We start from the raw sequence: 115,343 nt of genomic DNA, 5'->3' as shown, positions 1-115,343 counted from the left end.
ATTTCTCCAAGTCTAATTACACCTTCACGAGCAGATTTAATATATGGTAAAACTAAAGTAACCATATCTTCTTCACCAATTCCGCCTACTTTTTCAGGAACATAATCTTTATCACCTTTTTTTCCTACTGCAGGAACGAATTCTACAAGAGGATCTGCACCTAATACTCTTTCATTTGAAGTTAAAGTTTCAGTTGCAGTCATAGAAATATTTAATTCATTAACACCACAAGCACCCCAAATTCCTTCATTATCAACTGCATTAGGCATGCAAGTATAACGCATAGGATTAGTAGGTAAGTCAATTTTAACATGAGATAAAACTGATTTATATTTTACAGGTTGTTCCTTTGGATGAACAACTATAAACTTCTTTTCACAAAATTGACCTGATGGAGAGTCCTCATTACGAGCAACCATTGTTGATCCATCATAAGTAGCATTTTTTCCAACTAAAATTGTAGTACAAGCCATAATAAAATCTCCTTTCAAAATATAACTTTTTTGCATAAATTGTGTAACATTTCATCTATGCTACAACTATATTATACTCTGAAAAAAATAAAAAGTAAATATATTTAATAATAAATATCAAAAAGAAGCAAATAATCTAAAAATTTTTAAATTCCTCTTTCAGCCATAATAATTTCAATTTCATTTTCGTTGATTCCTACCATAGCTTCTCCAAGATTTTCAGAGACTTTAGCAATAACCTTAGGATCATTGAAATGTTTAACTGCTTCAACTATTGCCTTAGCTCTTTGTTCAGGATTTCCTGATTTAAAAATTCCTGAGCCCACAAATACACCTTCAGCTCCTAATTGTCTCATAAGAGCTGCATCTGCTGGAGTTGCGACTCCACCAGCTGAAAAATTAACAACTGGAAGTTTTCCATTTTCGTGAACATATTTTAATAGTTCATAAGGAACTTTAAATTCTTTAGCCTTTTCAAATAATTCATCTTCTGCCATTGCAGTTACTTGTCGAATTTCTCCTTGAATTTTTCTCATATGTGATACAGCTTGAACAACATCTCCGGTACCTGCTTCTCCTTTTGTACGAATCATTCTTGCACCTTCTTGAATACGTCTTAAAGCTTCTCCTAAATCTCTTGCACCACATACAAAAGGTGTATTGAATTTTGTTTTATCTACATGATGAATATTATCAGCAGGGGATAGCACTTCACTTTCATCAATGTAATCTATTCCTATTTCTTGTAAAATTTGAGCTTCAACAAAATGTCCGATTCTGCATTTTGCCATAACAGGAATAGAAACAGCTTTCATTATACTTTTTATCATTGCAGGGTCGCTCATTCTTGAAACACCACCAGCAACACGAATATCAGCAGGAATTCTTTCTAAAGCCATTACAGCTACTGCACCTGCTTTTTCGGCTATCTTTGCTTGTTCTGGTGTTGTAACATCCATTATAACTCCGCCTACAAAATTTTGTGTTAAATCTTTCTTTTTCATAATAACCCTTTCTCCTTAAATATATTTTATACAAAAAGTATAATATATTTTTGATACTAGAGAAAGAACCAAAATTGATATAAAAAATGGTATCAGATTAAGACTTAATAACACATAAAATTTTTCCTTCATCAAAATTTATCTTTGCAGAATTAGACTGTATAATATTGCTCATACAAAGCGAATCACCTTTTTTAAGAGTAATATTTTCTATATTATATTTAAAGCCTTCTAATTTTAAATTTTTAATTTCTTCAGAAAATGGAATAAAAGATATTTTAGTATTTAATAAATTTTTAAATTCAAACTCTCTTTCTACCTTAAAAAGCATTTCATTTTCTTTCAACAAAAATAAATTATCATATTTAAACATTAAATTAATATTTGTAAGTTCGTGATCTATATCTCCACCGAATGCACCAATACAATAGATTTTATCATATGATTTTTCTTTTATATAGTTTAAAATTAATTCTGAATCAGTAAAATCTTTATCTTTGGGGAATTTTTTTATAATTACATTTTTTTCTTCGTAAAAACTTAAAATATCTTTATCAATTGAATCTAAGTCTCCCCAAATTTCATTTGGGGTTAAATTCAATTCGTGACATAGATTAGCACCGCCATCTGCACAAAAGATATCTCCTTTATTTTTCATAAAGAAATTTTTAAAAAAATTTACATTTCCTAAAAGTTTTCCATTAAAAAATATATAAGCAATTTTCATAATTTTTCTCCTAACTTAATTATAATTATATTTTAACATAATTTAAAAAATTTTAAACTATTGAATATTTTAATTAATAAGGGTATAATTTAATAAATTGAAGTTTAAATTTTAGTTAAAAGGAGTAGATACTATGTACTTAGAAAAAATAAATTCGCCTGATGATGTAAAAAAATTATCTATTGACGAGTTAAAAGAGTTAGTTGTAGAACTTAGGACAAATTTATTAAAAAGACTTAGTGCAAAGGGCGGGCATATTGGTCCTAATCTTGGATCGTTGGAGTTTACACTTGCACTTCACTATGTTTTTGACTCACCAAAAGATAAGATTGTATTTGATGTGTCTCATCAAACTTATGTTCATAAGATGTTGACTGGAAGAAAAGGCGCTTTTATGATTCCTGAAAAATATGGATCAGTTACAGGTTTTACTTCTCCAAAAGAAAGTGAACATGATTTTTTTACAATAGGTCATACTTCAACTTCAATAAGTCTTGCTTGTGGTCTTGCGAAAGCTAGAGATTTAAAAGGAGATAATGAAAATATTATTGCTGTTATAGGAGATGGTTCCTTAGGCGGAGGAGAAGCTCTTGAAGGTCTTAATAATGTTTATGAACTAAAAAGTAATATAATCGTAATTATAAATGATAATGATCAATCTATTGCTGAAAATCATGGTGGACTCTATAAAAATCTTCATGATTTAAGAAAAACTAAAGGCAAAGCAGAAAATAATCTATTTAAAGCAATGGGTCTTGATTATTTCTATGTTGATGATGGTAATGACATTGAAGAACTTATTTCATCATTTAAGTCAGTTAAAGATATTAAAAAACCTGTAGTTGTTCACCTTTCAACAACTAAGGGGAAGGGATTTAAACCTGCAGAAATTAATAGAGAGAAATTTCATTATGGAGCACCTTTTGATATTGAGACAGGAGAATTTAAAACTTTTGAGAATGTACAAAATGTAGAAAACTATAAAAACTTAACTGTCGATTATTTATTGAATGCAATTAAAAAAGATAAAACAGTGGCAATTTTGAATGCTGGGACACCAGGAGCTTTTAGATTTTCAAAAGAAATTAGAGAAGAAATGGGCAAGCAATATATTGATGTTGGAATAGAAGAAGAACATGCAGTTGCAATGTCTTCAGGACTCGCAAAAAATGGAGCAAAACCAGTTTTCTGTGTATATAGTACATTTATGCAAAGAACATATGACCAACTTTCTCAAGATTTGTGTTTAAATAACAATCCTGCATTAATATTAGTCTATGGGGCATCAATTTATGAAGAAAGTGATGCAACACATCTTGGAATTTTTGATATACCAATGATTTCAAATATTCCAAACTTGGTTTACCTTGCACCTACAAATAAAGAAGAATATTTTAAGATGCTTGAGTGGGGTTTAAATCAAACTGAACATCCAGTAGCAATAAGAGTTCCAGTAGTAGATGTTGTATCAACAGGAGAAGAAGATAAGACAGACTATTCTATACTAAATAAATACAAAGTTACTAAAAAAGGAAAAGATGTAGCTATAATAGCTCTAAGTAATTTCTATAATTTAGGAAAAGAAATAGCAGATGAATTGGGTGACGTTACTTTAATTAATCCTGTATATATTACTGGGTTAGACGAAGAATTATTAGAAAAATTAAAGGAAAATCACAAATTAGTAATAACATTAGAAGATAGTGTACTTGATGGAGGTTTTGGAGAAAAAGTTTCAAGATTTTATGGCACTTCGGATGTTAAAGTTAAAAACTATGGAATAAAAAAGAGTTTTCCAGATAGATTTGTTGTGGAAGAATTTCTTTTGAAAAACGGTATTTCAAAAGAACAAATTGTTAAAGATATTAAAGAATTATTAGAAAAATAAGAAATAGGAGGTACTAGTTATGAGTAGAAAATTAGTAGCATATTTTAGTGCAACTGGGGTAACTAAAAAGCTTGCAGAAAGAGTTTCAAAAATTGTTGGCGCAGATTTACATGAAATTGTTCCTAAGGAAATTTATACAGAAGAAGATTTAAACTGGATGAATGAAAATAGCCGTAGCAGTATCGAAATGAAAAATAAATCATTTAGACCTGAAATAGCAAATAAGGTTGATAATATGGCAGATTATGACACTATTTATGTAGGATTTCCGATTTGGTGGTATGTAGCACCTACAATTATAAATACTTTTTTAGAAAGTTATGATTTAAAAGGAAAAACTATTATTCCTTTTGCAACTTCCGGACAAAGTTTAATGGGAAATACAAACGAAGAATTGAAAAACTCTTGTAAAAATTCAATTCTAAAAGAAGGAAGAAGATTTGACATTAAGGATAGTGACGAAGTAATAAAAAATTGGATTGAAAACTTATAAAAAAATTAGCCGACTTAATTTTAAGTCGGCTATTTTTGTATAAAAAAAGAGATTTCAGATGAAATCTCTTTAGATTATAATTAACATCCACAACCACATGAACATTCATTATGATTTCTATTTTGGTATCTTTGTTCAACTATATCCCAGTTTACAACTTTCCACCATTCTTTTAAGTATTCAGCTCTTCTGTTTTGGTATTTTAAATAATAAGCATGTTCCCAAACATCATTGCCTAAAAGAATTATTTTACCACAAGAAATAGGGCAGTCTTGGTTTGGAGTAGCAATTACATCAATATTTCCTTCTTTATCAGAAATTAGCCATACCCAACCTGAACCAAATTGTCCAGCACCTTTTTTGTTGAATTCTTCTTTAAATGCTTCAAAGTTTCCAAATTTTTCATCTATTTTTTTAGCTATTTCTCCAATAGGTTCTTTTGATCCACCTGGTGTCATGCTTTCCCAGAAAACATTGTGGTTAAAAACTCCACCAACATTATTTTTTATTCCATTCTTTTTATCTTCTGGAGCATGATCTAAATGTGTTAATATTTCTTCTAATGAAGCTTCTTCAAACACTGTATCTTTAATTAAGTTATTTAAGTTATTTACATAAGTTTGATGATGTTTATCATGATGAAATTCCATAGTTTCCTTGTCTATAACAGGTTCTAGTGCATCATAAGCATAATTTAATTTTACTAATTCAAAAGCCATTTTTTCCTCCTAAAATTTTCATTATTATTTAAAAACTTATTAGTTTTTCAAATCTAATTTACCCATAGGAATACCTTTAAAACTTTAATAATTATTATCAATAAAATAAGGTTTTTTATAATAAAACTTTGCTATTGAAGTTTTTTAAAAATGTGATATACTATGAACTGGAGGTATTTATGAAAATTATAATTGTTGGAGCAGGTAAAGTTGGAGAATATTTATTTACCGATTTAAATACAGAAGATAATGATATTATTTTAATAGAAAAAAGACAAGAAATTCTGAATGAAATGTTATCTAAATATGACATTATGGGGATTTTAGGAAGTGGTACAAATTTTGAACTTTTAGATGAAGCAGGAGTAAAAGATAGTGATGTTTTTATTGCTGTAACTGATAGTGATGAGATAAATATCATATCTTGTATTTTTGCTAAGAATATGGGCGCAAAGTATACAATAGCTCGTGTTAGAAACCCAGAATATTCTTCTAAATCTGGTTTTGTTAAGGAAGTATTGGGAATTGATTTAGTTATAAATCCTGAATTTGTAGCTGCAAGAGAAATATCTAGAGGATTAAAATATCCTTCTGCTCATTCTGTTGAAACATTTGCAGATGGTCGAGTAAAACTTATAGGTGTATCTATTGGAAAGGATAGCCCTATTAAAGACACTAAAATTGTAGATTTACAACAAAAATTTAATATAAAAATTTTAATTGGAATAGTTGAAAGAGAGGAAGAAATTTTTATTCCTTCAGGAGACTTCGTTATTAAGGAAAATGATAAAATTTATTTTACTGGAACTGATGAATTTGTATATAAATTTTATAACATTATTAAGGGTGGAGATAAAAAAATAGAATCTGTTTTTATAATAGGTGGAAGTAGAATTTCTTATTATTTAGTTTCTAATTTGATTCGTGAAAATATTAAAATAAAATTAGTTGAAGTTAATAGAGATTTAGCAATGTCATTTAGTGAAAAATTTCCATCAAACGTTAAAGTTATTTGTGCAGATGGTTCAGACTCTGATGTTTTAGATGAAGAGGGATTAACAAATTATGATGCTTGTGTAGCTTTAACAGGTATTGATGAAGAAAACATTATGTTAGGAATGTTTGCAGAAAAATCAAATGTAAAAAAAGCAGTAGCAAAGGTTAGTAGAATTTCCCTTTTAAATATAATTCCACCTACTGAAAGATTTTCATTTGTAACACCAAAAAGATTGGTTTCAGATATCATAATTAGTGTTGTAAGATCAATTATTAATAGTGAAGGTTCTAATATAGAGACTTTACATAGATTATCAAATAATGTGGAAGCAGTTGAAATAAAGGTTAATAAAAAGTCTAAAGCTGTAGATATTCCACTAAAAGAGCTTGAAATAAAGAATAATGTACTTATAGCATACATAATTAGAGATAATAAATTAATTTTCCCAAGTGGAGAAGATTCTATAATGGTAAATGATACTGTAATAATAATTTCAAAGGCAAATTTAATACAAAATATAGATTGTATTTTGGTATAGGTGTATTATGAATAATAAAATTATAAGATATATTTTGAGTAAAATTTTATATATTGAGGCAGGATTTTTACTTTTACCAGTTATTGTTTCTCTAATATATAAAGAAAATTATATAAATATTTTAAGTTTTCTAGCTACTATATTCATATTATTGATATTTGGATATATTGTTGGATATAAAGCTGATGGAAGTGGAGCATTTTATGAGAAAGAGGGATTTATTATAGTTTCTTTGTCTTGGATACTTTTATCCACTTTTGGAGCATTGCCATTTGTTTTTTCGGGTTCGATACCAAGTTTTATAGATGCTTTTTTTGAAACTTCCAGTGGTTTTACTACTACAGGAGCAAGTATCTTAACAGATGTCGAAGCACTTAGTCATTCAATACTTTTTTGGAGAAGTTTTACACATTTGATTGGAGGTATGGGTATTTTAGTTTTTGCTCTTGCAATTTTACCTCGTTCAAATAGACATTCTCATATTATGAAAGCAGAAGTTCCGGGTCCTGTTTTTGGGAAACTTGTTGCGAAGATGAGTTATACTGCAAGAATTTTATATAAAATCTATTTTGCAATGACCGGAATTTTGATAATTGTACTTATTTTAGCAGGGCATCCTGTTTTTGATTCATTTATTCATGCTTTTGGAGCAGCAGGAACGGGTGGTTTTGGAATAAAAGCAAGTTCAATAGCTTATTATAATAGCCCGCTAGTTGAAATGATTCTAGCAATTGCAATGATAATTTTTGGTATAAATTTTAACATATTTTATGTTATCTTAATAGGAAAAGCCAGAGATGGTTTAAAAAGCGAAGAATTAAGATGGTATTTGTTTATAGTTTTTGGAAGTGTTGTTTTAATATTTTTCAATATAAAAAATAATTATACTTCATATTTAACTGCAGTTAAGGATATATTTTTTACAGTTTCTTCAATAATATCTACAACTGGGTATGCTACAGCAGATTTTGGAAAATGGCCACCTTTTTCTCATTTTATTCTTCTGTTCTTAATGTTCACAGGAGCTTGTGCTGGTTCAACTGCAGGTGGATTAAAAATTTCAAGATTTATAATTCTAGTTAAGTCATCTATTCTACAATTTAGAAAGGCAGTAAATCCAAAAAGAGTATTAAGTGTGAAAATGGATAATAAGGCTGTCGGGAATGAAGTATTAGAAGAAGTAAGGGCTTACTTTGTAATTTATATATTTTTAATTATTATTTTTACAATTTTAATATCTTTTTCGGTTCCTGACTTTTTAACTGCATTTTCAGCAGTAATGGCAACATTTAATAATATTGGCCCTGGAATGGCGATTGTAGGTCCTACAGGAAGTTATGCAAGTCTTACTGACTTTAATAAGATAGTTTTATCTTTTGCAATGCTAGCAGGAAGACTTGAAATATTCCCAATACTAATTTTATTTTCATCAACAACTTGGAAAAAGAAATAGGAGGAGTTATTTTTGGCTAAAAAATATTATGCGGTTAAGGTTGGAAAATCTGTTGGAATTTATAATAATTGGGAAGATTGTAAAAAACAAGTTACAGGTTTTTCAGGTGCGATTTATAAATCTTTTCCAACTTTAGAAGAAGCTAAAGAGTATTTGAATAATGAAAATATAGAAGTTAAAAGCGGTGGCTTTAATTTAGAAGATATTGCTGAAGATGAAATTGTGGCCTATGTTGACGGTTCTTATAAAAAAGATACTTTAGAATATGGATATGGAGTTGTACTAATTTTAAAAGATGATATTATTGAACTTTTTGGAAAGGGAGAAGACCCTGAAGTTGCAAAGAGTAGAAATGTAACTGGAGAGCTTTTTGGTTCAATTAGAGCTATTAGTGAGGCAATAAAACTTAAAAAGAAAAAAATAACTGTTTTTTACGATTATCAAGGCATTTCATCTTGGGCTAATGGAGAATGGAAATGCAATTTGCCTCTTACTATAGGATATAGAGATAAGATTAAAGAGTTTAGAAAGGAAATAAAGATTTTATTTGTAAAGGTTAAGGCACATTCAAATGATAAATATAATGATCTTGCAGACTATTTAGCAAAAAAATCTTTAGGAATTGAAAAATAGTTTATGACTGAAATATTAAAACCAACGAAAGAAAATATAGAAAAATCTACAAAATTAATATTAAATGATGAAATTGTTGCAATTCCAACCGAGACTGTGTATGGTTTAGGAGCAAATGGGTTATCAGATGTTGCAGTTTCAAAAATCTTTAAGGCCAAAAATAGACCACAGGATAATCCTTTGATATTGCATATTTCAGATTATGATATGATGGAAAATTTGGTTTATGAATTAAGTGATGAGATAAAAGAATTTTTAAATCATTTTTGGCCAGGACCACTGACTGTTGTTATGAAAAAGAAGGAGATAATTCCTGATGCCATTAGTTGTGGACTTGATACTGTTGCAATTAGAATGCCGAATAATGAAATTGCAAGAAGTTTTATAAAGCAATGTGGTGTTCCAATAGCTGCACCTTCTGCAAATATTTCAGGGAAGCCGTCACCAACGACTGCAGAAGATGTTTTTACTGATATGAATGGTAAAATTTCTGTAATCTTAGATGGGGGACTTTGCAATATCGGAATAGAATCAACAGTTTTGGATTTGACTAAAAAACCATATACGATTTTAAGACCGGGCTTTTATACGAAGGAAGACCTTTTGAAATATGAAGATGAAATTTTAATTGATGATGCCATTGTAACAGAAAATACTATTCCAAAATCTCCGGGACAAAAGTATAAACATTATGCACCAAAGGCAAAAGTTGTAGTAATTTCAGCTAAAGACAGAAAAAAATCATCAATTGAGATTGAAAAAATAATAAAAGAAAATAAAGACTTAAAGATCGGAATTTTTAAGTTTGACGAAACATTTTTAAATGTTGAAAGTGAAAATATTTTATCATTGGGTTCAATTTTTGATTTAAAAGAAATGTCAAAAATATTATTTAAAGGTCTTAGAGAATTCGACGAAAAAAATGTTGATTTGATTGTTGTTGAAGGTTGTGATGAAAAGGGACTTGGATTTTCAATAATGAACAGACTTAAAAAATCAGCAAGTGGGAATATAAAATACATTGATTAACAGTGAACTTTAAAGGAGTTAGTAATTTGAAAGAATTGATTATTAAAGAAATTGTAGATATTAGTGAAAAGGAAAAAATATCAAGAGAAATATTAAATGATCTTCCTGAATGGTTTGGTATGCCTGAAAGTACGGAAGAATATATAACAGATTCACAAGATAAACCATTTATTGCTTGTTTTATGGATAATGAGGCAATAGGTTTTGTAGTATTGAATTCAACAAGTGTGGATTGTGCAGATATTTTTGTTATGGGAATTAAGAAAAAGTATCATAGAATGGGAATAGGAACAAAGTTAAATGATGCTTATGAAAGATTGGCAAAAAAACTTGGTTACACTTATTCTCAAGTCAAAACTGTTCAGAGCGGACATTATAAAGAATATGATATAACAAATAATTTCTACAAATCTGTAGGATATAAGGAATTAGAAGTTTTTCCAACTCTATGGGATGAATGGAATCCATGCCAAATTTATATTAAATATATTGGAAATTAGAATTGTTTGATATCTAAATTAAATAATTGAATATAAGATGAGAAGTAGTATATCAAAATTATACTGCTTTTTTATTGTTCAAATTATGATATAATAATTATAGATTTATGCCTTATGATAAAGCTATAATTATTTCATCATAATAACCTAAATATAATTATCAAAAAGAGATTATGATATAATAATTATAGATTTATGCCTTATGATAAAGCTGTAATTATTTCATCATAATTACCAAAATTTAATTATAAAAAAGAGATTATGATATAATAATTATGTATTGAAAAATGATTTATGATTTTGTATTTGGAGGAAGTATGAAAAGAAATATTATTTTTTATCTGATTTCCTTGATATGTGGAATTTTATTTTGTTATTTTCTAAAAATGGAACATTTTACAAAATTTTATATATTTTTGGGTTTATCATTTACTTGTATAGTTTCATATTTTTTTAGATTCAATAAAATAAAATTATTTCTTTTGATTTTCTCATTAGGCTTTTTAGTTAGCTTCTTTTCAGAGAAAGAAAGTAATTTAAAACAATTCTTTGATCAAGAAGTTTCTTTTACAGGAGAAGTTTTAAATTCAACTGCTCGTTCTGATGGAGAGGGATTCAAACATGAAGTCAGATTAAAAAATATTGAAAATATAGAAAAATCAGAGAAAATTTTACTTTTTACAAATCATAAAAAGTTTGAAATTGGAGATATTGTAAGTGTAACGGGAAAACTTCGAGAAATAAGGTCAAATGGTAATCCAAGACTTTTTAATTATAAGAGATTTAATTTAAAAAAGAATATATATTCAAATATTTATTCTGATGATGTGAAGAAAATTGGAGAGAATAAAAATTTAAAGGGAGCTTTTCATAATTTTGTTGAGAATGTCTTTGATACTTCTCTTTCATCTGAAAATTCGGATATTATGAAGAGGATATTTCTTGCAAATAATTATGATACGGCTTTTGAAAATGATATTAGAGAAATTGGACTTTCACATATTTTAGCCGTTAGTGGTCTACATATTGGAATAATATATTTAATTTTAAGTAAAATTTTAGTCATTTTACCAATAAAAAGAATTTTTAGAGAAGTTATAATTCTATTTTTTATATTTTTATATTCATATTTAATTGGCAATCCTGCAAGTGTTTTAAGGGCGGAAATATTTTTGCTTATTTCTATATTTTCGTCGCTTTATGGAAAAGTTAAAGATAGATTAAATGACCTTTTATTAACTATTTTTGTCATTTTATTAATAAATCCATATATGATTTTTGATGTAGGATTGTACTTAAGTGCGTTTTCAGTATTTGGAATTACAAAGATTTTACCATATTTTTCAAATAAGAGAGATGGTTTTATACTTAAATCTTTAAAACTTACTTTTTCGGTTATGCTTATAATTTTACCTATTATTTTATATACTTTTGGGAAGTTTTCAGTTATTACCTTCTTTAGTAATTTAGTATTAACACCAATTTTTGTAATTTGCATAGTTATTTCGTTTTTTATTTTGTTATTTGGTTTATTTAGTTTAAAAGTTTGTGTATTTTTGGGATTATTAGTTAATAATTTATTAAATCTTATAAGATTAAATGTTGATTTTTTAAAGGATATAAATATAAACGTTACTTTTTATGAATATAACATAGTACTTTTAATTTTTACATATTTTTTACTTTTAATTTATTTTAAGAGGAGAGATTTTAAGTATTTTACATTTGATAACTTTAAATTTTTTATACTTTCTGTTATGATTCTATTTGTTTCTACAAATATTTATAACATTTATAAAAATGAAGTAAATATCAATTTCATAGATATAGGACAGGGAGATGCCTGTTTAATAAGAGGAAAACAGAATAATATTCTAATAGATACAGGTGGAATTACTTTTGGCAAAGGAGATAACGGAAAATCTATTTTAATTCCATATTTACAGAAAAATGGGGTTAAAAAACTAGATTTTGTATTTATTTCACATTTGGATGCAGACCATTGTAAAAATTTGGGATATTTATCTAAGGAAGTGGAGATTAAAAATTTATTTTTTAGAAAAGACGGGTATAGAGATTTTGTAAAAAAATATGGAGAAGTTAAGGCTGAAAATATTTATAATATTGAAAATAATTTAAAAATAAATTTAGAAGATGTAGATTTAGAAGTTTTAAAAGCAAAAGATTCTACAGAAGAAAATGAAAGATCCATAATAGTTAGAGTTACAGTAAATGGAAAGAAAATACTTTTTACCGGAGATATTGGAGCTTTTACAGAAAATCAGCTTATAAAAAACGATATAGACTGTGATTATCTGAAAGTTGCTCATCATGGGAGTAAGAATTCTAGTTCACCTGAATTTTTATCAGCTTCAAGTCCAAAAACTTGTATAATTTCCTGTGGTTATAAAAATAGATATAACCATCCACATAAAGATGCACTAGATAGAATAAAATCTACAGGAAGTGATGTTTTTAGGACTGATTTACAGGGAAATATAATGCTTAGAATTAATAAATTTGAAGAAAAAATTATAGGTTTTAGAGAAATTGATGGTAATTTATTAGGTTTATTAAATTTTTATTTTATGGATATTTTAAATATTATAATGTATTTATTAGGATTCTTTGTTTTAGTTAAAATTAGAAAAGATTCAGTTATAGATTTAGAGTCTATTTAGGAGGAACTATGAATTATTTGCAAGCTATGAAGTTGCTAGACAATGGGGAACTTAATGGTATATATGTTTTAAGTGGGGAAGAAATTTTTTTGATAGATAGATTTGTTGAGCTATTTAAAGAGAATATTGTTTCAAAAGATTTTTTTGATATGAATTATATCGAATATGATTTTTCAAAAATTGACTTGCAAAAGTTAAAGATTGATTGTGAAACAGCTCCATTTTTTAGTAATAAAAGACTTATTATTGTAAATGATGTAAATCTTTCAAAAAATGGAATTTCTATATATAAAAATTTTTTTGAGGAAATGTATGATTATATAGATAAGATTCCAAATACAACAGTTCTTCTTTTTGTTATGAAAGGAAGTCTTGCTTTTCGTGGTAAATTTTATAAACAAATTTCGATTTTAGGACATAATATTGAACTTGTAAGGTTTAATGAAATTGAACTTTTTAAATTTATTAAGAAAAGATTTGTTTCAAAAAATATCGAAGTTAAAGATATTGTTTTAAAATATATTATCGATAGAATTGGGTATTTAGATAGTAGCAGAGAAAAAAATCTTTATGATGTGGAAAATGAAGTAAATAAACTTCTTAACTCATTTTCTAAAGATGTTTTAGATTTTAAAGATGTTGATGAAATTTTAGTAGATAAATTTGAAAATAGTATTTTTAAATTACTTGATATGATTTCTAAAAAAGATTATAAAAATTCTATTAAGATTTTAGTTGAGCTTAAAAAATCGGGAGAGGACTCTTTTTCTACATTTTATATGATTGTAAGATATATTAGAAATCTTTTAGGAGTAAAAGTTTTGAAACTAAAACAAAAACATATAGACTATATTTCAAAAGAGTTAAAAATTTCAAACTACGAATGTAAAAAATTGTATTCGGTTTGTGATAGTTTTTCTATAAAAACTCTATGTGATTATATTGATTTAACATATTCTGTAGAATCAGATATTAAGACAAAAAATAGAGATATAGATTTATTGTTGGAGCTTTTGATTTCAAAAATGTCATTAGGAGGTGCTTCTTTTGAGTAAAAAGGTTAATATTTTTGTTGACGGAATGACTTGTCAAGCTTGTTCTATGAAAGTTGAAAAGGGACTATCAAAGCTTAAAATAGTTGAAGACGTCTCTGTAAATCTTATGAGCAAAACTGTCACAGTATCCGTTGAAGATGGAGCGAAAGTTGAAGGTCTTATCGGAGTTATAAAGAGACTTGGATATAAACCGAAAAGAGATGAGGTAAAAATTGAAAAGAGCAGTATCAAAGTTGAAGATATTGAAAAAATAATTTCTGAGTTAAAAGAAAAAGATACTGTTTTAGTAAAAGATGAAGATGACATTTTAAAAGTAAAATACTTAAAAGATGTTGTTTCTTTAGATGAAATAAATTCAATTTTAGAGAAATATAAAATTTCGGTTAAAAAAGAAAAAAAGGAAAGACAAAATATATATGAAGATGAAATTAAGGACTTAAAAAAGGACTTAATTATTTCAATAGTATTTAGTGTTCCACTTATGGTTTCAATGTTTTTCCATATGTTCAATTTGCACAAGTTTATGTTAAATGGTTATATTCAATGGGCTTTGGCAAGTGTTGTTCAATTTTATGTAGGTAAAAGATATTATATAAATGCCTATAAAAACTTAAAAAATAAAAGTACAAATATGGATGTTTTAATAGCTTTTGGAACTTCAATGGCGTATTTTTATTCAGTCTATAAAGTTTTAATTGGAAGTGTTGATGTTTATTTTGACAGTTCTGCAATGATTATAACTTTAATCTTACTTGGTAAATTCTTTGAAGCTAATGCAAAGTCAAATACTTTCGGTGCAATTATGAAATTGATGGATTTGAAAGCGGACTATGCAATTGTAATTGACGGAGATAGAGAAGTTAAAAAGAATATTGAAGATGTAAAAATTGGAGATATTGTTCTAGTTAAACCTTACGAAAAAATTCCTGTTGATGGAGTTATTATTTCAGGGAATAGTTCTGTAAATCAAGCTATGATTACCGGAGAATCTGTTCCTGTTGAAAAAAATATAGGAGATACTGTTATTGGAGCAACTAATAATATAGAGGGAATTTTAAAAATTGAGGTAAAGAGTACGGTAGAAAATTCTGTATTATCTAAAATACTTGATTTAGTTCAAAATGCTCAGACAAAAAAAGCCCCTGTTCAAAGACTTGCAGATAAAATTTCAAGTTATTTTGTACCAGGTGTAATTTTGTCGTCTTTAGCTACTTTAGTAATTACTTATATTGTTACAAAAGATTTTACAACAAGCTTATTAAATAGCTGTGCAGTAATGGTTATAGCTTGTCCTTGTTCACTTGGTTTGGCAACACCAACTGCGATTATGTCAGGAACAGGAGTCGCTGCACAAAATGGAATTTTGATAAAGAGTGGAGAAGTCTTAGAAAAAATTCATAAAATGGATAGCATTATTTTTGATAAAACAGGGACACTAACAACTGGAAAGTTAAAAGTTGTTGAAATAAAGAATAATACTGATTTATCAGAAGGAGATTTCTTAAGTATAATTTATTCTTTAGAAAAAAATACAGATCATCCTATCGCAAAATCTATTGTAAATTTTTGTAAAGAAAAAAATGTAAAAGAATTGGATATTTCTGACTTGAAAGTAATTGCTGGAATGGGTGTTCAAGCTAATTACGATGGTAAAGAAATTTTGATTGGAAAGAGAAAATATATTGAAGAAAAACTTGGAAAATTAGAATTAAATATAGAAAATGAATTACTGACAATCTTTATTTCTATAGGAAATGAATTCGCGGGTTTTGTAGTTTTAGAAGATGAAATTTCAAAAAATGCTTTTGAAATAATTAAGAAATTAAAAGATAAAAATATTGATGTTTATATGATAACTGGAGATAGTGAAGTAGTTGCTAGAAAAGTTGCAAATAAACTTGGAATAGATAATGTACTTTATGAAGTTATGCCAGATGAAAAATCTCAAAAAGTTATAGAATTGCAAAAACAAGGAAAAATTGTTGCAATGGTAGGGGATGGAATAAATGATGCTCCTGCTCTTGCAAGTGCAGATATAAGTTTTGCAATGGGAACTGGAACAGATATTGCAATGGAAACTTCAGATATTACTCTGATGAATGGTAATTTAAACACACTTTTAAATTCAATCAATATAAGTGAACAAACTCTTAAAATAATCAAACAAAATTTATTCTGGGCTTTTTTCTATAATATTATTGCAATTCCTTTTGCTGCATTCGGATACTTAAATCCTATGCTTGCAGGATTTACAATGAGTTTTAGTTCAGTAAGTGTTGTTTTAAACAGTTTAAGATTAAAAAGATATAAATTTTAAAAAATGGTATGCTTTTAAAAGCATACCATTTTTTTCTTAATTATTTTTTATTATATTTTTTTACAAAATTGTAAAGTGTTTTTACTGGAGTACCGCTTGCTCCTTCAGGATTTGTACCCCAAGCTGAACTTGAGTATGAAGGACCTGCAATGTCTAAATGAACCCAAGGAGTGTTTTCAACGAAGTGTTCTAAGAAAACTCCTGCAGTAATTGCTCCGCCAGTTCCGGGAGCAGTTACATTTAATAAATCTCCAACTTTTCCTTTTACACTTTCTTTATGTTCTTCATAAACAGGAAATCTCCATAAGTATTCACCCATAAAGTCTGCTGATTCTTTAATTTTTGCAAAGACTTCATCATTATTACTTACAGCTCCAATAACTCTTGAACCCAAGGCTTGAATACAAGCACCTGTTAAAGTTGCTACATCAATTATACATTCTGGATTTAATTTTGAAGCTCCATAGTAAATAGCATCTGCTAAAGTCAATCTTCCTTCAGCGTCAGTATTAATTACTTCAATAGTTGAACCTTTCATTGAAGAAATTATATCCCCATTTCTGTAAGCATGTCCATTAATCATATTTTCACAAGATGCAACAAGTGCAATTACATTTCTTTGCACTTTCATTTTTCCTACTGCATACATTGTTGAAATAACAGAGGCACTTCCACCCATATCAGTTTTCATAGTAACCATTCCTGTAGCTGGTTTGATTGCATATCCACCTGAATCATAAGTTAAACCTTTACCAACTAAAACAATAGGTTTTTCATCTTTGTTTGGTAAATGTTTCATAATTATAAATTTGGGGGGTAGGTCACTACCTTGTGCTACTGATAGAAAAGCATCCATTTTTAAAGATTCAATTTGTTTCTTTTCCAAAACTTCAACTTCTACACCAACTTTTTCAAGTTCTTCTTTTGCAAATTTCGCTAAAGTTTCAGGATAAATATCATTAGCAGGTCTGTTTACAAGATCTCTACACATAAACACTGCTTCCATTATTGCTTCAATTTCTTTTATTCCACTTTCAACATGTTCTATTTTATTTTCTAAAACAGTAAAGAATACTTCACATTCATATTTTTCTTTCTTTTCTTTTAAGAAGTTGTCAAAATTGTAGTTAACATTTATAATTCCTTCAATCATAGCTTGAGCAGTTAATTTATAACAAATACCATCAAACTTTTTGATTTCTATATTGCAAGATTTTACTTTATTAGCTTTTAAGTGCTTTCCAAGAGAAAGAAAAGCTCTTCTAATATTTTCAAGAGAATTTTCTTCTTCTTTTCCTAAACCTAATAAAATTACATTTTCAGAATTTGGGCCTAGATTTGAAAAAATTTCGCCTCTTTTTCCACTAAAAAGTTTATTTTCTTTTACATAAGCTTTTAATTCTTCACTTATTCCGCAAACATCGTTTCCATCAAATAAAGTAATAACTTTAACTATTCCGGAATTACCAATTTTAAATTTCATACACTACCTCCAAAATTAAATTAGATAAAAATTATCTTACTTATATAATAACTAAAAATTTAGTTTTTTGCAATAGAAAAGGACAACTGAGTTGTCCAATTTAAAAAATATTAAGACTAATTGTAGCCATAATTATTCCTGATAGAATTAATCCTAAAATTGCAGCTAATAAACTTGTTTTAAAATCTATATCTAAAATACTCGCAGCAAGTATACCGGTATATGCACCGGTACCCGGAAACGGAATACCTATGAAAATCGCAAGAGCAAGTAAAATTCCGCTTTTTCCTGATTTTTTTAAAATTTTTTCTCCTGCTTTGTGACCTTTTAATAAAAGCTTTTTACAAAACTTTCCAATGTACCTTTTATGTTCACCCCAAAGTAAAATCTTTTTAGCAAGAAAGTAAACAAATGGAACTGGAATTAAATTTCCTATTAGTGCAATTATATACGAACTTAAAATTGGAAGTCCCATTGCTTGCGAATAGGGAATAGCGCCTCTTAGTTCTATAATAGGTACCATTGAAATTAATAAAACTAAAAAATATTTTATCATTACCTCTCCTTGAATTTTTCCTAATAATATATATTCTACCATAAAAACAAAATAAAAGAAATATAAAAAAATTTTTAAAAAAGTATTGCATTTATTTTAAATTATGGTATAATATATATGTTAATTTTATAGGCTACCCAAGACCGTAGGGACATTAGTTTAAAAATCCTACATAGGTGGAAATACTTATTTTGTATTTTATCTCTACTCTTGGTAGAGATTTTTTAATATGTAGCCTTTTGTGGAGGTGAAAAAGATGAAAGATTTTGTTTTAGAACAAAAGCAAGCTGTTATATCAGAAATTAGAGAAAAAATCGAAAATTCAGGTTCTTTAGTTTTAGTAGATTATAGAGGCTTAACTGTTGAACAAGTAACTGACTTAAGAAATAAGTACAGAGCAGCTGGTGTTCAATATAAAGTATATAAAAATACTATGATGAAATTAGCCTTCAAAGAATTAGGATATGAAGAATTCAATCAATATCTAGAAGGACCAAGTGCTGTTGCATTTGCTGGAGAAGATTTAACAGCGGCAGCAAGAATCACTAATGAATTTGCAAAGTCAAATGAAAAATTAGTTATTAAAGCAGGTATATTAGAAGGAAAAATTTTAGACACTAATGGTGTTAAGGCTGTAGCAAGCATCCCTTCAAGAGAAGTACTTGTTGCAAAGTTACTAGGAAGCTTAAAGGCTCCAGTATCAAATTTAGTTTATATGTTAGAAGCAGTAAGAAAAAAGAAAGAAGAAGAAGCAGCTTAATGGTTGCATAAAATTTTAGGAGGTATATTATGGATTTCGAACAAATATTAGAAGCAATTGAAAAATTATCAGTTCTTGAATTAAATGAATTAGTTAAAGCAGCAGAAGAAAAATTTGGAGTTTCTGCAGCAGCACCTGTAGTAGTAGGTGGAGGAGCTGTAGCTGGTGGAGAAGGCGCTGGAGCAGCAGAAGAAAAATCTGAATTTGATGTAATTTTAGCATCAGTTGGAGCAGAAAAAATGAAAGTTGTTAAAGCTGTTAAAGATTTAAGCGGATTAGGATTAAAAGAAGCTAAAGAAATAGTTGACAACGCTCCAAAAGCTATTAAAGAAGGAGTAGCTAAAGAAGAAGCTGAACAAATGAAAGCTAAATTAGAAGAAGTAGGAGCTACTGTAGAATTAAAGTAAGAAATTACTTCTATTATAATTTGAAAATTAAAGGTGGATTTTATATCCACTTTTTTTTATAAAAAATAACTTTACATAGTATTACATATTATATATGTAATATTATTACAATTTTTTAAATAATTCAATAATAAAAATTAAAGTAAATAAAAAGCACAAACAAAATTTATTTTTGCATGTGCTCTAACTAAACAAATATAAGCTATCAAATTTTATTAATTATTTTTCGAAAAATTTACTTAATATTATAAAGCAAGCTATTGATAATATGTAAACAACATTGAGAATAATAATAAATTTATTTTTGATTTTTGCCTTTTTTTCAATTATAACATTTGTTACCATGATATATGTTATATTAGTAAGAACAAATGCTAAAACTAAAACTATGGATAAAAATTTAAATAATCCTACCTTAGCAATATTACCTAAAGTTGCTGTTGAAAAAGTATATGCACCTGTAACAGTTAAAACTATAGAAGAAAATATACCTAATACAGTAATTGATTGCTTTTGTAATTCGTTAATTTTTTCATCAGATTTTTCTTGAAATTCAGCAATTTTTTCATCAGATTTCTTTTGGAATTCTTCTATTTCTTTTAATACTTTTTCTTGGCTGTTTTTAAGATTTTGTAATTGACTTATAGTGTCAGTCTGTGCCTTTTTAAAATAGTTAAGTCTAGAAACATCTAAATTTATATGATCATATAACTTATTTATTCTTTTAGGAAGTTCTTTATCGTCAGTTTTGTTTTCACAATAATCTTTAATAATTTTTATATTTTGAGACAAAATATCTATATTGTATCCATTAGTTTTATCAATTTGAGTTATTACAGAGAAAATATCTGAATAAAAATGTCTAAATTCATTGTTCGAATAGATATTTTTTAATTTGAAATAAAACTTTTTCCTTTCCTTCTCACTTGATAGAACTAACTGAGATGAAGAAAGATTAAAAAGAATATCCTTAAAATTTTTCCTAATATCATCTATTTTTTTTTCCATATAAAAATACCTAACCTATTTGTTTTATAAGGTCAATTGGGATTACTTTGCCATTACCTTTTCCTGAATCATAAACAACATCCCACGCTTTTCCCTTTGAATGAGTTTCTTCTACTAAATCCCAAGGGGCTTTTTCTCTTTTTTCACATACTATTTTATAAATTATATTTTTATCTTCAGGACAAATAGAAATATTGTCATATTCCATAGTAATTTCTGTAGAGCCAAATCCACAATACTGATAATAAACAGAAGGAACAACAGGACCAAATTGCCAAGCTACTATATCATCATCAAATAAAGCAAAATCGAAATCTTTTAAAAATTTTCTTTGGACAAAATATAAAATTTTTTGTAATTGTAAATTACTAATTGGATAATTATCTTTTTCACATTTATCTATTATATATTTAGAAATCTCCAATGCACAATAACTTTTTTTCATATCTCTACCCTCCTTTAATTATATTATACCACATATTAAAAATTAAAAATAGTTTTTCTTTAAGTATTGATTTTTTTAGTTTGTATTAATATAATATTTACAATATACTGGGTATAAAATACCCAGAAATCTATTAATAATGATTATTAAGTATTGATTTATTTTCTTTAAAAATATATAATAAATAGGTAATACTATTTAAGAGGGAGTACTTTTAGTTTTTACTAGAAGAAAATACATATGAAGGTAAAAAGAGGAGATATTTTTTATGCTGATTTAAGCCCCGTTGTAGGTTCTGAACAAGGAGGAGTAAGACCTGTACTTGTTGTTCAAAACGATGTTGGAAATAAATACAGCCCGACTGTCATTATTGCAGCTATAACTTCTCAGATGAATAAAGTGAAACTTCCAACTCATGTTGAAGTTTCAGCGGAATTTGGACTTCCAAAAAATTCTGTTGTATTGTTGGAGCAAATAAGAACTATAGATAAAAAAAGACTTAGAGAAAAAGTTGGCTTTACAGATGAGTTCTTTATGAAAAAGGTTAATGAGGCGCTTTTAAAATCTGTTGGAGTTTAGTACATAGAGGGAAAATATGCTTGAATTAGTAAAAAACATAGATTTTGTAAAAAAAAATAAATTAAAAGTAAATAAAATAAGTGAAAAAGAATTTATTTTGGAAAATAAAAAAGAAAAGTATATTTTAAATCTGTTTCCTTTTGGCAAGTTTTCTAAAATAAGTAAAATTTTCGATTGTTTAAATAAATTATCTGAAGAATTTTCTAATATTTCTTATGAAGATATTGGAATTTTAAATGATAAGTTCTGTTATAGAATTATTCCTTTTGTTATTGATGAAAAAAATAATTTAACTGATGAAGAAGCTTATAATATAGGCTTTAAAATTGGTAGATTTATTTTTGAATATCACAAAAGCTTTCAAGGTTGTGATTGTGGTAGATGGAATAAGCATTACAATTATAGGATAAATAAATTCTTACATAAGTATGGACTAGGAAAGTATAGAGGGAATCTTGATTATGTTCTTTTTGATTTTTTAGAAAGAAATAGATATTGTTTAAATGATAGAACTTGTACTACTATAATTGGAATTAACGGACTTAATGATATTAAGATATTAAAAAACGGAAAGTTTCAAATAATAGAGGAGTATAAAATTTTAAGGTCTGACGCTTACTTTGAGTTTAGAAATTTGAATCTATATTATGATAATAATGCAAACTTACTGACAGGAATTGTAGATGGTTATTTTAATAATAGTGTTCCAAGGGCTTTTTTTAAATTACTAGGAGTATATACTATTATTGAAAATTTGTATGATATTTTTGTTGAAAGTAATGACGTGGAAGATGAAATAATAAATGAAAATATAAAAAAGATTAACGATATTTATGATGGATTTTCGAGTATATATCCTATTTGGTATTTAAGGCAGAAAAAATTTTAGTTAAAGTTGGAGAAATATGAAGAAATTTAATAGAAGAATTATAGGATTATTGTTATGTTGTCTAGTTTTTGGAGCTTGTTCAAAGAAAGAAGAAAATGTTGAAACAAAAAAAGATGTTAAAAATAATGAAAGTGCAAGCTTTAAGAAATTTTCAAAATCTTTTTTTGGCGTTTTTGATACAGATATAGCTTTTAGTGCATATTGTGCAAATGAAGAGGAATTTAATAAATACTATAAAGTATTGGAAGAAGATATGAAAAGATATCACAATCTTTACAATTCTTTTGAAAATGCTAATGAAAATAATATAAAAACTATAAATGATAATGCGGGAAAAGAACCTGTTAAGGTTGATAAAGAAATTATAGAGCTTTTGGAATTTTCTATTGAGAATTATAAAAAACTCTCTGATAAAAATAATATTGCAATAGGAAGTGTAACTTCTCTTTGGAAAGCTGAAAAGGATGCAGCTGTTGATCTTAAGGGAAAACTTCCAGATGATAATAAAATAAAAGAAGGATTAAAACATACCAATATTGACAATATTGTAATTGATAAGAAAAATAGTACGGTTTTTCTAAAAGATAAAGATATGAAACTTGATGTTGGAGCTATTGCAAAAGGTTATTCAGTAGAAAAAGTTATGAATAAGTTAAAGTCAATGGGTTTAAAATCTGCAATAATTTCAGCAGGTGGAAATGTAAAAGCTATTGGAAGTCCTTTAGAAAAAGATAAAAACAAATGGGGGATAGGAATTCAAGATCCTAAGTTTGATTCAGAAAAAGTTGATATAAAAGAAGTCATTTATACAGATGAAACTTGTGCTGTAACTAGTGGAGATTATCAAAGATTTTATTATGTAGGAGATAAAGTTTATAATCATATCATTGACCCTAAAACTGGTTATCCTAAAGATAAAATAAAAAGTGTAACAGTTTTATGTAATGACTCTGGTCTTGCAGATTTTCTTTCAACAAGTTTATTTTTAATGGATGTTGAAGAAGGTAAAAAACTTTTAGAAAAAGTAGAAGGTGCAGAAGCTTATTGGATTCTTTCTGACGGAAGTGTACATTTTACAGAAAAAATGGAAAAAATGTTGAAAAGTAAGGGAGCTACAAATAAATAATAGATATTTAAAGCTAGGATATTATCCTAGCTTTTTGTGTATTTACAAGTATTTGTTAAGCATTTTTACAAAATAATAATTTTATTATTTAATAATTTTTTTGCATAAGAATAATGAATGTAAAAAAATTTTTTTATTGTGAAACAACAAGGTTCCCGGGAACCCACCCGATGCGAAGCATCGTGGAAGGGTGGGGTTCTTATTTTTATTAAAAAAAGGGTTGAACAACGTTCATAAAAGTGTTATAATATTCAATGTGAAAACAATGAACATTGTTCAGTTTATAAAAAGGAGAGAATTATGACTAATATTAAAGATAAAAAAATGAGTAAAGAATATAAAATTATTCAATCTGCGCTTGATTTATTTCAGGAAAAAGGATATGAGAAAACTACGATTAGAGATATTATGTTAAAAACTGAGTTTGGATTGGGAACTTTTTATTTATATTTTAAAAGTAAGCAAGATTTAAAAGAAAAAATAATTTTGGATAAAGCTATTAATTTAGTTGTTCAAGCTGAAAATAAATGTACACAAACTGATCCTATTGAAAGATATACTTGTTTTGTAAATTATATTATAGACTATTTTATACAGAATCCTTTTGATTTAGAGTTAATATCGCATAATATGAGTTGGACTCTATATGCAAAGATTGAGAATGACGAAAGATTTATTGAAGCTGATACAACGTTAAAATTTATACTTAGTAAATATGAAAAGTTATTTTCACATGAATATACTGATTCACAGAAGTTATATATTCTTTCATTGACTATTGAAATTGTAATTTCAACTTGTAAAAGTGCAATGATGAAAGATTCTATTTTATCTATTGATGAAATGAAAGCAGTTTTATTTGAAGTAATTAAAAAAATATTGTTAAATAATGGAGATTAATATGAGAAAATTTGCAAAATTTATTTCACATCATCCAAGACTTGTATTACTTGTTATGACTTTGTTATTGATTCCTTCAATAATTAGTTATAAAAATACTGGTGTAAATTATGATATACTTTCATATTTGCCAGCAGATTTAAATTCAACACAAGGTCAAGATATTCTAGACAAAGATTTTAAAAACTCTGCAACAGGAATGGTAATTTTGGATGGTAGTGATAAAGAAGCCGAAGATTTAAAAAAGGAAATATTGAAAATAGATGGTGTTGAAGATGTTATTTCTAGAACGTCAATAATAGGTGATTCTGTTCCCAGTGATTTTTTACCAGATAAAATTAAAAATATTTTTTATTCAAAAGATAGTACATTGATGATGGTAAAATTTAATGAATCATCATCTTCATTTAAAACCATGAATGCTATTGAAAGTATAAGAAACATTAAATCCAATAAAAAATATCTAAGTGGGGTAAGTTCAATAGTTAAGGATACAAAAGATTTGATAGACAAGGAAACTATAATATATGTAGGATTAGCAATTGTTTTAGGCTTAATTATATTGAGTATTACTAATGAATCTACAGTTATTCCTTTTGTATTTATGTTAACAATAGGATATGCTGTAATTTATAATTTTGGAACTAATATATTCTTAGGCCAGATTTCGTACTTAACCAAAGCAATTGCTGCTGTTCTTCAATTGGCTGTAACTATGGACTATTCTATTTTCTTATATCATAGATATGTTGAAGAAAAGAAAAGAAGAAATAGTAGAAATGAGGCTATGGAAAGGGCGATACAAAATACATTTACTTCTTTGTGTTCGTCATCCCTTACTACTATTGCAGGATTCTTAGTTTTGATTTTAATGAGATTAACATTGGGAAAAGATATTGGTCTTGTAATGGCTAAGGGTGTTCTAATTGGATTGTTATGTACTGTGATTGTCCTTCCACCAATGCTATTAATTGCTGAAAAAGCAGTAAATAGATATAATCACAAAGTTTTATTGCCGTCATTTAATAAGTTGGCAGATTTTGATATTAATAAAAGAAAAATATTAGCAATAGTTTTTCTTTTACTTTTTATTCCAGCGGTTATCGGATCAAATAATACTAAACTATATTATAATTTGGATAGATCTTTGCCAAAAGATTTAGATTCTATTGTTTCATTAAATAAAATGAAAAAAGACTATAATATGGCAAGTACTCATTTTATAATTGTTAAGGAAGATTTATCAAATTCTAGTTTAACTTCTATGATTGATGAATTAGAAAAAGTAGACGGAATTAATAGTGTATTGAGTACACATTCTGTAACTGGAGTTACTTTACCTGCTGAGTTTTTGCCTGATAAATTAAGAGAAAATTTTGTGAAGAATGGCTATCAAATGATAATGATAAACTCAGAATATCAAACAGCATCACCTGAAGTTAATGAGCAAATTAAAGAAATTAGAAATATTATATCTAAATATGATGATAAGGGATATTTAACAGGAGAAGCTGTATTGACAGATGATTTAACAGAAGTTTCTGAAAAAGACTTTAAAATGGTTAATATTGCTTCAATAGTAATTGTTTTTATTATTATAGCTATTGCATTTAAGTCTATAGGAATACCAATTATCTTGATATCAGCAATTGAATTAGCTATTCAAATTAATATGGCAATCCCTTACTTTATAGGACAGACAATACCATTTATTACATCAATAATAATTGGAGTAATTCAATTGGGATCAACTATAGATTATTCTATTTTAATGACTGATAGATTTTTACATGAGTATAGTAAGACAAAAGATATAAATAATTCATTAAGAATTTCTGTAAAAGAAACATCTAAATCAATAGTAACAAGTGCATTATCATTTATGGCAGCTACTATTGGAGTTGGAATTTATTCTAAAATGGAAATAGTGTCTACAATATGTATGTTTTTAGCAAGGGGAGCGATTATAAGTATGTTAGTAATTATAATTTTGTTACCTGCTTTGTTGAGTGTAACTTTTCCATTTATTAAGAAAACAACAAAAAATTTGGCGTAAAGGAGTGTAAGATTATGAATAAAAAATTTCAAAAAGCTATAGCATTAGGTATAGTTTTTTCAATGATTATTGTAAATATTTCATTTGCAGAAGAAAAAAATACTATAAAAAAAAGTGAAACAGTTTATGTAACAATAGACGGAAATGAAGTCAAAGATAAGACAGTATCAGTTTGGTTAAATTCTGATAAAAATATTAATGTTAAAGATAAATCTGATTTAAAAGAAGTTAAGAATTTAAAAAATGATAAAACAGTAACCGAAGAAAACGGGTATTTAAATTGGAATGAATCTGAAAAAGACATATATTATCAAGGAAAAACTGATAAAAATTTACCTGTAGAGTTGACAGTAAAGTATTATTTAGATGATAAAGAAGTAACAAATTCAGAATTGGACGGAAAAAGTGGACATTTAAAAATAGTTTTAAGCTCTAAAAATAATAGACATGAAACTAAAAGTGTAAATGGGAAAACTCAAGAAGTTTATTCACCTTATATTGTTGCTACTGCTATGGTTTTTGATGATGAAAAAGTGAGTGATATAAAATCTGATGACGTTAAGATTATTAAAGATGGCAAAAACCAAATTGTTACCTCAATTTTAACTCCTGGATTAAAGCAAAATTTTGATAGCATTAATAAAGATAAAGATTTAAAAATATTTAAAGATTCAATATCTTTAGAAATGGAAATAAAGGATTATAAGCCTATTGAAATTTATTCAGTTATAACAAATGAATTCTTTCAAGAAAAGAAAAATTTAGACTCTATTGATAATTTAAAAGATGGAATACAACAATTAGAAGATAATTCTCAAAAATTATTTGATGCTTCAGTAAAATTATCTGAAGGACAAGAAAAATTAAATAATGGTATAGGTCAATTGCAAGGAGGAGTAAAACAAATATATTCAGGAACAGAGAAATTATCTAGCTCAATGGAAAAAATTAAAGGAAAATTTGATTCTTTAGCACCAAAAGTTGGAGTAATTCAAAATTATATTTCTGAAATGTATAATGGTAGTTTACAACTTTCTAATGGAGTTAATAATTATATTGGTGCAGTTAGTAAAATAACTGAAAATGTTGAAAAAATTCAAAATGGAGCAACTTTAATTGACAAAGGTTCAAATGATTTGGATAATGGAGTAGAAAAATTAAAAAATGCTACTGGAAAAATGAAGGAAGGTAGTAAAAAAATTGACAATTTAATCTCTCAAAAAGATGAATTATTAAATAAATCAACTCAGTTATCTCAAGGAATGAGTAATTTAGGAGCTAGCTATGGAAAGATTGTTTCTGCTATAGAAGAAATGTCTAAAAAGTCTATACAATTAAAGAATTCAACTAAAGAATTTAATACAAAAATACATCAAGTTGAAAATTCAACTAAGAGTTTAAATTCTAATATTTCTTTAGAAAATGATATTAAAAATTTAGAAGCAAAAGCAAATAATATTCAAAAAGTCATTGATGATTTATCAAACAAAAATAAAGATGGAAGTTTGACATCTGAGATATCTATCCTAAATAAAACAAAAAATGACTTGTTAAATGAATCAAAAACTTTGAAAGCAAAACAAACTGGTTTATCTAAAATAAATACTTTAGCACAAGCTATGTCAGAACTTGCAAGTAATTCTGATAAACTTTTAAAAGCAAATTCTGATTTATCTGATGGTTTATTAACTGTTTATACTAAGATGAATGAATCAAAAGCTCAACTTGAAAAATCAACAACAGATTTAAATGCAGGTCTTTCTAAAATTGGAGAAAGTATGAAAGGTGATGATTTAAAAGTTTTGAAATCTTCAATAGAACAACTAGATGGGGCAACAGGAAAAATAAAAACAGGAACTGAAAGTTTAAAATCAGCTACTAATCAAAATAAAGTTGCAATGGGAATGTTACAATCAGCGATGAGTAAATTAGATGAAAATTCTAATTCTTTAAAGAATGGTTCTGGGCAATTAGCTAATGGGTTAGGTGAATTTAAAACACAATCTCAAATTTTAAACTCATTATCTCAAGTCAAAGAACAAGCTATTATTCCATTCTCAAACGCTATTAATTCACTTAATGAAGGACTTAAAAAAATGGATTCAAGTACTGATCAATTAAAAGAAGGTAGTGATAAATTGACTTCATCACAAAAAGAATTTAGTTCAAAATTAGGAGAATTTAAACAAAAGGGAATTGATGAATTAGAAAATAAAACAAAAGAAGTAAATGAATTTAAAGATATTTTAGATATAATGCTTTCTATGTCAAAACAAGATGCCTCATTCAGTGGAACAGATGATAACTTTGACACAAAATCTAGAATTATAGAAAAAATAAAATAAAAGTTATAATAAAAAGATAAAAACCCCTAAATACATTTTATATGAATTTAGGGGTTTTTGTGTATCAAATTTACTCTAGCTTTTTTTTATTTCTTCATATTTACAATTTGGACAAATAACTTTAATCTTTCCTTTTCCTTTTGGAATTCTAAGTTCTTGTCCACAATTTTTACATTTAAAATATTTGTAATTTTTTCTATCCTTAGATGAAAATTTTAAAAGTCTGGAGTATATTGGAGAAATTAGATTAAAAAATTTTAGTTGCTCCATTGCTCTTTTTCTTTTATTTTTAGATAACATCCTAAATAATGCAATTGAAAATAAAATAAAAGAGGTTAACGTGAGAACTTCACTCTTCTTAAATAAATTTACAACTGCAAATCCAAGTGATAGGTAAATTATAATATTATTTAAAATATCCCAACCATATCTATCTTTCATAAAATTTAGAAATCTCTGTTTCATAACAATCTCTCCTTAAAAATTATTCAACTAATTTAGTTATACCACAAAAAATACTTATATTAACAGTTTGATATTGTTTGTAATTTATGATAAAATAAAAAAGATGATTTGATTGTTGATAGAGGTGTTTTATGGAAAATTTTGGATTAAGTGTTAAATTTCAATACGATATTGATGTTTTTTTAGAAAAAATCGACGAATTTGCCGAAAATGATAATTATGGTTTTTCACTAGAAGAAGTTGATGGTGAAATGATTTTAAATTTTGAAATTCTTCCTTATCTGTCTTTGAATTTTAAAATTGATGATTTTATTGAAATGAAAACAGAAACTTGTTACTATGGAGCAGGCTATCATACCCTAGTTGTAAATTTTGTTAATGAATTATTTACATTCTTAGGATGTAAATTTGAAATAAAAGATGATACAGGTTTCTATAAAGATAATAATTTTGAAAAACTTAATGAACTATATAATAGGTGGTTTAAAGATAGAGTAGAATTAATTTTAAATAATAGAGATAGTATTAGAATTAGATCTGTATTTATGGATAATCAAAAAGCTTTTCCTATAACTACTGAAGATTATGTTTGTACATATTTAGGAGTAATGACTTTGTCCGAGTTTGAAAACTTGTATACAAAGGATATTGAAGAACTTAAAAAAAGAGTTTTACTTTTTAACGAACAAGTAATAGACCCTTATTCTGATGAAAATTACCTACTTTATCATGTTTGGAATAATTTAAAAGATTTAACATTAGTGGATGATTTTGATGAAAGATTATCTATGGTTATGTTTATGTTTGAAAACTTAATCGAAAATAATGTACTGATCCATCTACCACAAAAATATTCTAGAGAAATATATAAATACTTAGGGGTTAATAAATTTTCAACATCAAATTTTGCATACAGAAAAGTTAGATATGAAGTTGGATATCATTTTTATGATAAATTTTTAAAGGATTTGGATTTTTCATTAAGGATACCAAGCTGGTTTGAATATAACAATAAAATTAAAGGTTATTTAACAACAGATAATGCTATATTTTTGAGTGAATATAGCAGTTCAGATGGCTTTGTTTTAGATGAAAAGTATCTATCTGAAAAAAGTACAGAAGATTTTAAAATTTTAATTTCTGATACAATTAACGAAAAAAAATTCTTTTTAGGATTTGACGATTTAGATGATGAATATGGCTATGTTTCACGACAAAATCAAAATGATATGAATTGTGAGGAAACAACTTGTCAGATTGTTGATGTAATAAGAAATAAAATGTATGAAATATGTGTTTTAGGAACTGAATCATTAGATGTAATTAATCATATGATTGGGTTAATGTAGGAGTTTTTTATGGATAAAGTAGGGAGAACAAAAGAGGATATTTTTAATGTTTTAAAAGATAGAATTGTAACTTTAGAATATGAACCTGGAAAAATACTAAATGAAATTGAATTATCTGAAGAGTTTGGAGTAAGTAGAACACCAATAAGAGCTGTATTTCAACAATTAGAGGCTATAAAATTAGTTGATATTGTTCCAAGATATGGTGTTCAGGTTGCAACACTAAACTTTTTAAATATTAAATCTCTATTTGAAGTTACAAAAGTTTTAGATCCACTTGCTACGAAGCTTGCAGTTTCAAAATTAACTGATGAAGATAAAAAAAGACTTAAAGAAATAGTTTCAACTTTAGAAACATATGATACAACAAAAGATTATCAAGAAGCAATTTTGCTAGATGAAGAATTTCACAAAATTGTTACAAAATCTTGTGCGAATCCTTGGCTTATAGATATATTATCAGATTTGCATTGTCAAACGGAAAGATTATGGCATTATTGTGATATATATTTTAGTGATATGGAGATTTTTACTAGAACATTTAAAAAGATTGTGGAAGCATTTGAAAATAAAGATGAAGAAATGGCTGAAAAATATGCAAAAGAGCATATTGAGGATTTTGTAGAAAAAATAAAATCAGCATTATTATAATGATTTGAAGTGATTAGATTTACTAATCACTTTTTTTATTGTGAAACAACAAGGTTCTCGGCTACCATTTGATATGAGGTGTTGTGGAGGAGTAGAATTCTTGATTTAATTTATAGAATAATTTTAAAACTATTTAGGAGTTGTTCAATTTCTAGTAAATTTAATTTTAAATAAATTAATTTAAGAAGTTAATTATTCCAATATAAATAAATTTAATTGTTAAAAAATTAAATAAAAAATTTAGCATTATATAAATTTTGTTATTTATTACATTTTTGCAATTTTTCTCTATGAAAAAGTAAACTTTCATAAAATTTTTTTATAGTAACAATAATTGCTAAAAATCAATATATAATGAATAAATATTAACTATTTAACATTTTCATTCATAAAAAAACATATAAAATACTTTTGAAATACTTAAAAGAATATATTATAATACATCTAACAAAGGAAGTGATTTATTTGAGTTTAAAAATTGTATCAAATAATTCTTTAGTAAAAGAAAAATTTGATTGTGTTGAATTTGTTGATGGAAATTATATTGATGTTTTAATTGCTACAAGAGATTTAATACATAAAGGATGCTCCTTAGTAAGTCATCCTTTGCCAGCTAGTATCAGAATGGTTTTTTCTTCAATTAGAAGTATTGTGATTGAAGACGGTAACGGTTTTGATGAAAATAGCACATTAATCATTGAAGAAGCAATTGACAAATATAATTTAACAATGAAGAATAGAAATGTTGATTTCAAAAATGTTAAAGATTATGAAATTGTCGATTTAACACTAGTTGAGAGTGCATTGGAAGAATATAAAGCACTTAGCAAACTGGAAAAATAAGTGGAGGTGGTATTTTGAAACTTCAAATGAACAGAATCTTCATTAAGGATTTGGCATTTGGTGAAGAAACTAAAGTAGAAAATCATACTTTATTTATTAACAAAGAAGAAATAGTTAATGAATTAAAGAAAGAACCAGGAGTTAAAGATATTGATATTGACTTTGCAAAACCTGGCGAAAAGGCAAGAATTATACCTGTAAAGGACGTTATTGAACCTAGAGTAAAAATTGAAGGGGCAAAAGGATTTGCAGGAGTTACAACAGATGTTGCTCAATTAGGAGAAGGTGTTGTAAATGTTCTTTATGGAGCAGCAGTTGTTACAATTGGAGACATTGTAGGTTTCCAAGAAGGTGTTATTGATATGTGGGGAGAAGGAGCAAAATGGACTCCATTTTCTAAGACATATAATATCGTTGTAGATATTAAAGTTGTTGATGGATTACATCCACATGAACATGAAGAAGTTGTTAGACTTGTTGGACTTAAAGCAAGTGAATTAATCGGTGAAGCAGGAAGAAATGCTAAGATTGATGAAACTGTTGAGTATGGCATAGGTGACAACGATGAAGAAACCAAAAAATATCCTAATTTACCAAAGGTAGTTTATGTTGAAATGTTAATTTCACAAGGATTACTTCATGATGGATATATTTATGGAACATGTACAAGACAAACTTTACCTACATTAATTCATCCAAATGAAGAATTAGATGGAGCTGTAATAAGCGGAAACTGTGTTGCTGCATGTGATAAGATTACTACTTACCAACATCAAAATAATGCTTGTATCTTAGATTTATACAATAGACATGGAAAAGATATTAATTTTGTTGGTGTTGTATTAACTCCAGAACTTACAACTTTAGCAGGAAAGTTCAGATGTTGTGATTACACTGCAAAACTTTGTAAACTACTTGGAGCTAATGGTGTAATAGTAAGTGAAGAAGGTTACGGAAACCCTGACTCAGACTTAGTAATGATTTGTACAAGACTTGAAAAACAAGGTATTAAAACTGTTCTTGTAACAGATGAATGTTCAGGTTGGGATGGAATGAGCCAACCATTAACAGATACATCAAAAGAATCAGTTGCTGTTATTTCAACAGGTAATGTAAGTCATGTTGTTCATTTAGAAAAAGCTGATAAAGTATTAGGAGATTCAGAAGCTATTGCTAATTTAGCTGGTGGCTGGGATGGAGCTTATAATCCTGAAACTGGAACTCTTGAATGTGAATTGAATGCCGTTATAGGAGCTACTTCCGAAATAGGTTATCACAATGCAACTGTTGAATTATACTAAGAGGGGTGAGAGTTTTGAGTAAAAAAGTATTATATTATATCAACCAATTTTTTGGACAAATTGGTGGAGAAGAAATGGCTCATGTAGCTCCAACTTTTGATGAAAAAGCAGTTGGACCTGCAATGGGTTTTGAAAGAAGTTTAGGACAAGACGCAAAAGTTGTTGGAACAATTATTTGTGGTGATAACTTCTTTAATGAAAATTTAGACGAATCTTTAAAATTTATAAAAGAAGTAATGGATAAAGTTAATCCTGACATTGTTGTAGCAGGACCTGCATTTAATGCTGGTAGATATGGTATGGCTTGTGCTGGAGTTGCAAAATTTGTAACAGAAAATTACAATATCCCAGTTGTTACAGGAATGTATGAAGAAAACCCAGGACTTGACGCTTGTAAGTCAATCGCTTATGTAGTTCCAACAGGAAATGTTGCTAGTTCAATGGGTAAAGCACTTCCAGTAATGGGAAAATTAACTTTAAAATTATTAAATGGTGAAGTTGTTAAACCTTTAGTAGATGGATATTTTGCTCAAGGTAAGAGACTAACTGTTTTATCTGAAAAAATTGGTGCTGCAAGAGCAACTGATATGTTGATGAAGAGATTAAGAGGAGAAGAATTTGAAACAGAACTTCCAATGCCAGTATTTGACAAAGTAGAACCTGCAAAAGCCATTGCAGACTTATCAAAAGCTGTTATTGCAGTTGTTACAAGTGGTGGTATTGTTCCATTAGGAAATCCTGACAAAATTCAATCAGCATCTGCACAAAAGTGGGGTAAATATGATATTTCTGCTTTAAACGAATTGGGAAAAGATTATTGTACAATACATGGTGGTTATGACCCTGTTTATGCAAATGAAAAGCCTGATAGAGTAGCTCCAGTTGATATTCTTAAAGAGATGGAAAAAGAAGGAAAAATTGGAGAAGTTTATAAATATTTCTATACTACTACTGGAACAGGCACAGCAGTTGGAAATTCTATTAAATTTGGTGTAGAAATTGGTAAAGAATTGAAAGAAGCCGGAGTTGACGGTGTTATACTAACTTCTACTTGAGGTACTTGTACACGTTGCGGTGCAACGATAGTAAAAGAAATCGAAAGATATGGTATTCCAATTGTTCATATGGCTACAATTGTTACTATTTCAAAATCTGTAGGAGCAAATAGAATCGTGCCTACAGTTGCAATTCCTTATCCTGTAGGGGATGCAAGTTTAGAAAAAGATAAAGAATATGCAGTTAGAAGAGATTTAGTTGAAAGAGCAGTTGACTCTTTAGCAACAACTATAAATGAAGCAAAATTTTTCTAGAGAAAAATTTGTTATAAAATACATTCCACTTACAGACTATTCTGTAAGTGGAGTGTTACTCTAAAATTATAGGAGGATAAATTTATGGAAGAAAACAGAAGTAATTGGAATAGTAGGTTTGGTTACATTATGGCTGCAGCTGGATTTTCAATTGGTCTTGGAAACGTTTGGCGTTTTCCTTACCTAGTTGGAACAAACGGTGGTGGAGCATTCGTATTGATTTATTTAGCTATTTGTATAGTTATTGGGATTCCTTTGTTTTATATGGAAGTTACTTTAGGTAGAAAAGCAATGGCAAGCCCAATAGTTGGTATGAGAAAGTTAACTAAAAAAGGAAGTCCATGGGTAAGTTTTGGATGGCTTGGAGTTTTAAGTGCATTCTTCATTTTAACTTACTACATAAATATTATGGGTTGGATAATGGCTTATATTGTTAAGATGATTACAGGATCTATGAAAGGATTTACTGCAGAACAATTTACAGCTAACTTCAATGATTTGATGGCTAGCCCAACTCAGTTATTATTCTGGACATTTGTTTGTACAGTAATAATAGGAGTCATAGCTGCTAAAAACTTAAATTCAGGTCTTGAAAAAGCTTGTAAGTTTATGATGCCAGCATTATTTATTATGTTAATTATAGTAGTTATAAGATCCGTAACATTACCAGGAGCTGGAGAAGGTATTAAATGGTATTTAAATGTTGACTTCTCAAAAGTAACTCCTCAAACATTTCTTACTGCATTAGGACAATGTTTCTTCTCAGTTGGTATAGCTAGTGGTGGAGCATTTGTGTATGGTTCATACTTAAAGAAAGATTCCAATATTCCTGAAGACGGATTAATGGTAGTTGGATTTGATACATTAGCAGCATTAATCGCTGGTTTTGCAACATTCCCTGCAGTATTTGCATTAGGATTAAAACCAGATTCTGGTTCTAACTTATTATTCGTAACAATGTCAAATGTATTTATGAATATGCCATTTGGTCAAGTATTCGGATTTATGTTCTTCTTACTAATGTTCTTCGCAGCATTATCAAGTGCTTTAGGATATTTGGAACCTATAAGCTCATCATTTTCAGATATGCTTAAATTATCTAGAGCTAAAGGTACTATATATGCTTTAACATCAATCTTTATAGTAGGACTTTTCACAATATTTGGATTAAATATAATGAGTGGAGTTAAAATCTTAGGAAAGAATTTATTCGACTTTGCAGATTATCTATCTGGGAATATAATGATGCCACTTGGTGCGATAGCATTAATACTTTATGTATTATTCGTTTGGAAATTTGATAACTTCAAAGAAGAAGTTAATGTAGGAGCTAAAGGACTTAGAGTTCCATCTTTCTTCAAACCAATAGCTTATTTATTACCAATAGCATTAATAATTATATTTGTTGCAGGTTTAGGTATATTTTAAATAAGAACTAGAGATATGTTAATTTAATACACAACTCACCTATAAAATTTATTAAAAAACTCAGGCATGTTGATTGCCTGAGTTTTTTGTGTAATATTATAATTTTTTAATTCTCATTAAATATCATATCATTATTTATTTTTGTATAGAATAATTTTTTTACAGTATCAAAATCATTATTGAAATTTCCTAGAATCCACATTATTTTTGTAACTGTTGCTTCTGTAGTCATATTGTGAGATTCTAAATAAGATATTGTGCTTATTCTCTTTCCAACTTCGTAAACTCCAACATCAGAACCTTCTTGTGGTACTTGAGTTGTCATTATTATTGTCTTTTGATTATTGTATTCTAAAATTAGTTTCTTTAGTTCTGTTTCTATTGTTTTTGGAATTCCGCCAACGCCAAAACTTTCTATTATTATTGCATCGTAGTTTTTGAAAATTTCAGGTAGAATTTTAGCAGTCATTGAAGGAATTAGTTTTAATACAAAAACATTAGTATTTAATGAGTCATAAAACTTAACTTCTTTATTTTCATCTTCATTGTTTATATATCTATAAATTTTTTCATCTTGCATAATTGCTAGGAATGGAAAGTTTACAGATGAGAAAGCGTCAAAGCTTTTAGTTCTTTCTTTTCTTGCTCTTGTTCCAGCAATTACTTTTCCGTCAAAGACAATGCTTACACCCTTTGAACTACTTTTTGACGCATATAAAAGACTATTTAACAAATTATTTTTTGCGTCCGTTATATGCATATCTATTGACTTTTGAGAACCAGTTAAAACAATAGGTTTTTGACTATTTTGTATTAAATATGATAAGGCTGAAGCAGTATATGCCATGGTATCTGTTCCATGAGTTATAACAAAACCGTCATATTTTTCATAATTATTTTTTATTTCATCTTTTATTCTTAACCAGTGTTCAGGTTGCATATCTGTTGAATCTACGTTTAAAAGATTTATTGTATCTATTTCGAAATCCAATTTTGTAAAATTTAAATATTCTAGTAATTTTTTTGAATTGATTTTTGGTGTCAAACCTTCATCAGTTGGCATTGATGCTATTGTTCCGCCTGTTGAAATTAATAAAATTTTTTTCATAACCTAAACCCCTATATAATAATTTTTTTATCAGATATATTATATCATAAAATATAAATATTAAGATATAAATTCTGATTATTGTTTTAATAAATTTTTTATCAGCATTAGTCCATTCGGACTTACATATAAGCCTTGAATATTGTTGTGAACAAGTACTGAAAACGAACGTTTATATAATGGAAAAATGAGATTATCTTTTTGAATCTCTTGAATTGAAGTATACATTTTCGAAAAGTCATCATTTTGTAAATAATGATTTATATAGTATTTAATATCCATTTCATCAGTTGTACCTATATTAAATGTTGAATGTGTAATTGATGCATTGTTATCACCTGTAATACTTACTTTTATTCTGTATTTATCAATCCATTCCTTAGACAATGAAGCCAAAATTCTTTCTGATAACTTTGTTCCATTATGTTTTAAAGTGAGAATTTCATTTTGTAAATTTGAAGATTTTACAATTTCATCAAATTCATTTTTTAACTTAGAAATTTGATCTGAAACTAAGTTTTCTTTTTTTAATATAGGTTCAGAATTGTTGTACAAAATGAATTCTGCTAAAAATTTAGAATCTATTAGAGTTTCCAAATTTTTTCTCAAAGTGTTATTTTGTAACATTTTATTTTCTGTATCTAGTTTTAGAAATTCAAAAATATTAGTTTTGAAATTTAAAAGTTCAGGCTTTTTACTTGAGTCAAGACGTCTTTCATAAGGGATTTCATAAAATGGAAGACCGAAAAAGTCAATTTGTTTTAAGTCGAAAAGTTGATAAGCTAATATCTCATTTTCTACTAATTTCAAAGTTACTTTTTTAATCTTTGTATTTATATTATCCCAATAATTTTCATTTTGTTCTAAAATTATTTCTTCATCGGTGTAGCTTTTTAATTTAAAAGCACTATTAGTAATAAGATTTTCTTTGTCAATCTTACTATCTTTTTTAGTAGGGAACATAAATACATTTGAAAGAATTTCATCAAAGTTTTTAACAGGATATTCCATATTGACTTCTATGGTATTTTTATCTGTAATCGTAATTCCTTTAAATTCATTTGATTTTATTTTTCCATCATATAATTTTTTTGCATCTTTAATAAAAAATAGTTTAAAAGCATTAGGATTATTATTTTCTTTATTTATAATACTAATCCAAGATTGTACATAATCTTCTGCAGTAATATCTGATCCGTCAGACCATTTTAAATTATCTCTAAGCGTAATAGTCCACTTTTTAAAATCTTGACTTTTTTCAATACTCTCAGCTTGATTTAAAGCAACTTTTCCATGTGATGAATATTCAGTAAGTCCTTCAAAAAGTTGAGATACGACTGAGTCATTATTTAAACTATTTGATAATTTGGGATTAAAATTATAATCTTGTTTTTTAATAGCAGTTATTATTTCTGTATTTGAAGTTTTAGAATTATCATTTTGTTTTTCTTTTTTGCTATTTGAGCAGGACACTAGAATAAATGCTATTAATATTAAAAATATTTTTGAAAATTTTTTCATAATATTCTCCTTAAAATTTTTCTAACAGATATATTTTATCATAATTATATAAAAAATAAAATAATTACAAAAAAGTAATAAAAAAATAAAAGTTATAGTGATTTAAATCACAATTATTAAATTTCTAAAAATTTATTGTTAAAAAATTAAATAAGTTTTGATATATCTTATTAATATGAGGTAAATACATAATACAAAATAATAATTTTGATATTTAATTTTGGAGGTTTATTGTGAGTAGTTCAAAAAAATTAACAAAAAAAGAACTTTTGGAAATGTATGACAAAATGTTACTTATAAGACATTTTGATATGGAACTTAGTAAATTATATTCAAGAGGTTTTATTCATGGAATGACACATTATTCTGTTGGAGAAGAAGCTGCGAATGTAGGTGCTATTTATCCCATGAGAAAAGAAGATTTAATGTATTCAAATCATAGAGGACATGGTCAAACAATTACAAAAGGTATTGATATAAATAAAATGATGGCAGAAATTTTGGGGAAATCTACTGGTCAATGTAAAGGCCGTGGAGGCAGTATGCATCTTTACAATTTGGAAGTAAACAATATGGGATGTAATGGTATTGTTGGCGGTGGACATGGTTTAAGTACAGGTGCTGCTCTTGCTCAAAAGATGAAAAAGACAGGAAATGTTGTTGTTTGTTGCATGGGTGAAAGTGCTACAAATGAAGGAAGTTTTCATGAATGTTTAAATATGGCATCAATATGGAAATTACCTTTAATATTTTATGTAATAAATAATAAATATGGTATTTCAATGTCTCAACAAAGATCAATGACTGTTGAAAGGGTTGTTGATAGAGCAGAGGCTTATAAAGTGAAATCAATTTATGTTGAAGATGGTAATAATGTTTTAGATGTTTATGATGCTATGAGTGAAGCACTTGATTACGCTAGGGAAGGTAATGGACCTGTTTTGGTTGAAGCGAAAAGCTATAGATGGTTTGGTCACTCTGCTTCAGATGCAGGAAAATATAGAGATAAAAAAGAAGTTGACGAATGGAAAGAAAAAGATCCAAATGTTGCATTTAAAAAATATTTGGTTGAAAATAAAATTGCGACTGAAAGTGAACTTGATGAAATGGAAGAAAGTGTAAAGAAAGTAATCGCTGATGCAATAACATTTGCTAAGGAATCACTTTTAGCAGATGAAAAAGATGCTTGTACTGACAATTATGCTTAATATTATTTAATAGGAGAAGATTATGGCTAGTGAAATAAAGATTATGACTTTGCGTGAAGCAATAAAAGAGGCGATGTCCGAAGAAATGCGTAGAGATGAAAATGTATTTTTAATGGGAGAAGATGTTGGTATTTTCGGAGGAGATTTCGGAACTACTGTCGGAATGCTTGAAGAATTTGGAGAAGAAAGAGTTAGAGATTGTCCTATAAGTGAAGCTGCTATAGCAGGAGCTGCCGCAGGTGCAGCGTCTGTTGGAATGCGCCCTATCGTTGATTTAACTTTTATGGATTTTGTTACAATAGCAATGGATGCTATAGTAAATGAAGCTGCTCCAATGAGATATATGTTAGGTGGAGAAGTAAGTGTTCCAGTTGTTTATCGTTGTGCGTCTGGATCTGGTACTGGAGCCGCTGCTCAACACTGCAAGGCTCTTGAATCATGGTTCTGTCATATTCCGGGATTAAAAGTTGTTGCTCCTGGAACAGTGAACGATGCTTATGGAATATTAAAAGCATCAATAAGAGATAATAATCCAGTAATTTTCATTGAATCTAAAGCCCTTTTTGGAAGAAAAGGCGAAGTAAAGATTGGAGAAATCGTTGAAATTGGAAAAGGAGAAGTTAAAGTTGAAGGCAAAGATGTAACTTTAGTTTCTTGGGGAAGAATGTTAGAAAGAGCTTTACAAGCAGCTGAAGAATTAAAAGCTGAAGGAATTAGTGTTGAAGTTGTTGACCCAATAACATTAGTACCTTTAGATGAAGACTTGATAGTTGAATCTGTTAAGAAAACAGGAAGACTTGTTCTTTGCCATGATTCATTTAAAACAGGTGGATTTGGTGGAGAAATTTCAGCTAGAATTGCTGAAAGTGATGCTTTTGATTATTTAGATGCACCAATTTATAGACTTGCTGGAGCCGACACAAATATACCTTCTGCTAAAAACTTAGAAGCAGTAATTGTACCAAGTGTTGAAGATATTAAAAATACAATTAGAAAAGCAGTTAATAGATAGGAGGAAATTATGTCTGATATAAAATTAAGAGCAACACCTGCTGCAAGATTTTTATCTAAGCAAAATAATATCGACTTATCATTGCTAAAAGGAACAGGCCCTAAGGGAAGAATTCAAAAAGAAGATGTTTTAAATTTTAAAAATTTTGGAATTATTAAAGTTTCTTCTCTTGCTAAAAAAATTGCAGAAGTTGAAGGTGTTGATTTAACTAAGGTAACTGGAACTGGAGTTAATGGTAAGATTTTAAAGGAAGATGTTTTAGAATTTCTAACAAATAAAGATGTAATTTCTACAGAAAAAGCAGTTGAAGAACAACAAGTTGAAACTCAAGAAGTTAAAAAATCATATGGTGAAGTTGAAGAAGTTCCAATGTCAATGATGAGAAGAACTGTTGCTAAGAGAATGAGTGAAAGTTATTTCACAGCTCCAGTTTTTGTAGCAAATATAGAAGTTGATATGACTGAAGTTAAAAACTTAAGAGCTAATATTATGCAACAATTAATTGATGAAACAGGATATAAACTTACTATTACAGATATAATTTCTTTAGCAACTGTGAAGAGTTTAATGAAACATCCATATGTAAATTGTAGTTTATCAGCCGATGGAACTAAAATTTTACTTCATAAATATGTAAATCTTGCTATGGCTGTTGGTCTTGAAAGTGGACTTTTAACTCCGGTTGTTAAAAATGCTGAGAAAATGAATTTAAGAGAACTTATGATTTCATTAAAGGACTTAACTAAAAAAGCTGTTGAAATGAAATTAGAGTCAGAAGAATTAGAAGATAGTACATTCACTATTAGTAATTTAGGAATGTTTGGAATTGATTCTTTTGCTCCTATTATAAATCAACCTAATAGTGCAATTTTAGGTGTAAGTGCAACTGTTGATAAACCTGTTGTAGTAAATGGAGAAATAACTGTAAGACCTATTATGAAATTATCAATTACTGTTGATCATAGGGTTGTTGATGGAATGGAAGCTGCTAAATTTTTAAATACTTTGAAAAATTATTTAGAAAATCCTATTTCAATTTTAGTTTAGTGTGAGGAGAAAATTATGTTAACAGAAGTAATAATGCCAAAAGCTGGTAGTGAAATGGAAGAAGGTCAAATTGTAAAATGGCTTAAAAAAGAGGGAGACAAAGTTGAAGCTGGAGAAATAATTCTAGAAATTATGACTGATAAGGTTAATATGGAAATTGAAGCTGAAGCTTCAGGAACTTTGCTTAAAATTTTAAAACAAGATGGAGAAATTGTTCCGGTTATAACAACTATTGCATATATAGGAGATGAAGGAGATGTTATTCCTGAAACTGCTTCAGCACCAGCTAAAGAAGAAGTTAAGGAAGAAGTTAAAGCACAACCTGAAGAAAAAGTTGTTGAAGTTAAAGCTGAAACTAAAAAAGAATTAAAAGACGGTGAATATGATGTTGTTGTAATTGGTGGAGGCCCTGCAGGTTATTATTCAGCAATTAAAGCTGCTCAAAAAGGAGCAAAAGTTGCAATAGCAGAAAATAACAAATTTGGTGGTACTTGCTTAAATAGAGGATGTATTCCAACAAAAACATATTTACAAAATGTTGAAGATTTAGAAAGAATTAAATCATCAAGCAAAAGAGGAATTATTTTAGAAAATGATAATGCTACTATTGATGTTGCAAAGGCTTTAAAATTCAAAAATTCTATAGTAAAGAAACTTACTGCTGGTGTTGAATTCTTATTAAAGAGCAATTCAGTAGAAATGTTTAAAGAAACAGCTTATATTAATTCAAATGGAAATGTTACTTTAGAAAGTGGAAAAGAACTTGTATGTGGTTCTGTAATTTTTGCTGGTGGATCTAAATGTGTTAAAAATATTAAAGGTTCAGATAATTCAAATGTTATAGATACTGATGAAGCTTTGGATTTAAAAGAAGCACCTGAATCATTAGTAATAATTGGAGCGGATTATATTGGAGTTGAAATGGCTCAAATATTCAGTTCTTTTGGAAGTAAAGTAACTGTTGTTGAAAGAAAAGAATCAGCAATTGAAGTTGTAGATTCAGAAGTTTCTTCAATTTTAATCAAGTCTTTAGAAAAATCAGGAATTAAATTTATCTTTGGTAAAGAAATTACAGAAATTTCTGGAGAAAAAGTATTAGCAGGTTCAGAAGAAGTTGCTAGTGCAAAAGTAATTTTACTTACAACTAGAGAAGCTGATTTAACTGCATTAAAAGATGTAAAACTTGAAGTTTCAAATGGAAATGTAGTTGCTAATGAAAAAATGCAATCAAGTTTAAAGAATATTTATGTTCCTGGAGATGTTAATGGTAAAAATCTTCTTGCACATACTGCATTTAAAATGGGATATATTGCTGCTTCAGAAATAGTTGAAGGCAAATCAGACAAGTACAATAACAATATTATTCCAAGAGCAATTTACACATATCCTGAAATAGGTAGTGTAGGTTTAACTGAAGAAGAAGCTAAAAAATCTTATGATGTTAAAGTTGGTAAATTCAATTACAGTGCAAACGGAAGGGCTTTAGCTCACGGGGATTCATCAGGAATGGTTAAGATTATTTCTGATGCAAGATATGGAGAAATATTAGGAGCTCATATTGTTGGACCTAGAGCATCTGAATTGATTAATGAAGTTTCAGTTTTAATGCAATCAGAAGTTATTGTCGAAGAAGCAATTAAAATGGTATTTGGACATCCAACTTTCTCAGAAGCAATCTATGAAGCGATTGCTGATGTAGAAGGAGTTAGTGTACATTTACCTAAAAAGTAAAAAAATATAACTATTGAAAAAGGATAGAAGTTCTATCCTTTTTTTAATGAATATGATAAAATAGTTCTAATACTTTTGAAATTGAGGAGAAATTATGATTTTTATTAAAAATAAAATTACAGATGTATATTTTAACTTGGCTATGGAAGAATATATTTTTGAAAAATTTAAGGAAGATGAAGTTTTTATGCTTTGGATAAATGAACCATCTGTAGTTATTGGAAAACACCAAAATTTAATTGAAGAAGTAAATATGAAATACTGTTTTGATAATAATATTAAGATTGCTAGAAGACTTTCCGGTGGTGGGACAGTTGTTCATGATTTTGGAAATCTAAATTATACTTACATAACAAATACAACAGGAGATACTGCACTTGATTTTAAGGAATTTTTAAAACCGATGTATAAAGCTCTTTTAAATTTGAATATTGATGCTAATATTTCTCCTAGAAATGATTTTAGAGTTGAAGAAAAGAAAATTTGTGGACATTCTCAATTTATGAGAAAGAAAAGAGTTCTACATCATGGTTGCATTTTATTTGATAGTAATTTAAATAATTTAAGAAATGCATTGAATGTTGAAAACAAAAAAATTATTTCAAAATCTGCAAAATCTGTTAAGAGCAGTGTTGCAAATTTAAAAGAAATTTCAAAACTGGATTATGAAATTTCAGATTTTTTAGAAAAATTAAAAAATGAAATTTTAAAAACTCAAGAGGATTATGAAATTTATGAATTAACAAAAGATGATATTTTAAAAATAGAAAAAATAAAATCTGAAAAATATGCAACAAAAGACTGGATATATGGACAATCTCCTAAATGTACTTTTATCTTAGATGAAGAAAGAGATTATACTGTTGAAATTGAAGGTGGAAGAATTGAAAAAATCAATATTGGATACGATAATAAATTTGAGAGTTTAATAGGATTGTATGTTGAATATGAAGAAATAAAAAATAAAATAGATGAGTTGAATATAAAAGACGATTATGCTCAGAAATTTATAGAAATTTAAGGTGATTATATGCTATTTTTAAAAGAGATGAATATTGAAGATGCAAAGAAAGAATATATTGCAATAACTTCGATTCCTAAAGATGAGAATGGATTTGAGAATAAATTTTATAATGTTTCATTTGAAGAATTTGTAAATGAGATAATTCCAACTTGTGAAAAACAATCTAAGGGAATTGACTTAAAACCGAACAGAGTTCCTCAAAATTATTATTTCCTATGGGACGATGATGAAATTGCGGGTCTTTTTAAAGTGCGAAAAAAACTTAATGACTCTTTAAGAAAGGGAGCAGGGCATATCGGTTATGGAATTATAAAAAAATATAGAAAAAGAGGCTATGCAACAAGAGGCCTTAAATTAGTAATCGAGCTTATAAAAGATGAAATAAAAGAGGATGAAATTTATATGAGTGTAAATAAGGATAATACATACTCTTTAAAAACTCAGCTAAACTGTGGAGCTTACATATTTACCGAAAATGAAGACCACTATTTTACTAGAATTAAAATTTAAGATTTATTTTTATAATTGGCGATTCGAAATGGATTGCCTTTTTTATTGTGAAACAACAAGGTTCCCGTGAATCCACCCGATGTAAAGCATCGTGGAAGGGTGGGGTTCTTATTAAATAAAAATGTTATTCAGAGCTTATCAAATCAGAAGTAAAAATAGCATAAAATCAATAAAACTATTTTACTTTTTTACGTATATATGCTATAATTAATTGTTATGCGTTGGATATATAATATAGAAAGGAAAGTATATGAGAAATATTGAAAATATAAGAAATGTTGCGATTATAGCACATGTTGACCATGGTAAAACTACTTTGGTAGATTGTTTATTAAAAAGTAGCGGTGTTTTTAGAGAAAATCAAGACGTAAAAGAAAGAGTAATGGACTCAAATGATATAGAAAGAGAAAGAGGAATTACAATTCTTTCAAAAAATACTGCCATTGATTATAATGGAATAAAAATTAATGTAATTGATACACCAGGACATGCCGATTTTGGTGGAGAAGTTGAACGTGTTTTAAAAATGGCAAATGGAGTTATACTAGTAGTTGATGCTTTTGAAGGACCTATGCCTCAAACTAAATTTGTTTTGAGAAAAGCTTTTGAACTTAAATTGCCAACCATTATTTGCATAAATAAAATTGATAGACCTGAAGCTAGATGTGAAGAAGTTGTTGATGAAGTTTTAGATTTATTTATCCAACTTGATGCATCTGAAGATTATTTAGAAAGTCCTTTTGTTTTTGCGTCTGCAAGATCTGGATATGCAACCATGGATTTTAACAAAAAGACTGAAGATATGAAAACTCTTTTGGATGTTATTGTTGACTATATTCCTGCACCAAAAGGAGATGAAAAAGCACCTTTTAAATTGCTTATTTCTACTACTGACTATAGTGAATATGTAGGTAGAATAGGTATTGGTAAAATTGAAAGTGGTAGTGTTAAACTCGGAGATGATGCTGTAATTGTAAATTATAATGACAGCAGTATAAATAAGAAAATAAAGATTACTAAAATATATGAATTTGAAAATTTATCTAGAAAAGAAGTTGAGAGCTCTTCTGTAGGAAATATTATTGCGGTAACAGGGGTTGAAGGAATTAGTATTGGAGATACTCTTTGTTCTTTGGAAGATATAACACCTCTTCCATTTGTAAAGATTTCTGAACCTACTCTTGCTATGAATTTTATAGTTAATAATTCTCCTTTTGCTGGGAAAGAAGGGAAATTTGTTACAAGTAGACAAATTCGTGCAAGACTTTATAAAGAATTAGAAACAGACGTAAGTTTAAGGGTTGAAGACACAGATTCAACTGATAGTTTTAGAGTTTCTGGAAGAGGAGAACTTCATCTTTCAGTTTTAATTGAAAATATGAGAAGAGAAGGTTATGAATTTCAAGTTTCAAAACCTGAAGTTCTTTACAAAAAAGATGAAAATGGTAAATTATTAGAACCAATAGAAACTGTAACAATAGATGTAGATCAAGAATTTGTTGGTTCTGTTATAGAAAAGTTAGGACAAAGAAAAGCTGATTTAGTTAATATGAATCCTTCACAAGCAGGATATACAAGACTTATATTTAATATTCCTGCAAGAGGACTTATTGGATATCGTTCAGAGTTTTTAACTGATACTAGAGGAAGTGGAACTTTAAATACTGAATTTAAAGGTTATGAACCTTTCAAAGGTGAAATTCCAAAGAGAAATGTTGGCTCATTAATTTGTTTTGAAACTGGTGTTGCAACAGCTTATGGATTAAATTCAGCACAAGAAAGAGGAATATTATTTATTTCTCCTCAAGCGGAAGTTTATGAAGGAATGGTTGTTGGTTCTAATGCTAAGGGACTTGATATTGAAGTTAATGTTTGTAAAAAGAAACAACAAACAAATATTAGATCATCAGCATCTGATGATGCTTTAAAACTTAGTCCGCCAAAGATTATGAGTTTGGAAGAAATGTTGGAATTTATTGAAAGTGATGAATATATTGAAGTGACTCCAAAGAGTTTAAGAATGAGAAAGAAGATATTGGATTCACAATTAAGATATAAATCTAAGAAAAATAATAAATAGTTTAATAATATGTCATAAATGTGGTATAATAATTGTAAGTTTATATGTTATAAGGATAGATGTATTTTTAGCATAATGAAATAAATTTATTAATTGAGAAAAAATTTATATTTAAATAAAAAATATTTTGGAGGGATTTGTTTGCCTAAGATATTAGTAAGAAAAAGTGCTCCTTTAGAAGGTACTGTAAAGATTGATGGAGCAAAAAATGCAGCACTACCTATTATAGCTGCTTCACTTTTAGGAACTGAACCAATAGTGCTAGAAGATGTTCCTAATTTAGTAGATGTTAAGATAATTTTAAAAGTTTTAGAAAGTTTAGGTGCAAAAGTTGAATTTTTATCTGAAAATAGAGTTTCTATTGATTCAAGTAAGATTAATTCTTTTGTAACTGATAGAAGTTTGATGGAAAAGATGAGAGCATCATTCTTAGTAATGGGTCCATTACTTGCAAGATTTGGAAGAGCGGACGCGTTTTTACCAGGTGGATGTGCTATAGGTTCTAGACCAATTGATTTGCATTTAAAGGGATTTAAAATTTTAGGGGCTTTAATTGAAGAAGAACCTGATAAAGTTTCAGCAAGATGCGAAAAACTTTATGGAGATACAATTTATTTGGATTTTCCATCAGTAGGTGCAACACAAAATATAATGATGGCTGCAACTCTAGCTAAAGGTGAAACTATAATTGAAAATGCTGCAAAAGAGCCTGAAATTGTAGATTTAGGAAACTTTTTAAATAAAATGGGAGCGAAAGTCTCAGGAGCAGGAACTTCCACTATTAGAATTATAGGTGTAGAAAAATTAGGTGGTACAGTTCATACTATTATTCCTGATAGAATAGAAGCTGCTACATTTATGATAGCTGCTGCAATTACAGGCGGAAAAGTTGTAGTTCAAAATTGTATTTCAAATCATATAAAACCTGTTATTGCTAAATTGAAAGAAACAGGTGCTTATGTTGTTGTAAATGAAGATGAGGATTCAATTTTTGTAAAGGGTGGAGATAAGATTAAAGGTACAGATATTAAGACTTTACCTTATCCTGGTTTTCCAACAGATGTTCAAGCTCAATTTATGGCTTATTTGTGTGTATGTGAAGACCAAGCAAAAGTTACAGAAACAGTTTTTGAAAATAGATTTATGCATGTTGAAGAGCTTAATAAAATGGGAGCTATAATTGCTACAAGTGGGAAAGAAGCTAGAATTGCCGGCGTTAGACAACTTGTTGGAGCAGAAGTTAACGCTACAGATTTAAGAGCGGGAGCTGCGCTTGTTTTAGCGGGGCTTGTTGCTGAAGGTACTACAACCATTGGAAATATATATCATATAGATAGAGGATATAATGATTTTGTTGGTAAAATGAGATCATTGGGTGCTAATATTGAAAGAATAGAAGATTAATTTTTTAGGAAACTAGTTATAGTTTCCTAAATTTATATACAGGAGAATTTATGAAATTAACAGGAGAAGTTATAAAGGTCAGATATGTAAATGAAGAAAATGGATATTCTGTTTTTGACTTGAATACAAGTGATGGTGAAATCAAAATTGTAGGAATTTTTGATTCTGTTAATGTTGGAGAAAGTTTAGAAGTTGAAGGGGAGTTCACATATGATAACAAATATGGAGAACAGCTTAATGTAACTTCTTATCAAAAAAAATTACCTAGTTCTATTACTGAAATTCAAAAATATTTAGCTAGCGGAATTATTTCTACTATTGGTACTAAGAATGCTACCTATATAGTTGAACAATTTGGTAAAGAAAGTTTAAATATAGTTTTTGATGAGACCGATAGATTGATTGAAGTTAGAGGTATTGGAAAGAAGAGTATTGAGAAAATAAAAAAATCAGTTGAAGAATTGAAATTTAGCAAAAATATTTTATTTCACCTTAGTGGGCTTGGTATAAGTTTAAGTTTATCTAAAAAGATTTATAATATTTTTCGTGAAAATACTTTAGAAGTTATTAATGAAAACCCATACAAACTGATTAAAAATGTAAAAGGGATTGGCTTTTTAAAAGCTGATGAGATAGCTCTAAAGAATAATTTAGATAAAAATAGTCCTTATAGAATCGAATCAGCTATTATTTACGTTTTAAATCAAAAAGCTATAAATTTTGGACATGTATACTATCCTAAGAGAAAACTTACTGATGAAGTTTCTAAACTTATAGGAGTTGAAACAGAACTTATAGAACCTGTATATATGAATTTACTTTTATCTTCCGAAGTAGTTATAGATAATTCATTTGAAGAATCAAATGTTTATTTAGATTATTTATATATTTCTGAAAGCTATATTGCGAGTAAACTTGCAAAAATGGCTTTAAATGAAGATTTCAAAATTTTATTTGATATTGATAAGGAAATTAAAACTGCAATCAAAAGTTTGTCCATAAAACTGTCAGACATTCAGATAAATGCTATAAGCTCTTGTTTTAAAGAGAATATTTCTATTATAACTGGTGGCCCGGGCACAGGGAAAACCACAATAATAAATACAATATCAAAGATATATTTAGATAATGGATATAATATTTCTCTTTGTGCTCCAACAGGTAGAGCTGCAAAAAGAATCGAAGAAACTACAGGGATAGAAGCTAAGACTATTCATAGAATGTTAGGATATATTCCAAGCAGTTATGATGATATTGGACATTTCGAATATAATGAAGATAATCCTTTGGATACTGATGTAATTATTATTGATGAGATGAGTATGGTTGATGTGGTACTTTTTGAAAAACTTTTAAGAGGAATAAAGGATAATACCAGATTAATCATAGTTGGAGATGTTGATCAGTTACCAAGTGTTGGAGCAGGAAATGTTTTAAGAGATTTAATTAATTCTGAAAAGATAAAATATACTAAGCTTGTTGACATTTTTAGACAATCTGAAAATAGTAATATAATAGTTAATGCTCATAAAATTAATAATGGACAAGAACCGATTTTAAATGAAAAAAATAGTGATTTTTTCTTTTTGAAAACTGAATCTCCTGCAATTACCAGAAATATTGTAGTTGATTTGATTAGTAAAAGACTTCCAAAAGCCTATGGTTATGATTTTTCTAAAGATATTCAAATTCTTACTCAAAGTAGAAAAGGAATTTGTGGAGTTTTTGAATTAAATAGATTATTACAGGATATTTTAAATCCAAAAAATGAAGAAACAGATGAACTTTTAGTTGGTAATAAACTCTTTCGTGTTAATGATAAAGTCATGCAGACTAAAAATAATTATAATCTTTCATTTTTTGATTATGATGGAGAAGAAAATTTTGGCGTATATAATGGAGATATGGGACATATTATTTTCATTGATAAATCAAGTAAGAAGTTGACAGTTGAAATGGATGATAAGAGGCTTATAGATTATACCTTAGAAGATTTAGACAATTTAGAATTAGCTTATGCAATAACTATACATAAGTCTCAAGGTTCTGAATTTAAATCTGTAATTATTCCTATGTTTGACGGATATAGACTACTTCAAACCAGAAATTTATTATATACTGCAATTACAAGAGCTAAGGAAAATATTGTATTAGTTGGAGATAAGAATGTTATGAACAATATGATTAGAAACAACACTATAAATAGCAGATATTCTAATCTGGAAAATAGAATTAAACATTTTTACGGTCTTGTAGAGGAATTGTTGTAATGATAAAAAAATTTTTAAAAAGTTTCTTTTTTAATGAAGATTATTGTTTTTTCTGTAAAGATAATATTGTAAAAGACTTTTATTTGTGTGAGGATTGTATATCCAAAATCAGAAAATATGATAAGGAAATTTTTAATGATTATGGTGAGAATTGTTTTAAAAAAGATATTTTATTCTATTATTCTGGAATACTAAAGACAAAAGTTAAGGAATTTAAGTTTGAAAATGGAGTATATTTAAAAAATCCTTTTGGAAAGTTGATATATGACAATTTAGATAAATCTTTGCTTGAAAAGATAGATTATATTGCTTATGTTCCTTCAAGTAAAAAGAAAATTAAACTTAGAGGATATAATCATTCAAAACTTCTTGCAGAGGAAATTTCAAAGTACTCAAACATACAGTTGTTTGATAATCTTCATAAGATAAAAAATACAAAATCACAACATTTTTTATCCCTTGAAGAAAGAAGCGTAAATTTAAAAAATTCTTTTTTAGTTGATTGTGATTTAACGGGAAAGAATATTTTACTATTAGATGATATACATACAAGTGGTGCAACAATTGATGAATGCTATAAAGAATTAAAAAAGTCTAATTGTAATTTTGTATGGGCTGTATGCTTATGTGGAGTTTATTAATATTTATAATTAAGTAAGTTATTTTTAACTTGCTTTTTTATTGTTAAAATACAATATTTCTAAATTTAACTAACTTAAAATGGCATAAAAAACTATGTTTAAAAATAATTTAGATATATTATTTTTAAAAATTTTGTTATAAAAAGTCGAAAAAAAGTCATTATTATAATTGTAAACAGTTTTCTAAAATGATATAATATAAGGGCAAATCATACAATTTATGTTTCACTAATATATAGGGGGAATTATGAAAATATTTAAAAAAATTTTAATTTCATCTTTGGCACTTGTTTTAAGTGCAGGACTTCTTGTGGGCTGTGGCTCTAAAAAAGAAGAAAAAAAATCTGCTGATGGAAAAATTACTATTGAAAAACTTACAATTGGTTTTGTACCTTCAAGAGAACCGTCAGAAATAGTTACTGCAACTGAACCTTTAAAGAATTTATTAAAGGAACAATTAGCAAAAGAAGGATATGATGTTAAAAATGTTGAAATAACAGTTGGAACAAGTTTTGAAGCGGTAGGAGAAGGACTTAATGCTGGAACACTTGATATTGGATTTATTCCAGCGGGAACTTATGTTTTATATAGAGATGGAGCGGAAGTTCTTTTGACTGCTACTAGAAAAGGATTATCTGTAAATGATGATTCTGCTAAAGTTTGGAACGAACAAAAACCTACAAAGAAAACAGAAGATCAAGTTACTTCTTATAGAGCATTAATTATTGCTGGACCATCTGAAAAAGGACAAGCTATAGCTAAAAAAGTAAATGCTGGAGAAAAATTAACTTGGGATGATGTAAAAGATTTAAAATGGAGTGTTATGAATCCAACTTCACCTGCAGGATATATTTATCCAACTCTTTGGTTAAATGAAAATTTCGGAAAAACTATTAAAGATTTAGGAAATAATGCAATTTTAAGTGATTCTTACGGTTCTGCTTTTGCTAGACTTGCTTCAGGTCAAGTAGATGTACTTTGTACATATGCTGATGCTAGACTTGATCAAGAAAAGAAGTGGACTGAAAATTATGGAAGAAAAACATCTATTTGGGAAGATACAAATCTAATTGGTGTTACAACTCCTATATATAATGATACTGTAAGTGTTTCTAAAAAATCTAAGAATATAACACCTGAATTCAAAAAAGCTCTTGAAAAATCACTTATTGAAATAGCTAAAACTGAAGAAGGGAAAAAAGTTATATCTGTTTATAGTCATGAAGGTTATCAACCAGCAAAGGATAGCGACTACGATAATGAAGCAAAAGCTCAAGATATTGTAAAAAAATTAAAATAATGATGAATTAATTAAATTGTGTGAGTATTAGGGAGAGAGAAATCTCTCCTTTTTTAACAAAATATATGGAGAAAAAAATGATAGAATTTAAAAAAGTTAGTAAAGTTTATCCTAATGGAACAAAGGGATTAATCGATATCGATTTAAAAATAGATCAGGGAGAGTTTGTAGCGATTATAGGACTTTCTGGATCAGGTAAATCTACATTAATTAGATGTGTCAATAAGATGCATGAAATTACTTCAGGAGAATTAATTGTAAATGATGTTGATGTAAAAAAATTAAGTGGATCAGATATTAGAAAATTTCGAAGAAAAATTGGAATGATTTTTCAATCTTTCAACTTAGTTACAAGAACTACAGTTATAAAAAATGTTTTAACTGCATTTGTTCCGGATTTAACAGGTTTTAGAAAATTTTTTGGGATATTTCCTAAGGAATGCAAGATAAAATCTTTAGAAGCTTTAGATAAAGTAGATATGTTGGAAAAAGCTTATGTAAGAGTTGACCAACTTTCGGGAGGTCAACAACAAAGAGTAGCTTTAGCAAGAGCCTTAGGTCAAAACCCTCAAATTATTTTAGCCGATGAACCAGTTGCCGCTCTAGATCCTGTAACTTCAAATCAAGTTATGGAAGATTTTAGAAAAATTAATAAAGAAAATAATATTACAATTTTAATTAATATTCATGACGTAGATTTAGCTTTAAAATATTGTGATAGAGTTGTTGGAATAAACAAAGGTAGAATTGTTTATGATGGATCAGCAAGTGATATTACAAAGGAAATCTTAGATAAAATTTACCAAAAAGATTTATTTGAAACTGGAGAATAATATGAAAAATATATTTGATACTATATTTCCAAAAGAAAAGATAACTTTAGATAATGGAAAAGTTGCTTTCAGGCCACGTTCAAAAACTCCTTTAATTACAGTTATCGTAATTTTTTTAATGTATATTTCAGTAAAGGTTACTGGTTTTAATTTTGAAGTATTTAAAAATTTTGGAAACTTTTTTAATATTTTAAAAGGGATGATTCCACCTGATTTTAGTTATTCTAAAGAAGTTTTAACTCCACTTTTTGATACTATAAAAATGTCTTTGATGGGGTCATTTTTAGGAGCATTAGTTTCATTACCTATTGCAATTTTAGCTTCCAGCAATATAACTAAAAATAAATTTGTAAATGGATTTTTTAAATTATTTTTAAGTATTTTAAGAACTCTACCTTCTCTTGTTTGTGCTTTAATAGCAACTTATATATGGGGTCTTGGTACTTTTGCAGGAACTGTCGCAATCTTTATTTTTTCATTATCTTATGTTGGAAAATTATTATATGAATCAATTGAAACTGTTGATATGGGAGCTTTTGAATGTATGGAATCTATGGGATTTACTAAATTCTATGCTTTTAGATATGCTATATTACCAGTTGTTTTACCTTCATATATTTCAACAGCACTATTTAACTTTGAAGGTAATGTTAGATATGCAGCGATTTTAGGTTATGTTGGTGCAGGTGGTATTGGTATGATTTTGAATGAAAAACTCGGTTGGAGAGAATATTCAAAAGTTGGTACCATAGTATTTTTATTACTTTTAACTGTTTTTGTAATAGAAATTATAAGTGAACATTTTAGAGGAAGGTTGGAGTAATGGAAATGATGAATTCAAAAGTAGAAGAAAAATTAAAAAAAGAGCCAAAATCTTATACTTATATCATTGCAGTTATCGTAATAGTTTTAGGACTTTTAGTTTGGTCAGCAATGTCTATTAAAAAAGGCGATGATGTTAAAGATTCAATGACTATTGCTAAAAACATTATAAGTGGAATATTACATCCTGATGTAGAATTTCTTTTTAGACTTGATAATAAAGGTGTAATTTATTTACTTTTTGAAACAATGTGTATTGCGTTTTTAGGAACCATAATTGGAGCAATTATTTCTATTCCTTTTGCATTTATTTCTGCAAAGAAAATTGTCTCAAAATATGTAGCTGTAATTGGAAGATTTTTTACAATGTGTGTTAGAACTGTTCCAGCTTTTATTTATGGACTTATGTTTATAGGTGTTACAGGACCTGGAGCGCTGGCTGGGGTATTTACAATGTCTGTTGTTTCAATAGGAATGGTTACTAAATTATATATAGATGTTATAGAAGATTTAGATTTTGGAATAATTGAATCACTTTCTGCGATTGGTTGTACTAAAATTGAGCAAATAAGATATGGAATTTTACCACAAATTTATTCAAAGTTAATTTCTATAGTTATTTACAGATTTGATATGAATTTAAGAGATGCATCTGTTCTTGGACTTGTTGGAGCGGGTGGAATTGGGGCACCACTTATTTTTGCAATGAATAATTATCGTTGGAATGAAGTTGGATCAATTTTAGTTGGAATAATTGTTTTAGTTTTAATTATAGAAGTATTTTCTAATAATGTAAGAAGAAAATTGGCGAGGGGATATTAATGGCTTTTAAAATTTTATCTACCACTGATGTTCATGGTAATTTATTGGCATACAATTTTGTAAACTCTGCTATAGCTAGTAAAGGACTTTCAAGATTTTCAACTTTTTTAAAAGAGGAAAGAAAAAAGGGAAAAGTAATTTATGTTGATAATGGAGATATAAATCAAGGAACACCTTTGGTAACCTATGCTAATGCTAATTTAAAAGAAAATATAGTTGCTAAAGCTCTTAATCATATACATTGTGATTATATTAATATAGGAAATCATGATTTTAACTATGGTAGTGAATTTTTATATAATTATGTTAAAGAAAATAATGCAAAATGTATTACCAGTAATGTAAAGTATAAAGATGAAAAACTTGGAAATACAGATATTATTGATATTGATAATAAAAAAGTTGCACTAATCGGAGTTGTAACTGATTATATTGACCATTGGGAAAATCCTAAAAATTTAGAAAATTTGGAAATCTTAAGCGTTTTTGAAACTGTTAAAAACTCAGTTGAAGCTGTTAGAGATAAGGTTGACTATGTGGTAGTTTTTTATCATGGCGGTTTTGAAAGAGATTTGGAAAATGGAAATCCTACTGAAAACTTGACAGGAGAAAATGTAGGATATGAGATTTGTGATAAAATTTCCGGAATAGATGTTTTAGTTACAGGTCATCAACATAGGACTTTAACAGGAAAGATAAAAGACACTCTTGTAATACAATGTGCCGATGGCTGTGCAACTTGTATGGAAATTTTATTTGATGAAGGTATTTCAGTTAATCTTAAAGATATTTCAGAATATGAAATTGATTTTGAAATGGAAGAAAAATTTAAAGAAGTTTTAAATGAAACGGAAAAATGGTTGGATATTGAAATTGGTAGTTGTAATAAAGAAATGTATATTTCTGATACAAAGACTGCTCAATTGGAAAAACATTCGATTACAAGTTTTATAAATAAAATTCAAAAAGAAACAATGGGAGCGGATATTTCTTCTTGTTGTCTTTTTGAAGTTATGCCTGGTTTTGGTAAAAAGTTAAGATATAGAGATATAATTTTAAATTATCCATTTCCAAATACATTAGTTTTAAAAGAAATGAGTGGGCAAAATATTTTAGATTATTTAACACAGCTTTCAACTTATTGGATAGTTAAGGATAATAAAATTGATATTAATCCAAAGTTTTTATATCCAAAAAGAGAGATGTATAATTATGACATGCTTGACGGAATAGAATATACAATGAACATTTCAAAAAGTGGTAAAAATTATATAACATATGTAAAAGTTGATGGAGAAGAGTTGATTTTAGATAAAAAATATAAACTTGTATTAAATAATTATAGAGCGACTGGTGGAGGAAATTTTTCGTTTTTCCCAGAACTTAAAACTCTTAAAGAAGATACGAGGGATATCGCCGAAGTTTTGATTGATTATGTAAAAGATAATAATTATGTTGAAATTGAGGACAAGAATAATATAAAATTAAAAATAGTAGATTAGGTAAAAAGGCTATTGCAATCGATGCAATAGTCTTTTTATATAAAGAGAAAATAAAAAAAGGTTGGAAATTATTCCAACCTAAACTTTTAAAAATTCTATCTCTTAATTTTATCTGTAAAATGATCCTTGTTGCCATCCGCCTTTTAAATATATTGCATGAGCAATCATACTTACTAATACATTTGAAATTGCCATTGCAAGCCATATACCTGTTGCACCATAACTTGTAAAATTCTTGAAAAAAAGTATTAATGGAAGCCTTATTATCCAAAGTCTTATCATATCTATAGCCATTGAATACTTACTATTTCCAGAACCTTGGAAAAGTCCTTGATATACAAAAAACATATTTAACATTACAAGAGTTATTAATGTATAGAACATATAACTATTTGCTTGTACCATAAGTACTGAATCTTTTGGTGCACTTATAAAGAAAGATAAAATTTCATATCTAAATATAAAACTAATTATTGCAATTATAATTGACATAATAATTATAATAATAGAAGCTTTTTTAAATGTTTCTTTAACTCTCTTAATATTATTATTTCCTATATTTTGTCCAATAATTGAAGTTATTGCAGAGCCTACTCCGCCTGGAGGAATATTTAAAAGTCCACTTATTCTATTTACCATACCGTAAGCTGCAACAGTTTCTGTTCCATAGCTTTGAATAAATGAGTTCATTATCATGAAACCTATGGCAGTTCCAACTTGCCCTATTACTGATGGTAAAGTAATTCTATAAATTCTTTTTAGAATATGTTTTTCCCATTTAATATATACTAAACTATTTAGATTTAATTTAATAATATCTTTGTTTATTCTTAAATGAATAAATCCAACAATACACATTATTCCTTGTGTTAATACTGTTGCAACAGCCGCACCCTTTACTCCAAGTCCAAATCCTGAAATTGATGTAAAAGGAATTATATCAAAAATAAAAATCGGATTTAAAATCATATTTAATATAACACAAATTGTACTTATCATTGTAGGAATTGTGTTTTTGCCCTGAGCAGATAATATTGATGAATATATGTAGTAGAGAAATATAAATGGAATTCCAAGATAGCTATATTTTAAATAGATTATACTATATTTTGCTAAATCTCCAGTTGCACCCATCATTTTTACTATCAAATCAGCACTAAAATATCCTAACAACATAAATACTATAGAAAATAGTAAAGAAATATTAATTAAAGTATCCGCATATTTTTGTGCATGTAAATAATCCTTTCGACCTAATAATTGAGAAATTAAAGATATAGCAGCTATTGACAGTCCAATCCCAATAGAATTAAATAAAAAAATAACAGGCCAAGTAAAACTTGTTGATGCAAATTCTGCTGTTCCTAATTTTCCTAGCCAAAAGGCATCTGCAAGAGAGTATAACTGTTGAATAAAATTGTTTAAAATAATTGGAATGGATATTATTGCGATTATTTTGTAAATATTACCATGTAGAATCATTTCACTTCGTTCTTTTTTCATACAACACCTCCCATAAAAATTTATACCTTTATTATATTCCACAAATATAGTGGAATAAAACATATTTAAATAAAAATCTTTTAAAAATATTATAATAATAGTAAAAAATGTACTTTTAAATTATTTAGTTCAACTAATTTTTTGAAAATATTTATCATTAATTATAGAAATTTATTATAATTTCATATAAATTTGTTAGTTTATTAAAAATTATATTATCAGTGTAATATCAATAATAAAAAATAATATTATTATCTTAAAATAAATTATGATAAATTATAAAAATATGATATAATAATTATATCTTTATCCTTTGTGATAAAGTTGCATTTATTTTATTTCCATAATTATATTAAAATAATATGGATTAGATAATTTAGGAGGAAAATATGAAAAAATCAAGAATTTTATCTTTAATGCTTGCTGGCTTAATGTTAGTTGGTTGTCAATCTAAAAAAGCAGAAGATAAAAAAGAAGAAAAACAGGTAGAAACTACTAAAAACTTTGAAGGAAAAACTTTAAATGTTGTAGCTACGTCTGAAAAATATAAAAAACTTTTTGATAAGTTTTCAGATGAAACTAAGGCTAAAGTTGAATTTCTTTCAATGTCAAGTGGAGAAGTAATTGCTAAAATTAAAGCTGAAGGTGGAAAACCAAGTGCTGATGTTTGGTTTGGTGGCGGAATTGATGCCTTTATGAAAGCTAAATCAGATGGTCTTTTAGAAATGTATAAACCTGAAGGATTTGATAAAATTAAAGAAGGATTTAAAGATAATGAAGGTTACTGGATTTCAAAGGGAGTTACAGTTGTAGGATTTTTAGTAAATAATAAAATTTTAGAAGAAAAAGGACTTAAAGTACCTAAAACTTGGGAAGAAATTGTAGATCCTAAGTATAAAGATGAAATTATTATGGCAAATCCTGCTGTTTCAGGAACTAGTTTTGCAAATGTTAAAGGCCTTATAGATAAGTATGGAGAAGAAAAGGCCTGGGAATATTTTAAAAAGTTAAATGATAATGTTAAGTTCTATGGAAAAAGAGGAAAAGATCCACAAGAAAAAACAGTAGCAGGAGAATTTGGAATAGGAATTATTCCAATTGATAAATCAGCTTTTGATGTAGCTGAAAAAAATAATTTAACTGCAATTTATCCAGAAGATGGTTTGTGCTGGGTACCAGAAGGTGTAGCAATTTTTAAGAACAGTCCAAACCTTGAAGTTGCAAAAGCATTTGAAGATTTTATTTTAAGGCCTGAAAATCAACAATTGATTGCTGAACTTGATGGAAAAGATGGTAGTCAAATGGTAATTGAAGGAACTAAAGGGTATGATCTTGGCTTACCTAAAGATAAATTTATAAAAGAGGATATAGAAAGTTTTGGTTCACAAAGAGAAGCTATTCTTAAGAAATGGGCAGAATTAACACAAGGAAAATAAAATTTCACGATAATTTTTATCGAGAATATTTTTAGAAATCTTGTTGTTTTACAATAGAAAATAGGGAGAGCAATCTCCCTTTTTAATTAATTAAAGTTATGAAAAGATATTTTAAATTTTTAGATGTAATTATTATATTAACTCTTGTTTTTTGTTTATTTACTTTTATTTTATTTCCTTTCTTAAAAGTTTTTACTTCCACATTTTTTAATGAAGGAAAATTTACTTTAGAAGGATTCTCTTTTTTAAAAACACAGAGTAAACTTTTATATAATTCAATTTTTGTAGCAATTTTTGCTACCATAATTACAACAATTGTTTCGGTTTCTATTGGAATTTTTTGTTTTAGTATTAGAAAGAGTATAAAGAGATTAATTTCATTTGTTTTAATGATTACAATGATATCTCCACCTTTTGTTTCATCATTAGCATATATAAAACTTTTTGGAAGAAGAGGTTTTATAACACATGATATTTTTAAGCTTTCATTTAATGCTTATGGTTCTTTTGGTGTTATTTTAATGCAAAGTATAGGGCTTATATCTTTGAGTGCTCTTATGATTATATCTACACTAGATAATATTGATAAGGAGCAAATAAATAGTGCAAGATCTTTAGGTGCAAAAACAAATAATATTATTTTAGATATTATTTTACCTCAATTATTACCTAGCATAAAAGTTGTTGCAATTTTAAGTTTTATAAGAAGTATTGCTGATTTTTCTACACCTTTAATAATAGGTGGTTCTTTTGAAACTTTAGCTTCAAAATCATATAATGTTTTTATTTCTGATGGAAATATTATTCAGGCTGGAGCTATGAATATAATACTTTGTATTCCAGTTATTTTTACTTTTATATTTTATATAAAGAATTCAAGAATAATTTCAAATACAAATTTTGGATCTAATGTGTCAGAAGTTAATATTGAAAAGAAAGGTATTATTTTTTCCTTTGCAATTTTTTTATCAACAATATTTTTGATTTTATTAATTTTACAATATAGTTCTATAATTTTATCTGCTTTTACAGATTATTCAAAAGGAAAATTATATTTTACATTTGAACACTTTATAGGAATTAAAGACCATATAGATAAAACTATTTTTAGAAGTATTAATTATTCTTTGATTTCTGCTTTCTTTGGTAGTCTAATAGGACTTTTACTACAATATTATATTCATATAAGAAATGTAAAATTTTTAAAAATATTTGATTTTATTGCTACTATGCCATATATGTTACCAGGTACTTTCTTTGGAATTGGATATATATTAGCTTTTAATAATTATCCAATTTACATTACAGGAACTGCTTTAATAGTTATTTTGAATGTTACTTTTAAGCAACTTCCTTTTTCAACTAAAGTCTTTAGTTCTAGTTTAGAAACAATAGATAAGAATCAAATTTTAAGTGCAAAAGACCTAGGAGCAAATGAATTCTTTATTTTTAAAGATGTTATTTTATCACATACAAGAAATCATTTTGTTATAAGCATGATAAATGGATTTAATAGTACTATGACTACAGTTGGATCTATAATTTTCATTGTATATCCAGCACAAAAGGTTTTGACTCTTGTAATGTTTGATGTCATAAATAGTGGTAAATACAACACTGCTTCAGTATTAGCTATATTGATAATTCTGATTTGCTTAATTTTTAGTTTATTATTTATGTTTATTAATTATATTTTAAATAAATTAGGAGATACTTATGTTCTTAGAAGTAAAAAATTTATGTAAGAAATATGGTGAAAAGGAAGTTTTAAAAGATATTAACTTCTCTCTTGAAGAAGGTAATATTCTATGTATATTGGGACCTTCCGGTTGTGGAAAAACAACCATTTTAAATTCAATTGGAGGTTTTATTAAAAACGATTCAGGACAAATTATACTAAATGGAGAAGATATAAGTTCTTTAAATCCAGAAGATAGAAATATTTCAACAGTTTTTCAATCTTATGGACTTTTTAGTAATAAAAATGTTTTAGAAAATATTGCTTATGGATTGAAATTTAGAAATGTAAAAAAGCAAGATAGAATAAAACAATCTGTGGAAATGCTAAAAATTGTTGGACTTGAAGGATATGAAAAAAGAAAAATTCATGAGTTATCTGGTGGTCAAAGGCAAAGAGTGGCACTTGCAAGAAGTCTAGTTATAAGTCCAAGACTTATTTTGCTTGATGAACCTTTTTCAAATCTTGATAAAAATTTAAGAATTACAATGAGAAATGAAATCAAGAAACTTGTAAAATATTTTAAAATGACGACAATACTAGTAACACATGACCAAGAAGATGCTTTTACAATGGCTGATAGAGTTATTTTAATGAATGAAGGAAAAATAATTCAAAATTCTGCAGTTACTGAGCTATATAATTCTCCAAATAGTGAGTTCTCACTATCATTTATTGGAAATTCAAATAAATTGGATAATGATAATTTTATTAGACCGGAAAAAATCAAAATAGTTGATTATGAAACTGAAGAACCTGCTGAAATTTTATCAAAACAATTTAGAGGAGCTTTTATAGAGTATCAGTTAAAGTTAAAGAAAAACGATAAGAAGATATTAAAAGTAGTAGAACTAAATACCGGAAAAGAAAAAAATATCGGAGAAGATGTTTTTATTGAGTACAAATTACAAAAACTTTCAATTTAATTGAAAGTTTTTTCTATATTAACAATTGTTGAATTTTAGTTGATATTGTATTATAATTAATATGAAAAATATAAAAATTAGAAAGATGTGATTTTATGGGTTTAGATAAATTATTTTTTTTGTTATCAACTATAAGAATAACAGATATTATAGATATATTTATAGTTAGTTTTATGTTTTATAAGTTATTTGCATTGATTAGAGGAACAAGAGCAACTCAACTTATAAAAGGGATACTATTTATTTTTATAGCTTCAAAACTTAGTGAGTTTTTTAAACTTTATACTATAAGTTGGATTTTAAATAATGCAGTTACTGTTGGTTTTATAGCTATTTTGATAGTATTTCAACCAGAACTTAGAAGGATATTGGAACATATTGGAAATAATAAACTTTTAAAACCTGTTAATTTTGAAGTATCAAGTAGTAATGCTAATGTCATTGAAGAAATTGTTAAGGCTACATATTCATTAGCTGACAAAAAAATTGGTGCTTTAATGGTTTTAGAAAGAAAGACAGGTCTTAGGGATATTATTGAAACAGGTATTTCTTTGAATTCTGACGTTTCCTATGAATTGTTAATGAATATTTTCATTCCTAATACTCCATTGCATGATGGGGCAGTTGTTATAAGTCATGATCGTATTATAGCAGCGTCTTGTTTTTTACCTCTAACTGATAGTAAACAAATATCAATGGAACTAGGAACAAGACATAGAGCTGGTATTGGTATTTCAGAAAAATCAGATGCTATAGTAATCGTTGTTAGTGAAGAAACAGGATATGTTTCTATTTGTGAAAAATCAAGAATAAATAGAAATGTTTCAAAAGAATACTTACTAAATTATTTAGTTGAAAATTTTGTTGTCGAAGAAAAAAATACTAATTCATTAAAAGAAATTTTCCAAAATTTATTTGAAAACAAAGAAATTTCAAAAGAATCTGTAACAAAGGAAGAACTTAAAGAGGAAGTAAAAAAAGAAATTATTGAAGATATAAAAGAAGAAGTTAGTGAAATTGTTGAAAATCAAGGTGATAAAATTGTTAAAAAAGATTAATATAAAGAGTATAATTGAATTAATTAAGAAAGATTTTAAATTAAAAGTAATTTCATTGGCTGTTGGAATAGTTATGTGGTTTCTTGTTATTGGTGGAGTTAATCCAGTTGTTACAAGGCAATTTAATGATGTTCCTGTAAGTTTTAAGAATCAATCTGTTTTAGAATCTAGAAAACTTATAAGAATAAGTCCTGAAAATCCAACAGTAACAGTTACTATAACAGGAAAAAGAAGTGATGTTTATTCTGTAAATAAAAGTGATATAGTTGCAGAGGTGAATTTACAAAATGGGATAACATCTGGGGCACATAGATTATCTATTAATTATAAAGTTCCATATAATGTTCAGTTTAAATCAGCTTCAGAAACTGATTTACTAGTTACTTTAGATGAAGAAATAAGTAAAACTTATAAAGTTGAAGTTGAAACAGTTGGACAAATAAAGAATAAAAACCAAGTTGTAGCAAAAAAAGAACCTGCTGATTCTGAAATTGTAGTAAGTGGACCGGTTAGTTATGTAAATAAAGTTAAGAAAGTTCTTTGTGTTGTAGATGTTACTAATAAAGATAGTGATGAAGTAGTTCAATCTAAAATAGTAGCTGTTGATGAACTTAATCAAGAAGTTAAAAAAGTGACTCTTAGTAAAACAGACACTAATGTTTCTATCGGATTTAAGAACTTTAAAGAAGTTCCAATAAAATTAGTAGAAATAAATACACCACCTAGTGATGTAAGAATTATAAAGAAAAACATTGTTCCTAATATAGTTTCATTGGTTGGAAATTTGACAAGTTTGGAACAAATTTCGGAAATAAGCACTAAACCTTTTGATTTGTCTCAAATAAAGGAATCAGGTTCATATAATCTTAATTTGGAATTACCATCTGATGTAGCTCTTGTTAATAATGATCTAAAGGTTGTTATTAATATTGATGTTGACAAAAAGATTGAAAAGAATTTTGAAATTGATACGTCTAATATTTCAATAGAGAATGAGTCTGATAAAGAAATACTATTGAAAGGTTTACAAAATAAGGTTCAGGTTACTGTGAGAGGCTATGAATCTGACTTGGCTAAGCTAACTGAAGACGACATAAAACTTTATGTTTCAGTTAAGAAAGAAGATGTTGGTAAAAATGTGCAAATAAAAGCCAAAAATATTGAAAATATTGAAATTGTAAAAATTTCAAATGATATTGTTCAAGCTATTGGAAAATAAATTTTAATTAAGCAATGGTAAATCCATTGCTTTTTTATAAATAAGTAATGAGGTTATGTATGGATTTATTGAAGGGATTAAATAATAGACAATTAGAGGCTGTGGAGCATTTTGGTTCTCCATTGTTGGTTCTTGCTGGAGCAGGAAGTGGAAAGACTAAGGTATTAACTACAAAAATCGCTTATGCAGTTTTAGAAAAAAATGTAAGTGAATACGAAATTTTAGCTATTACTTTTACAAATAAAGCCGGAAAGGAAATGAAAGAGAGAATAGAGAATATCTTTAAAAGAGATATTTCTAGTATGTGGATAGGAACTTTTCACTCAATTTGCTCTAAAATTTTAAGATTCAATATAGAAAAAATAGGATATTCAAATAATTTTACTATTTATGATAGAGATGATCAAAAGTTAGTTTTAAAAGAGATTTTTAAACAAAATCCTACTTGGGAAAGTGTACTTGGAGAGTTCAAAAATGCTATTATTGGAATTATAAGTGATGCTAAAGGCAAAAATGTTAAATCAAGTGAATTTTCAAAATATTTTTCCTTTGGAAATAATACTGATGTAGTAGAAAAAATTTATAAAAAATATGAGGAAATCTTAATAAAGAATAATGCTTTAGATTTTGACGACCTTATCTTTAAAACTATTGAACTTTTTAAAAAATGTCCTGAAGTTTTGGACTATTATTCTGAAAAATTTAAATATATTTATGTTGATGAATATCAAGACACGAATGATTCCCAATATGAGATTATAAAACTTTTAGCATCTAAATATAAAAACGTATGTGCCGTTGGAGATATCGACCAATCAATTTATGGGTGGAGAGGTGCAAACATTTCAAATATTTTAAATTTCGAAAATGACTTTCCCAATTCAAAAATAATTTTACTTGAAGAAAATTATCGTTCAACACAAAAGATTTTGGATTGTGCTAATGAACTTATAAAAAATAATGTAAATAGAAAAGAAAAAAATCTCTGGACAAAAAAAAAGGGCGGAGATGAAATAATTTATAAAAGCTATCAAAATGAAAATTATGAGGCTATAGAAGTTGCACAAAATATTTCAAATTTGATTTTTGAAGGTTATAATTTATCAGATATCGCAGTTTTATATCGTGCAAATTTTCAATCATTTGCAATTGAAAATGCACTAAGAAAAAATTCTATTGCGTATAGAATGGTCGGTGGTCTAAAGTTTTACGATAGAAAAGAAATTAAAGATATTTTGGCATATTTAAAATTAATTGCAAATCCGAAGGATGATAATGCTTTTAGAAGGATAATAAATTATCCTAAGCGTTCAATTGGAAATGTAAGTTTGCAAAAACTAGAGGAATATTGCTATGCTGAAAATATCAGTCTTTTTGATGGACTATTTAGAAATGAATTTTTGGACTCTGTAAGTAAAAAATTAAGAACTGAATTTGAAAATTTTAGAGATATGATTTTCGGCTTTATCACTTGTGTTGAAGATACTGAAGTTGAAATTTTGATTAAAGAACTTTTAGATTCAATCAAATTTGTAGATTATTTAAGAGAAAATGAAAAGAAAGAGTTTGAAAAAAAGGCAGAAAATATAAATTTATTTTTGGAAGAAATTTCTAATAACTATAAAGGAGCTAAATTGCTAGAATATCTTGAAACAAATAGCCTTTTATCAGATATAGATAAGACTGAAGATTCGGATGATACTGTTACTTTAACTACTATTCATTCTGCAAAAGGACTTGAATATAAAGTTGTATTTATTATAGGAATGAATGAAGGTATATTTCCGAGTGAAAGGTCAATTAAAGAGAGAGATGATGGACTTGAAGAAGAAAGACGACTTTTCTATGTAGCTATTACTAGAGCAAAAGAAAAACTTTTTATTTCTTCAACAAAGAGTATGACTATGTATGGGAAATTAAATCTTTATAGAGTTTCAAGTTTTGTAGATGAAATAATTAATTATGTTGACGATAAAAGCATTAATCTTGAATTTAATTTTGATGAAGAAAGAGTTACTACTTCGAAAATTAGAAATGATGCTTATACAGATTATTCCAGAACTTATGTTTCTAATGCAGATCTTGGAAGAACAAAACTGGACAAACCATTAAATCATTATCAAAAACCAAATAAGACTTCTTCTAAAGATGTTTACAAAGTTGGAGAAAAGATTATACATGAAAAATATGGTGAAGGAACTGTAATTAAATGTGAAAAAGCAGGAACAAAGGTTATGCTTATGGTTGCATTTGATGGAGAAGGTATTAAATTATTTGATTTAAAGAAAGACAAGCGTATAAAGAGGGCTTAATAATGGATAAAATGAAAGAAATTGTAGAAAAATTAAATCTTTGGGCATATAAGTATTACACTTTAGACGAGCCTATTGTAAGTGATGCTGAGTATGATAAACTCTATGATGAACTTCTTAAATTAGAAAAAGAAACAGGCGTAATTTTACCAAATTCTCCAACTCAAAGAGTAGGTGGAGAAGTTTTAGAAAAATTTGAAAAACATACACATTTAAAAGAGCTTTACAGTTTACAAAAGGCGCAAAGTTTTGAAGAACTTGAAGAGTTTCATAATAGATGTTTAAAACTTTTAAATGAATATAATTCTATAAACAATACTAAAAAGACTTTGGAATATTATGTTGAATTTAAATTTGATGGACTTACAATTAATCTAACTTATGATAAAGGAATTTTAGTTTCTGCATCTACTAGAGGAAATGGAGTATATGGAGAAGAAGTTTTTGAACAAGTAAAGACAATAAAAAGTATCCCGCTTGAAATTGATTATAAAGGTTTAGTTGAAATTCAAGGAGAAGCTATTATGCCTCTCTCTGCCCTTGCAAAATATAACGAGACGGCAGAAGTACCTTTAAAAAATGCCAGAAATGCTGCAGCAGGAGCGATTAGAAATCTTGACCCCAAAAAGACAGCTAGTAGAAATTTAGATGCTTTTATTTACAATGTTGGCTTTAAGTCTGATGAGCAATTTAAAACTCAAGAAGAGATGATTTCGTTTTTAAAAGAAAATAAATTTAAAGTAAATGAATATGAAAAAAAATGTCTTAATCTAAAAGAGATAAAATATAAAATAAGAGAAATAGATGTTTTAAGAAAAAAAGTTGACTATTTGACAGATGGTGTTGTAATTAAAGTTAATGACTTTGAACTTAGAGAATTTTTTGGATATACTAATAAATTTCCTAGATTTGCAATAGCTTATAAATTTGAGGCAGAAGAATATAGTACAATTTTAAAAGAAGTTGTTTGGAATGTAGGTAGGACAGGAAAAGTTACTCCTACAGCTATTTTAGAACCAGTTGAAATAGGTGATGTAACTGTTCAAAGGGCAACTTTAAATAATTATGATGATATTTTAAGAAAGAAAGTAAAAATCAATTCAAGAGTTTTGATAAGACGTTCAAATGACGTTATCCCGGAAATTCTTGGAACAATGGATGAAGATAATGGAAATGAGATAGAAATTAAAATGCCAACACATTGTCCTTATTGTAATAGCGAATTGATTAGAGATGGAGTGCATTTTTTCTGTACAAATACTCTAGCATGTACACCACAGTTAACTTCTTCACTTGTTCATTTTTCAAGTAAAAATGCAATGAATATAGAAGGTTTAAGTGAAAAAACTATTGAATTATTGTTTGATAAATTAGGAGTGGATAAAGTTTATAAAATTTATGATTTAAAATATGATGAACTTATCACTCTAGAAAAATTTAAAGATAAGAAAGTTAATAATTTATTAAACTCAATAGAAGAGAGCAAAAATGTAAATTTAGAAAACTTTATCTATGCGCTTGGAATTAAAAATGTAGGGATTAAAACTGCAAAAGATTTAGCTAAAAAATATAAAAATTTAGTTAATTTAAGAAAAGCAACTATTGAAGAATTACTGCATATTAATGATATTGGGGAGGTTGTTGCAAGTTCTATTTTTGAATTTTTTAATGATGAATATAGTAAAGGTGCTTTGGATAAATTACTTGAAAAAGGAATAGAAGTAATTCCTTATGAAGAAATTTCAAAAAGTGAATTTACTGATAAGAAAATTGTAATAACAGGTACTTTTGAAAATTACAAAAGAAAAGATTTAGAAGATATTTTTTCTCAAAATGGTCTTATAGTTCAATCTGCTGTTGCAAAGTCTACTGACTTTTTAGTGGTAGGAGAAAAAGCTGGTTCAAAATTAAAAAAAGCACAAGAGCTTGGAATAGAAATTATAACTGAAGAAAATCTTGAAAGTTTTTTACAAAGTATCAGTTTGGGATAATACCTTTAGTTTATGGATACGAAAAAATGTTTAATAAGATGTTTTTAAAGACTTGCAAAGGCGATTGTTCTATGATATAATACTAATGTTAAATTTGAGTTTGTAAAAGGAGGTATGAAAATGTCAAAAAGATGTGCAATTTGTGATAAAACAAAATTATTTGGAAATAAAGTAACTTTTTCACATAGAAAGAGCAGTAGATCATGGGGAGCAAATATTAGAAAAGTAAGAGTTGTTGTTGACGGCTCTGTAAAGAGAATTAATGTTTGTACTACATGTTTGAAGAGTGGTTTTGTTGAAAGACCTTCATTTACTTCAGCTGAATAATTATAATGAAAATTTTTAGGAAGATTATTATCTTCCTATTTTTTTGTTCAAATATTAAAAATTTTGTTTGAGAAATTTTATATTACAATAAATAACATATTTCTACAATTTATTGATATTATATTAAATGTAAAAATTCAAAAATTAAATAATAAAAAATTTGACTAAATGCAAAAAATATTTTATACTTATATGAGTTAAATTATTAAGTTCAAGGTAGTGATTTTATAAAAATAGCAGTTATTGGTGCAGGTGCATCAGGTATTATGAGTGCGATATTTTCAAAAAACGAAAATACCGATGTATTTTTGTTTGAAGGAAATGAAAAAATTGGTAAGAAAATTTATATTTCAGGAAAAGGAAGATGTAATATTACCAATTCAAAAGAAATTTACGAATTTTTTGATGAAGTAAATAGAAATAAAAATTTTTTATATAGTAGTTTGTATTCTTTTACTAATGAGGATATTTTGAGATTTTTTAACGAGAATGGCCTAAGAACTAAAGTTGAACATGGGGGAAGAGTTTTTCCGCTTTCTGATAAATCAAGTGATGTTATAAAGGTATTGGAAAAAGCATTAAATGTAAAAGGTGTTAAAATTATTTTAAATACTGAAATTGATGATGTAAAGATTATTGGGGATAAATTTAAATTAGTTTGTAACAAAGATTATGGCCTTTTTGATAAAGTTGTATTTGCTACAGGGGGTAAATCTTATCCTTTTACAGGTTCTAGAGGGAAAGGTCATGAAATTTTAAAGAGATTGGGTCATACAATAACTGATTTAAAAGCTGGACTTGTTGGAATTGATGTAAAAGAAAATATTAGGAAATATTCAGGAGTAAGTTTAAAATTTGTAGATTTTAATATATATGGTAAATATAAAAAGCTTTTACATTCTGAGTTTGGAGAAATGATTTTTACTCATACAGGTTTTAGTGGACCAATAGTTTTAAAATCAAGCAAGTATTTTGATAATTCAGAAGATTTTGTTATTTCAATTGATTTAAAACCTAAACTTGATCAGCATACATTAGATCTTAGATTACTAAGAGAATTTGATCAAAATAAGAATAAAAATTTAAAAAATGTTCTTTCGAATGTTTTAATAGGTTCTATGGTTGAACTTGTACTCGAAAAATCTGGAGTTAATGGAGAAATTCCAGTTAATCAGATTAATAAAGAAGATAGAAAAAAGCTTGTAGAAACTATAAAAAATTTAAAATTTAATTTTAAGAGCTTAAGACCATTAAGTGAGGCAATTATTACTATTGGGGGCGTTTCAGTTAAGGAGATTAATTCTTCTACTATGGAAAGTAAGCTTATAAAAAATTTATATATTGTAGGGGAACTATTAGATGTAGATGCAAATACAGGTGGATATAACTTAACTATTGCATTTTCTACTGGACATTTAGCTGGAGTTTCCTGTATAGAAGGAGAGTAATTATGGATTATATTATAGCAATAGATGGACCTTCAGGAGTTGGAAAAAGCACCATTGCAAAAAAACTTTCTAAAATTTTAAAGATTAATTATATAGATACAGGAGCGATGTACAGAGCGATTGCATTTAAACTAATTTCTAATAATATTCCTTTAGATAACCATAATAAAATAAAAGAAATTCTTGAAAATACTGATTTTACATATAAAGCTAATTGCCTTTATATGGATGGTGTAAAATTAGGAAAGGAAATTAGAACTGATGAGATTTCAAAAGGAGCATCACTAGTTTCAAGTTATGATTATGTTAGAAATCATTTGGTTTCACTTCAAAGAAAAATAGGATTGGAAGGAAGTTGTGTTCTTGATGGGAGAGATGTTGGAACTGTAATTTTTCCAAAGGCAGATTTTAAATTTTATTTAACTGCTTCTTCTAAAGAAAGGGCAAAAAGAAGATTTTTGCAAAGTGAACGAAAAAAAGGTCTTAATTTGGAGCAAGTTAGGGAAAGTATCGAAAAAAGAGATTTTGATGATATGAATAGAGAAGCATCTCCTCTAAAAAAGGCAAAAGATGCAATTGAAATAGATTCTACCGATAAGACTCTTAAGGAAACTATATTAGAGTTTTTATCCTATATTAGAGGAGAAAGTAATGTATAAATTTTTACTTAGGATAGTTTCTGTTCTTATAAAAATAATTTACAGAGTAAGAGTTAATGGAATTGAAAATTTTAAAGATGATGAGCCTATAATAATAAGTGCTAATCATATTCATATATTTGATCCTGTTATTCTTGCAACTTTAACAAAAAAACAAATATTTTTTCTTGCAAAAAAAGAACTTTTTGATAAAAAATTTTCGGCAAAATTCTTTTCAAAACTAGGAGTCATCCCTATAGACAGAGAAAATACTGATTTAAAAGCAATAAAGTCTTGCTTTAGAGTTATAAGATCAGGAAATATGCTTGGAATTTTTCCAGAAGGAACAAGAGTTAAAACGATAGACATTAGTAATATGAAAAAAGGTGTAGCTTTAATTGCTTTGAAAAATAAAGTAAATATATTGCCTATTCATATTGAAGGAACCTATAAAATTTTTTCTAAAATAACTGTTGATATATATCCTATGATAGAAATTAGTGATTTTGAAAATATGGAAGATGCGGAGGCTATTGATAAATTAACAGAAGAACTATTTTATAAAATTTATCAAGGAAAAAATGGAGATTTATATAGCAAATAATGCAGGTTTTTGTTTTGGAGTAAAAAGGGCAGTAAAAATAGCCGACAAAACTTTGAATGAAAATCAAAAAAATGAAAATGTGTATTCATATGGAGAATTAATTCATAACCCTCAAGTTGTAGAAAAGTTTGATGAAAAAGGACTTAAGGTTATTGATAATTATGAGAACGAAAAAAAAGGAACAATAGTTTTACGTTCACACGGAATACATCCAAATATTAAGAAAAAAATGATAGAATATGGACATAAATGTATTGATTGTACTTGTCCAGTTTTATTAAATATATATAGAAAAATTGAAAAGAAGGTTGAAAATGGGTATGAGATTATAATCATCGGAGATAAAAATCATCCAGAAATCAAAGCTATGGTTGGTTATTGTGGTAATAAATTTTGTGTAATAAATACAAAAGAAGAAGCAGAAATGATAAAAAACAAAAAAAATTTATATATTATTTCACAAACGACCAATTTAGTAGAGAAATTTTTTCAATTTTCTGATATAATAAAGGATAGGAATGAAAATGTTATAATTGAAAATACAATTTGTGATGCAACTTCAAAAAGACAAAATTCTTGCGAAGAAATTTCTAAGAAAGTTGATTGTATGATAGTTATTGGGGGATACAGTAGCTCTAATACAAATAAACTTTATGATGTAGCCAAAAAGCATTGTAAAAATGTATATAGAATTGAAACATTTTTAGATTTACCATTGAAAGATATGGTAAAATATAAGAAAATAGGATTAACCGCCGGCGCTTCAACTCCGGATTGGTTAATAGAGGAGGTAGTTGAAGGTATGGAAATTTTAAGCAAGGATGAATTTATGGAACAAATAGAAGGGAGTATTAAGAAAATTTATCCAAGAGACATAGTGAAAGGAACTATAATTTATGTCACTGAAACTGAAGTTATGGTTAACATTGGTTATAGAAGTGATGGGATTATAAAACTTGATGAGTTATCTTCTGATGTTACTAAAAAACCTAAAGATTTATTTCATGAAGGACAAGAAATTGACGTTTATGTAATTAAGCTTGATGATGGGGAAGGTAATGTTGTTTTATCAACTAGAAGAGTAGAATCATTAAAAGATTGGCAAAATCTTGTTGAAAAATTCAATAATAAAGAGTTGGTAGAAGCAGAAGTAGTAAAAGAAGTTAAAGGAGGCCTATTAGCTACTGTTGATGGAATTAATGCTTTTATTCCTGCAAGTCATATTACAACTAGCTTCGTAAAAGATTTTACACCATATATTGGTCAAAAATTAGAATGTGCTATAATTAATCTTGATGAAAGAAAGAAAAAAGTTGTTCTTTCAAGAAGAGAAGTAGAAGAAAAAGAATTAAATGAAAAATTAGATTTAGCTTGGAGTAAATTGGCTGTTGGAGATGTCTTAACAGGAACAATTAGAAAGCTAACTGACTTTGGTGCATTTGTAAATTTAGGAGATGTTGATGGTTTAATTCATGTTTCAGATATTTCTTGGAATAGAATTAAAAAACCTTCTGATATTTTAAATGTTGGAGATCAAGTAGAAGTTGTTATTTTAAAACTTAATAGAGAAAGAAATAGGATTTCATTAGGTTTAAAACAATTGACAAAGAAACCATTTGAATTATTCCTAGAAAATAATTCAGTTGGAGATGTTGTTACAGGAACTGTAATTAATTTAGTTGATTTTGGTGCATTTGTTAAATTAAAAGAAAATGTTGAAGGTTTAGTTCATATTTCTCAAATTTCTCATGATCACATTGAAAAGGCTTCAGATGTATTAAATATTGGTGATGAAGTACAAGTAAAAATTATAAATATTGATGAAGAAAACCAAAAAATATCTTTATCTATAAAAGAACTTCTTGAAAAACCAGTTGAAGAAACAGTTGAAGAAGAAAAAGAAGTAGTTGTTGAAGAAGAAAAAGAAGAAGAAGCAAAATTTGAAAATCAAGAATTGGATAATTCAATTGGTGCATTACTTGATATAGAATTATAAAATTCAAAAATTTTACAAAGCTGTCGAAAAAACGACAGCTTTTTTATGTTTTCATTGAAATAATTTTCGTTAAGGTATATAATTTAACTGGAGTGATTTTTATGAATGTAAAATTTTTTAATAAAAGTTCGGAAGAACGACGAAATATGATTCTTAGTGAAAAAGTATTAAAGACTATAGTTATTTTAACTATACCTATTTTTATGATGGGTTTAGTGCAATCTTTAATTCCTATTACAGATGGATTATTTTTAAACAATAGAGCAGGATATATTATAGCGGGAGCTATTGGTTTTTCTCAATCTGTAATAAACATTTTAAATGCTTTTTCGCAGGGGTTAAGTGTTGCGGCGTCGGCAATAATAGGACAATTATATGGGAAAGGCGATATTGAAAAAACCAAGCATAGTTCGGTTCAAATTTTGGTTTTATCTTTTGGTATAGGACTACTACTTTCGCCTCTCTGTTTAATATTATCTTATATAATATCAAGAGGGGTAAATGAAGAACTTTCAGTACATGTTTTTGAGTATCTTGGACTTTATTCTTTTGTTTTACCTTTTTTATTTATGGCAGCTATTTTTAATTCTATAAAAAATGGGACAGGACATCCTGAAGCACCATTTTTTCGTATGATAATTCTTTTGGTTTTTAAAATAGTTTTTAATACAATATTTTTATCAATTTTAAATTTAGGAGTTTTTGGTGCAGTATCTGCATCTTTTATGTCTTACTTTTTGATTGGTATTTGGATGTACTATGATTTATTTATAAAAAAATCAGATATGCAACTTTCTTTAAAAAATTTTAGATTCGATTTTGAATTTATAAAAAAGACGATGAATTTAGCAATTCCCAGCATTTTATCATATATCTTAGTTTATATTGGATTCTTTTTAATTAATAAAGAAGTAGTAAAATATGGATCTATTGCCCTTAATGCTTCTACCATTGCTTCTAATATAAATTCAATTTATTTTGTTTTGCCTACAAGTGTTGGAACAACGGTTACTACAATGATTAGTATGAATATAGGGAATGGAAATGTAAAAAATGCAAAAAAAATATTTTATTACGGTATTTTGTTTTCTTTGATGATAGTATTTGCAATAATAATAATTTTTACACCTTTAAATCCATATATTGTTGAGTTATTCCAAAAGAATCCTGAAATTACTACTATTACAAATAAAGCTTTAACAATTTATATGTATTCTGTAATTGGATTTGGAATTTTTACAGTTGAACAAGGAGTATTTATTGGGTTGGGAAGAACAAAAATGCCTTTACTTACTGGAATAATGAGAATTTGGCTACTTAGATATATTTTTATAGTATTTACAGAAAAATATTTGGGTGTATATTCAATATTCTGGGGTAATTTATTTTCAAACTGTATGGCTGCATTTATATTTTTCTTTTTTGTTATGAAAGTGAAATGGGAATCAGCTATTAAAGATTTATAAAAATCTTGATTTTTTTCTTAAAATTTGATATAGTAGTCTATATACTTATGTATAAATTAGGAGGTTTTTTTATGGAATTTAATAATGAATTAGGTAAAGTTTCTATTAATCCTACTGTGATTAAAACAATCGTAGCTAATGTGTTAAGAGAGAGTTATGGAGTTAGCGGATTGGCTAATGTTTCTCCTAAAGATGGAATCTATCACCTTTTAGGATGGGATAATTCAGGTAAAGGTGTTCATGTTGTACTTAAAGAAGATAATATTTTCATAGATTTACATATTGTTATTCAATATGGAATTAAAATTTCAACAGTTTGTGAGAATATAATAGAAAATATAAAATATAATGTTGAAAACTTGACAGGATTAACTGTGAAAAAAGTTAATATTAATGTTCATGGAATAAAATTAGAAGGTAATTAGGAGGAAATTATGATAAATAGTGAACAATTGCAAAAGGCATTTGTAAGAGCTCGTAATTATCTTGAAACAAATAAAGAGATAGTTAATAGCTTAAATGTATTTCCAGTTCCTGATGGAGATACAGGTACAAATATGTCTTTGACTATTAAATCAGCAATAAAGAATTTAGAAAATTCAAAAATTAATACTTGTGCAGATGTTACTAAAGCTATTAGCGATGGGGCATTGATGGGCGCAAGAGGAAACTCAGGAGTAATCTTATCTCAAATTTTAAGGGGTTTCTATTTAGGAAGTAAAGAAAGTGTAACACTTGATGTTGAAACTATTAAGGAATGTTTTGTAAATGCTTACAGGGTCGCTTATAAATCAGTTATAAAACCTACTGAAGGAACAATTTTAACAGTTATAAGAGAAATGGGTGAATTTGCAGAAGCAAATTATACTCATTATAATGATGAAATTGAATTTTGTAAAGAAATTTTAAAGGAAGGTTTTAGAAGTTTGGAAAAAACTCCTGAAATTTTACCTATTTTAAAAGAAGCAGAAGTTGTAGATGCTGGTGGCCGTGGACTAATGTATTTACTTGAAGGTGCCTTAGGAGATGAAGTTGTTGAAATTAAAAACAATTACGAATTCAATAGACCTGCAAGAATTGAACACTTGGCTGCACAACAAGATGAAGATATTAAATTTGGATATTGTACTGAATTTATGGTTACAAGTGATTCAGAAGAATATGGAGTATTAAGGGATAAACTTGCAAGTATTGGAGATTCTTTAATTGTAGTAAAAGGTGATAATATTATAAAAGTCCATGTTCATACTAATCATCCTGGACAAGCAATTGAATGGGCATTAGAATTTGGACCTTTACATGACTTAAAAATTGATAATATGAGAAGACAACATAATCATTTACATCATACTGACAAAGAAGTTGCAGATGCTAAAAAGTCCGAAGAAGTGAAAGAACATAAAAAATATGGTTTTATTTCTATTTCAACAGGAGATGGTATTGATGAAATCTTTAAGAGTATGGGTGTAGATGAAATTATTACTGGAGGACAAACAATGAATCCTTCAACTGAAGATATTTTAAAGGCAGTTGAAAAGATTAATGCTGATGATATTTTTGTTTTCCCTAATAATAGTAATATTATACTTGTTTCAGAACAAGCAGCAAAAATTTCTAATAAAAGACTTCATGTTATAAAAACAAAACAAATACCACAAGCATTTAGCTCATTATTTAATTTTGACGAATCCTTATCAGTTGATGAAAATATTGAACTTATGACTGAGGCTATTTCCAATGTTAAAGTTGGTCAAATAACTTATGCTCTAAGAGATACTGAAATTGAAGGAGTAAAAATCAAAAAAGATGATTTTATGGGCTTAAATGAAGGTAAAATCACAGTGTCTAAAAAGAAAATAGAAGATACATTTAAAGCACTTATTGATCAACTTATTGATGAAGATTCATCTATAGTAAGTATTTACTATGGAGAAGATGTAAAAGAAAAAGATGCTGAAAAATTAGCAAAATTAATTGAGAAAAAATATGAAGATATTGAGGTTGAATTAGTATATGGTGGTCAACCATTATATTACTATTTGATTTCAGTTGAGTAGAAAAAGTCCGAAAGGACTTTTTTTGTAAGGATAATTATGGAATTAAAAGATATTAAGGGAATTGGAGAAAAGAAAATTGCTCTTTTAAATAAACTTGGAATTTTTACAGTTAATAATTTATTAGAATATTTTCCATATTCTTATATTGATACAACAAAATTTAAAAGAATTTCTGAAATAACTGAAGAAGGAAGTTATTCATATAGATTAAAAATCATTTCTTTAATGGAAAATAGAAAGAAAAGAAATATTAGAGTTACAAAATTTTTAGCAATGGATGAAGAAATGAATTATTGCACAATTGTATATTTTAATAATATCTTTATTTCAAAAAATTTAAAGATTAATAATGTATATGAAATGTATGGAAGGGCAAAATTACTTGGAAAAAATGTTGAAATTCAGTCTCCTACAATGCAAAATAAAGCTAATATTATTGGAAGTATAATTCCACAATATCATTTGTGTAAAGGAATTTCTAATCTAGACTTAGTTAAGATTATTCAAAATTTATTAAAAAAGAATTCATATTTTGAAGAAAAACTACCTAGTAATATTCTAAATGAGTTAAACTTGGAAAATTATGATAAAGCAATTAGGAACATTCATTTTCCAAAAGATAATGAAAGTTTTATTAGAGCAAAAAGAAGACTTGCCTTTGACGAGATTTTTTATTTTCAACTCTCTATGAAAAAATTAAAGAGAAATAATGAAGATGCTATTAGATTTGAGATAAAAGATGAAACATTTGACTTTATAAAATCCTTGAGTTTTAAATTGACTAATTCACAAAATAAAGTATTGGAAGATATTTTTAGAGATATGTCTAATGATAAACAAATGAATAGACTAATTCAAGGAGATGTGGGTTGTGGTAAAACAATAATCTCTTTTATTGCTATGTTTAATGTTATAAAAAATGGATTTCAATCAGTTTTAATGGCACCAACTGAAATTTTAGCTAGACAGCATTATGAAAATGCTAAAAATCTTTTTTCAAAATATAATATAAAAGTTGAGTTGTTAGTTGGAAGTTTAAAAGAATCGGAAAAGAAAGCTATTAGAGAAAAGATTGAAAATGGAGAAGTTGATATTATAATAGGAACTCATGCAGTTTTTCAAGAAAAAGTTGTTTACAAGAATTTAGGTTTTGTTATTACAGATGAACAGCATAGATTTGGTGTTAAACAAAGACTTTTACTTTCTAAAAAATCGAATAATCCGGATATATTAGTTATGAGTGCAACTCCTATACCTAGGACTGTTGGTCTTGTTATGTTCTGTGATTTGGATATTTCTACTATTGATGAATTGCCTAGTGGTAGAGGAAAGGTAAATACTTATTTTGTGGATGAAAATTATGAAGAAAGATATATGAATTTTATAAAAAAACATATATCAGAAGGACGTCAAGCCTACATTGTTTGTCCGCTTATTGACGAAAGTGATACATTGGAATTACAGTCAGTTATAAATTTATATGAGCGTCTAAAAGAAAGATATTTTCAAGACGTTGAAATCGAGTTTATACATGGGAAGATAAAACCCGTTGACAAAGATAGGATAATGAAACATTTTGAAAATGGAAAAATAAAAGTTCTAGTTGCAACTACAGTAATAGAAGTTGGAATTAATGTTCCTAATTCAAATATAATGGTAATTTACAATGCGGAAAGATTTGGTCTTAGTCAATTACATCAACTAAGAGGAAGAATAGGAAGAGGAAATTATGAAAGTTTTTGCATTTTAGTTAGTAATAATAAAAGTACAAATGTAAAAAAGAGAATGGATATAATGTGTTCATCAAATGATGGATTTTATATTTCAGAACAAGATTTTTTACTAAGAGGATATGGCGATATACTTGGATATCGTCAATCAGGAGAAGCAAGATTCAAAATTTTAAATATCCAAAAAGATTATGAGCTTTTAAAATCTGCTATAAAATATGTTGATGAGATTTTGAGTGAGGATTTTAATTTTGAAAAAGAAGAAAATCAAGTTGTAAAAAGAAATGTTGACGAATTTATCCAAAATTTAAGTAATAACATTATTATGAATTAAAGAAAAGAGATAGAGTTTATAATTTTATCTCTTTTTTTAGTTTAATTTAAAAATAATAGTATAAACTTTTTTTATCTGATATTATTTATAAAAAATTAAATTAAAATAATATAATTATATTAATATAGTTGACAAATAAACTTTTATTTTGTACAATATGAGTAACGAGTTAAATAAAAATTTTATATAATATTATAGGTATTAAAAGAGTATATTAAAATAATATATTAAGGAGGTGATTATATGAAAAATAAAGATTTTAAAGAAAACTTCTCTAAATCAGATACTAATACTGAGAAACAATGTGAACTAAAACAAGAACTTTTAAAAAAAATAAAGGTAGTTGAAGTTAACAAAAAAGATGGATTAGTTTTTTTTGGACGTTGTCATTGCAGTGGTAATGGCGGAGTTGGAACTTTGTAAGTGAAAGATAATTAAAATATGCAAACTTAAAGTTTGCATATTTTGGTTTCTTAATTTATTGTGTTAGGAGATATAATGTATAAAATTTCTGAATTTTCAGTAATTCATGTAAAGATAGATTTAAAATATAGTGATACATTTTTAAATAATGTATTAAACTTAATAAACAGTAAAAACTTTAAAATGGTAATATTAGATATAGAGGAACAATTTGAAGATTATATTTTTATAGATAAGATGTTTAAACTTTTAGGACATAGTAAAGAATTAATATTAGTATCTAAAGACATTAATTTAAGCTATTTAAAGAATGAAAATATACTTAAATTTAAAACATTAAATATGACTAATATATTTGATTTTTATAAATGTAAATTTGATGTAGATGTAATTTTTTTAGATTTTGATTTAAGTTTTAATAAGCAATATAACTATTTTTATTTAAAAGAATTTATAAATATTAATAAAAATATTAATTTGTTTGTTAATTTTATTGTAAGTGAAAAAGAATATTTTAATATTAGCAAAGTTAATCAAATTATAAGTGAATTAGTTACTAATGATATAAATTTTTCTTTATCAACATTATTTAAAGAATTGCAAATAGTAAAAAAACATCCATGTAATATGTATTTGTGTAGTGGAGAACTATGTCATAATAATAAATCTAAATATCCAAGATATATATATGTAGACAAAGATGGAATTTTTCCCTATAAATGTTTAGATAGTAAGATTTCTATATGTGATAATTTATCATATAATAACATAGAATTTGTTTCTGTTATGAATAATTATATAAGATCAAGAAAATATGAAAAATTTATTTTATGTAATAAATTTATTTTTAATAGATTCATTCTTACTAATTCTTCAAGTATTTTACCTTGGAATGTTCTGTTGGAATATTCTTTAAATTGTTTATAATATTAATTGGAGGATTAATATGAAGATATTCAATAATTACTATTATATTCTAGGCAATGATATAATTAGTAAAGACTATAAAAAAATATATAAATTACCATTAGAATTGATTAGTTATTTAATGTCTAATTTTGATTTTGTTTCATCAGATTGTTTTGATTATGATTTTTATCAATTTCTTATAGAAAATAATATCCTAATAGATGGAGAAGATACTTATTATCCATTTGTTAAAAATAGTTTAGGGTTTTCCAAGTATAGATTATTTATTCAATTGACTGAAAGATGTAATTTAAATTGCAAACATTGTTATATTGGAAAAACAAATAATAAAGGAAATTTTTTTAATATTACTACATCAAAAAAATTACTAGAAGAAGCTGTTGATTTAGGTATATATGATATAGACTTAACAGGAGGAGAATTATTCTGTGAGGATTATATTTTTGATTTATTAGAATATGCTGATAATTTGCCTATAGCTATAGGTATATTTACGAATTTGACACTACTATCAAGTGGGGATATAATAAGGTTATCAAAATTTAAATGTGTAAAATCAATAACTACAAGTTTAGATTATTTTACAAAAAACAAACATGATGATTTTAGAGGTTGTAAGGGTAGTTTTGAAAAAACTATTAACAATATTATTGATTTGAATAGACTTGGAAAATCTGTTACAGTTAATACAATGATATTACCAGATAATCATAACGATATAATTAAAATGATTAATTTTTTTTCAAATAAAAAAATTGATATTCATTTGGATAGAGTTATAATGAAAGGTAATGCAGTACATAATATAGATTTTTTTAAAACTGAAGAACTTTTTGAAGATGTTGAATTTATGGCTTCATGTATTAAGATGATTGGAAAAGAAGATGAAATTTTATCATTTATAAAAAACGATAGTTGTGGTGTAGGAGATAATCTAATTTTTGTTGATAAGAATGGACGTTTTCAATTGTGTCCAGGATTGACAGAGAACATAAGTAGTAAGTATTTTATGGGTAATAATCTTATGGAAGCTATTAATTCCACAAAAAATTTTAGTATAGGTTGCTTTAATGTTAATTGCAAATATTATAATTTATGTTCTCATGGTTGTAGAGAAAGAGCACTTGAAGAAAATGGAAATGACTGTTCTCCGGATAATGGTGTATGTAAGTTGATTTCTTTATTAGACTTGGAGGAATAAATTATGGAATTTAATTTATTATTTAAAGTTACTTCAGAATGTAATCAAAAATGTAAATATTGTTATAGAGATTTTGAAAAAGTTTACGATTATAATAATACTAGTATAATAAATAATCTGCTTGGTATATTAAAATCTAGATATATTTCTAGAATAACATTCACTGGAGGAGAACCAACAACATATAAAAATCTAAAATTATTAATAAATTTATTTGGAACATATAAAAATTTAATAGTTTTAACAAATGGAATTAAATTATTGGACATTGACGAGAAAGTACTTAAATATATTGATTTAGTTGTAAGTCTTGATGGAGATAAAGATGTTATGAAAAAAAATAGAGGAGTTAATTTTAGTACATTTGAAACTATAATTGATAATATAAAATTATATATTTCAAAATGTAAGTCTGTTACTATAAATACCGTATTGACTAAATATAACTTATACAAGAGTGATTATTATCCATATAAAATTTTTGGAAGTAAAATTTTATATAATATATCAGTTCCTTCATTGATATATACACCAAATGATTATGTTATAGATTGTAGTAAATATGATAAAGCATATAATTTAATACTTAAATACATTGAAGAATCTAACTATAAAATGAATTGCAACACTAATTTAATATATTCTGATATTTTTATTTTTAATAAACATGATATAGTTAAAAATATGGTTTCTATTGAGTATAGAATGGAAACCAATACTTTTCATATTTTTGATAAAATATGTTTTTCTTTAGATGAAGCTATACTTTTTGCACAGAATATAGTTGATAAGATATTGGTTATACTAGAAAATTATATTAAGAAAAAAAATACTGCTTTTTTATTTGATCCTTATTCCACAATAGAAAAGATAATTTTTGAAAAAGGACTGTAAAATATGATTAATATTAACAATTTGTTTGAAGTATGTATTATAGATTATTTTCCTCAAAAATGGTTAAAGGAAAACAACATTTTTGAAATTAAAAAAATTTTAAGACATGATAAAAATCTGAATAAAAATTTAAAAACTCCATTAGGTCATGGAATAGCAATAGTAGGGATTATTAATTCAATAGTAAAAAATTTAAATTTTTGTGTGGCTTCAATCGATGATAAAACTAATTATCTTGATATTATTAATTTGTTATATGAATTAATTACAAATAGAATTGCAAGAGTTATAAACATAAGTTTCGGATTCTTTTTTGAGAATAATTTAGAGGCAATTGATTTGTTTCAGATGATTATTAATTTATCACATGAATACAATGTTTTAATAGTATGTTCCGAAAGTAATAAAAATAATGAGAAGGTTTATCCTGCTATGTGTAAAAATGTAATATCTGTTGGAAGTTGCAAGGATTGTGTTCAAGATATTCTTATTTATAATGGAAAGGTTTTATTTAAAGAAATTAATATGTTTGTTGATTGGATAGATAGAAGAAAAATTATTGTAAAAGGAAATAGCTTTTATAATGCTATAGCTTCTGGAATTATAATAAAGGAAAATTATATTTTTGATAACATGTTTGACAAGAAAATTTTTAAGTATTCTAAAGTTTTAAATGATGTTAAATATTTTTATTGATGATAAGGGGTATTTTTTTGGTTAGAAAATTTTATAAAATTATTAATTTTAATTATTTTATTAATATAGTAATTTTTGCTGTTTGTCTATTAACTTCTATTTGTCAACTTCTTGTTTATGTTTATACTAAAAAAATAGTTGATAAATTTATAGAATTAAATGGTATTTATTACTATGGTGTTAAAATATTTATGTGCTTATTGTTTGCTTTTTTGGTAATGAGCACCTTAAAAAAATTTTTGTTTTCAGTTATTGCTATAAAATTAGAATATAAAATTTTGAGTAAATATATTTTAAATATAAAAAATTTAAAAGAAGAAGAATTAAATAATTCCATTGTTATCATAGATAGAATTTCAAAATTTACAGATTTTCTAGATAATAATTTAAATAGTCTTATTTATACACCTTTTTCATTTATATTTACTTTTTTGGGAATTTTTTTGATTGATAGAATGACTGCTATAATAATTATACCAGTTGTTATAACTACAGTGTTTATCGACTTTTTGCTAACAGATAAACTGATATATTCTTCACAAAAGTATTATAGAGAATATAGTGAATGTATAAATTTTCAAAAAGAGATGTTAGAAAAAATAGAAAATATAAAAATTAATGGTCTTGAAGATTATGTTGATAGTTTACATAGAAAAAAACAAGAAAAATTATTGAAATCTAAAAATTATCTCACATTTAGAGAACAAATATCCTATATTCCTGCACTATTAAACGAATATTTACCGACTATTATATTAATTTTTATAGCAATTTTAAGAGTAAAATATTCTCCTATGAGCTATGGACAGTTTTTTGCACTACTTAGTATGGTTGTTGGTATATCATTACCTTTTACAAAATTTTTAAGAACAATCACTAATTTGAAATCAGTAAGTGTTTTGTTGGATGATATTGTTAAAATAATAGATTTAAAAGATTGTCATATCGTTAAGAATAATTTTAAAAGTTCAAGCTTTACTGATAATACAGTAATTAATGTTAAAAATTTGGATTTTAATTATGGAGATAAAATTATTTTTAGGGATGTAAATTTTAGTGTAAAGAATGGTGAAAAAATTTCTATAATTGGTGAAACTGGCTCAGGAAAGTCTACTTTGATAAAAATTATTTTAGGATTATATGACTTAAATGAAAAAACAAAAATAAATATTTTTGGATTTGATGTTAATAATGAAAAAAGAGAAATTTGGGAAAATATTGGATATGTTGATAATAATACATATTTATTTGATGGGAGTATAAATTATAATATTACTTTAAAAAACGATTTAACTAATTCTGAATTAAAAAATTTAGAAAATATAGCTTTAATGCTTGATATAAATTATTTACTATATAAAGAAATAGATGTAAAGCAATTTGGAACTAATTTATCTGGAGGAGAAAAATTAAAAATTTGTATAGCTAGAGCATTATTTAGAAATCCAAGTCTTTTGATTTTAGATGAACCTACATCTGCACTTGATGATTACAGTGAGGATTTATTTTGTGATTTGTTAAAAAACATTAATGTTACAACTATATTGGTTACACATAGAAAAAAACTTATGGATATGAGTGATAGAATACTTAAAATTTCAGATAATAAAGTTTTTGAAATAAATAAGGAGAGTGAAATTAATGTTTAAAAAAATTAATTTAGCAACAAAAAGTTTTAATTTGCTTTCTGGAATTTCATTTCTATTCAATGCATTTCAAAGTGTTTTTGCAGATTTTCTTTTTGGAATATTATATTTTTTAATTTTTGAAAAATTGTATTATAGTAAAATGCATTATCCTTTGTTAATGTTATTAACATTTTTAGTTTTTTTATATTTTGTGTTTTTAATTCCTTTTTGGGGATATCATATGGAAAAAGGTGTTAATATATATACTAAAAATTTAACTAATTTAGTTTTTAAAACAATTCTTAATAGAGATAATGTTGTACATTCATCTGAAAACATTACTTTAATTCAACATGATGTAATAAATGATTCAAAGATATTAGGCTGGGATCTTGTAGTGCTTTTTCAAGCGATTTTATCAGGTATTATATCAACTATTGTTATTTTTAATGCTTCATACAAAATGTTACTATTCCTTTACATTTTAGGTTTAATTGCAATAATATTAAATTTATTTTTTATAAAAATGATAAAAAAATTATATTTGTGTATAAGAAAAAATATTGAGCTTAAAATAAAACATGTATCTGATTATGTTAATAATTTAATAATAATAAATATTTTTGGATTAAGTGAATCAGTAGAAAGTGATATTTTAAAAGTATTGGAGGAAGTTTATAAACAAAAAATAAAAATAAAATTTTATGAGACAATAACTTTTTTCATAGACAATATAGTATATAAAATTGGATTTAAATTAATAATAATTATATATGGAATGTATCTTGTTTCAATAGGAGATATAAATTTTGGATATTTATTGTTATGTTTTTCTATGGTTGAAGGGATAATTTTCTTTTTAAGTTATACAGGTGAATATATATCTATTATTCAAAAAATATTTATAAGTATTTCTAAAGTTAACACTTTTTTGTATTCTAAAAGAAATTCTGAAATTTCGAAATTTGTTTTAAAGCCTGTATCTAGGATAGAATTTAAGGATGTATTTTTTAAATTTTTTGACAGTAAAGAGTATTTAATAAATGGATTAAATTTAGAATTTGACTTTTCAAATAACTATATAATTTGTGGTAAAAATGGTATTGGTAAAAGTACAATCTTTAAATTGATATTTGGTGTTTTAAAACCTGATAAAGGGAGCATTAACTTTAATTATTGTAAATTAGAAAATAGCGGAAATCCTGTTTATGTATCTCAAGAGCCTTTGATTTTTTCAGGCACTGTAAGAGAAAATATATTACTTGATAAAAGAAATGTTAGTGATGACAAAATATATAAAGCTTTACAAACAGTTTGTTTAGATAATTGGGTTAATTCATTGGATGATGGACTTGACTTTTATATTGATGAAAAAGTAAGTGTTTTATCTAAAGGAGAAAAGATGAGATTAACAATAGCTAGGGCGTTAATAACTAACCCCCAAATACTTTTTTTAGATGAACCAGATGCAAATTTAGATGTTGAAACAATAAAATTAATTATAAACAATATAAAAAAATTATATAAATGTAAATTTATGATTATTTCACATTTAACAAAGTATAATATTTATGATGAAGATTTTAAAATAATAAAGTTGTAGTAGGGAATATTTATGGTTAGTAAAAAAATACATAAAAATTATATGGCAAGAGAGCTATACAGAAAAGAAGAAGTTATATGTGGAAACATATCAGAATATAGAGGATGGATAAAGTTATCAAAGTTTTGCTTAGAGTTAATACTTAGTGAGATTGACAATGTAAATACAAGAACAGAGTTAATCTTTGTTTTAGAAAAAAAGTTTAAATTAGGAATTTGGAATAAATTAATTGATGACTTGATCTATATAAATTATTTATCAGATACTGAAGTAGATTTTAAAATAGAAAAAATCACTTTCGATATTACATCTAAATGTAATTTGAACTGTAAACATTGTAGTGGAATGTTTACAAAAAAATCTTTAGGTAATTTAAATAAGTTATTAATTTTCGAAATTTTTAAATGGGCAGAATATAATAATGTAAAATATGTTTGTATATCTGGTGGAGAGCCTTTTATAAGGAAAGATATTTTTGAAATTTTAAATTATGCAAAAAATATATATACTGGAGAAATAGAAGTTATTACTAATGCAACTTTAATAAATTCATGTGATTTTGATAACATTGTAAATAATATTGACATTTTAAATATAAGTTTAGATGGATATGATGTTTTTAGTGTAAACAAAATACGAGGATTAGGGGTATATGAAAAAGTTCTAGATGTAATTAATAAGCTAAAACAGAAAAATTTTTTAAAATTAAAGTTGAGTATGGTTAAAGCTTATGGAAATGAAAACCATATTAGTGATTTTTTGAAGTTATGCTCATTTTTGCAAGTTGAACCTGTTATTAGAGATTTAATTTATGCAGGTCGTGCCAATAGAAACAATTTGTCGGAATTAGAAACTTTAATACACAATTCTGTATTAGATGAGTCAAACATAAATATGAGGTGTGTTTGTAAATCGGGAATAAATTCCTTATATATTTCTCATGATGGAAAAATTTATCCATGTTCAACAATGTATAACTTGAAGAATTCATTTATGCAATTATCAGAGTTATTAAGTGACAACTGTAAGTCAAGATTATTTCTAGAACCTATAGTTGACCATATAGAAAGTTGTAAATATTGTGATGTAAGATACTTTTGTTGTAATACTTGTCCTAGCGTAAATTTAAGCTTATATAAAAATGAAAAAATTGTTAAAATGATATGCGATAAAAATAAAAAAACATTAGAGAATATTATTTGGAACAAACCTTCTATCTAAAAATTTATTGTGTTTTTAAATAAAAAGATTATAAAAAAATTAAGTAATAATAAAGATACTTATTGTGCTGCACCTAAACATTTAATACAAGAAATAGGTGCAGTTTTTATGGTTAAAAAATAAGGTTCTCTGGAAACAATTCGATGTGAACTTTAGTTTAAAAGAGAGTTTATTATTTAAAAAATAAGAATAGAATAAAAATTTAATAATGTAAAATAATGATTTAAGTTAAATTTTTTAATTTATTAAAAAGTAGATTACAAAATTATAAGTTTTTTAGTAAATATATAAAGTTGTAAATACCAAAATACTTTAAATATTAAAAAAGATTGAAAAAGATTGAAAAAATAGTTAAAAAATGATACACTTATTGTATAAAATTAAAGGAGAAAGACTATCTTATGGATTTAGATTTTAAAAGAGTAGTTATTAAACTTAGTGGTGAAGCTTTGTCAGGTGGAGTAGGACATGGACTTCATGATGAAACGATTGAAAAAATTTGCAAATCAGTAAAAGACGTATATGATTTAGGTATTCAAATTTGTATTGTAGTTGGTGGTGGAAACTTTTGGAGGGGTCGTTCAAGCGAAAAAATAGAACGTTCGACTTCTGATCATATGGGGATGCTTGCAACAATAATAAATTCTTTAAGATTACAAGCTACACTTGAAAATATGGGAGTTCCTACAAGAGTTCAGACAGCAATTAATGTTCATGAAGTTGCAGAACCTTTTATTAAAAGGAAAGCTGAAAGACATCTTGAAAAGGGCAGGATTGTTATTTTTGGTGCAGGAACTGGTATGCCATATTTTTCAACTGATACAACTGCAGCTTTAAGAGCAGCAGAAATGCAAGCAGATGTAATTTTACTTGGTAAGACAGGAACTGATGGTATTTATGATAAAGATCCAAATAAATTTAAAGATGCAAAGAAATTTGAAGAATTAACATATATAGAAATTTTAAATAGAGGTTTAGGTATAATGGATGCTACTGCTACTTCTCTTTGTATGGATAATGATATTCCTCTTGTTGTATTTGGAATTGATAATCCAGAAAATTTAGTTTCAGTAGTTAAGGGAGAAAAAGTAGGAACAATAGTAAGGGGGAAATAAGATGTATAAAGATATAATTAATGAATTAGAAAGAAAAATGTCAAAATCAATAGAATCATATGAAACAGAATTAACAACAGTAAGAGCTGGTAGAGCAAATCCTACAATATTAGATCAATTTACTGTAGATTATTATGGTACAGAAACACCAATTAAACAAGTTGCATCTATTTCTGTTCCAGAAGCAAGATTATTAGTTATTCAACCTTGGGACGCTTCTTTGATAACTCCTATAGAAAAAGTTATTTTAGCATCAAATTTAGGTATAACTCCATCTAATGACGGAAAAGTAATAAGGTTACCTTTCCCAGCATTAACTGAAGATAGAAGAAAAGAGTTAGTTAAGGTTGTAAAAGGTTATGGAGAAAATGCAAAAATTGCGATTAGAAATTTAAGACGTGATGGTCTTGATAAATTAAAAAAGATAGAAAAAGATAAAGAAATTAGTGAAGATGAGTTAAGACAAGCTGAAGAAGAAGTTCAAAAAGTTACTGATAAATTTATTAAAAAAGTTGAAGATATTACTAAATCAAAAGAAAAAGAATTAATGGAAATTTAATGAAAGATATAGATTTTACGAATATACCAAAACATATTGGTATTATTATGGATGGCAATGGTAGATGGGCAAATAATAGATTTTTACCTAGAATTGCTGGACATAAAGAAGGAATGAATAGAGTAGTTGACATTGTTGAAGAGTGTTGTAAAATAGGGGTTAAAACCTTAACTTTATATGCTTTTTCAACTGAAAACTGGAAAAGACCTGAAGAAGAGGTAAAAGGTCTTATGAATATTTTGGTTATTTATATAAATTCTCAATTGAAAAGAATATTAGAAAATAATATTGTTTTTAGAGTTATAGGAGATTATAGTAAATTACCAAGTTCTATAGTTAAGTTACTAGACAATAGTATAGATAAGTCAAAAAACAATACGGGTATGGTATTAAATATCGCATTAAACTATGGTGGTAGAGCAGAAATTATTTCTTCTATAAAAGATTTATTTGATGATATTTCAAAAGGAAATTTTTCAATAGATGATTTAAATGAGGAGAATTTTAAGAATTATTTATATACAAAAGAAAATTCGGAAGTAGATTTAATGATAAGAACAGGAAACGAAAAAAGAATAAGTAATTTTTTGATTTATCAGTTAGCTTATTCTGAGTTTTATTTTACAGATATTCTTTGGCCAGAATTTTATGCTGAAAATTTATATGATGCGATATATGACTTTCAAAATAGAAATCGAAGGTTTGGGGGAATTTAATGACTAGTTTTATCAATAGAACCATAAGTGGAGTATTGATGTTAATAATATCCTTTTTGTGTTTATGGCTTAAAGGATATGCACTTATGGGATATACTATGGCTATTACAGTTTTATGTTTAATTGAATTATTTAGGACATTTAAGTTAAATGATATATTAATTAGTTGTATTAGTATATTGTTTTCTTTAGCTATGGTGTACTCTATAGGTATTTCAAATAAAGACTTAATATTAACTTTGTTTTCATTATATTTTCTTATTGTTTCAATTTATTATTTATTTTTTAATAAAATTAATATTGAAAATTTAGGAAAATTGTTATTCTCTTTTATATATATTTCAGTTCCTATGGGAGTTTTTTTGAAACTCGGAGAAACTAATCTTATTTGGGCTATATTTTTTATTTCGTGGGGAACTGATACATTTGCTTATCTTTTCGGAATAGTTTTTGGAAAACATAAGTTATATCCTAGTATAAGTCCAAAAAAGACAGTAGAAGGTTCTTTAGGTGGCATTTTTGGTTCACTTATACTTTTAATTTTATTTAATTACTTTGTATTAAATTATAATATTATTTTTGTAATTTGTTCAGGAATACTTCTTTCTATTGTTGCACAATTAGGAGACTTGTTTGCATCAAAAATAAAAAGAGAAATGGGAATAAAAGATTTTAGTGATATTATCAAAGGACATGGTGGATTTTTAGATAGATTTGATAGTATAATTTTTGTAACTCCTTTGGTTTATATTGTTTTTTGTGTTTTTGGAGGTAGTATTTAATGATTATAAAAATAATAATAGCACTTTTGGTGTTTATGGTTGTAGTCGTTGTTCACGAGTTTGGCCATTTTATTTTTGCAAAAAGGGCGAAAATAAAAGTTAATGAATTTTCTGTTGGTATGGGTCCTAAGATTTTTGGAAAACAAAAGGGTGAAACATTGTATTCAGTTCGAGCTTTACCGCTAGGTGGTTTTTGTGCTATGGAAGGTGAAGATGAAGAAGAAGAGGAACAGGATATAGATTTTTCACAGAGAGGACATTTCAACGGTGCAACAATTGGTGGGAGAATTTTAACTATTTTTGCAGGACCGTTTTTTAATTTTATTTTAGCATTTGTTATTCTTTTTGCTTTATTTGGAATTAGAGGTCATCAAACTACAACTGTAGCAAGCATACAAGATAATTCAATAGCTCAAAAATATGGAATTGAAGTAGGAGATAAAATTGTAAATATTGGAGATAATAAAATAAATTCTTGGAAAGATATTCAAACAAGCTTATCTAAATTAGATAAAGAAGAAACTACTATAAAAGTAATAAGAAACGGTCAAGAAAAAGAAATAAAAGTAAAATTTGAAAATTCGAATGAAAAAGTTTTGGGAGTCACATCAAAACTAGAAAGAAATTTATTTGTTTCTATTAGGGAAACTTTTAATACATTCTTTTATTTTATAGGTACAATGTTTGATATTCTAAGACAATTATTTACTGGAAAGGTAGGAGTAGGACAGTTATCTGGGCCTATAGGAGTGGTTGGAGCAATTAGTAGTGCAGCAAGTAATGGAATATATTCATTATTATATATTACTGCTTTTCTAAGCGTAAATTTAGGTTTTATTAACCTATTGCCAATACCCGCTTTGGATGGTGGAAGATTAGTTTTCTTATTTATAGAATTAATTTTAAGAAGGCCAGTCTCTAGATCAAAAGAAGGTTTAATTCATACAATAGGTTTTATATTTTTAATGGGTCTTATCTTATTTGTATCATTTAAGGATGTAATAAGACTAGGAATTTTTGGAGCAAATTAATGGAAAGAAAAATAACTAAGAAAATTTATGTGGGGAATGTGCCTGTTGGAGGCGGTTCTCCTATTTCTATACAATCAATGACAAATACAATTACAAAAGATGTAGATTCTACTGTAAGACAGATTAATCAATTTGCAGAAGAAGGTTGCGATATTAGCCGTTCAGCAGTTAATGATTTAGACGATGCTTTAGCAATAAGAAAAATAAAGTCATTAACAACTATACCTTTTATTGCAGATATTCAATATGATTATAAACTTGCAATAATGGCAGCTGAAAATGGAGCAGATTGCTTAAGAATTAATCCTGGAAATATTGGTGGAAAAAAGAAAGTTAAAGAAGTTGTGGAATGTTGTAAGTACCATAATATTCCAATAAGAGTTGGAGTTAATTCTGGATCTGTAAATCAAAAGTTTATAGATAAATTTCATGGAGTTAATAAAGAATCTATAGTTTATAGTGCCTTAGATCAAGTTGAATTTTTGGAATCACTAAATTTTGACCAAATTAAAATATCAATAAAATCAAGTAATGTTCCAATTTGTGTTGAGTCATATGAACTTTTAAGTAGTTTATGTGATTATCCTTTACATTTAGGGATTACTGAAGCTGGTCCTAGCTTTAGAGGAACTATAAAATCTTCTGTAGGACTTGGTATTATTTTAGCAAAAGGAATTGGTGATACCATAAGAGTTTCTTTAACTGGAGACCCAGTTGAAGAGGTCAAAGTTGGAAAGGAAATATTGCGTTCTTTAGGCCTTTTAAATGATGGAATTGATTTGATTTCTTGTCCTACTTGTTCAAGAACTAGAATAGATTTGATTAATATTGTTGAACAGGCAGAAAAAGAGTTAAAACATATTAGAAAGAATTTGAAAATTGCAATAATGGGTTGTCCTGTTAATGGTCCTGGAGAGGCAAAAGAGGCTGATTTAGGAATTGCTGGTGGAAATGGAAAAGGTCTTATTTTTAAAAAAGGACAAATCATTAAAAAAGTAGATGAAAAAGATCTACTTAAAGAATTAATTAATGAGATTAATAAATTGGAGGAATAATATGTATAGGAGTTTAAAAAGTTTTTATTTTTCACAACGAAAAAATTATAGCTTATCAGATGATTTTATTATTGATGAGTTTGTTTTTGGTGATGAAAAAATAGATTTTAGATTACTTACAAACTCCGATGAAGTTGGAATAGAAGAATTAGTAGTTTTAGATAAAGAATTACATGAGTTATTTAATGGTAGAGAAGTTAATATCTCAGTTCAGAGTTTTTCAAAATCAGATTGTCCTTATGATTATTACTATTATATAAACTATGATGAATTTGTAAATAAAGTACAAAAATTATTAGGAAATCATGGTTTTTCACTTACTAATAATGATAGGATAAATTTCTTGGAAGATTATATAGAAATATATATATCGGATTCTGTCTGTAGATTTAAACTAATTTCAAATTCATTTTTAAATGATTTAAAAGCATTTGTTTCTGAAAAATATAATGATGATATTGAAATAATTATGCTAAATAGTTTGTTTACAAGAGAAGAAAAAAGTTCTGAAAAATTAGAAAGTAAATTAGATAATAAAAGAAAAGAAATTCAAAAAGAAAAAGAAAATAAAATCGAGAAAGTCAAATTAATTAAAGAAAAAAGTGAAACAGAAACAGAATTTAAAATTGGGAAAAAAATTTCCGATAAAGAATTGGTTTTAGAAATTTCAGATTTAGACCAAAATAGTGGTTTTTGTAAAATTCAAGGAAGAGTATATTCTTTAGACATTAGAGAATTAAAAAACGGAAAAAAACTTGCTTTGTTTGATATTGAAGACGAAACTTCAGCTATGAGTTGTAAATTTTTTTTAGATGATAAGAAGTTAGAAATTTTTAGTAAAAAAATTAATTCTAAATCAATACCTAACGGAATTTATGTAACAGCAGTAGGTAGAGTTGAATATGATCAATATGCAAAGGGAATTTCTATGATGATTGATGGAATGGAAGAAGCTCCAAGACATATATATGTAGATAATGCTCCTGAAAAAAGAGTTGAATTGCATTTGAATTCACAGATGAGTGGTCTTGATGGTTGTGTGAATTTAGAAGTACTAAAGACAAGACTACAAGAATTAGGGCATACTGCTGTTGGAGTTACTGATATCGGAGTCGTTCAAGCATATCCGCAAATGATGGATTTGTTTGGAAAAGGAGATATAAAAGCTTTATATGGTCTAGAATTAAATTTGTTAGAAGACAATCCGAGGATTCTATATAATTATAAAAATGGAGTAAATTTTGATACTTTTGTAGTTTTTGATATTGAAACAACCGGTCTTTCTCATTTGAAAAATAATATTACAGAAATAGGAGCAGTTCGTGTTGAGAACGGGAAAGTAGTTGAATATTTTAATGAGTTAGTAAATCCAGAGCAAGAAATAACTAAAGAAATAACAGAAATAACTGGTATTACTAATGAAATGGTAGCAGATAAGCCTTTGATTGGTGAAATTATGCCAAAATTTTTAGAGTTTTCTAAAAATGCAGTTTTTGTTGCACATAATGCAGAATTCGATATTTCATTTATAAAAACTAATTGTAAGAGATTGAACCTTGAATTTGATCCTACTTTTATAGATACAATGGGATTTGCAAGAGCAGTATTACCAAATTTAAAAAACCATAAACTCAATACTTTATGTAAGGAGTTAGGAGTAAAATTATTAAATCATCACAGAGCAAGTTTTGATGCAGAAGCTTGTTCAGGAATTCTTTTGGAACTTATAAAGATAATTGAAAAAGATGGAAAAATTTTTGATGAAAATATAAATAATATTGAAACAAAATGGCCTGTTGCAAAAAATATTTCATATAATTCAACTATATATGTAAAAAAAATGGAAGCCTTAAGTGGATTTTATAAGATGGTTTCAGAAGGATTAATGAAGTATTTTAGAAGGGTTGCAGGTTTTCCTAAATCAAGGTTAAAGGAATATAGAGAAGGTCTTTTAATAGGTTCAGGAAATTGGGACGGAGAGCTTTTTAGAGCTTTTATTGAAGAAAAAAGTGAAGAAGAAATTTTAGAAATTGCAAAATTTTATGATTTTTTTGAAATTCAACCTATATCTAATTTAAAACATTTGTTTTTTAGAGGTAAAGTTTTAAGTATAGATGATTTGAAAGAAGTAAATAAAAAGATTTATGAGCTTGGAAAAAAATTAGATAAATTAGTCGTTGCAACTGGAAATGTTAAATATCTTGATAAGAATGACTATGTTTTTAGAAATATTATTCTATATGGGCAAGGAAAGAAAAATCTTGAAAAAGAAGGTTCTTTCTATTATAGAACTACAGCTGAGATGCTTGATGAATTTTCATATTTAGGAGAAAATGAAGCATATGAAGTTGTAGTAAAGAATACTAATATTTTTAAAGACATGCTTGATGAAATTTTACCTATTCCTAATGGAACGTTTCCACCTTTTATAGAGGGTGCTGACGAAGAATTAAGAAAAATATGTTATGACAAAGCTAAATCTATTTATGGTGAAAATTTACCAAAAATTGTTGAAGATAGGCTTAAAAGAGAATTAGGATCAATTATTAAAAATGGATATGCAGTACTATATATAATTGCTCAAAAACTTGTTTGGAGGTCAAATGATGATGGATACTTGGTAGGCTCGAGAGGGTCAGTAGGTTCTTCCTTTGCTGCAACAATGTCTGGGATAACTGAAGTTAATCCATTAATTCCGCATTATATTTGTCCTAAATGTAAACGTTCAGAATTTCATTCAGAGTATAGCGGACAATCTGGAGTGGATATGCCAGATAAAGAATGTCCAGATTGTAAAATAAATATGATCAAGGAAGGACATGACATTCCTTTTGAAGTATTTTTGGGATTTGATGGAGATAAAGAGCCTGATATTGACTTAAATTTTGCAGGAGAATATCAATCTACTTGTCATAAATATACTGAAGAACTATTTGGATCAGATAAAGTGTATAGAGCTGGAACTATTGGGACAGTTTCTGACAAAACTGCATTCGGGTATGTAAAAAAGTATATTGAAGAAAATGAGCTCACTCTTACAGCTGGTAATATTCGAAGATATGTTAGAAAGATAGTTGGTGTAAAAAGAACAAGTGGTCAACATCCAGGTGGAGTTATGATTGTTCCACACAATAAAGAAATTTATGATTTTACTCCAATTCAATATCCTGCAGATGATCCATCTTCTGAAACAAAAACTACACATTTTAGTTATAAGTCTATAAGCGGAAGAATTTTAAAATTAGATTTACTTGGACATGATGTTCCTACTATAATAAAACATCTTGGAGATTTAACTGGTGTTGATCCTTTAAATATTCCTATGGATGATAAGGAAACTTTAAATATATTTTATTCAACAGATAGTTTAAAATTTATGGATGATAAATATAAAGATGGTGTTGGTACTTTAGGGATACCTGAATATGGGACAAACTTTGTAAGACAGATGCTACTTGATACAAGGCCAAAAACTTTAACTGAACTTATTAGAATTTCAGGTCTATCTCACGGAACTGATGTATGGCTTGGAAATGCACAAGATCTTATTAAAAAAGGAATACCTTTAAATGAAACGATTTGTACTAGAGATGATATAATGACATTTTTGATTTTTAAAGGACTTGAAAATAAACGTTCATTTAAAATAATGGAAACTGTTAGAAAAGGTAGAGGACTTGATGAGGAAACTGAATCATATATGAGAGAAAATGGAATACCAGAATGGTATATTGACTCTTGTAAAAAGATTAAATATCTATTCCCGAAAGCTCATGCTGTTGCTTATGTAATGATGAGTTATAGAATTGCATATTTTAAGGTTCATTATCCTGAAGCTTTTTATGCCACATATTTTACCACTAAAATTGATAATTACCCGGGCAACTTGATTTTTAAAGGTCTTACAGCAATTCAGAGTAAAATGAAAGAAATAAAAGAATTAGGAAAGTCTGCATCTCAAAAGGAACAAGATGTATATGATATACTTGAAGTTGCTGAAGAAATGTATCTTAGAGGAATTGTTGCTAGTAAAGTGGATTTGGAAAAATCTGATTCTTCAAGGTTCTTAATTGATGGGAAAGGTAAAATTTTACCACCTTTTAGGGCTTTAGATTTTGTAAGTGATGTCAACTCAACATCTATATATGAAGAAGTTAGAAAATTACCATTTATATCAATTGAAGATTTTCAAGAAAGAACAAAAATAAATAAAAATGCCTTGGAATCATTAAAAGAACATGGCGTTTTAAATGATTTACAGCAAACAAATCAAGTAAGTTTATTTGACTTTATGTAAAAAACAACTGAGATTATTAATCTCAGTTGTTTTTAAATATACAATCCAAAGTTAACTCAATTATTTAAAAATAGGACTTGAAAAAATTATTGGCTTATAGTATAATATTAATGTTATTTTTGAGGAGGTGAATAAAATGGCAAATATAAAATCAGCAATTAAGAGAATTGATGTTACAAAAAAACAAACTCTTAAAAATAAAAGTAGAAAATCTGAAATAAAGACTTATATTAAAAAATTTGAATTAGCAATAGAAGAAAATAATTTTGAATTAGCTAATGAATTGTTAAGAACAATTGATAAAAGACTTAAACAAGCTACTGAACACAGTGTTTTTCATAAAAATGCTGCTTCTAGAAAAGTAAGTAAATTAAGTAAAAAATTACATGATGCTTCAACACAAGCGTAAATATAGCGTGTATGGATCCAACACACTATATTTGCTCCGTGTGGAGCTTTTTTTTTTACATTTATTTATTGATATGATATAATATCAAAAAGACGTTAAAATCCATTTTTTTGGATTATAAAGTTGTATTATAAGGAGAGTTATAAATTTGAAAATTTTACATTTAATTAGTCAATATCCCTCAAAAACAGGTAGTGGAATTTACTTATCAGAGGTATATAAAAACTTCAAAGCTATGAATTTTACTCAAAAAGTTTTGTGTGCTATGAATGAGGATGATATTGTAGAAGTTAATTTTGATGATTTTGAAATAGTAAAATTTAAAAGTGATGAATTACCATTCCCAGTAGTTGGAATGAGTGATGTAATGCCTTATGAATCTTTTTTATTTTCAAATTTAACTGGAGAGAACTTGGAAAGATATATAAATGTTTTTACTAGTAAAATATTGAATATTGTTGAAAACTTCAAACCAGATATTATTTTTACAAATCATCTATATATTATGACATCAATTGTTGGAAGTCTTGATTTAAAATGTAAAGTTTTTGCATTTTGTCATGGAACTGATTTAAGACAACTTTATAAAAATGATATACATAAAAAATTTATTTGTGACAATATTCCCAAACTTAATGGAATTTTTTGTTTGTCAGGAAAGCAAAAAGAAGAAATTATTAATGTATTTAATTATAATAAAGATAAAGTATATGTTATTGGTGGTGGATATGATTTAGATTTTTATTATAAAGATTATAATAAAACTTATTCTAAAGATGCTAAAATAAGACTAATATATGCAGGAAAATTTAGTAGAGCCAAAGGAATTATATATCTACTTAAAGCTTTTGAAATGGTAAAAGATAAATACAATGTTGAATTAATTTTAGCGGGAAGTGGTACTGGAGAAGAGTATGACGAAATCATTAATTACTCAAAAAAGCTGGCTGATAAAGTTAAACTGTATGGATATATGAATATGAATGAGATAGGTGATTTATTTAGATCCTGCGATATTTTTGTTATGCCATCTCTTTATGAAGGACTATCACTTGTTACAATAGAGGCAATGGCTTGTGGACTAAAAGTTGTGATGAATGAACTAGAAAATTTCATTAACTTTGTAGGAGAAGATATTACTAAGTCAAAAAATATTGAATTTGTAAAAATGCCTACTTTATATGATACTGATAAAGTAATTGAAAGTGAAGTTGATAATTATATTTTAAGACTTAGTATAGCATTGGAGAATCAAATAAAGAATTTGTATAATAATGACTACGAACAAGATTTTTCATCAAAAATGACTCAATTTAGTTGGAAAAATATCAGCAATAACATAAAAAGAATAGTTGTATAGAAATAATTAATTAATAATATATATTAATAAGAAAAAACTATTTTACTTTATTTAGGATATATGGTATGATTTTATTGATTAAAATTTTGGAGGTAAATTAATGAAAAAACTATCAAAAATGTTACTTTTATCATTAGTTACTGCTACAACTTTAGTTGGTTGTGGATCAAAAAGTGACAATAAAGCAAATGATAAAAAAACTGAAAATCAAACTGAAAAGAAAGATGATAAAAAATCATCAGATATGATGAAAGGTGAAACTCTTTTAGAAGAACAAAAGAATGGTGCGACAGTAATTGATGTAAGAGTAGCTGATCAATATAATGCAGGACATATTAAAGATGCTATAAATATTCCTTTGGAAACAATCGAAAAAGATATTGAATCAAAAGTTACTAAAAAGGATGCAAAAATTATTGTTTACTGTAATACTGGAAATAGGAGTGGACAAGCATTAGAAAAGTTAAAAAAATTAGGTTATACTAATGTTAGTAATGCACAAGGTGTTAAACAATATAAATATGAACTTGTAAAATAGTTTTTAAAGCGATGAGTACTCATCGCTTTTGTATTTATTAGTATAAATTTTTAAGATTTGATCATTTTAACTTTTAATTACTTCATAAATTTTAATATAAAATATAGAAAATAAATTTTAAATATGATACAATATAGAATGAGGTGAAATTATGCATAAACAGATTTCTGTTGTAATTGTTGCTGCTGGTTCTTCTCACAGAATGGGAACTAAAGAAAATAAAATTTTTTTAGACTTATGCGGGAATTCTGTTATTGAAAGAACAATAAGTGCTTTTATTGATATACCTGAAATATTTGAGATTATTTTAGTAACAAAGAAAGAATTTTTTGACAGTATAAATAATATTATTAAAAGATTTCCTTTAAATATAAAAATTGTTGAAGGAGGCTCTTCAAGAGAAGAGTCTACTTTTAATGGTCTATTAAATGTTTGTGATAAGTCAAATTTTGTGATTTGTCATGATGGAGCGAGACCTTTAGTTAGTAAAGAAAATATTTTAAATGTTATTAGTGAACTTGATAATTATAAAGCTGTTATAACAGGCGTTAAAGCAAAAGATACAATGAAAATTGTTTCTTCTAATTTAGAAGTAGTATCTACTCCTGATAGAAGGTCATTATACAATATTCAGACACCTCAAGCTTTTGACAAAAAAGTCATTATAGACGGATATAAAAAATTTTTTGAGGAAGATAATTTTGTTACAGATGATTCTTCTGTGGTTGAAAAATTGAATGTTAGAGTTAAACTTGTTGAAGGAGATTATTCAAATATAAAAATTACAACAATAGAAGATATTTATCATGCAAGATTATTATTAGAAAGAGGCATTTAATATGAGAATAGGACTAGGTCTTGATGTTCATGAATTAGTTGTTGATAGAGATTTAATAATTGGTGGTGTTAAAATAGATCATGAAAAGGGTCTTTTAGGTCATAGTGATGCAGATGTTTTAGTTCATGCTATAAATGATGCAATTATTGGGGCATTATGTTTAGGAGATATTGGAAAGTTATTTCCTGATAATGATCCAAAATACAAGGATATTAGTTCTTTGATTATGACTAAGGAAGTAGTTAGGCTTATGAAAGAAAAAGGATACAAAATTGGAAATGTTGATAGTGTAATATCTGCACAACAGCCTAAACTAGCAGGATATATTTTGCAGATGAGGAAAAATATTGCTAATGTTTTAGAAACAGATATAGAAAATATAAGTATAAAAGCCACTACAACAGAACATTTGGGTTTTGAAGGTAGAGAAGAAGGTATTTCTTCTCAGGCGGTGGTACTACTTGAAAAAATATAAGGAGGAAAAGATGAAAAAAGTTTTATTTACATCTGAATCAGTAACTGAGGGTCATCCAGATAAAATTTGTGATCAGGTTTCTGATGCGATTTTAGATGAAATTTTAAAAGTTGATCCAATTGCAAGAGTAGCTTGTGAAACTTTAACAACAACTGGAATTGTAATGGTTGTTGGTGAAATTACAACTTCTCAATATGTTGATATACAGAGCATAGTTAGAAATGTTTTAAAAGAAATTGGATATACTAGAGCTAAGTTTGGATTTGATGCTTCAACATGTTCGGTTATAACAAGTATAAATGAACAATCAAGAGATATAGCATTAGGTGTTGACAGCGCATTAGAATATAAGAATGGTAATGAAGATAAGTATAATTCTGTCGGAGCTGGAGATCAAGGTATGATGTTTGGTTATGCATGTACAGAAACAGATGAATTTATGCCATTACCAATTACTTTAGCTCATAAATTGTCAAAAAGATTATCTTATGTTAGAAAAAATGATATATTAGGATATTTAAGACCTGATGGTAAAAGTCAGGTTACTGTTGAGTATATAGATGGAGTTCCTTCAAGAATAGAGGCAATAGTTGTTTCTACTCAACATAGTCCTTCAGTTAAATTAGAACAAATTCAAAAAGATATTAAAGAATTTGTCATTGATGAGGTTATTCCGGATTATTTAATTGATGAAAATACTAAGATTTATGTAAATCCTACAGGTAGATTTGAAATTGGGGGACCTATGGGAGATTCTGGATTGACAGGAAGAAAATTAATAGTGGATACTTATGGTGGATTTGGAAGACATGGTGGGGGAGCTTTTTCTGGTAAAGATCCAACTAAAGTAGATAGATCTGGAGCCTATATGGCAAGATATATTGCAAAAAATATTGTCGCTAGTGGAATCTGTGAAAAGTTAGAAATAGGAATTTCTTATGCTATTGGGGTAGCAAAGCCACTTTCTATTTATGTAGATACTTTTGGCACTGGAAAAATTTCAGATGACAAAATTATTGAAATAATTAATAAAGTATTTGACTTAAGACCTGCTGCAATTATTGATATTTTAGATTTAAGAAGACCAATATATCGTCAAATTGCCGCTTATGGTCATTTTGGAAGAGATGATTTAGATTTACCTTGGGAAAAATTGGACAGAGTTGAAGATATAAAAAAATTAATATAAATTGATTAAAAATATAGGAGATGTTATTATGGGAAGATGTTATGATTTTAATGAATATGTAGACAGAAAAAATTCACATGCTGAAAAATGGAATAATATGGTTGCTGCGGGGGCACCTAATAATGATCATTCAATTTTATCAATGTCTATAGCTGATATGGAATTTAAATGTTGTGATGAGATATTAGAAGCATTAAAAGAGCCAATATCAAATGGAGTAATAGGATATGACTGCCCTTGTGAAAAGTTTTTTTCATCATTTATAAAATGGCAAAAGGAAAAAAACAATTGGGATATTAAGAAAGAATGGATTGTTCCTGTTCCGGGAGTAGTACCTGGAATAGCAAATACTATTTTGCACAATACTAAAGAGGGAGATGCTGTAATTATAAATACACCAGTTTATCCACCTTTCTTTAATGCAGTAACTTTAAACAATAGAGTTGTTGTTGAAAGTCCATTAATTGAGTTAGAAGACAAATATGTTATGGATTTTGAAGATTTTGAAAAGAAAATCGTTGATAATAACGTTAAACTAAGTGTATTATGTAGTCCTCATAATCCTGTTGGAAGAGTATGGACAAAAGAAGAATTAGAAACATATGGAAGAATTTGTAGGAAACATAATGTATTAATGATTTCTGATGAGATTCATGGAGATTTAATACTTAAGGATTATAAACATATTCCAATTGCTTCTCTTAATGAAGACTTTTTATATAACACTGTTACTTTAACTGCTCCAAGTAAAACTTTTAATATTGCAGGTCTTGCTCAATCTGTTGCTGTAATTCCTAATGAAGAATTGAGAAATAGATTTATTAATGGACTTGTAGGATATGGAATTTTCCATATGGCAAGTTTTGCAGCAGTTGGTTTTGTTGCTGCTTATACTTATGGTAAAGAATGGTTTGAAGAATGTATGAGTTATATTGAAGATAACATTGACTTTGCAATAGAATTCATAAATAGAGAAATTCCAAAGGTAAAGGTAAAAAGACCAGAAGCAAGTTTCTTGTTATGGTTAGATCTTAGAGCTTTTGATATTGACCATGATGAGTTACACCAAAAGTTGATAAATGAAGGAAAATTATTGCTTAATTCAGGAATAAATTATGGGGAAAATGCAAGACTTTTCTTTAGAATGAATATAGCTTGTAACAGAGAAATGTTAATTGATGGATTAAATAGACTTAAAAAAGTTGTAGATAGTTTATAAACCTCAAAATATCTAGAGACTATAAATTTTATAGTCTCTTTTTTATAGAAAAAATGTACCTACATATTTAAGGTACATTTTTTGAAGAATAAAATATTTTATTTAATTTCTAAATAAACAGGGCAGTGGTCACTACCTAAAATTCTTTGATGTATTTGTGCATCTACAAGTCTGTCATCCATATCTTTTGAAGTTAAGAAATAGTCAATTCTCCAGCCTGTATTTCTTTCTCTTGATTTTCCAAAATAACTCCACCAACTGTATTCATTTTCTTTATCAGGGTAGAAATATCTGAAAGTATCTGTAAACCCACTATCTAAAAGTATAGACATCTTTTCTCTTTCTTGATCAGTAAATCCTGCATTTTTTCTATTGGTTTTTGGATTTTTTAGGTCGATTTCTTTATGAGCGACATTTAAATCTCCACAAACTATTACGGATTTAGTTTTATTTAATTCAAGTAAATAATTTCTAAAAGCATCTTCCCATACCATTCTGTAGTCAAGTCTTAAAAGTTCTTGTTTGGAGTTGGGTGTATAACATGTTACTAAAAAGAAATCTTCATACTCTAAAGTTATAAGTCTTCCTTCATTATCATGTTCTTCAATTCCCATTCCATATTTTACACTTAAAGGTGTATATTTTGTAAAAATAGCCGTTCCACTATATCCCTTTCTTTGTGCATAATTGTAATAAGTTTCATATCCTTCAAGTTCAAGATCAAGTTGACCTTCACTCATTTTAATTTCTTGTAAGCAGAAAAAGTCAGCATTAATTTCATTAAAATAATCTAAAAATCCTTTTTTTATGCAAGCTCTAAGTCCATTTACATTCCAAGAAACAAATCTCATTTAATCACCTCATATTATTTTTTAATCATACTAGTTAATTATACCATAATTTTTTATTTACAAACACCTATTTAAAATTTTGCTTTAGTTTGAACTGTTGAAATAAAATACCTTTTGATGTAAAATATAATAGAAAATAATTTAAGGAGGACTTTATGATAGATTATAAAAAAGTTTATGAAGAATGGTTAAATAATGAGTTTTTTGATGATAAAACTAGAAAAGATTTACTTTCAATAAAAGATAATGATGAAGAAATTAAAGATAGATTTTATAAAGTTTTAGAATTTGGTACTGCAGGTCTTCGTGGAAAACTTGGTGCTGGAACAAATAGAATGAACAAATATATGGTATCAAAAGCTGCACAGGCACTTGCAAATACAATAATTGATTATGGTCAAGAAGCCATTGAAAGAGGTGTTGCAATTAGTTATGATGTAAGATATGGGTCAAAAGAATTTGCAGAACTTACTTGTTCAATAATGGCAGGAAATGGAATTAAATCATATATTTATAGGGGAATTAGACCGACACCAATGTGTTCTTATGCGATTAGAAAATTAAACTGTATAGCTGGTGTAATGGTTACTGCTAGTCACAACCCACAAGCATATAATGGATATAAAGCATATTGGAAAGAAGGCTCTCAAATTCTTGATGATATTGCCAACCAAATTTCAGCTCATATGGATAAAATTGAAAAGTTTGAAGATGTTAAACAAATTCCTTTTGAGGATGCTCTAAAGAGCGGAATTGCTAAATATATTGATGATTCAGTAGAGGAAGATTATAAAAAAGAAGTTTTAAATTTAACTATTAATGATGAAAATATAGATAAAGGCATTAAAGTAGTTTATACTCCTTTAAACGGCGTTGGTAATTTACCAGTTAGAGAAGTTTTAAAAAGAAGAGGTTTTAAAAATATCTTCGTTGTAAAAGAACAAGAATTGCCTGATCCTGAATTTACAACTGTTGGATATCCTAATCCGGAAGTTCCTAAAGCTTTTCTTTATTCTGAAAAATTAGGTAAAGAAGTTGGAGCTGATATTTTAATTGCAACTGATCCTGATTGTGATAGAGTTGCTCTTGAAGTTAGAGATAAAAATGGGGAATATGTTTTTTTAAATGGTAACAGAATAGGAGCATTATTGTCATATTACATTTTCTCACAAAGACATGCACTTAATAATTTACCTGAAAATCCTGTTTTAGTAAAATCTATTGTAACAGGAGATTTATCAAGAGCAATAGCTAAAAAATATGGAATAGAAACTGTAGAAACATTAACAGGTTTTAAAAATATTTGTGGGAAGACAAATGAATATGATATAACTAAAGAAAAAAATTATGTTTTTGGATATGAAGAAAGCATAGGCTTTTGCTACGGAACATTCGTAAGAGATAAAGATGCTGTTGGAGCTTCAATGATGGTTGTTGAAATGACTGCATACTATAAAAAACAAGGAAAGAGTTTATTAGATGTTTTAAATGATATATATGAAGAATTCGGATATTATAATGAGAGACAAATTTCTCTTGAACTTGAAGGAATTGAAGGACAACAAAGAATTGGAAGAATGATGGAAGATTTTAGAGAAAATCCTATTAAAGAAATGGGAGATATTTCTTTAAAAGAAGTCATTGATTTTAAAGATGGATATTTAGATTTTCCAAAACAAAATTGTCTAAAGTATTATTTAAATGATGGATCTTGGTATGCATTAAGACCATCTGGAACAGAACCTAAGATTAAATTATATATTTATACAATAGGAAAAACAGAACAAGAAAGTATAAATAAATTAGATTTAATTGAAAAATTATGTAGAGAAAAAATGAATAATGTAAAATAAAGAAAAAAGGTATGTTGATTCATACCTTTTTTGCAATAAGAACCCCACCCTTCCACGATGCTTCGCATCGGGTGGGTTCCCGGGAACCTTGTTGTTTCACAATAAAAAAAACTAACGATAAGTTAGTTTTAAAATGGTGCCGGCAGTGGGACTCGAACCCACACACCCTTGCGGATAACAGATTTTGAGTCTGTCTCGTCTGCCAGTTCCGACACGCCGGCAAATTCAATTACTCGAATAGTATAACATAAAAAAGGAAAGAATTCAATAATTTTATAATATTTTTTTGTAGGAAAATAGTATAAATAATTTATCGATATAATTAGTAGACTTTACTAATCTAAAAAAATTTTGTATAATATTAAAAATTAATTTAATAAAATGAAAAATTTTTGCATAATTATAGGAGGTAATAATATGTCAAAATTAACAGTATTCGATCATCCGGTTATTTCTCATAAACTAGGATATTTAAGAGATAAAAAGACTGGTGGAAAAGATTTTAGAGCTTTGGTAAATGAAATTTCAATGCTTATGGCTTATGAAGTTACAAGAGATTTAAAAACAGATGAAGTAGAAATTGAAACACCTTTACAAAAGACTAAGGTAAAAAGATTGTCTGGGAAAAAGTTAGGAGTAGTTCCTATTTTAAGGGCTGGCCTTGGAATGGTTGAAGGAATGTTAAATATTCTTCCTGCTGCAAAAGTTGGTCATATTGGTTTATATCGTGATCCTGAAACTTTACAACCAGTTGAATATTATTGTAAATTACCGGTAGATGCTGAAGAAAGAGACTTTTTAGTTCTAGATCCAATGCTTGCTACTGGAGGTTCTGCATCTGATGCTATAAAACTTTTAAAACAAAAGGGTTGTAAAAATATTAAATTGGTTTGTATAATAGCTGCTCCTGAAGGAGTTGAAGCCGTTCAAAGAAATCATCCTGATGTAGATATTTTTGTAGCTGCGTTAGATGAGAGACTAAATGAACATAGCTATATTATTCCAGGACTTGGAGATGCAGGAGATAGACTATTTGGAACAAAATAGTTTTAAATTTAAAAAATTAGCTTATTATTGACAAATAAACAATTTTAAGGGAATGTGATTTACAATTGATATATTACATTCCTTTTTTATATATTAATTTATTATAAATATTTTTCTTTATTAGAATATTAACTATAAATATTTAAATTACTGATTTGAAATTTTATTTAATAAATTTTTTAAAATAAGATATATATGATATAATTAAAAAAAATATAAAGTCGAGGTGATAGGAAATGTTTAAAACGAAAAGATTTTTTATTATAACCCTATTATTGTCTGTATTTGTTTTTACAGGTTGTTCTAACAAGATGCAAGTAAGAGATCTTTTTGAGAAATCAAAAGAGGCAAATGATAAACTTCAGTCATATATAATGGATAGTGAAAGTAAAAATGAGACTAAAGGCAACATTAAAACTCAACTTATTCATGCTGAATTACAATATAATGCTAATACTAGAAAAATTATTAAAGGAAAAGGAAGTATAAAATATACAGGAAAAAGAGAAGAAGGAGAAGTAGATAATGATGTAGTATTTGTTGGAGATGCAAAAAAGACAACAATAACTACTTTCAAAGAAAACGGACAAACTAAAGAAACAAAAAAAGAAAATACTAATTACATTGTTAGTCCTGACTATTATAAATTGTTGGATGCAATTTATACTCTTAAAGAAAAAGATTTGACACTAGAAGAAGAAAATGATGAATATCATTTAAAATTAAAAACCGAAAATAAAAATTTAAAGATTATTGATGTTTTAAAATCACAGTATGGATTGAAATTATCTGTTAATGATTTTGAGGTTGATGTGAAATTTGAAGTGGTTTTTGATAAGAAAACTTTTTATCTAAAAAGTGTAGTTTGGACTTTAGAATATGGTGGAGATAAAGGAGCTTTTAAAATAGAAGAATCTTTAAAATATTCTGAATGGAACAATGTAAAATTAGAAAATAAATAGATTTAATACAAAAATGTTACTATAGCAAAGTAACATTTTTTATATATTTAAAAATATGATATAATATACGTAGATTTATTTTTTGGAGGATTAAAAATGTTTAAAAATAAAAAAATATTTATATTAGGAGTGTTGTTAGTAATTATAACTTTTTCAGGTTGTTCTAATAAGGTTGGTGTTAACGAATTGTTTGAAAAATCTAAAAATGCTAACAATAATATTGAATCTTTTTTATTACTTAATGAAATTATAACTGAACAAAATGGAAAAACAACAAAACAAATTCTAAAAGGAGAATTGATTAATGATAAGGATTCTAAGAAAATTACCAAAGGAAAAGTGATTGTTAGGTACTCAGGGACCTCAAATATTGAACAAAATAATTATGATGCAGAGTTTGTTGGTGATGAAAACAGAACAGCAATTATGACTAAAAAGGTAAATGGAGTAGATAAAAAATCTGAAACTAATAATAGCAATTATAATGTATTTCCAGATTATTTTAGATTATTAGATGGTATTTATTCCTTTACTGAAAATGATATAAAATTTGAAGAAGTTAATGATGAGTATCATTTAAAAATAAATAATGATGATAAGAATAAATCAAAAATTATTAACATATTGAAAGCTGAATATAAGTTGGATTTGAAAAAAATTTCTGAAAATGATGTTACTATAACATTTGAAGCAGTTTTTGACAAAGATACATTTTATTTAAAGAATGTTTTTTGGACTTTAGAATATATTGGGAATAATGAAGTGACAAAATTCTCTAATACTACTAGTTTTTCAAAATGGAATGATTTAAATTTAGATAAATAGAACTAAACAAGTTGCTCTATATAGTGCAACTTTTTTATTGTAAATAAAATATTTAATAAACAAAATTTAATATCATTTTTATACAATAGAAAAAATCATAAATTAGGTGCTTTGATGAATATAATAGTTAGTTTTAAAAACTAAATAGGGTATAATTAATCGAGGTGATTTAGGTGTATAATGTGATTTTTGTTGGACATGGTTCTCCAATGAATGCTATTAGTAAAAATGTATTTAGTGATAATTGGGTATCGATAAGAAAAAAATTAAAAACTCCGAAAATGATTCTTGCAATTTCAGCTCATTGGTATACTAACGGACAATTTGTTAGAACATTAGAATATAATGAACAAATCTATGATATGTATGGGTTTCCTAAGGAGCTTTACGAAATTAAATATGAGCCAAAAAATAATGTGGAGTTTGCAAAAAAACTAATATTTGAACTTGCAATTAAAGAGGATAATTCATGGGGGATAGATCATGGAATATGGAGTATTTTATGTAAAACTTATCCCAATGCTGAAATTCCTGTAGTTATGTTAAGTGTTGATAAAAATAAAAGTCCTAAAGAGCAGTATGAGTTTGGAAAAAAGTTAAAAAGATTATTAAATGAGGATATTTTAGTTATTGCTAGTGGGAATATAGTTCATAATTTACAATTAATTGATTTTGATAAAAAAGGTGGATTTAATTGGGCTAATAAATTTGATAATTATATTAAGGATAGTATCATAAATAAGAATATTGAATCAGTAATAAATTATAATAATAGTAGTTTTGATTACCATCATTCAGTACCAACACCTGAACATTTTTATCCTTTACTAATAGCTTTGGGATGTGCATATGACTATAAAAAAGTTGAAATATTTAATGAAGGCTGTGATTTGGGATCTGTTTCTATGACAAGTTATATTTTTGAAGGTTAAATTGTGTAATATACTATTAAAAATGTATCTTAAATTTGTTAATATGTATTGAATTATATGTTTTTTTGTGTTATAATTCTTAGGTATGTAAATAGAAAATAATATAATTTTTATAGAGTTGTTAGGAGGAAATTAAATGAATACTAAATTAGTATCAAGAGATGACAAGAAAATAGTTTTTACATCAGAAATTAGTCCAGAAGCATTCCAAGCTTCAATTAATAAAGTTTATAACAAAATGAAATCAAGATTTAACATTCCAGGTTTCAGAAAGGGTAAAGCTCCAAGAAAAATCATTGAATTAAATTATGGAGAAGGTATTTTCTTTGAAGATGCTGTAAATGAATTATTACCTGATTTATTTGAAGAAGCTGTTAAAGAATTAGAAATTGGTAAAGACATCTGTGGGATGCCAAAAATTGATATTGAAGAATTTGATAAAAATAAAGCTATAGTAATAAAATTTGAACAAGAATTAAAACCAGTTCCTGAGTTAGGAGACTATAAAAATTTAGTTGCTGATGATGTTAAGTTTGAAGTAACTGATGAAATGGTTGATGAAAGGGTAAATAAAGAACGTGAAAACAATGCAAGAATAGTTTCAATTGAAGATAGACCTGTAAAAGATATGGATACTGTTAATATTGACTTTGAAGGTAGTGTTGAAGGAGTTCCATTTGATGGAGGTAAATCTGAAAATTATGATTTAGTTGTTGGCTCACATACTTTTATTCCAGGTTTTGAAGAACAATTAATTGGGAAAAATATAGGAGATAATGTTGATGTTAATGTTATTTTCCCTGAAGAATATCATTCAGAAGAGTTAAAAGGAAAAGAAGCTCTTTTCAAAGTAAAAATAAATTCTATTAAAGAAAAACAACTTCCTGAATTAGATGATGAATTCGCGCAAGATGTTTCTGAGTTTGATACACTGGAAGAATATAGAGCAGATATTAAAAAGAATCTTGTTGAATCTGCAGAAAGAAATGCTTTGGTTCAAAAACAAAATAATGCAATTGATGCTCTTATTGAAAGTTCAAATGTAGAAGCTCCAGAATCAATGGTTGCTGAAGAAGTTGATAAAGCTTTTAGAGATTTTGCTGGTAGAATTAGACAATACAATATGGACTTGGATAATTATTTCAAAATGTTAAATACTACTGAAGAAGCTGTTAGAGAACAATTAAGACCAGAAGCTACTAAGAGAGCTAATGCTGAACTTGTTATCGATGCTTTTGCAAAATTAGAAAATATTGAAGTATCTGAAGAAGAAATTGATAAAGAAATCGATGAATTCGGAAAGAATATGAAAGTTAAAGATTTTGAAGAATTTAAGAAGGAATTGAAATCAGGAGAAGGTCTGGAAGGCATTACTGCAAGTTTAATTAGAAGAAAAGCGGTTGATCATTTGGTAAGTCTTGTTAAATTCCAAGAACCTAAAAAAGAAACTGTTGAGGAATAATTAGTTAAAATATAGCTTGCATTTTGCTAAGCTATATTTTTTATTAGGAGGTAATTATGGCACTTATACCTATGGTAGTTGAACAAACTAATAGAGGAGAAAGGTCTTATGATATTTATTCAAGACTTTTAAAGGAAAGAATTATATTTTTAAGTGGAGAAGTGAATGATCAAATGGCTGATTTGATTGTTGCTCAACTTCTATTTTTAGAATCAGAAGATCCTAAAAAAGATATTCAAATTTATATAAATAGTCCAGGCGGTTCAGTTAGCGCTGGACTTGCAATTTATGATACAATTCAATATATAAAACCTGATGTAAGTACTATTTGTATTGGACGTGCTGCAAGTATGGGGGCATTTTTATTGACATCAGGTGCAAAAGGAAAGAGATTTGCTTTGCCTAATGCAGATATTATGATTCACCAACCTTTAGGAGGAGCTCAAGGTCAAGCTGAAGACATTAAAATTCAAGCACAAAAGATTTTACAAGTTAGAGCAACTCTTAATCAAATTTTAGCAAAGAGAACAGGTCAATCTCTTAAAAAAATTGAAAAAGACACAGATAGAGATTTCTATATGAGTGCTTATGAAGCAAAAGAATATGGAATAATCGATGAAGTAATAGAAAATTAAGGAGTTAATTTTGGAAAAAAAGAAAACTAGATGTTCTTTTTGTGGAAAAGAGGTAGAAGAAGTAGATCAAATAGTCAGTGGAATTAATGCAAATATCTGCAATGAATGTATTGAAATTTGTCATTCCATGATTGAATACCAAGAAAGAACTAAGAAAAAAGAAAGCTTAGAAAAATTACCAACTCCAGTAGAAATTAAGAATATTTTAGATGAGTATATTATTCAACAAGACAATGCAAAAAAAGCTCTAAGTGTTGCTGTTTATAATCACTATAAAAGAATTAATAGAGATGTTGAAAGTGAAGTTGAAATTCAAAAGTCTAATATTCTTCTTGTAGGACCTACGGGAAGCGGAAAGACGCTTTTAGCTCAAACACTTGCTAAAGTTTTAGATGTTCCTTTCGCAATTGCAGATGCAACTACTTTAACTGAAGCAGGATATGTTGGAGAGGATGTTGAGAATATAATTTTGAAATTAGTTCAGGCAGCTGACTATGACATAGAAAGAGCAGAAAAAGGAATAATATATATTGATGAAATTGATAAAATTACGAGGAAAAGTGAAAACCCTTCAATAACTAGAGATGTTAGTGGAGAGGGTGTTCAACAATCACTTTTAAAAATAATAGAAGGAACTGTTGCAAATGTTCCTCCAAAAGGAGGAAGAAAACATCCTGATCAACAATATATACAAGTTGATACTACAAATATTTTATTTATTGTAGGGGGAGCTTTTCAAGGTATAGAGTCAATTTTAAAAGCCAGACTAGAGAAAAAATCAATGGGGTTTGGCGCAGATGTTAAAACGGATAAACTTGATGATTTTTCTGAAATTATTAAGAATTTAAGACCTGAAGATTTACTTAAGTATGGTTTGATACCCGAATTTGTTGGTAGAATACCTATGATTGTAACTTTAGAAAGTTTAAATGAAAATTCTCTAATTAGAATTTTAGAAGAACCAAAGAATGCATTAATTAAACAATATAAAGAGCTTTTATCTATGGATAATATAGAGCTTGAGTTTGAAAAAGATGCAATAAAAGAAATTGCAAAGATAGCTCTTGAAAGAAAAACAGGTGCAAGAGGTTTGCGTGCTGTTATAGAAAGTGCTCTTTTAGATACAATGTTCACATTGCCGTCTGAGAAAAATGTTGAAAAATGTATTGTCACTAAAGATGTAGTTTTAGGAAAGGCAAATCCCGTTTTAATATATAATGAAAATAAAAAATAGAGGAAAAATATTTATGAGCAATATAAATTTTAATATTGAAGAAAAATTAAATAGACCTGTAATAGCACTTAGAGGACTTTGGATTTATCCTTATTCTGTTGTTCATTTTGATGCAGGAAGAAAAAAGTCTATAGATGCAATAGAGTCTGCATTAAAAAAGGATTCAATTTTAGTTGCTTTTACTCAAAAAGATATTAGGACAGAAGATCCTAAGGCAGAAGATTTATATGAAATGGGAACTGTTGTTATCGTTAAACAAATTTTAAAGATGAATAATGGAATAACTAGAGTTTTAGCTGAAGGTATTTGTAGATGTAGAGCAAAGAAAATTTATGATGATGGTAAATTTCTAACAGCTGATGTTGAAGAATTCTATTATGATGAAGTTGGAGAAGAAGTAGACTCTGAATTGGCAACTTTACGAAATATGGTTGAAGTTGCATTTGAAGAATATACAGCTAAGAAAAGACATCTAGATGTTGATACTGAAATAAGTGTTCAAAATTCTTCAAATATGGATAAATTTACAAATAATGTAGCAAGTTATATAATTAGATTATCCGATGATGAACATTATGAAAACTTTAAAATATTTGATATGAGAGAAAGACTTGAAAAACTTTATGAAATTTTACAAAATTCTATAGAATTATCATTCTTAGAAGAAAGTATTTCTAGAAAGGTTTCTTCAAGACTAAATAAAAATCAAAGAGAATATTATCTTCGAGAACAACTTAATATAATAAAAGAAGAACTTGGAGATGGAGAAGATTTAAGCTCTGAATTGGATGAATATGCTAATACCATAATGAGTTTTGGATTTGATGAAAATATTGAAGAAATGTTATTTAAGGAAATTAGAAAACTTTCTGAAATACCATCAGGCTCACCTGAGGGAAATGTGATTAGAAGTTATCTTGATAAAATAGTTACATTGCCTTGGAAAAAGTCAAAAAAAGAAAAATTAGATGTTGCTTACACTAGAAAAATTTTAGATAAAGACCATTTTGGACTTAAAGATGTTAAGGATAGAATTATAGAATCAATAGCCTTAAGAAAAATTTCAAATAATCAAAAAGGCTCAATAATTTGTTTAGTTGGCCCACCAGGAGTGGGTAAGACTTCCATCGCAAAATCTATAGCGAAATCTTTGAATAGGGAATTTGTTTCTATGAGATTGGGTGGACTTCATGATGAAAGTGAAATAAGAGGTCATAGAAGAACCTATGTTGGAGCAATGCCAGGTAAAATTTTAACTTTATTAGAACAATGTAAAGTTAATAATCCAGTAATGCTACTTGATGAGATTGATAAGGTTTCAAATGATTTTAGAGGAG

Annotated in this window: 99 protein-coding genes, 1 tRNA gene and 1 other annotated feature (2 of these 101 only partly in view); of the genes, 86 read left to right on the top strand and 14 right to left on the bottom strand. The window is 27.0% G+C overall.

Translation table 11 applies throughout. The features are described from left to right. The 3 genes from RWJ08_RS02115 to RWJ08_RS02105 form a co-directional block, all read right to left on the bottom strand. Nucleotides 1-473 carry the 5' portion of a C69 family dipeptidase gene (locus tag RWJ08_RS02115; protein ID WP_313960899.1) on the bottom strand. The gene continues 1,027 nt to the left of window position 1, outside the view, so the window shows 473 of its 1,500 coding nt (coding positions 1-473); it begins with the start codon at nt 471-473; its stop codon lies beyond the left edge, outside the window. Between the two features lie 146 nt (nt 474-619). Then, complete coding sequence (gene pdxS, locus RWJ08_RS02110) at nt 620-1,477, bottom strand: pyridoxal 5'-phosphate synthase lyase subunit PdxS (protein ID WP_009372382.1); 858 nt, start codon at nt 1,475-1,477, stop codon at nt 620-622. Between the two features lie 97 nt (nt 1,478-1,574). Further along, nucleotides 1,575-2,204 (bottom strand): thiamine diphosphokinase, encoded by a 630-nt coding sequence (locus RWJ08_RS02105; RefSeq protein WP_313960898.1) that lies wholly within the window; start codon nt 2,202-2,204, stop codon nt 1,575-1,577. Between the two features lie 133 nt (nt 2,205-2,337). Between RWJ08_RS02105 and RWJ08_RS02100 the strand changes: the two genes are divergently transcribed. Both RWJ08_RS02100 and RWJ08_RS02095 read left to right on the top strand, forming a co-directional pair. Then, a complete protein-coding gene (locus RWJ08_RS02100) occupies nt 2,338-4,092 on the top strand; it encodes a 1-deoxy-D-xylulose-5-phosphate synthase (protein ID WP_313960897.1) in 1,755 nt (584 codons plus the stop codon). A 19-nt stretch (nt 4,093-4,111) separates the two neighbouring features. Beyond that, entirely contained in the window at nt 4,112-4,585 is a 474-nt protein-coding gene (locus RWJ08_RS02095; protein WP_313960896.1) for a flavodoxin, read from the top strand. Between the two features lie 80 nt (nt 4,586-4,665). On the opposite strand, the gene RWJ08_RS02090 is transcribed toward RWJ08_RS02095, so the two are convergent. Next, on the bottom strand, nt 4,666-5,304 hold the full coding sequence (locus RWJ08_RS02090; protein ID WP_313960895.1) for a superoxide dismutase: 639 nt from the start codon (nt 5,302-5,304) through the stop codon (nt 4,666-4,668). A gap of 179 nt (nt 5,305-5,483) precedes the next feature. Here RWJ08_RS02090 and trkA point away from each other — a divergent pair, with 179 nt between their 5' ends. The 8 genes from trkA to RWJ08_RS02050 all read left to right on the top strand — a co-directional run bounded on the left by trkA (nt 5,484) and on the right by RWJ08_RS02050 (nt 16,507). Beyond that, entirely contained in the window at nt 5,484-6,839 is a 1,356-nt protein-coding gene (gene trkA / locus RWJ08_RS02085; protein ID WP_313960894.1) for a Trk system potassium transporter TrkA, read from the top strand. Between the two features lie 7 nt (nt 6,840-6,846). After that, entirely contained in the window at nt 6,847-8,292 is a 1,446-nt protein-coding gene (locus RWJ08_RS02080) for a TrkH family potassium uptake protein (protein WP_313960893.1), read from the top strand. Between the two features lie 12 nt (nt 8,293-8,304). Further along, nucleotides 8,305-8,925, top strand: coding sequence for a ribonuclease H family protein (locus RWJ08_RS02075; protein WP_313960892.1), 621 nt, complete (start codon nt 8,305-8,307; stop codon nt 8,923-8,925). A 3-nt stretch (nt 8,926-8,928) separates the two neighbouring features. Continuing rightward, entirely contained in the window at nt 8,929-9,954 is a 1,026-nt protein-coding gene (locus tag RWJ08_RS02070; RefSeq protein WP_313960891.1) for an L-threonylcarbamoyladenylate synthase, read from the top strand. Between the two features lie 26 nt (nt 9,955-9,980). Next, entirely contained in the window at nt 9,981-10,454 is a 474-nt protein-coding gene (locus RWJ08_RS02065; RefSeq protein ID WP_313960890.1) for a GNAT family N-acetyltransferase, read from the top strand. A gap of 317 nt (nt 10,455-10,771) precedes the next feature. Continuing rightward, complete coding sequence (locus tag RWJ08_RS02060; protein ID WP_313960889.1) at nt 10,772-13,135, top strand: DNA internalization-related competence protein ComEC/Rec2; 2,364 nt, start codon at nt 10,772-10,774, stop codon at nt 13,133-13,135. Nucleotides 13,136-13,143: 8 nt separating this feature from the next. Further along, nucleotides 13,144-14,190, top strand: coding sequence for a DNA polymerase III subunit delta (gene holA, locus RWJ08_RS02055; protein WP_313960888.1), 1,047 nt, complete (start codon nt 13,144-13,146; stop codon nt 14,188-14,190). Then, nucleotides 14,183-16,507, top strand: coding sequence for a heavy metal translocating P-type ATPase (locus tag RWJ08_RS02050; RefSeq protein ID WP_313960887.1), 2,325 nt, complete (start codon nt 14,183-14,185; stop codon nt 16,505-16,507). The genes holA and RWJ08_RS02050 overlap by 8 nt, the downstream gene beginning before the upstream one ends. A 40-nt stretch (nt 16,508-16,547) precedes the next feature. On the opposite strand, the gene RWJ08_RS02045 is transcribed toward RWJ08_RS02050, so the two are convergent. Together RWJ08_RS02045 and RWJ08_RS02040 are read right to left on the bottom strand one after the other, a co-directional pair. Further along, nucleotides 16,548-17,990, bottom strand: a complete 1,443-nt coding sequence (locus tag RWJ08_RS02045; RefSeq protein ID WP_313960886.1) for a leucyl aminopeptidase — start codon at nt 17,988-17,990, stop codon at nt 16,548-16,550. A gap of 100 nt (nt 17,991-18,090) precedes the next feature. Continuing rightward, the gene (locus tag RWJ08_RS02040; RefSeq protein WP_009372345.1) at nt 18,091-18,546 is read right to left on the bottom strand and encodes a small multi-drug export protein; all 456 of its coding nucleotides are present in this window, start codon (nt 18,544-18,546) and stop codon (nt 18,091-18,093) included. A gap of 118 nt (nt 18,547-18,664) precedes the next feature. Beyond that, nucleotides 18,665-18,781: a sequence feature (ribosomal protein L10 leader region), on the top strand. A 21-nt stretch (nt 18,782-18,802) separates the two neighbouring features. Here RWJ08_RS02040 and rplJ point away from each other — a divergent pair. Both rplJ and rplL read left to right on the top strand, forming a co-directional pair. Then, the gene (gene rplJ / locus RWJ08_RS02035; protein ID WP_313960885.1) at nt 18,803-19,306 is read left to right on the top strand and encodes a 50S ribosomal protein L10; all 504 of its coding nucleotides are present in this window, start codon (nt 18,803-18,805) and stop codon (nt 19,304-19,306) included. Nucleotides 19,307-19,335: 29 nt separating this feature from the next. Next, the gene (rplL, locus tag RWJ08_RS02030; protein WP_009732800.1) at nt 19,336-19,713 is read left to right on the top strand and encodes a 50S ribosomal protein L7/L12; all 378 of its coding nucleotides are present in this window, start codon (nt 19,336-19,338) and stop codon (nt 19,711-19,713) included. A gap of 219 nt (nt 19,714-19,932) precedes the next feature. On the opposite strand, the gene RWJ08_RS02025 is transcribed toward rplL, so the two are convergent. After that, the gene (locus RWJ08_RS02025) at nt 19,933-20,721 is read right to left on the bottom strand and encodes a hypothetical protein (protein WP_313960884.1); all 789 of its coding nucleotides are present in this window, start codon (nt 20,719-20,721) and stop codon (nt 19,933-19,935) included. Between the two features lie 10 nt (nt 20,722-20,731). Beyond that, on the bottom strand, nt 20,732-21,166 hold the full coding sequence (locus RWJ08_RS02020) for a type II toxin-antitoxin system antitoxin SocA domain-containing protein (RefSeq protein ID WP_313960883.1): 435 nt from the start codon (nt 21,164-21,166) through the stop codon (nt 20,732-20,734). A gap of 240 nt (nt 21,167-21,406) precedes the next feature. Here RWJ08_RS02020 and RWJ08_RS02015 point away from each other — a divergent pair, with 240 nt between their 5' ends. The 6 genes from RWJ08_RS02015 to RWJ08_RS01990 all read left to right on the top strand — a co-directional run bounded on the left by RWJ08_RS02015 (nt 21,407) and on the right by RWJ08_RS01990 (nt 29,061). Then, the gene (locus RWJ08_RS02015; protein WP_009372758.1) at nt 21,407-21,745 is read left to right on the top strand and encodes a type II toxin-antitoxin system PemK/MazF family toxin; all 339 of its coding nucleotides are present in this window, start codon (nt 21,407-21,409) and stop codon (nt 21,743-21,745) included. Nucleotides 21,746-21,761: 16 nt separating this feature from the next. After that, nucleotides 21,762-22,634 (top strand): hypothetical protein, encoded by an 873-nt coding sequence (locus RWJ08_RS02010; RefSeq protein WP_313960882.1) that lies wholly within the window; start codon nt 21,762-21,764, stop codon nt 22,632-22,634. A 16-nt stretch (nt 22,635-22,650) separates the two neighbouring features. Further along, complete coding sequence (locus tag RWJ08_RS02005; RefSeq protein WP_313960881.1) at nt 22,651-23,760, top strand: FAD:protein FMN transferase; 1,110 nt, start codon at nt 22,651-22,653, stop codon at nt 23,758-23,760. 300 nt (nt 23,761-24,060) lie between these two features. After that, nucleotides 24,061-24,660 carry a TetR/AcrR family transcriptional regulator gene (locus RWJ08_RS02000; RefSeq protein ID WP_009372391.1) on the top strand — a complete coding sequence of 200 codons (600 nt, stop codon included), beginning with the start codon at nt 24,061-24,063 and terminating at the stop codon, nt 24,658-24,660. A gap of 1 nt (nt 24,661) precedes the next feature. Further along, entirely contained in the window at nt 24,662-26,716 is a 2,055-nt protein-coding gene (locus RWJ08_RS01995; protein WP_313960880.1) for an MMPL family transporter, read from the top strand. Between the two features lie 14 nt (nt 26,717-26,730). Then, on the top strand, nt 26,731-29,061 hold the full coding sequence (locus tag RWJ08_RS01990; protein ID WP_313960879.1) for a hypothetical protein: 2,331 nt from the start codon (nt 26,731-26,733) through the stop codon (nt 29,059-29,061). 75 nt (nt 29,062-29,136) lie between these two features. Here the strand turns inward: RWJ08_RS01990 and RWJ08_RS01985 are convergent, their stop codons facing one another. After that, nucleotides 29,137-29,526: a zinc ribbon domain-containing protein gene (locus RWJ08_RS01985; RefSeq protein WP_293438791.1), complete on the bottom strand. Its 390-nt coding sequence runs from the start codon at nt 29,524-29,526 to the stop codon at nt 29,137-29,139. Nucleotides 29,527-29,657: 131 nt separating this feature from the next. Between RWJ08_RS01985 and RWJ08_RS01980 the strand changes: the two genes are divergently transcribed. The 6 genes from RWJ08_RS01980 (at nt 29,658) to RWJ08_RS01955 (ending at nt 36,408) form a co-directional block, all read left to right on the top strand. After that, entirely contained in the window at nt 29,658-30,875 is a 1,218-nt protein-coding gene (locus RWJ08_RS01980; protein ID WP_313960878.1) for a hypothetical protein, read from the top strand. 9 nt (nt 30,876-30,884) lie between these two features. Further along, nucleotides 30,885-31,526 (top strand): GntR family transcriptional regulator, encoded by a 642-nt coding sequence (locus tag RWJ08_RS01975; protein ID WP_009372532.1) that lies wholly within the window; start codon nt 30,885-30,887, stop codon nt 31,524-31,526. 465 nt (nt 31,527-31,991) lie between these two features. Next, entirely contained in the window at nt 31,992-32,369 is a 378-nt protein-coding gene (locus RWJ08_RS01970; RefSeq protein ID WP_009372712.1) for a GrdX family protein, read from the top strand. A gap of 14 nt (nt 32,370-32,383) precedes the next feature. Beyond that, a complete protein-coding gene (locus RWJ08_RS01965; protein WP_293438796.1) occupies nt 32,384-33,670 on the top strand; it encodes a glycine/sarcosine/betaine reductase component B subunit in 1,287 nt (428 codons plus the stop codon). A gap of 14 nt (nt 33,671-33,684) precedes the next feature. After that, entirely contained in the window at nt 33,685-34,980 is a 1,296-nt protein-coding gene (locus tag RWJ08_RS01960; RefSeq protein ID WP_313960877.1) for a glycine/betaine/sarcosine/D-proline family reductase selenoprotein B, read from the top strand. Nucleotides 34,981-35,064: 84 nt separating this feature from the next. Continuing rightward, nucleotides 35,065-36,408, top strand: a complete 1,344-nt coding sequence (locus RWJ08_RS01955) for a sodium-dependent transporter (RefSeq protein WP_313960876.1) — start codon at nt 35,065-35,067, stop codon at nt 36,406-36,408. Nucleotides 36,409-36,514: 106 nt separating this feature from the next. Here the strand turns inward: RWJ08_RS01955 and RWJ08_RS01950 are convergent, their stop codons facing one another. Further along, complete coding sequence (locus tag RWJ08_RS01950) at nt 36,515-37,516, bottom strand: asparaginase (RefSeq protein ID WP_313960875.1); 1,002 nt, start codon at nt 37,514-37,516, stop codon at nt 36,515-36,517. Between the two features lie 78 nt (nt 37,517-37,594). Continuing rightward, the gene (locus RWJ08_RS01945; protein ID WP_313960874.1) at nt 37,595-39,037 is read right to left on the bottom strand and encodes an ABC transporter substrate-binding protein; all 1,443 of its coding nucleotides are present in this window, start codon (nt 39,035-39,037) and stop codon (nt 37,595-37,597) included. Nucleotides 39,038-39,270: 233 nt separating this feature from the next. On the opposite strand from RWJ08_RS01945, the gene RWJ08_RS01940 reads away from it, so the two are divergent. From RWJ08_RS01940 to RWJ08_RS01870, 15 genes are all read left to right on the top strand, one after another. Next, the gene (locus RWJ08_RS01940; RefSeq protein WP_313960873.1) at nt 39,271-40,245 is read left to right on the top strand and encodes a thiamine pyrophosphate-dependent dehydrogenase E1 component subunit alpha; all 975 of its coding nucleotides are present in this window, start codon (nt 39,271-39,273) and stop codon (nt 40,243-40,245) included. A gap of 22 nt (nt 40,246-40,267) precedes the next feature. Next, nucleotides 40,268-41,257, top strand: a complete 990-nt coding sequence (locus RWJ08_RS01935; protein WP_004833152.1) for an alpha-ketoacid dehydrogenase subunit beta — start codon at nt 40,268-40,270, stop codon at nt 41,255-41,257. Between the two features lie 9 nt (nt 41,258-41,266). Continuing rightward, nucleotides 41,267-42,304 (top strand): dihydrolipoamide acetyltransferase, encoded by a 1,038-nt coding sequence (locus tag RWJ08_RS01930; protein WP_313960872.1) that lies wholly within the window; start codon nt 41,267-41,269, stop codon nt 42,302-42,304. A gap of 15 nt (nt 42,305-42,319) precedes the next feature. Continuing rightward, nucleotides 42,320-44,035: a dihydrolipoyl dehydrogenase gene (gene lpdA / locus RWJ08_RS01925; protein WP_313960871.1), complete on the top strand. Its 1,716-nt coding sequence runs from the start codon at nt 42,320-42,322 to the stop codon at nt 44,033-44,035. A gap of 94 nt (nt 44,036-44,129) precedes the next feature. Further along, nucleotides 44,130-45,056, top strand: a complete 927-nt coding sequence (locus tag RWJ08_RS01920) for a lipoate--protein ligase (RefSeq protein ID WP_313960870.1) — start codon at nt 44,130-44,132, stop codon at nt 45,054-45,056. Between the two features lie 9 nt (nt 45,057-45,065). After that, nucleotides 45,066-45,569 (top strand): GNAT family N-acetyltransferase, encoded by a 504-nt coding sequence (locus RWJ08_RS01915; RefSeq protein ID WP_313960869.1) that lies wholly within the window; start codon nt 45,066-45,068, stop codon nt 45,567-45,569. Nucleotides 45,570-45,819: 250 nt separating this feature from the next. Beyond that, nucleotides 45,820-47,649, top strand: coding sequence for a translational GTPase TypA (gene typA / locus RWJ08_RS01910; RefSeq protein ID WP_313960868.1), 1,830 nt, complete (start codon nt 45,820-45,822; stop codon nt 47,647-47,649). Between the two features lie 141 nt (nt 47,650-47,790). Beyond that, on the top strand, nt 47,791-49,053 hold the full coding sequence (gene murA / locus RWJ08_RS01905) for a UDP-N-acetylglucosamine 1-carboxyvinyltransferase (RefSeq protein ID WP_293438825.1): 1,263 nt from the start codon (nt 47,791-47,793) through the stop codon (nt 49,051-49,053). Nucleotides 49,054-49,103: 50 nt separating this feature from the next. Further along, nucleotides 49,104-51,323, top strand: a complete 2,220-nt coding sequence (locus tag RWJ08_RS01900; protein WP_313960867.1) for an ATP-dependent RecD-like DNA helicase — start codon at nt 49,104-49,106, stop codon at nt 51,321-51,323. Next, on the top strand, nt 51,323-51,964 hold the full coding sequence (locus tag RWJ08_RS01895; protein ID WP_009372341.1) for a ComF family protein: 642 nt from the start codon (nt 51,323-51,325) through the stop codon (nt 51,962-51,964). The genes RWJ08_RS01900 and RWJ08_RS01895 overlap by 1 nt, the downstream gene beginning before the upstream one ends. A gap of 247 nt (nt 51,965-52,211) precedes the next feature. Continuing rightward, nucleotides 52,212-53,264 carry a phosphate/phosphite/phosphonate ABC transporter substrate-binding protein gene (locus RWJ08_RS01890; protein WP_293438829.1) on the top strand — a complete coding sequence of 351 codons (1,053 nt, stop codon included), beginning with the start codon at nt 52,212-52,214 and terminating at the stop codon, nt 53,262-53,264. A 77-nt stretch (nt 53,265-53,341) separates the two neighbouring features. After that, entirely contained in the window at nt 53,342-54,097 is a 756-nt protein-coding gene (phnC, locus tag RWJ08_RS01885; RefSeq protein ID WP_293438831.1) for a phosphonate ABC transporter ATP-binding protein, read from the top strand. Nucleotide 54,098: 1 nt separating this feature from the next. Then, nucleotides 54,099-54,920, top strand: a complete 822-nt coding sequence (gene phnE, locus RWJ08_RS01880; RefSeq protein WP_009372583.1) for a phosphonate ABC transporter, permease protein PhnE — start codon at nt 54,099-54,101, stop codon at nt 54,918-54,920. A 5-nt stretch (nt 54,921-54,925) separates the two neighbouring features. After that, nucleotides 54,926-55,741, top strand: coding sequence for a phosphonate ABC transporter, permease protein PhnE (phnE, locus tag RWJ08_RS01875; RefSeq protein ID WP_313960866.1), 816 nt, complete (start codon nt 54,926-54,928; stop codon nt 55,739-55,741). Then, nucleotides 55,741-57,243 carry a bifunctional UDP-sugar hydrolase/5'-nucleotidase gene (locus RWJ08_RS01870; protein ID WP_313960865.1) on the top strand — a complete coding sequence of 501 codons (1,503 nt, stop codon included), beginning with the start codon at nt 55,741-55,743 and terminating at the stop codon, nt 57,241-57,243. The genes phnE (RWJ08_RS01875) and RWJ08_RS01870 overlap by 1 nt, the downstream gene beginning before the upstream one ends. A 108-nt stretch (nt 57,244-57,351) precedes the next feature. Here RWJ08_RS01870 and RWJ08_RS01865 read toward each other — a convergent pair whose 3' ends face one another. Next, the gene (locus RWJ08_RS01865; protein ID WP_313960864.1) at nt 57,352-58,746 is read right to left on the bottom strand and encodes an MATE family efflux transporter; all 1,395 of its coding nucleotides are present in this window, start codon (nt 58,744-58,746) and stop codon (nt 57,352-57,354) included. Nucleotides 58,747-59,135: 389 nt separating this feature from the next. On the opposite strand from RWJ08_RS01865, the gene RWJ08_RS01860 reads away from it, so the two are divergent. From RWJ08_RS01860 to RWJ08_RS01675, 38 genes are all read left to right on the top strand, one after another. Continuing rightward, nucleotides 59,136-60,182: an ABC transporter substrate-binding protein gene (locus RWJ08_RS01860; protein ID WP_313960863.1), complete on the top strand. Its 1,047-nt coding sequence runs from the start codon at nt 59,136-59,138 to the stop codon at nt 60,180-60,182. A 98-nt stretch (nt 60,183-60,280) separates the two neighbouring features. Further along, nucleotides 60,281-61,927, top strand: coding sequence for an iron ABC transporter permease (locus RWJ08_RS01855; protein WP_313960862.1), 1,647 nt, complete (start codon nt 60,281-60,283; stop codon nt 61,925-61,927). Then, nucleotides 61,899-62,846, top strand: coding sequence for an ABC transporter ATP-binding protein (locus tag RWJ08_RS01850; RefSeq protein WP_313960861.1), 948 nt, complete (start codon nt 61,899-61,901; stop codon nt 62,844-62,846). Before RWJ08_RS01855 ends, RWJ08_RS01850 begins: the two co-directional genes overlap by 29 nt. A gap of 95 nt (nt 62,847-62,941) precedes the next feature. After that, nucleotides 62,942-63,904, top strand: coding sequence for a diadenylate cyclase CdaA (gene cdaA, locus RWJ08_RS01845; RefSeq protein ID WP_313960860.1), 963 nt, complete (start codon nt 62,942-62,944; stop codon nt 63,902-63,904). Next, the gene (locus RWJ08_RS01840; protein WP_141557451.1) at nt 63,879-65,123 is read left to right on the top strand and encodes a YbbR-like domain-containing protein; all 1,245 of its coding nucleotides are present in this window, start codon (nt 63,879-63,881) and stop codon (nt 65,121-65,123) included. The genes cdaA and RWJ08_RS01840 overlap by 26 nt, the downstream gene beginning before the upstream one ends. 59 nt (nt 65,124-65,182) lie before the next feature. After that, on the top strand, nt 65,183-67,435 hold the full coding sequence (locus tag RWJ08_RS01835) for an ATP-dependent helicase (protein ID WP_293438854.1): 2,253 nt from the start codon (nt 65,183-65,185) through the stop codon (nt 67,433-67,435). A 2-nt stretch (nt 67,436-67,437) separates the two neighbouring features. Next, a complete protein-coding gene (gene ligA, locus RWJ08_RS01830) occupies nt 67,438-69,426 on the top strand; it encodes an NAD-dependent DNA ligase LigA (protein WP_313960859.1) in 1,989 nt (662 codons plus the stop codon). Between the two features lie 120 nt (nt 69,427-69,546). Further along, a complete protein-coding gene (gene rpmB / locus RWJ08_RS01825) occupies nt 69,547-69,753 on the top strand; it encodes a 50S ribosomal protein L28 (RefSeq protein WP_009372827.1) in 207 nt (68 codons plus the stop codon). A gap of 227 nt (nt 69,754-69,980) precedes the next feature. Continuing rightward, a complete protein-coding gene (locus tag RWJ08_RS01820; RefSeq protein ID WP_313961004.1) occupies nt 69,981-71,201 on the top strand; it encodes an NAD(P)/FAD-dependent oxidoreductase in 1,221 nt (406 codons plus the stop codon). A 2-nt stretch (nt 71,202-71,203) separates the two neighbouring features. Further along, nucleotides 71,204-71,860, top strand: a complete 657-nt coding sequence (gene cmk, locus RWJ08_RS01815; protein WP_041954060.1) for a (d)CMP kinase — start codon at nt 71,204-71,206, stop codon at nt 71,858-71,860. Then, nucleotides 71,853-72,443, top strand: coding sequence for a 1-acyl-sn-glycerol-3-phosphate acyltransferase (locus RWJ08_RS01810; RefSeq protein WP_009732777.1), 591 nt, complete (start codon nt 71,853-71,855; stop codon nt 72,441-72,443). Before cmk ends, RWJ08_RS01810 begins: the two co-directional genes overlap by 8 nt. Beyond that, nucleotides 72,421-74,439 carry a bifunctional 4-hydroxy-3-methylbut-2-enyl diphosphate reductase/30S ribosomal protein S1 gene (locus tag RWJ08_RS01805; protein ID WP_313960858.1) on the top strand — a complete coding sequence of 673 codons (2,019 nt, stop codon included), beginning with the start codon at nt 72,421-72,423 and terminating at the stop codon, nt 74,437-74,439. Before RWJ08_RS01810 ends, RWJ08_RS01805 begins: the two co-directional genes overlap by 23 nt. Nucleotides 74,440-74,540: 101 nt before the next feature. Next, on the top strand, nt 74,541-75,905 hold the full coding sequence (locus RWJ08_RS01800; protein WP_313960857.1) for an MATE family efflux transporter: 1,365 nt from the start codon (nt 74,541-74,543) through the stop codon (nt 75,903-75,905). 71 nt (nt 75,906-75,976) lie between these two features. Then, nucleotides 75,977-76,330 carry an Asp23/Gls24 family envelope stress response protein gene (locus RWJ08_RS01795; protein ID WP_293438878.1) on the top strand — a complete coding sequence of 118 codons (354 nt, stop codon included), beginning with the start codon at nt 75,977-75,979 and terminating at the stop codon, nt 76,328-76,330. A gap of 9 nt (nt 76,331-76,339) precedes the next feature. After that, nucleotides 76,340-77,962 (top strand): DAK2 domain-containing protein, encoded by a 1,623-nt coding sequence (locus RWJ08_RS01790; RefSeq protein WP_313960856.1) that lies wholly within the window; start codon nt 76,340-76,342, stop codon nt 77,960-77,962. 36 nt (nt 77,963-77,998) lie between these two features. After that, nucleotides 77,999-80,026, top strand: coding sequence for an ATP-dependent DNA helicase RecG (gene recG, locus RWJ08_RS01785; RefSeq protein WP_313960855.1), 2,028 nt, complete (start codon nt 77,999-78,001; stop codon nt 80,024-80,026). Between the two features lie 243 nt (nt 80,027-80,269). Then, the gene (locus RWJ08_RS01780; RefSeq protein WP_313960854.1) at nt 80,270-80,449 is read left to right on the top strand and encodes a hypothetical protein; all 180 of its coding nucleotides are present in this window, start codon (nt 80,270-80,272) and stop codon (nt 80,447-80,449) included. Between the two features lie 75 nt (nt 80,450-80,524). Continuing rightward, nucleotides 80,525-81,376, top strand: coding sequence for a hypothetical protein (locus tag RWJ08_RS01775; protein ID WP_313960853.1), 852 nt, complete (start codon nt 80,525-80,527; stop codon nt 81,374-81,376). Nucleotides 81,377-81,395: 19 nt separating this feature from the next. Next, nucleotides 81,396-82,580 (top strand): radical SAM protein, encoded by a 1,185-nt coding sequence (locus tag RWJ08_RS01770; RefSeq protein ID WP_313960852.1) that lies wholly within the window; start codon nt 81,396-81,398, stop codon nt 82,578-82,580. A gap of 3 nt (nt 82,581-82,583) precedes the next feature. Beyond that, nucleotides 82,584-83,474, top strand: coding sequence for a radical SAM protein (locus RWJ08_RS01765; protein ID WP_313960851.1), 891 nt, complete (start codon nt 82,584-82,586; stop codon nt 83,472-83,474). A 3-nt stretch (nt 83,475-83,477) separates the two neighbouring features. Further along, a complete protein-coding gene (locus RWJ08_RS01760; protein WP_313960850.1) occupies nt 83,478-84,170 on the top strand; it encodes a S8/S53 family peptidase in 693 nt (230 codons plus the stop codon). Nucleotides 84,171-84,187: 17 nt separating this feature from the next. Then, a complete protein-coding gene (locus RWJ08_RS01755) occupies nt 84,188-85,819 on the top strand; it encodes an ABC transporter ATP-binding protein (RefSeq protein WP_313960849.1) in 1,632 nt (543 codons plus the stop codon). Continuing rightward, the gene (locus RWJ08_RS01750; protein ID WP_313960848.1) at nt 85,812-87,401 is read left to right on the top strand and encodes an ABC transporter ATP-binding protein; all 1,590 of its coding nucleotides are present in this window, start codon (nt 85,812-85,814) and stop codon (nt 87,399-87,401) included. The genes RWJ08_RS01755 and RWJ08_RS01750 overlap by 8 nt, the downstream gene beginning before the upstream one ends. A 12-nt stretch (nt 87,402-87,413) precedes the next feature. Further along, the gene (locus RWJ08_RS01745) at nt 87,414-88,622 is read left to right on the top strand and encodes a radical SAM/SPASM domain-containing protein (RefSeq protein ID WP_313960847.1); all 1,209 of its coding nucleotides are present in this window, start codon (nt 87,414-87,416) and stop codon (nt 88,620-88,622) included. 401 nt (nt 88,623-89,023) lie between these two features. After that, complete coding sequence (gene pyrH, locus RWJ08_RS01740; RefSeq protein ID WP_009372324.1) at nt 89,024-89,737, top strand: UMP kinase; 714 nt, start codon at nt 89,024-89,026, stop codon at nt 89,735-89,737. Between the two features lies 1 nt (nt 89,738). Then, nucleotides 89,739-90,296, top strand: a complete 558-nt coding sequence (gene frr / locus RWJ08_RS01735) for a ribosome recycling factor (RefSeq protein WP_009354305.1) — start codon at nt 89,739-89,741, stop codon at nt 90,294-90,296. Next, nucleotides 90,296-91,012 (top strand): isoprenyl transferase, encoded by a 717-nt coding sequence (locus tag RWJ08_RS01730; protein ID WP_313960846.1) that lies wholly within the window; start codon nt 90,296-90,298, stop codon nt 91,010-91,012. Before frr ends, RWJ08_RS01730 begins: the two co-directional genes overlap by 1 nt. Further along, on the top strand, nt 91,012-91,794 hold the full coding sequence (locus tag RWJ08_RS01725) for a phosphatidate cytidylyltransferase (RefSeq protein WP_313960845.1): 783 nt from the start codon (nt 91,012-91,014) through the stop codon (nt 91,792-91,794). The genes RWJ08_RS01730 and RWJ08_RS01725 overlap by 1 nt, the downstream gene beginning before the upstream one ends. Beyond that, nucleotides 91,794-92,825, top strand: coding sequence for an RIP metalloprotease RseP (rseP, locus tag RWJ08_RS01720; protein ID WP_313960844.1), 1,032 nt, complete (start codon nt 91,794-91,796; stop codon nt 92,823-92,825). Before RWJ08_RS01725 ends, rseP begins: the two co-directional genes overlap by 1 nt. After that, nucleotides 92,825-93,880, top strand: a complete 1,056-nt coding sequence (gene ispG / locus RWJ08_RS01715) for a flavodoxin-dependent (E)-4-hydroxy-3-methylbut-2-enyl-diphosphate synthase (RefSeq protein ID WP_313960843.1) — start codon at nt 92,825-92,827, stop codon at nt 93,878-93,880. Before rseP ends, ispG begins: the two co-directional genes overlap by 1 nt. Nucleotide 93,881: 1 nt before the next feature. Further along, a complete protein-coding gene (locus RWJ08_RS01710) occupies nt 93,882-98,177 on the top strand; it encodes a PolC-type DNA polymerase III (protein ID WP_313960842.1) in 4,296 nt (1,431 codons plus the stop codon). Nucleotides 98,178-98,313: 136 nt separating this feature from the next. After that, nucleotides 98,314-98,586, top strand: a complete 273-nt coding sequence (gene rpsT / locus RWJ08_RS01705) for a 30S ribosomal protein S20 (protein WP_009372634.1) — start codon at nt 98,314-98,316, stop codon at nt 98,584-98,586. Between the two features lie 148 nt (nt 98,587-98,734). After that, nucleotides 98,735-99,946 carry a glycosyltransferase family 4 protein gene (locus tag RWJ08_RS01700; RefSeq protein ID WP_313960841.1) on the top strand — a complete coding sequence of 404 codons (1,212 nt, stop codon included), beginning with the start codon at nt 98,735-98,737 and terminating at the stop codon, nt 99,944-99,946. Nucleotides 99,947-100,046: 100 nt separating this feature from the next. Further along, nucleotides 100,047-100,484, top strand: a complete 438-nt coding sequence (locus RWJ08_RS01695; RefSeq protein ID WP_313960840.1) for a rhodanese-like domain-containing protein — start codon at nt 100,047-100,049, stop codon at nt 100,482-100,484. A gap of 151 nt (nt 100,485-100,635) precedes the next feature. After that, nucleotides 100,636-101,322 (top strand): 2-C-methyl-D-erythritol 4-phosphate cytidylyltransferase, encoded by a 687-nt coding sequence (ispD, locus tag RWJ08_RS01690; RefSeq protein ID WP_009372356.1) that lies wholly within the window; start codon nt 100,636-100,638, stop codon nt 101,320-101,322. Nucleotide 101,323: 1 nt separating this feature from the next. Beyond that, nucleotides 101,324-101,797, top strand: a complete 474-nt coding sequence (gene ispF / locus RWJ08_RS01685; protein WP_313960839.1) for a 2-C-methyl-D-erythritol 2,4-cyclodiphosphate synthase — start codon at nt 101,324-101,326, stop codon at nt 101,795-101,797. A 10-nt stretch (nt 101,798-101,807) separates the two neighbouring features. After that, nucleotides 101,808-102,986 carry a methionine adenosyltransferase gene (metK, locus tag RWJ08_RS01680; RefSeq protein ID WP_009372581.1) on the top strand — a complete coding sequence of 393 codons (1,179 nt, stop codon included), beginning with the start codon at nt 101,808-101,810 and terminating at the stop codon, nt 102,984-102,986. Nucleotides 102,987-103,014: 28 nt separating this feature from the next. Then, nucleotides 103,015-104,205 (top strand): MalY/PatB family protein, encoded by a 1,191-nt coding sequence (locus RWJ08_RS01675; RefSeq protein ID WP_313960838.1) that lies wholly within the window; start codon nt 103,015-103,017, stop codon nt 104,203-104,205. Between the two features lie 98 nt (nt 104,206-104,303). On the opposite strand, the gene RWJ08_RS01670 is transcribed toward RWJ08_RS01675, so the two are convergent. Then, nucleotides 104,304-105,056, bottom strand: a complete 753-nt coding sequence (locus RWJ08_RS01670; protein WP_009372509.1) for an exodeoxyribonuclease III — start codon at nt 105,054-105,056, stop codon at nt 104,304-104,306. Nucleotides 105,057-105,214: 158 nt separating this feature from the next. On the opposite strand from RWJ08_RS01670, the gene RWJ08_RS01665 reads away from it, so the two are divergent. Beyond that, nucleotides 105,215-106,909: a phospho-sugar mutase gene (locus tag RWJ08_RS01665; RefSeq protein WP_313961003.1), complete on the top strand. Its 1,695-nt coding sequence runs from the start codon at nt 105,215-105,217 to the stop codon at nt 106,907-106,909. A gap of 134 nt (nt 106,910-107,043) precedes the next feature. Here RWJ08_RS01665 and RWJ08_RS01660 read toward each other — a convergent pair. After that, nucleotides 107,044-107,130: transfer RNA gene (locus RWJ08_RS01660), tRNA-Leu, on the bottom strand. Nucleotides 107,131-107,326: 196 nt separating this feature from the next. Between RWJ08_RS01660 and upp the strand changes: the two genes are divergently transcribed. From upp to lon, 8 genes are all read left to right on the top strand, one after another. After that, a complete protein-coding gene (upp, locus tag RWJ08_RS01655; protein ID WP_009354226.1) occupies nt 107,327-107,956 on the top strand; it encodes a uracil phosphoribosyltransferase in 630 nt (209 codons plus the stop codon). 236 nt (nt 107,957-108,192) lie between these two features. Further along, on the top strand, nt 108,193-108,918 hold the full coding sequence (locus RWJ08_RS01650) for a DUF6612 family protein (RefSeq protein WP_293438927.1): 726 nt from the start codon (nt 108,193-108,195) through the stop codon (nt 108,916-108,918). Nucleotides 108,919-109,014: 96 nt separating this feature from the next. Further along, entirely contained in the window at nt 109,015-109,743 is a 729-nt protein-coding gene (locus RWJ08_RS01645) for a hypothetical protein (RefSeq protein WP_009372466.1), read from the top strand. A gap of 173 nt (nt 109,744-109,916) precedes the next feature. After that, nucleotides 109,917-110,675, top strand: a complete 759-nt coding sequence (locus tag RWJ08_RS01640; RefSeq protein WP_293438932.1) for a dioxygenase — start codon at nt 109,917-109,919, stop codon at nt 110,673-110,675. A 136-nt stretch (nt 110,676-110,811) separates the two neighbouring features. Continuing rightward, complete coding sequence (gene tig / locus RWJ08_RS01635; protein WP_269754954.1) at nt 110,812-112,137, top strand: trigger factor; 1,326 nt, start codon at nt 110,812-110,814, stop codon at nt 112,135-112,137. A gap of 56 nt (nt 112,138-112,193) precedes the next feature. Beyond that, nucleotides 112,194-112,772, top strand: coding sequence for an ATP-dependent Clp endopeptidase proteolytic subunit ClpP (clpP, locus tag RWJ08_RS01630; RefSeq protein WP_009372577.1), 579 nt, complete (start codon nt 112,194-112,196; stop codon nt 112,770-112,772). Between the two features lie 10 nt (nt 112,773-112,782). After that, nucleotides 112,783-114,006 (top strand): ATP-dependent Clp protease ATP-binding subunit ClpX, encoded by a 1,224-nt coding sequence (gene clpX, locus RWJ08_RS01625; protein ID WP_313960837.1) that lies wholly within the window; start codon nt 112,783-112,785, stop codon nt 114,004-114,006. A 13-nt stretch (nt 114,007-114,019) separates the two neighbouring features. Then, nucleotides 114,020-115,343, top strand: partial view of an endopeptidase La gene (gene lon, locus RWJ08_RS01620; protein ID WP_313960836.1) — the 5' portion only. Its footprint extends 1,025 nt past the window's final position; only the first 1,324 of its 2,349 coding nucleotides appear in the window; the start codon lies at nt 114,020-114,022; the stop codon falls past the right edge of the window.

It is taken from the genome of uncultured Parvimonas sp. (assembly GCF_963524015.1).
Classification (GTDB): Bacteria; Bacillota; Clostridia; order Tissierellales; family Peptoniphilaceae; genus Parvimonas.
The sequence above is the reverse complement of the archived record's forward strand: the minus strand, read 5'-3'. Positions and strand labels throughout refer to the sequence as shown.

Excerpts from the sequence above, each read along its gene's own strand:
- pdxS (WP_009372382.1), bottom strand. The coding sequence starts at position 1,477 with ATGAAAAAGAAAGATTTAACACAAAATTTTGTAGGCGGAGTTATAATG.
- RWJ08_RS02105 (WP_313960898.1), bottom strand. The coding sequence starts at position 2,204 with ATGAAAATTGCTTATATATTTTTTAATGGAAAACTTTTAGGAAATGTA.
- RWJ08_RS02100 (WP_313960897.1), top strand. The coding sequence starts at position 2,338 with ATGTACTTAGAAAAAATAAATTCGCCTGATGATGTAAAAAAATTATCT.
- RWJ08_RS02095 (WP_313960896.1), top strand. The coding sequence starts at position 4,112 with ATGAGTAGAAAATTAGTAGCATATTTTAGTGCAACTGGGGTAACTAAA.
- RWJ08_RS02090 (WP_313960895.1), bottom strand. The coding sequence starts at position 5,304 with ATGGCTTTTGAATTAGTAAAATTAAATTATGCTTATGATGCACTAGAA.
- trkA (WP_313960894.1), top strand. The coding sequence starts at position 5,484 with ATGAAAATTATAATTGTTGGAGCAGGTAAAGTTGGAGAATATTTATTT.
- RWJ08_RS02080 (WP_313960893.1), top strand. The coding sequence starts at position 6,847 with ATGAATAATAAAATTATAAGATATATTTTGAGTAAAATTTTATATATT.
- RWJ08_RS02070 (WP_313960891.1), top strand. The coding sequence starts at position 8,929 with ATGACTGAAATATTAAAACCAACGAAAGAAAATATAGAAAAATCTACA.
- RWJ08_RS02060 (WP_313960889.1), top strand. The coding sequence starts at position 10,772 with ATGAAAAGAAATATTATTTTTTATCTGATTTCCTTGATATGTGGAATT.
- holA (WP_313960888.1), top strand. The coding sequence starts at position 13,144 with ATGAATTATTTGCAAGCTATGAAGTTGCTAGACAATGGGGAACTTAAT.
- RWJ08_RS02045 (WP_313960886.1), bottom strand. The coding sequence starts at position 17,990 with ATGAAATTTAAAATTGGTAATTCCGGAATAGTTAAAGTTATTACTTTA.
- RWJ08_RS02040 (WP_009372345.1), bottom strand. The coding sequence starts at position 18,546 with ATGATAAAATATTTTTTAGTTTTATTAATTTCAATGGTACCTATTATA.
- rplJ (WP_313960885.1), top strand. The coding sequence starts at position 18,803 with ATGAAAGATTTTGTTTTAGAACAAAAGCAAGCTGTTATATCAGAAATT.
- rplL (WP_009732800.1), top strand. The coding sequence starts at position 19,336 with ATGGATTTCGAACAAATATTAGAAGCAATTGAAAAATTATCAGTTCTT.
- RWJ08_RS02025 (WP_313960884.1), bottom strand. The coding sequence starts at position 20,721 with ATGGAAAAAAAAATAGATGATATTAGGAAAAATTTTAAGGATATTCTT.
- RWJ08_RS02020 (WP_313960883.1), bottom strand. The coding sequence starts at position 21,166 with ATGAAAAAAAGTTATTGTGCATTGGAGATTTCTAAATATATAATAGAT.
- RWJ08_RS02015 (WP_009372758.1), top strand. The coding sequence starts at position 21,407 with ATGAAGGTAAAAAGAGGAGATATTTTTTATGCTGATTTAAGCCCCGTT.
- RWJ08_RS02010 (WP_313960882.1), top strand. The coding sequence starts at position 21,762 with ATGCTTGAATTAGTAAAAAACATAGATTTTGTAAAAAAAAATAAATTA.
- RWJ08_RS02005 (WP_313960881.1), top strand. The coding sequence starts at position 22,651 with ATGAAGAAATTTAATAGAAGAATTATAGGATTATTGTTATGTTGTCTA.
- RWJ08_RS02000 (WP_009372391.1), top strand. The coding sequence starts at position 24,061 with ATGACTAATATTAAAGATAAAAAAATGAGTAAAGAATATAAAATTATT.
- RWJ08_RS01995 (WP_313960880.1), top strand. The coding sequence starts at position 24,662 with ATGAGAAAATTTGCAAAATTTATTTCACATCATCCAAGACTTGTATTA.
- RWJ08_RS01990 (WP_313960879.1), top strand. The coding sequence starts at position 26,731 with ATGAATAAAAAATTTCAAAAAGCTATAGCATTAGGTATAGTTTTTTCA.
- RWJ08_RS01985 (WP_293438791.1), bottom strand. The coding sequence starts at position 29,526 with ATGAAACAGAGATTTCTAAATTTTATGAAAGATAGATATGGTTGGGAT.
- RWJ08_RS01980 (WP_313960878.1), top strand. The coding sequence starts at position 29,658 with ATGGAAAATTTTGGATTAAGTGTTAAATTTCAATACGATATTGATGTT.
- RWJ08_RS01975 (WP_009372532.1), top strand. The coding sequence starts at position 30,885 with ATGGATAAAGTAGGGAGAACAAAAGAGGATATTTTTAATGTTTTAAAA.
- RWJ08_RS01955 (WP_313960876.1), top strand. The coding sequence starts at position 35,065 with ATGGAAGAAAACAGAAGTAATTGGAATAGTAGGTTTGGTTACATTATG.
- RWJ08_RS01950 (WP_313960875.1), bottom strand. The coding sequence starts at position 37,516 with ATGAAAAAAATTTTATTAATTTCAACAGGCGGAACAATAGCATCAATG.
- RWJ08_RS01945 (WP_313960874.1), bottom strand. The coding sequence starts at position 39,037 with ATGAAAAAATTTTCAAAAATATTTTTAATATTAATAGCATTTATTCTA.
- RWJ08_RS01935 (WP_004833152.1), top strand. The coding sequence starts at position 40,268 with ATGGCTAGTGAAATAAAGATTATGACTTTGCGTGAAGCAATAAAAGAG.
- RWJ08_RS01930 (WP_313960872.1), top strand. The coding sequence starts at position 41,267 with ATGTCTGATATAAAATTAAGAGCAACACCTGCTGCAAGATTTTTATCT.
- lpdA (WP_313960871.1), top strand. The coding sequence starts at position 42,320 with ATGTTAACAGAAGTAATAATGCCAAAAGCTGGTAGTGAAATGGAAGAA.
- RWJ08_RS01920 (WP_313960870.1), top strand. The coding sequence starts at position 44,130 with ATGATTTTTATTAAAAATAAAATTACAGATGTATATTTTAACTTGGCT.
- RWJ08_RS01915 (WP_313960869.1), top strand. The coding sequence starts at position 45,066 with ATGCTATTTTTAAAAGAGATGAATATTGAAGATGCAAAGAAAGAATAT.
- typA (WP_313960868.1), top strand. The coding sequence starts at position 45,820 with ATGAGAAATATTGAAAATATAAGAAATGTTGCGATTATAGCACATGTT.
- RWJ08_RS01900 (WP_313960867.1), top strand. The coding sequence starts at position 49,104 with ATGAAATTAACAGGAGAAGTTATAAAGGTCAGATATGTAAATGAAGAA.
- RWJ08_RS01895 (WP_009372341.1), top strand. The coding sequence starts at position 51,323 with ATGATAAAAAAATTTTTAAAAAGTTTCTTTTTTAATGAAGATTATTGT.
- RWJ08_RS01890 (WP_293438829.1), top strand. The coding sequence starts at position 52,212 with ATGAAAATATTTAAAAAAATTTTAATTTCATCTTTGGCACTTGTTTTA.
- phnC (WP_293438831.1), top strand. The coding sequence starts at position 53,342 with ATGATAGAATTTAAAAAAGTTAGTAAAGTTTATCCTAATGGAACAAAG.
- phnE (WP_009372583.1), top strand. The coding sequence starts at position 54,099 with ATGAAAAATATATTTGATACTATATTTCCAAAAGAAAAGATAACTTTA.
- phnE (WP_313960866.1), top strand. The coding sequence starts at position 54,926 with ATGATGAATTCAAAAGTAGAAGAAAAATTAAAAAAAGAGCCAAAATCT.
- RWJ08_RS01870 (WP_313960865.1), top strand. The coding sequence starts at position 55,741 with ATGGCTTTTAAAATTTTATCTACCACTGATGTTCATGGTAATTTATTG.
- RWJ08_RS01865 (WP_313960864.1), bottom strand. The coding sequence starts at position 58,746 with ATGAAAAAAGAACGAAGTGAAATGATTCTACATGGTAATATTTACAAA.
- RWJ08_RS01860 (WP_313960863.1), top strand. The coding sequence starts at position 59,136 with ATGAAAAAATCAAGAATTTTATCTTTAATGCTTGCTGGCTTAATGTTA.
- RWJ08_RS01855 (WP_313960862.1), top strand. The coding sequence starts at position 60,281 with ATGAAAAGATATTTTAAATTTTTAGATGTAATTATTATATTAACTCTT.
- RWJ08_RS01850 (WP_313960861.1), top strand. The coding sequence starts at position 61,899 with ATGTTCTTAGAAGTAAAAAATTTATGTAAGAAATATGGTGAAAAGGAA.
- cdaA (WP_313960860.1), top strand. The coding sequence starts at position 62,942 with ATGGGTTTAGATAAATTATTTTTTTTGTTATCAACTATAAGAATAACA.
- RWJ08_RS01835 (WP_293438854.1), top strand. The coding sequence starts at position 65,183 with ATGGATTTATTGAAGGGATTAAATAATAGACAATTAGAGGCTGTGGAG.
- ligA (WP_313960859.1), top strand. The coding sequence starts at position 67,438 with ATGGATAAAATGAAAGAAATTGTAGAAAAATTAAATCTTTGGGCATAT.
- rpmB (WP_009372827.1), top strand. The coding sequence starts at position 69,547 with ATGTCAAAAAGATGTGCAATTTGTGATAAAACAAAATTATTTGGAAAT.
- cmk (WP_041954060.1), top strand. The coding sequence starts at position 71,204 with ATGGATTATATTATAGCAATAGATGGACCTTCAGGAGTTGGAAAAAGC.
- RWJ08_RS01810 (WP_009732777.1), top strand. The coding sequence starts at position 71,853 with ATGTATAAATTTTTACTTAGGATAGTTTCTGTTCTTATAAAAATAATT.
- RWJ08_RS01805 (WP_313960858.1), top strand. The coding sequence starts at position 72,421 with ATGGAGATTTATATAGCAAATAATGCAGGTTTTTGTTTTGGAGTAAAA.
- RWJ08_RS01800 (WP_313960857.1), top strand. The coding sequence starts at position 74,541 with ATGAATGTAAAATTTTTTAATAAAAGTTCGGAAGAACGACGAAATATG.
- RWJ08_RS01795 (WP_293438878.1), top strand. The coding sequence starts at position 75,977 with ATGGAATTTAATAATGAATTAGGTAAAGTTTCTATTAATCCTACTGTG.
- RWJ08_RS01790 (WP_313960856.1), top strand. The coding sequence starts at position 76,340 with ATGATAAATAGTGAACAATTGCAAAAGGCATTTGTAAGAGCTCGTAAT.
- recG (WP_313960855.1), top strand. The coding sequence starts at position 77,999 with ATGGAATTAAAAGATATTAAGGGAATTGGAGAAAAGAAAATTGCTCTT.
- RWJ08_RS01780 (WP_313960854.1), top strand. The coding sequence starts at position 80,270 with ATGAAAAATAAAGATTTTAAAGAAAACTTCTCTAAATCAGATACTAAT.
- RWJ08_RS01775 (WP_313960853.1), top strand. The coding sequence starts at position 80,525 with ATGTATAAAATTTCTGAATTTTCAGTAATTCATGTAAAGATAGATTTA.
- RWJ08_RS01770 (WP_313960852.1), top strand. The coding sequence starts at position 81,396 with ATGAAGATATTCAATAATTACTATTATATTCTAGGCAATGATATAATT.
- RWJ08_RS01765 (WP_313960851.1), top strand. The coding sequence starts at position 82,584 with ATGGAATTTAATTTATTATTTAAAGTTACTTCAGAATGTAATCAAAAA.
- RWJ08_RS01760 (WP_313960850.1), top strand. The coding sequence starts at position 83,478 with ATGATTAATATTAACAATTTGTTTGAAGTATGTATTATAGATTATTTT.
- RWJ08_RS01750 (WP_313960848.1), top strand. The coding sequence starts at position 85,812 with ATGTTTAAAAAAATTAATTTAGCAACAAAAAGTTTTAATTTGCTTTCT.
- RWJ08_RS01745 (WP_313960847.1), top strand. The coding sequence starts at position 87,414 with ATGGTTAGTAAAAAAATACATAAAAATTATATGGCAAGAGAGCTATAC.
- pyrH (WP_009372324.1), top strand. The coding sequence starts at position 89,024 with ATGGATTTAGATTTTAAAAGAGTAGTTATTAAACTTAGTGGTGAAGCT.
- frr (WP_009354305.1), top strand. The coding sequence starts at position 89,739 with ATGTATAAAGATATAATTAATGAATTAGAAAGAAAAATGTCAAAATCA.
- RWJ08_RS01730 (WP_313960846.1), top strand. The coding sequence starts at position 90,296 with ATGAAAGATATAGATTTTACGAATATACCAAAACATATTGGTATTATT.
- RWJ08_RS01725 (WP_313960845.1), top strand. The coding sequence starts at position 91,012 with ATGACTAGTTTTATCAATAGAACCATAAGTGGAGTATTGATGTTAATA.
- rseP (WP_313960844.1), top strand. The coding sequence starts at position 91,794 with ATGATTATAAAAATAATAATAGCACTTTTGGTGTTTATGGTTGTAGTC.
- ispG (WP_313960843.1), top strand. The coding sequence starts at position 92,825 with ATGGAAAGAAAAATAACTAAGAAAATTTATGTGGGGAATGTGCCTGTT.
- RWJ08_RS01710 (WP_313960842.1), top strand. The coding sequence starts at position 93,882 with ATGTATAGGAGTTTAAAAAGTTTTTATTTTTCACAACGAAAAAATTAT.
- rpsT (WP_009372634.1), top strand. The coding sequence starts at position 98,314 with ATGGCAAATATAAAATCAGCAATTAAGAGAATTGATGTTACAAAAAAA.
- RWJ08_RS01695 (WP_313960840.1), top strand. The coding sequence starts at position 100,047 with ATGAAAAAACTATCAAAAATGTTACTTTTATCATTAGTTACTGCTACA.
- ispD (WP_009372356.1), top strand. The coding sequence starts at position 100,636 with ATGCATAAACAGATTTCTGTTGTAATTGTTGCTGCTGGTTCTTCTCAC.
- ispF (WP_313960839.1), top strand. The coding sequence starts at position 101,324 with ATGAGAATAGGACTAGGTCTTGATGTTCATGAATTAGTTGTTGATAGA.
- metK (WP_009372581.1), top strand. The coding sequence starts at position 101,808 with ATGAAAAAAGTTTTATTTACATCTGAATCAGTAACTGAGGGTCATCCA.
- RWJ08_RS01675 (WP_313960838.1), top strand. The coding sequence starts at position 103,015 with ATGGGAAGATGTTATGATTTTAATGAATATGTAGACAGAAAAAATTCA.
- RWJ08_RS01670 (WP_009372509.1), bottom strand. The coding sequence starts at position 105,056 with ATGAGATTTGTTTCTTGGAATGTAAATGGACTTAGAGCTTGCATAAAA.
- upp (WP_009354226.1), top strand. The coding sequence starts at position 107,327 with ATGTCAAAATTAACAGTATTCGATCATCCGGTTATTTCTCATAAACTA.
- RWJ08_RS01650 (WP_293438927.1), top strand. The coding sequence starts at position 108,193 with ATGTTTAAAACGAAAAGATTTTTTATTATAACCCTATTATTGTCTGTA.
- RWJ08_RS01645 (WP_009372466.1), top strand. The coding sequence starts at position 109,015 with ATGTTTAAAAATAAAAAAATATTTATATTAGGAGTGTTGTTAGTAATT.
- tig (WP_269754954.1), top strand. The coding sequence starts at position 110,812 with ATGAATACTAAATTAGTATCAAGAGATGACAAGAAAATAGTTTTTACA.
- clpP (WP_009372577.1), top strand. The coding sequence starts at position 112,194 with ATGGCACTTATACCTATGGTAGTTGAACAAACTAATAGAGGAGAAAGG.